This window comes from Rummeliibacillus sp. GQ308 (genome assembly GCF_059759115.1).
This window is the reverse complement of record NZ_JCAXDQ010000005.1, coordinates 57,672-171,217: the sequence shown is the minus strand read 5'-3', so window position 1 is coordinate 171,217 and position 113,546 is coordinate 57,672. Positions and strand designations below refer to the sequence as shown.

Below are 113,546 nucleotides of genomic sequence, written 5' to 3'. Positions count from 1 at the left end.
AGCAAAAGATATACCATCTTTGCTAGACTTTTTAGTCACAAAATCTGCAACCTTTTTCAATTCCTCATTGCCATTCTCCATTGCAATACCTAGTGCTACGGATTCCAACATATCAATATCATTCTCTCCGTCACCGAATGCAATGGCTTCTGACTTATCAAAACCAAAATAATTTAAAACTTTATTAATCGCTAATGATTTGGAAACGTCTTCCTGTAAAACATTCAATATAAAAGGATGCCATCTTTTAAATAGTAGATTTGGGAATTTTAATTTATAGCTTTTCATCATGTCATCGTCTGCGAAAATGCACATTAAGTACACTTCAAGATTATGTATATGTGGGTTTGAAGCAGGATAATCACTCAATGATAAAGTTTCCTTTAAGGCCTTTAATATGTTTTCATTCTTTACGCCATTCATACTGAAATCTTCTGTATAGAATGATAGGGCATGATTTTCAGCAGCGGCAAATTCAATAAAAGAGCGCAAAATGTCTTGATCCATAGGTACTTTATGAACAACATGTTCTTTATGTTTCACATATCCACCATTAGCAGTTATAAAGGTATCAATGCCTAATGCCCTTAACTCGTGACACATGGATAAGGGTCTACCTGTTGCAACGACAACCTTTAAATCCTTTCTTTTTAAAGCTAAGATGGCCTCTTTAGTGCTCTCTGAGATACTGCCGTCTCTATGGTCTGTCAAAGTTCCATCCACATCAAAAAATACAATCTTATAACCCATCGGAAGCCTCCTTTCGAAAGATAAAAGTCAGTATACTTAATTATATAAAAAAACTATATATTAACAAATCAAAAAATTGCGTCATCTTTTAATTATAAGTAATTAAATAGTAAGCTGAGTGTCACGTATTTTATACTCTTGCATATTTTAATAAATAAGCGTACGATTATATAAGGTAATGCTTATATATAAATGAGGTGAGGATGATGGATTTACAATTGATGGAGAAGCAGCTCAAAGCGGTGAGTGATTCTAATCGATTAAAGTTGTTAGCCAGTTTGAAGAATGGTGAGGTTTGTGTATGTGATTTGGTTGATATATTGCAAGTTTCACAACCAGCTGTAAGCCAGCAGCTACGTAAATTAAAAGAAGCTAATATTATTCTAGAAAGAAAAAAAGGGACATGGAAGCACTATAGATTAAATGATAGTCAAACGCCTTATATCCAAGCCATCATTGATGAATTAGCGCCTATCTCATTGAAAAATTGCCTTTGCTCGATTAACGAAGGGGAGGCATAAATGTGAGAAAGCCATTAACAAAACAATTATCATTTCTCGATCGTTATTTAACAGTATGGATTTTCGTAGCGATGGGTTTAGGGATTGTGCTGAGCATGATTGCTCCTTCGTTTAAGGATACATTAGATAAATTATCTGTCGGTACAACATCTATTCCGATTGCCTTAGGCCTTATAGTGATGCTGTATCCTCCACTGGCAAAAGTAAAATATGAGGAAATGTGGAGAGTATTTAAGGATTGGAAAGTATTAGTCCTGTCTTTGTTGCAAAATTGGCTTTTAGGTCCATTTTTAATGTTCTTCTTAGCAATCATATTTTTACATGATTATCCAGAGTATATGGCAGGACTGATTATGATTGGTATTGCACGTTGTATTGCTATGGTTATAGTATGGAACGATTTAGCGAGAGGGGATAGTGAATACGTAGCTGGTTTAGTAGCATTTAATTCCATATTCCAAATACTGTTCTACTCAACTTTTGCTTATTTCTTCTTAAATGTCATGCCTGGTTGGTTTGGTATGGAGAATTTATCGCTAACAATCTCCATGTGGGACATCACTAAAAGTGTCCTAACTTATCTAGGTATTCCATTTGCTGCAGGCATTTTAACGCGACTTATCGGTATTAGATTGAAGGGGAAAGAGTGGTACCAAGAGAAATTCATCCCTAAAATTTCACCTCTTACATTAATCGCTTTGTTGTTTACTATCGTCATGATGTTTTCATTAAAAGGGGACAAAATTGTTGCCTTACCACTTGATGTGTTACGTATTGCAGTACCATTATTGATTTACTTCTTAATTATGTTTGTAGTGTCATTCTTTGCTTCTAGGAAGGCTGGAGCAAGTTATCCAGTGACATCAGCTCTCTCCTTTACAGCTGCAAGCAACAACTTTGAGTTAGCTATTGCAGTGGCTGTCGCTGTATTTGGTATAAATAGTGGCGAAGCATTCGCCGCAGTTATTGGACCGTTAGTAGAAGTGCCTGTTCTTATAGCGTTAGTAGGTGTTTCGTTGAAGTGGAAAGACAGATATTTTAAATGCTGAAAAAGAGGATATAGAATGAAAAAATTGTACTTTTTATGCACGGGTAATTCTTGCCGTAGTCAAATAGCTGAAGGGTTTGGAAAAAAGTATTTGGATTCTGAATGGGAAGTACGTAGTGGCGGTATTGAAGCACATGGATTGAATCCCAAGGCTGTGAAAGTAATGAAAGAGGTAGGGATTGATATTTCTAATCAACAATCTGAAATGATTGATCGTGAATATCTAAATCAAGCCGATTTAGTTGTGACTTTGTGCGGAGATGCTGAAATTAGATGTCCTCTGACTCCCTCTCAAGTGAAACGTGAACATTGGGGGTTCAATGATCCAGCCAAAGCAACTGGTTCAGATGATGAGGTATGGCAAGTATTCCAAACAGTTCGCGATGCTATTGGTCAACGCATTAGAGAATTTGCTCAAACAAATGCCTAGAGATTCTAGGCATTATTTTCAATTTATATATAAGGGTTTACTTATATAAAATAGACTTGTATGTCAAGTTGTGACTGTTAGGAGATTAGAATGGTAGTTAATCATGCAAGTACATTATCAGTAGAGTACTTTATTCAATACCTAGAATTAGTGATGAAGTCGAGACAAATTCCTTTAAAAGAAGCGGAACAATATATGCGTGATCAATTTTTTAAGGGTAACCCACATTCGTATGGGGAAAGTACGGCTTCGCATTTTATACAAGCAATACAACACATAGAAAAGAAGGAGAATGAAAATGAAAGAAATTAAACTATTTACGACAAATACATCATCATGCTGTGGTGCAGAAACAATAAAAGAAACTTCTTGCTGCTCAGAAATACCAAGCCAACTGTCGTATAATCTTGACTTACCAGTAGCTATTATTGGGGCAGGTCCAGTGGGTCTTGCTGCAGCTGCAAATTTAGCAATGAATAAAGTGCCTTTTATTGTTTTAGAGTCAGGCCAAGGTGTAGCTCATAATATTCGCAAGTGGCAACATGTTCATTTGTTTAGTCCATGGCAATACAATATTGATAAGATTGCACGCAAATTGCTAGAAGAAACGGACTGGGAATCACCTCAAGATGATATTTTACCAACTGGTAGAGAACTAATAGAACAGTATTTGGAACCATTAAGTGAATTGCCTGTGATAAAAGAATCGATTTATTATAATTCAAAGGTTGTTTCTATTTCTCGGAAGGAAAATGACAAAATGAAAACGAAAAATCGTGAAAAACAACCCTTTGAAATTTATGTTGATAATCATCAAGAACTGAAAATTGTAGAAGCGCGTGCCATTATTGATGCAACCGGGACATGGGGTAATCCAAATCCAGTTACTTCTAATGGCGTTTGGCTTTCTTCTGAAAGGGCTTGTCAGGATTATATTGAATACGGCATTCCCGATATTGTGCAGAATACAACCCGCTATGCAAATAAAACGATTGCAGTAATTGGTGGCGGGCATTCCGCCATAAATACATTGCTTGAATTAGCAGATCTTCAAATAAAATATCCACAAACAAAACTAATTTGGATATTACGCAAAAAGCATATCTCGGATGCGTTCGGTGGAGAAGAAAAAGATGCATTAGAGGCAAGAGGGGCTTTAGGTACGAAAATTCATTCCTTAGTTGATGCAGAAAAAGTGGAAGTGTATACACCGTTCTATACAATGCAAGTTAAGTCAATAAACGAACAATTGGAGCTTATAGGTCGCTACAATGGTGAAGTGGTATCTATTAAGGAAATTGATGAGTTAATTGTTAATACAGGCAACCGCCCAGATTTTTCAATTGAGCAAGAGCTTCGATTATCTATTGACCCGGCAACAGAAAGTGTGAAAGCACTCGCACCGTTAATCGATCCAAATCTTCATAGCTGTGGGACAGTCCGTCCTCATGGGGAAGAAATTCTTCGTCAACCAGAACATGGACTATATATTGTTGGCATGAAAAGCTATGGTCGTGCTCCCACATTCTTAATGGCGACTGGTTATGAACAAGTTCGTTCTATTACTGCCTATCTCGCAGGGGATATAGAAGCCTCCAAACGAGTGGAGCTTGATTTGCCTGAAACTGGGGTTTGTAGTACAAATTTAAATAATGCCGATTCTTCTTGTTGTTAATAAAGGAAACAGGATATATATGAAAAGAGACCATTATAGTAGATGGTTTCTTTTCTTAATCATATAACAAGTATCACAGGGGGTATCTTTTGGATGGCGAATAATTTTGAAGTTAGAAAAATGTTAGATACAGATTGGTCTAGAGTTAAGGAAATTTATTTAGAAGGTATTGCAACAGGACATGCTACATTTCAAACTGAAGCACCGTCTTTTGAAGAATGGACTGCATCACATGATTCCACATGTAAAATGGTTGCTGTAAAAGACGGAATAATAGTTGGTTGGATAGCAATAAGCCCTGTCTCTAGTCGGAGTGTATATAAAGGAGTAGGCGAAATTAGTATATACATAACAACACAAGTAAAAAACAAAGGGATTGGTACAGTATTATTTTCAAAACTAATAGAGGAAAGTGAAAAACAAGGATATTGGACATTGCAATCTTCTATTTTCAAAGAAAATAAGGCAAGTTTAAATTTGCACAAGAAGCTAGGTTTTCGTGAGATTGGATACAGGGAAAAGATAGCACAGCATCACGGTGTTTGGAGAGATGTTATATTATTAGAGCGCAGAAGCAAAAATATAGTTTAATTGAATATATTATTATTTACATAAAGAAAAAGAAAGAACTGAAGTAGAGCGTATCAGTTCTTTCTTTTTTAATGGATATTTAGACTGCTTTATGGTGCAGTTACCATCCAGGTAACCCCGTATTTATCTACAAGGTCTCCATAGTATTCGCCCCAAACTTGTTTTTCAAATGGATGCTTAAATTCGCCGCCTTCGCCAAGCTTTGCATATACCTCTTTAGCTTCATCCTCACTATCATATGTTAATGCAAGACTGATGCTGGTATTAAGAGGTGCCTGTTCTAAAGTATCGGACATCATAAGCGTATTGCCTCCAGCCACCTTCACAGCTAGATGCATCACCTTATCCTTTATTGCTTCTGGGGTTCCTGGGGTTTCGCCATATGTTTTAAGTGTAATGATTTCCCCACCTAGGGCCTCTACATAAAAGTTCGCTTGTCCTTTAGCATCTGTAGACATTAGGTAAGGGTTTAATTGTACTCCCATTTTCAACAACCTCTCCAATATAAATTTTGTGTGAAGGATAAAGATTCTTTTAATCTATATACGCCCATTTTGCTTTAATATCCTTCTAAGATGTTTAAAATTTTTTAATTATAACATGGGGAACTGTTTTCAAAAATAAAGCGTCCAGGTTTGTAATACTTTTACAAAAGAGTAACGGATATACGGTATTATAGGTATGTATCATAATTATTTTTGAATTTACGTACTATAACATAGTGGGAAATAAAGAGAAATTGGTGAAAGATCGAAAGGGGGTCAGCAATATGAAAAGGTCTATTAAGAAGTCGGAATATCAATGGTTGAAGCGGGAATTGGACTTTTTTGAGAAAGAAGGATCCATTCAGGCTGCACAAAAAGAAGAACTTTTGGAGCACTACGAGGTAACGGGTGGTGTAAATTTTATCCGTATACTTCTTACGGTGGGTGCATTTTTGATTGGGATTGGGATGTTAAGCTTTATAGCAAGTAATTGGATGTATATGAGTAAAACAGTAAAGTTTCTGCTCATAATTATTTCAGTGATAGGAGTCAATGGTATCGGCCTTAAAGTAGAAAACCATAATCCAAAATTGGCCAGAACATTGTTTTATATAGGCTTTTTGTTTTATGGTGCGGGTATCTTCCTGACAGGGCAAATGTTTAACTTAGGAGGTTCTTTCCGAAATGCATTTTTGGTATGGGCTTTAGGAGGCCTACCTATTGCATATGTCTTGAAAGATAAGTTGCTACTCATATTCATAACAGCTTTGCTATTTATCTATCAAATGAGTTACATGTTCGATGGAGAGACTTCGCTTCCATATATTATGCTGATCGTCCTGCCAATTATGTATCTTATCAGTAAGCATATCCACTATTCAGTTCCATATGTGTTCTGTATGAATATATTAACGGTTCAATTTGCTGTTTTACTAGCTTTTACTTTTATAGATTATGATAGTCCAATAGCCGTTCTTTCTATTTTATTTATATTTTTAATTGGTATAGTTATGCTATTTATTCCTGTGAAGGAAAAGCTGAAGGCTATATTTGAAATACAAGGTCACTTCATTCACGGTGTCAGTGGGATTATCCTAACATTTGGCTACTTCTGGAGAAATTCATTGTTTGGAGAATCATTTTATATTGTGTTTAGTTTGGCGTATTTAGTACTAGTGCTCTTCTTTATTAAGAGAGGTAGCCTGCTGAATATTATGATTCTGTGCGCACTAATTCTACGTTTTTATATAGATATTTCTTATGACTTCTTACCAAAATCATTGGTATTTGTTATAGGAGGAGCTATATTCATCGGCTTCGGTATTTATATAGATAAGCAAAGAAAGAAAGGGGGAAAGTCATTTGCTGAAGAATAACTGGAAGAAGTTGATTGCCTTTTCACTACCTATTCTTATATTGATAGGAATGTCTATTCCCCCATTTCTAACGATAACTACAGGAAACACGATAAAGCTAGAAACAAGACCTGTGGATCCCACTGATTTGTTCAGAGGGGATTATGTTAGATTAAACTACAAAGCAGAAGAGGTAAATATTTCGATATTAGACAAGGAATTAAAAGATTATTTTAAAGTGAATAACTCTTCTTTTTATGATAAGCCAGTAGTTGTCTATTCAGTCTTAGAGAAAAATGAAAATGGTATGGATATTGTGAAGAAGGTAGTAAAGGATCAACCTGAAGAAGGTATTTATTTAAAAGGGGAAATCAATTATTTTCCTTTGAACTCAAGCAATGAACCTGATAATCAAATTGTAGAAATTAATTATCAATTAGATAAATTCTTTGTCCCCGAAAATACAGGGAAGGACTTAGAAAATGCCATTAATCGGCCGGTAAATAAGAACACTTCTGCCATAGCAACTATTAAAGTACGAAAAGGGCATGCGATTTTAGACAAAGTGGAAATTCAATCGACGAAATAGATTAATTTAAAACGCAGGTCCTCTCAGTGAGGGGCCTGCGTGTTTTTAGGTTTCACTAGACTGATGATCAGAAAAATGAGCATTTCTAAACTGCCGGGGAGTTAAGCTCGTGTATTTTTTAAAGGTTTTTATAAAATAACTTTGATCATGGAAGTTTAGCCAGGTACCAATATCTGAAATAGAGTAATTTGTTAAAAGTAATAGTTTCTTTGCTTCTTCAACGCGTTGTCGTTGCATGTATTCACTTATTGGTATTCCAACTTCTTTTTTGAATAGTGATGATAAGTAATTTGGACTTAAATGACATACTTCTGCAAGCTGATCGAGAGTGATTTCCTCGTAAAGATGATCATAAATATAGTGATGACAAGTAGTTATTGTAGGAGAATATTTTTCAGTTTTTATTTGGTTCACCCGATTGGTAAAATCCTTTATAGCTTCTTCCGTTAATTTTAAAATGGTTTTTAAGGTTCCTAATTCCTCAATACGTTGGATATAGAAATCACTTAAAGTGAAGGCAGTTTCATCGTTTAATCCCCCTTCGATAGCCGCTCTACAAACAAGAGCTATTCCCGTTATCATTAAGTTTTTTTCACTTCTAAGGCGATTTCGTTTCGATAATAATCCTAATTCTGCCTCACCGATAATAGAGTAATCAAAAATATCCTGTAATTTATCAATTCGTCCGTTTTTGACATAATCAAGCAATATTTGCTCATAGGAAAGATTGGAATGAAAGATGAAATTTCTCCTTCCTTTTGACAGTTCAAGTTCTGGATTTTCAGTTTCAATGATATCTAAGGCTAATGCCTTATTATTTTGAATTACCATCGATTGATCTAGCTTTTTTTGGTACACCAAATAATAAACCAAGAGACTAATCGTTAGAAAGTGCTCACTGTCGATAATGGGAATGGATTGATAATATTCAATGAGTTTTCTTTTATGAAGCTTTCCTTTAAAAGAATCAAAAATTTTACTCACATCCTCATCCGTTACTTCGGATACAAGGGTCGGACCTAAAATAATGGTGCCCCAAAATGAATTTTTATTCTTCAGGTTAATAAAGAAAAAATTCAATTTAGAATTTGAAAAAAAGATAGGAAAGTCATGTGGGCTTTCTTCATAAGTGTAGACGCTGATTTGCTTTTTGATTTGATTATAATATGGGTTATCTCTTAGGTTTCTCCCTGAAAATTCATGTTCTATTTCACCAAACTGATTGAGGTAAAAAACAGGTATATCATGAACTTTATAAATCATCTCACATATATAATGTAAATCCTGTATAGCTATTTCCATATAGAATATACTCCCTTAAAATTTTTTATGGAGCGTAGATAAGAACTATTAATCGTAAGATAATACAATATTAATTTATAAACAAGTAATAAAATCATGGATGTAAGCTAATAAAAGGGAGGAAATGAACATGGAATTAGCAGGTAAAGTAGCTGTCATAACTGGAGCAGGAAGCGGAATTGGGAGAGCAAGCAGTCTAAAACTAGCAGGTAACGGTGCAACGGTGGTGTTGGTCGACTTTAATCAAGCAACAGGGGAAGAAACATTAAATCTTGTAAAAGAACAAGGCGGAGAAGGTATCTTCGTAAAGGCTGATGTTTCAAAAACTGAAGATGTACAAAATTACGTAAAAAGTGCAATCGACACATACGGACGCATCGATATATTTTTCAATAATGCAGGTGTTATTCAACGATTCGCACCTTTTACTGCAGTAGAAGAATCTGAATTCGATCGTATTATGTCTATCAATGTAAAAGGTGTCTTCCTTGGAATGAAATATGTGTTGAAAGTGATGGAAGAGCAAGGAAGTGGTTCTGTCATTAATACAGCTTCTACTGCAGGAGTACGTCCTGAACATAGTGTAGCTGTATATTCTGCAAGTAAACATGCGGTTATAGGTTTAACAAAAGGTGCAGCACTTGAATATGCGAAAAAAGGAATTCGCATCAATGCACTTTGTCCAGGCGGGGTCAAAACAACCTTAACAACTAATGTTGAAGCTCAATTTGCAGAAGGTGGCTATGTTCCTGAAGAGGTTTCCAACATGAGAATGGGACGTTATGCTGACCCAGCAGAGCTTGCTGAAATGGTTGCTTACTTAGCTTCAGATAAAGCAAGCTATATGACAGGTTCAGTTGTTCTTGTCGATGGCGGTTTAACTTTATAATATAAGAGTTTATTTAATCCGTTTGCTTAACATTAGCAAACGGATTTTTTACTACAGTCAGATCGCAAAATCTGCCTGTTTAATACGCACTTATTTAAACTAATTTAAAGAATGTTGCTTTTCTTTTGTTGACAATATACCACGAGGGGTATATTATTGCTTTATGAACAAGAGAACAAAGAGATGAGGAGGGGGTATGAATGAATTCCTATGACGATAAAGTCAAAAATCGAATGAAACGAATCGAGGGCCAACTCAGGGGAATATTAAAAATGATGGACGAAGGTAAAGACTGTAAGGCTGTCGTCACTCAATTATCAGCTGTGCGATCTGGTGTTGACCGTACAATAGGAGTTATTGTGAGCCAAAACTTACAAGAATGCCTCTTGGAAGCAGCAAGTCAAGATGCTGCCAATGATTCGGTGCAGGAAGCAGTGGATTTGTTAGTTAAAAGTCGTTAAAATACGATTTTTATTTTTAATCAAATTATACCCTACATGGTATGTGAGGTGAGTTTCTATGAGCATGTGGATTATTATTGCTATTGTGATTCTGTTTTTCCTTTGGCGGTTAAGACCTGTTAAAGGAATTAAAACAATAACTACAGTTACATTAAACAGGATAATAGATGATAAAGATAAAGTATTTGTGGATGTAAGAACACCTGGTGAATATAAAACTCGGCATATTCGTCAGTTTAAAAATATTCCATTAGGATCGGACTTTTCGAAACTTCCGAAAGACAAAGAGATTGTTGTGATTTGTCAAAGCGGAATGCGTAGCGCTCAAGCCTGCAAACAATTAAAAAAACTAGGCTATGAAAACATTACAAATGTTCGTGGGGGCATGAGTGCTTGGAGAGGTTAATAAGTATTGTAGGAGGGTAAACATTGAAAGAAATTACTGCAAAAGAAGTTCAACAACGTATAGAAAATGGTGAAAAGTTAAACCTAATTGATGTTCGTGAGGTAGATGAAGTACAAGCTGGCCATATTCCTGATATCATGCATATTCCACTAGGTTTGCTCGAATTTCGTATGCATGAGTTAGATAAAGCAAAACCCTATATTATGGTTTGTCGTTCTGGTGGACGTAGCGGCCAAGCAACACAATATTTACAAGGCTATGGGTTTGATGTAACAAATATGGCTGGTGGTATGCTTTCCTGGGAAGGTAATGTTGAGTAAATTTTTAATTTAAAATATACCCCACGCGGTAATAGGAGGTTTGTAAAATGCAAATAAAAGCAGATCAACAGCTAGATTGTAAGGGACTTGCTTGTCCTATGCCAATTGTCAAAACAAAAAAGGCAATGAATGAAGTAGAGGATGGTCAAATTTTAGAAGTTCAGGCTACAGACAAAGGTTCTATTGCAGATTTAAAAGCATGGAGTGAAAGTGTTGGCCATCAGTATCTTGGGACAATACAAGAAGATGGAGTGTTACTACATTACATCCGTAAAAGTTCTCATGACACTGGAGAAGAAAAGACATTTGAAAAAACCATTACGAATGATGAAGTAATTGATCGTGTTAGTAAAGGCGGCATAATTTTGGATGTGCGCGAAGAAGCAGAATATGCATTTGGCCACATTGAAGGTTCTAAATCTATACCGATGGGAGAATTAGAAAACCGTTTAGATGAACTAAATAAAGATCAAGAGATTTATGTCATTTGTCGTACAGGTACACGCAGTGATTTAGCAGCACGTAAACTCTCTGACAAAGGTTTTACAAAAGTCTATAATGTCCTACCTGGAATGGCTTCTTGGCAAGGGAAAATATCCCGCATTAACGGGTAGTAAGAGCCCCACCTTAATAGCGGTGGAGCAGTATCAAATAATATATTATTGGAGGAATTTTATTATGTCTAACAAAGTAGCAATTATCGCAAGTAATGGTGGTTTATTTGACGCTTATAAGGTATTTAATATCGCAACTGCAGCAGCAGCAACAGAAAAAGAGGTAGCTATCTTCTTCACATTTGAAGGCCTAAACTTAATTCATAAACAAGCAATGCAACAATTGCCAATGCCAGAAGGACGCGAACACTTTGCAGAAGGATTTAAAAAGGCAAATGTACCAAGCATCCCAGAACTTGTAGAAATGGCGCAGGAGTTGGGCGTGAAGTTTATCGGTTGCCAAATGACGATGGATGTAATGGGATTAACAAAAGAAGACTTCATTGATGGTATTGAAGTAGGTGGAGCTGTTACGTTCCTTGAATTCGCGAAAGATGCATCACCAACTTTAACATTCTAGTAGAATAGAAATAAATATGAGAAAACGAGTGGAAGGGTCATCCCTTCCACTATAAAAAATAAAAATAAATACCTATGGGGGTAGTGTGATATGACAATTAATAAAATGACAGCAGCACAGGTTGCTCATAAGGTAATTGAAAAACAGCCGTTATTTATTTTAGATGTGCGTAACACAGATGCTTATGAAGATTGGAAAATTGAGGGCCAAAACTTTGAGTATTTAAATATTCCTTATTTCGAATTACTAGATGGAGTAGATGAAATCCTGCCAAAACTACCATCAAATCAGGATGTATTAGTGGTCTGTGCAAAAGAAGGTTCTTCGAAAATGATCGCTGAAATGCTTTCAGATGCCGGAAGAGATGTATTCTATCTTGAAGGTGGCATGAAGTCTTGGAGTTCTTATCTTGAACCTATTAAAGTGGGGGATTTAACTGGTGGCGGAGAACTTTATCAATTTGTCCGTCTAGGAAAAGGCTGTCTTTCGTACATGGTTATTTCTGAAGGAGAAGCAGCTGTAATAGATGCAGTTCGTTTCACAGACATATTTACAAACTTTGCAAAAGAAAAAAATGCTGAGATTAAATATGTTTTTGATACACATCTACACGCTGACCATATTTCAGGAGGACGGCACATTGCAGAGGCAACTGGTGCAACATACTACTTACCGCCAAAAGATGCAGATGAAGTAGTATTTGAATACATGCCTCTAGAGGACGATGTGACAGTAAAAGTTGGTGCCTCTCAAATTGAAGTGGGTGCTCTTTACTCACCTGGCCATACAATAGGATCTACATCTTTCATCGTTGATAGCAAGTATTTATTAACAGGCGATATTTTGTTTATTGATTCTATCGGACGTCCTGACTTAGCGGGCCTTGCAGAGGATTGGGTAGGTGATTTACGTGAGACTTTATATCATCGTTACCGCGAGTTGGCAGAGGATCTAATTGTTTTACCAGCACACTTTATGATCATCCAAGAATTAAATGAAGACGGCACTGTAGCAAAACGTCTAGGTGATTTGTTTGCACAAAACCATGGTCTAAATATTGAAAGTGAAGAAGAGTTCCGTCATACAGTTACGGATAATTTACCGCCACAACCAAATGCATATCAGCAAATTCGTCAAGTAAATATGGGAAAAGTCACTCCTGATCAAGATGAACAAATAGAAATGGAGATTGGCCCAAATCGCTGTGCCGTACGTTAGGAAAATCTGAAAGGTAAAAAGCAGAGGAGGAGTAGAGATAACTCCTTCTGCCAACAAATTTTATTAGTTAAAGGAGATTAATGAAATGGAAATAAACAAAGTTTTAGATGCAAAAGGATTAGCATGTCCAATGCCGATTGTACGAACTAAAAAAGCAATGGATACACTAGAATCAGGGCAAATCTTAGAAGTGCAAGTAACTGATAAAGGGGCATTAGCTGACTTAACAGCTTGGACAGCTGCAGCAGGCCATACACTTTTAGATCATAAAGAAGAAGCAGATGTATTAACGTTCTATATTAAAAAATCTTAATGATAAAAGTGAGTTGTGGTACGACTCACTTTTCTTTTTAACCGGAAGGCTTGCACACTTCAGGTTTAGTTGTTAGAAAGAAGGAAATAATATGGATATAAATTATATGCTACTTCTTTTTGCTATCGGTTTTATCGGTTCATTTCTTTCGGGCATGCTTGGAATAGGCGGTGCTATTGTTAAATATCCGATGCTCCTGATGATTCCGCCTCTATTTAGCTTTCAGGCTTTAACGGCCCACGAAGTCTCTGGGATTAGCGCACTAGATGTATTAGTTGTATCGATCGCAGGTGTTATAGGATTTCGTAAAGGGGGCTATTTAAATAAATCGTTAATTACCGTGATGGGGTTATCAGTTCTAGTAGGAACATTTATCGGCAGCTTTGGTTCGCAGAGTTTAACTGAGGAACAAGTTAACATTGTATATGGTATTTTAGCACTGTTAGCAGCTATTATGATGATCATTCCAAAAAAGGCGAAAGATGATCTTTCCTTAGCTGAAGTGACGTTCAATAAACCGCTAGCAGCTGCCTTAGCGTTCATTGTCGGAATTGGCTCTGGCATTGTAGGTGCAGGTGGAGGCTTCCTACTAATACCTATTATGTTGTTGATACTTCGCATTCCGACACGAATGACCATTGCATCCAGCTTAGCCATTACATTTATCTCGTCTATTGCGGGATCAATCGGTAAAATCTCAACTGGGCAAATTGAATACAAAACAGCGATGATTGTAATTATTGCGGGTTTGATTGCAGCTCCTATAGGCGCAAAAATAAGCAAAAAAATAAACACAAAAGTCTTGCAAGGAATCTTAGCCGTTTTAATATTGGGAACAGCCATAAAAATTTGGGTAGATATCTTATAAAAAAATTGGAGGCTTGATCGTATGGATTTTCACTATACAGTGCTAACAACTAAAACAATAGATGAAGCAATTGAATCTATTGAAAAAAACCTAAAAGAAAATAAATTCGGGGTACTTTGGCAACTGAACTTAACGGAAACTTTACAGAAAAAAGGTGTCAACAGTTATCAAAAACCTTACAGAATACTTGAGGTTTGCAATCCAGTAGAAGCGGCCCGTGTACTAGCGCATAATCCATTAGTCGGTTACTTTTTACCATGTAAAATTGCGGTGTATGAAGAAGAAGGGCAAACAAAAATAGGTTTGCCTAAGCCTACAGCAATGATTGGTTTATTAAACGATGACGAGCTAGTTGGCATTGCGAAAGAAATTGAAGAAATCCTTATTGATGTCTTAGAGAAAAGTAAATAGCAGTAACGGAAAAATAAAGGGTTATCTTGCCAAAACATTGAATGGCGGATAACCCTTTTAATAGTTTGAACAGAAAAGAATATAATACATAAAACATACATTTAAAGCTATATTGAAATTTCCAGTCCAAAATATTCCTTAAAACCTATTTTCCCTTTGTCTGTAATTATAATTTCACGCGAATTCGCTCTAGCCTCTATCCATCCCAGTTCTATATACCTTACAAATAATCCATTTCCTAAAGCACCTCCCAAATGATGAGTGCGTTCACTCCAGTCGAGGCATGCATGAGAAAAGGAACGCCGTTTTTTAGATAAACCCACTATATCTACTCCTAGGCTATTAAAAAACTCTTCTCCTTTTACTGTTACAATAAACTGTTTATTACTTTTTTCTATGTATCCATTATCTAGCATTATAGTTGTTAATTTAACACTTATGCGTCCTGCTAAATGGTCGTAACAGGTTCTTGCATTTTCTAATCTTTTTAATTGGCTTGATTGTTTTAAAGAACGAACCTCGGGTGGGGAGGATATAGACATAAATACCTCAAGAGTATTAGCTACCTCTTCATTGGCTAATCGAAAGTAACGGAAACGCCCATGCTTTTCACAAATTACAAGACTATTTTCTTCTAATTTTGAAAGGTGAAAGCTGGCTGTCTGAGGTTTGATTGAGGCCATGTAAGCTAGCTCGCTTGCTGTATGAAATTTTCCATCCATTAAAGCCGCCAGTATAGTTGCCCGCGATTTCTCTGTAAGTAAAGCAGTTAGGGCCGTGATATTAGGATGTATACTCAAATTGATCACCTCTGCATTCCATATTTCGATGAACATCGTATTATCTAACTTTTATAATAATACTAAGGAACCTGATCTACAAGGAAGGTAGGGGTTTTTTTATTCACAATGAAATTGAATTGGAGGTTCAGTATTAATGAAAAAATATAGCTTTTTTACATTAATCATCTTGACTACTATCTTAATGGGTTCTTCTTTTGCCGTAGGGAAAATCGGATTGAGCTACTCATCTCCCTTGTTATTGGCTGGACTACGTTTCTTTCTAGCAGGATGTATTATGAGTGTTATTGTATTGGTACAAAAAAGGCCACATCCTATTGCGATAAAGGATTGGGGAAGAGTGATAATTATTGGTTCTCTACAAACCGCCGGAGTAATGGGATGCATATTTATAAGCTTAAGAACTATATCTGCCAGTGAGTCGTCTATTTTAACTTTTATGAATCCTCTTCTAGTTATTATTTTCGGGACTATTTTTATGGGCAACCGTTACAAATGGTATCAATGGAGTGGAGTCATTCTAGGGTTTTTAGGAGTTGGAATTACCTTAGGAGGCATTAATGATTTTAGGATTGGGTTAGTCTTTGGAGCATTCGCCGCTATATTTTGGGCTCTTTCTACATTATTAGTTAGTAGATGGGGTGCTGATTTTAATACTTGGGTACTTTCCGCCTATCAAATGTTATTCGGCGGAGGCATTCTTATAATTTTAAGTTTACTACTTGAAGATCCATTCTTTCATATTAATAAATATTCATTATTTATTCTCTTATGGTTAAGCATAATGTCTTCAATTGTTCAATTTGCAGTGTGGTACTTCCTTTTACAAAAGGGTGACCCAGGCAAAACGAGTTCATATCTATTTTTAGCCCCTTTTTTTGGTGTTCTAACTGGGAACGTTTTGCTAAACGAACATATTTCCTATTCGCTTATAGCGGGAGGCACTTTCATTTTAATAGGCATTTATCTTGTAAACAATAATTTCAAGAAGAAAACAACATTTGATACTAGTTATCCAAAGATAGATTGAGAATCTAACAAGAGTAAATTAAGGAGCGATAAAAGGTGGGAGATAAAACCTGAAAAAATTATTTTAATGAAATTATCAAGTATTATTGTTGTATAAATAATTACTTGTCTATTTAGGTTATATCTTATATCAAAAGGGTTATCTCGCCAAATCAATGAATGGCAGATAACCCTTTTTTATTGATAGATAATCCAATATTAATCTTCAAGGAACTCAGCTTCCGGTTTAATCCAAGCTTGGGACCAATTTTCGATTTCTTTTAAAATAGATTCCATAGATTGCCCTTTTTCTGTTAGTGAGTATTCGATGATAACGGGAGTTTCTGGAATAACTTCGCGCTTGATAATATCTTGTGACTCTAAATCCTTCAATCGATCTGATAATACCTTTCCGCTTATGCCAATCGAAGTTTGAATTTCATTGAATCGTTGGGGACCCATCAGTAATTGATAAATAATTAACGCGGTCCACCTCTGGCTTAACAATGAAATAGCTTTTTCAAATTTAGGGCAAATTGTAGGTAGTTTCATTTTTTCAGTGCACCTCTCTTATAGTTGATTTTACCACAAAATGAAATTCAGTTATAATATTAAACTTAATAACTTGACAAAACTTAATAATATAAATAAACTTACTTACATAAAGTAACTTACTTAATAAAAATCAATTGTGCTTAATATAAGGAGGACTACAATAATGATATTTCATACTAAGCCCACTACATTTGTGGGGCATGTCAAAATAAAAGTACAAAACTTGAATCGTTCTTTACAGTTTTATAAGGGTATACTTGGTTTTGATATTTTAGAGCAAACTGCTTCTGCAGCAAAACTAACTACAGATGGAAAAACCAGCTTTCTATCGCTTGAACAACCTGAAAACGTAATTCCTAAACAAGAAAGAACAACCGGCTTATATCATTTTGCCATCTTATTGCCGGAACAGAAGGACTTGGCTAATATTGTTGTTCATTTAGTGCAAAACGGTATTCGTTTTGGTTCTTCAGATCATCTCGTTAGCGAAGCACTTTACTTGAATGACCCAGATGGAAACCAGATTGAAATCTATCGCGACCGAGTTCCCTCTGAATGGAAATGGAACGACAATGAAGTAGACATGGCGGTTGATCCGTTAGACTTCGACACTTTGTTAAAGCATGCCACTCCGGATCAGCCTTGGGATCGTATGCCGAAAGCTAGTGTAATGGGGCACGTTCATTTACATGTGTCAGAGCTTATCAAAACGGAAGAGTTTTATGTGAAAGGCTTGGGAATGGAAGTCGTGAATCGTTTTGGAGATCAGGCATTGTTCCTTTCTTACGGAAAATACCATCATCATCTAGGTGTCAACACATGGAATGGTGTAGGAATTCCAGCACCATCCGAGAACAGCGTTGGTCTTGAATCATTTACGCTTCTATTCGATAATGATGAGGTACGTAAACAAGCAGTAATGAATTTGGAGAAGATTGGTGCAAAGATTCTTGAAGAAGAAAACCAGTATGTGACTGTTGATCCTTCTGGCAATCGTATTGTATTAGCAGTATAAAAGTAAATTTCAACTAGATTATGGAAAAGCCCTTTATGAATGGTTATAGCCTCGGCTATCCGTTATAAAGGGCTTTTTTGGGTATCTTATAAGAAGGTGAGACCACATTTTAAAGGGAAATAAAAAAACATCTTTAATTCGAGATATTTTTCTTGTAATTTCTTCACTTGAGGTGTAAAGTGATAGTAACAAAAGGAAGTGAGTCGTATTGAAGAAGAATACTTTAGGTTCATTAATCTGGCTTCGCATTGCTCGTTTCACGCATCAAAGCAATTTATTATCAAATGACTTTTTAAAACAATTTGATATTACGGTTGCGCAGTTTGATGTATTAAATCAGGTTTCGATTTATCAACCTATCACACAAAGTCAGCTCGCCGAAAAAGCAACCTTGTCAGAGGGCGGTATTTCACGTATGCTCACACGGCTAGAAAAAGAGGGATATATCCAACGAAAGCAAGACTGGAAAACAAAATGGATTGTCCTTACTCCACAAGGGGAGCGCAAAATAGAGGAAGTTTTTGATCATCAGCTTGCTTTTCAAACGGCTATTCTTGATGAGTGTTTGACAGAGGAAGAACAGAAAACACTATATATGTTGATGAATAAGCTACAAAAACATACTGAAAACAAATTAGAGAATTAGATGCGCATGAATCTGCGCTATCATTTTTGATTATCACTTAACGTGTAAAGTAAAAGGGGGATTTATTTATGTATAAAATAGCAGGTCACCACCATATTTCAATGATTACCAAAAGTGCAAACAAGAATAATCATTTTTATCGGCATGTTCTTGGGTTGCGCCGTGTAAAGCTAACGGTGAATCAAGATGATGCATCAATGTATCACCTGTTTTTCGGGGATAAAACAGGTAGCCCAGGCACTGAATTATCATTCTTTGAAATTCCACCCGCAGGAAAAACGCATCGCGGTACAAATGCCATCACAAGAATTGGATTGCTGGTTCCATCAGAAGACAGCCTGCATTACTGGCAATCACGCTTAGATGAAAATGGCGTGGCTCATAGTGGGGTGGTCACTTATGCTGGCCGTCCTGCCTTGAAATTTGAAGATCCGGAAGGCCTTCGCTTAGTGTTGCTTGCTGCAAACGGTGAAAAAGTAGCGCACTGGGAAACATGGTTGAAATCTGAGGTGCCAGCTGAACATCAAATACAAGGGATGGGTCCTGTAGAAATTACAGTGAGAAGACTCGAAAAGCTAGCAAATACTCTTACGGATCTTTTTGGTTATACTACAGTACATTATTCAGAGGATGAAGCGATATTTCAATCCATCAAGGGAGAGCCTTTTGGTGAAATAATCGTGAAGTACCTAGATGGTCCTACTGAAAGACCGGGACGTGGCAGTATACATCATTTAGCCATCCGAGCAAAAGATGAAGAAGAGCTTGCTTTTTGGGAGGAGAAAGTACGGGCACGCGGCTTCCACACCTCTGGCATCATTGACCGCTTTTACTTTAAAAGCTTGTACTTCAGAGAATCAAATGGAATTTTATTTGAAATAGCAACAGATGGACCAGGCTTTGCAATAGATGGAGATGTGGAACACTTAGGCGAAAAACTTGATTTGCCACCGTTTTTAGAGGAACGCAGAGCAGAGATTGAAGCACATTTATCTCCGATTGAAGAAAATGAATAGAAGAACGTATAGATGCAATATATAAATTAAAACTATATTCTAGGAGGAATACAAAATGAACCATCTTAAAGGAATACACCATGTAACAGCGATTACGAGCAGTGCAGAAAAGAATTATGAATTTTTCACTTATGTATTAGGTATGCGATTAGTGAAAAAAACAGTCAATCAAGATGATATCCAAACATATCATTTATTCTTTGCCGATGATAAAGGTAGTGCGGGAACAGACATGACTTTCTTTGACTTCCCTGGTATTCCGAAGGGTATTCATGGAACAAACGAGATATCAAAAACATCTTTCCGTGTGCCAAGTGATGCAGCATTAGCCTATTGGGAAAAACGCTTTGATCGATTAGAAGTTAAGCATACTGGTATCGTAAAACAATTTGGTAAGAGTACGCTCTCTTTTGTTGATTTTGACGATCAACAATATCAATTGATTTCAGATGAAATCAATACAGGAGTGGAATCAGGCACACCTTGGCAAAAAGGACCTATCCCGCTTGAGTATGCGATTACTGGCTTAGGACCTGTCTTTGTTCGTATTGCAAACTTCGATTACTTTAAAGAAATGATGGAGAAAGTTCTCTTATTTAAAGAGATTGCGAAAGAAGGGTCATTCCACTTATTTGAAGTAGGTGAAGGGGGCAATGGTGCATCTGTTGTTGTTGAGCACAATTCTATTTTGCCAGATGCCCGACAAGGATTCGGGACAGTACACCATGCGGCTTTCCGAGTAGAAGATCGAGCTGTACTAGATGAATGGACAAAACGAATGGATAGCTTTGGCTTCCATACTTCTGGTTATGTGAATCGTCACTTCTTTGAATCACTTTACGCAAGAGTGGCACCGCAAATTCTATTCGAGTTTGCCACAGATGGTCCAGGATTCATGGGTGATGAACCATACGAAACACTCGGAGAAAAACTATCATTGCCACCATTTTTAGAGCCTAAACGTGAAAAAATAGAAAAACTGGTTCGCCCAATTGATACAGTAAGAAGCACCAAAGAATTCATCAAAGAATAAACATACTTCAAACCGAATGAGAACATTATTATTATAAAAATAAATGCCCTTTACAAATGGATGCGGTTAGATCGTTTTCCATTGTGTAGAGGGCTATTTTTTATGCATGCTGCTCAGATTTATTAGATTACTTGTTGTTTCTGACTAGCCTTCCTTTTAGTATAAAGGGAAGCTCTCATTAAAAGTTTAATTATAAGGTATCCAGCAATACCTCCAATTGTATTTAAAATAATATCATCAATATCAAACTGGCCAAGTTGCAGGAAGAATTGTAATAGCTCAATGATACATGTAAGCAGAAGACTGACGATGAAAACTTTGGATAAGGAATTATATTTGTTGAACAAGATAGGCAAAAAGAAGCCTAAGGGAATAAAAATTAAAATGTTTCCTAATGTATTGTGAATAATGATATCTACATTAAATCTATTTGTGCCTGTTATATATTCATAGACATTATGAAATGGAATGATATTAGAGTTCAGTTTCCATACTTTAAGATCAAAGAAACTATGTGTGTTTTCAGGATACCAAAAGTATGTATTAAAATATTTATAATTGAAGATTCGATCTAGCATCCGCATCAATAATAAGTTCCAAAGTAAGACAAATGAGTACAAACCAAATAGAATCCATTTGCTGATTTTAATTAATCGGTAGTAAGGGAACAAAGAATGCTGTAGCCCCTCTTGAATATGGTTCCCATCTCCAAAACTATATAGCGCTTTTTGTATTGCTACATCCTCAGAATAACCCTCTTCTAAATATTCCGTTTTTAATAAAGTCAGATGATCTTTGATTTCTTCCTTGATGTCATTTTTTTCTTCTTTGCTGCACTTTAGTCCGCTGACAATTTGGTTGATATAATTGTCGAATCTTTTATCCATGTCATTCCCTCCGCACATACATTTATCAAATTGTTTACTTTTTCCCATTCCTGTAATTTCCGTTTTACAACTTTTGAGCCGTCATCAGTGATGCGATAATATTTTCTTCTGGCGCTAGACTCAGATAGAACCCAGTATGATTCAATCCATTCCTTTTTCTCTAATCTTTTGAGAGCAGGGTATAACGTTCCTTCGCTCATGCTGTAAAGTTCATTGCTGTTTTCCTTTAAAGTTTTTACTATTTCATAGCCATACATATCTTTGGTATGTATAAGTGAGAGGAGTAGTATATCAATACTACCTTTCATTATTTCTTTATCCATTTGCTCACCTTCCAATTATTCTTAAAAGCATCGTAACATTACTTACATCGTAATACAAGGTATTTAAAAGAAAATATTGGTAGGAATGGGATTGAATCAATGGATGAAATAATTGGGATATCATTTCTGATATAAATAACTGCAGATTGGATGCTAAGCAACGATAGTACATCACTTAACTTTAAACTTCCTAGGTGGAGTTATATCCTTTACTCAACCAAACCTCATTAGAGATTAGATTCCAGCAACTAAGAATCATTGCGAGACCCAAATTCCCAAAGAACGGTAAATAGTTTTAACAATTAAAGGATTAAGGTATAGAACTAGAGAATGATTAGTTAACGTACGGAAACGAAAATATAAGGGGTCACTATGATGATTAAATTTGAAAATGTATCAAAGAGATACCAAGATGGAACCATTGCAGTCGATTCATTGAACTTGGAGATAAAGAAGGGAGAATTCTTTGTTCTTATTGGGCCTAGTGGTTGTGGCAAGACAACAACCCTAAAAATGATTAATCGATTGATTCCGCTGTCCGATGGAACCATATTTTTTGATGAACAGAAAATTAGTGAGTATGACATCCACGAATTAAGGTGGAATATTGGCTACGTACTTCAGCAAATCGCACTGTTTCCACATATGACAATCGAAGAAAATATTACTGTTGTCCCTGAAATGAAAAAATGGTCAAAAGAAAAGATGAAAGAACGAGCGTATGAACTGATGGACATGGTGGGGTTGGATCCTAAAATGTATGCAAATCGGAAACCTAAAGAATTATCGGGCGGTGAGCAGCAACGAGTCGGTGTGATACGAGCTTTGGCAGCTGATCCAGAAATAATCTTAATGGACGAACCTTTCAGCGCATTAGATCCGATCAGTCGCGAGAGGCTTCAAGATGATATGTTGGATTTAAAGAAGAACCTTAAAAAGACAACTGTTTTTGTCACCCATGATATGCAAGAGGCATTAAAACTGGCAGACAGAATTTGTATTATGGAAAAAGGGAAAATTGTTCAAATAGGAACACCTCGTGAACTTGTGTTGAATCCCGCCAATGATTTTGTAAAGAAATTCATCGGTGATCAAGCCCACAGTCCTTGGATGGCTGATGTTGATTTAGAGCGAATCATCCAACCACTTGGGCAGGGTGAAATTTTAGAAAATCTCGCTGTTATATCTGTATCTTCCTCTTTGAAACAAGTATTGGATAATCTGTCCCAACATGAACAACTCATTGTGGAAAGAGATGGAGAATGGATTGGCAGAATTAATCGAAAGTCCATTATCCAATTGTTATCTGAAGAATGGAATGAAGGGGGTCTGAGTAATGACTGAATTTTTGCATGTGTTTCAAGAAAGAAGAGGCGAGTTATTCGCTGCACTGCTAGAACACATTCAGATATCACTGATTGCCCTTATTCTTGCAGTCATCATTGCCATCCCTCTAGGTATTTATCTCACAAAACATCAAAGAATAGCAGAAGGAATAATTGGTATCACTTCTGTGATTCAGACGATACCTTCTCTAGCGTTATTGGGTATATTAATTCCATTATTCGGGATTGGGCGAATACCGGCCATTATTGCGTTAGTTGCCTATGCATTGCTTCCAATCGTACGAAATACGTTTACAGGAATAAATGAGGTGAATCCCGCATTAATAGAGGCGGCTAGAGCCATGGGAATGAACTTCAGAAAACGATTGCTGAAGGTCGAAATTCCGCTTGCGATGCCGGTCATTATGGCGGGTATCCGAACAGCCACAGTATTAATTATAGGAACGGCCACTCTTGCTGCATTGATTGGTGCAGGTGGGCTTGGTGACATTATTCTTCTGGGAATTGACCGAAACAATACGAATTTAATCCTTCTAGGTGCCATTCCTGCCGCTTTACTAGCGATTCTATTTGATTACCTGCTTAAAAAGCTTGAAAGCTTATCCTTCAAAAAGGCTTTCCTAGCCATTGGCTCTATCGGTGTTTTGGCGGTGGCTATTATATTGGCGCCTTTCATTGGACAGCAAGACCAGAAAATTGTAATTGCTGGGAAGCTTGGTTCAGAACCGGAGATCTTAATTAATATGTACAAGCTGTTAATAGAAAGTGAGACAGATTTAAAGGTGGAATTAAAGCCGGGACTGGGCAAAACTTCATTCGTATTTAATGCCCTCAAATCTGGCAGTGTGGATGTATATCCAGAGTTTACAGGTACAGCTATTTCTGAATTTCTAAAAGAAACCGCAAAGAGTACCGACCGGAAGGAAGTATACCAACAAGCCAAAACTGGATTATTGAACAAGTATGAAATGGTACTGCTGAAGCCCATGCAGTATAACAATACTTATGCACTGGCTGTGTCAAACCGTTTTGCAAATCAATATGGAGTCAAGTCCATTTCTGATTTAAAAGGAATACAAGATAAAGTTCACGCAGGATTCACACTGGAATTTTCCGATAGGGAAGATGGATATAAGGGAATTCAATCGTTGTATGGTATTCATTTTTCTTCCCTTGTGACAATGGAGCCGAAATTGCGCTATAACGCTGTCAAATCGGGTGAAATTAATTTAGTTGATGCTTATTCTACCGATAGTGAATTAAGACAATATAAACTAAAGGTACTGGAAGATGACCAACATTTATTCCCGCCTTATCAGGGAGCGCCTTTAATGAAAGAGGCAACTGCCAAAAAATATCCTGAAATGCTCAAGGCATTAAATAAATTGGCCGGAAAAATAACCGATGATGAAATGCGGACTATGAATTACGAAGTGAATGTAAAAGGGAAAAGTCCGACAGAAGTAGCGAAAGAATACTTGCAAAAGAATGCTCTGTTAAGTAACTCTAAATAAGTAAACAGCAGGAGAACTTTTGAATCTCCTGCTTATTGGTTTTAGGCTATTGCAGAACCTATGATAGGAGTTGAAATGAAAAGTAATGGCAGAATGGGATATATCAAGTATTCAAAGTTTTGATAAAGTAATCGAAAGAAAAATCCGTTATGATTCAACAATAGTGAATCATAATTGCCTCTTGCTGGAAGCGGATAGTCAATCTATAGTCCTTTTTCATAAAGTAGCTACCACCTTTACGATGGTAGCTGAACAAAATGAATTAATCATCCCTGAAGGCAGTTATACAGTAGCGTACTACTGGAGGGATCAGCCGTTTAATTTATATATTTGGAGAGATGAGAACGAAAACTATTTAGGCGCTTATTTTAATATCGTTAAAAATACAGGTTTCAAAGATAATGTCCTATTCTTTGAGGATTTGATTATTGATGTTGTCATTTTTCCGAATGGGGAGTACTTTATACTGGATGAAGATGAACTACCGCAACCATTAGCAATAATGGAAAACGGCTTTGTCTTACAATCATTAAATACACTAATTGAAAAGATTGATTCATTTCTTCCCCAGCTAATTCATAATGCTAACATGAATTTTCAACACAAAGAGATAATTCCCTTGGTTAAACAAAAAGATTCATAGGGAAAAATCGATGTGTAAGGAAAGAGAATGAATTGTGAAACGTTAAATTAAGAAAAGGTGTTGAATAAAAATGGGTATGGAAAAATACCGTATTGATGAAAGTAAGGGAATGGAGTTCGGGATATATACGTTGGGCGATCATTTAGCCAACCCACATACAGGTGAGCGCATTTCAGCCAAACAACGTGTTCAAGAAATCATTGAAGCAGCAAAGTTAGCGGAGCAAGCAGGAATTGATTTCTTTAGTGTAGGAGAAAGCCATCAAGAATATTTCGCTTCGCAAGCACATGCAGTGATACTATCAGCTATTGCACAAGCAACGGAAAAGATAAAAATCGGCAGCTCATCTACGATTATTTCTACTTCTGATCCTGTTCGTGTGTATGAGGATTTTGCCACGATTGATTTGATATCTGATGGACGTGCAGAGATTATTGCCGGCCGTGCTTCAAGGATTGGGCTCTTCGAATTGTTGGGCTATAATGTTCAGGATTACGTAGAACTCTTTGAGGAAAAGTTCGAATTGCTGCTTCAAATTAATGAAAATGAAGTGGTGAATTGGAGCGGAGACTTCAGAGCTCCTTTAAGCAATGCTGTCGTGCTACCACGCCCTAAAAATGGTTCTTTACCGATTTGGCGAGCTGTCGGCGGTACTCCAACTAGTGCGGTTAAGGCTGGTCTTCAAGGCGTACCAATGGCTTTAGCAACGCTCGGCGGTCCAGTTTCCCATTTTAAAATGTCTATCGAGGCGTATCGCCAGGGATTAATGCAAGCAGGGCACCAACCAGTTGATTTTCCAGTTGCAACGACAGGCTTTTTCTATGCGGCAGAGACGACTCAGCAAGCACTAGCAGAATATTATCCGCACATCAATGAAGGAATGAAACGAACAAATGGATCTGGTTTCTCACGTCAATTATTTGAACAAGGTGCAGAGCGTGATAGTGTAATGCTTGTCGGCAGCCCACAAGAAATCATTGAAAAGATGTTATATCAACATGAACAATTTAGCCACCAACGATATATGGGACAGTTAGAGTTCGGTGGAGTACCGTTTAATAAAATCATGAAAAATATTGAATTGATAGGTACTGAAATTCTTCCTGCTATTAAAAAATATACAGCTAAAAAATAGGGTGGGAGGGTATAATCCCCACTTGAATACACTCCAAATAAGCTGAATCTACACATAAAAGTAGATTCAGCTTATTTGTCATTACGGAAAGTAAGATTCCCATAATTTCGTTTTTTATTGCAAATGCAACAAAATTACGCTACATTTAATTTAACTTAATTTTTGTTGTATTTGCAACAATAAGAAGTATATGAGGTGTTTATAATGAAAGACATTCTTCGAGAAATTGGAATGATAGCCAGGGCTTTAGATTCGATTAGCAATATCGAGTTTAAAGAACATGATCTTACGAAGGGGCAATATTTGTACCTCGTCCGAATATGTGAAAATCCGGGCATCATTCTCGAAAAGTTAGCAGAAATGATAAAGGTAGATCGAACGACTGCATCCAGAGCTGTAAAGAAATTAGATATGAATGGCTTTATTGAGAAGAAGGGAGATCAGCATAATAAAAAAATCAAAAGACTTTACCCGACAGAGAAAGGGCAAAGTGTTTATCCATTTATCATTCGGGAAAACGATCATTCCAATAAAGTTGCGTTGGATGGCTTTTCTGAAGAGGAAGCAGAGCGTGCATTACAGCTTTTGCAAAAGGTAAGAATGAACATCGAGAAGAACTGGGATTATGTGAAGAAGGGAAATAAGCGTAATTATTAATACAAGGAGCGTATGGAAGATGAATCATAAAATAAGAGAGTGCAATCTTAGTGATCTTAAAACACTTCAAGAAATAAGCATAGAAACATTCTATGATACATTCAAGGACCAAAACTCACCTGAAAATATGGCAGCCTATTTAGAAAAAGCATTTAATCTAGAACAACTTAAAGAAGAATTAGCTACAGCAGGATCTCAATTCTATTTTATTTATTTGAATGATGAAATTGCAGGTTATTTAAAGATCAACATTCTGGATGCGCAATCTGAAAAAATGGGTGATGATTCACTCGAAATTGAACGGATTTATATTAGATCATCATTTCAAAAGCATGGTCTTGGCAAATCCTTATACCAAAAGGCCATTGCATGTGCGAATGAATGGGGCAAAAAGAAAATATGGCTTGGCGTATGGGAAAAGAATGAAAATGCTATCGCATTTTATAAAAAGATGGGTTTTGAACAATCAGGTTCCCACTCTTTCTATATGGGCGATGAAGAACAAATTGACTTGATCATGGTGAAAAGTTTAACCAATTCATTCGAAGGGTGAGCTGAATATGTATATCCCAAAGCATTATAAGGAAACGAATATGGAAGAAATAAAAGAATTTATTCAAGGGAATTCTTTTGGGACGGTCGTATCCACAGAACAAGGAAAACCCATTGCAACCCATTTGCCATTGGAGCTACATAAAAAGGGTAATCAATATTACATAACCGGGCATATGGCACATGGCAATCCTCAATGGAAAACGTTTGAGAATGAAGATGATTCAATACTTGTTATGTATCAAGGCCCAGATGCTTACATTTCTTCTTCTTGGTATAAGCATGAAAATGTTCCAACTTGGAATTATCAAGCGGTCCATGTTTATGGCTCTGCTAGCCTGATGACCCAACAAGAATTAGAAGAAGATCTTATTCTCTTATTACAAAAATACGAAAACCATCGCCAAAATCCTGTGTTATGGGAGAATCTTTCTCCTCAAGCGAAAAAGCAGATTAAAGGAATTGTTGGATTTAAAATTGAAGTAAAAGAAGTGCAAGCTGCTTATAAATTAAGCCAAAACCGCAATGAGGAAGATTATAATCGAATTGTTGAAAATCTACGGGATGAACAACAGGAAAACTCCATGCAAATGGCAGATTTGATGGAGAAGAGAAGAAAGTAGTAAGTGATTTTATGTCAGTTTAAATATCTTGCCAGTAGCCGTTGGCGGTTACTGGCAATTTTTTTATGTCGAAATTTCTACGGAAGTGTAATAAAGAAAAACGCAGATTTTTAAAAAATGCCCAAACAATTTCGTTGACATTAAATACTATAGGGGGGTATAGTATAGAAAAACAAGATATAAGGAAGTGGTTCTTTTGGATAAATTCTTGCACGATAAACCAAGCCATCCAAGATCAAAAGATGAGAAACAAGCGGTGATTAACCGATTAAAGAGAATTGAGGGACAGGTGCGAGGCATTCAGAAGATGGTAGAAGAGGACCGCTACTGTGTTGATATACTCGTACAGATTAGTGCCATCCAAGCGGCATTAAAAAATGTAGGTTTTACAGTAACCGAACGGCATATGAACCATTGTGTCACACATGCAATTGAGCAAGGTGAAGGTAAGGATATGATTACAGAGTTGATGAATGTATTAAAACAATTTTCTAAGTAAGGAGGATGTATGATGAGCGAAACAAACCATGCCACATTAGGCATAACAGGTATGACCTGTGCAGCATGTTCAAATAGAATTGAAAAAACATTGAATAAAATGGATGGTGTAGATGCTCAAGTAAATCTAACAACAGAAAAGGCATCTATTGATTTTGATCCTGACAAAACATCTCTAGATGATATCTCCAAAAAAATTGAGAACATCGGATATGGTGTTTTAACAGAGAAAGTGGACCTTGATGTATTTGGCATGACGTGTGCAGCATGCTCGAACCGTATAGAAAAGGTCTTGAATAAACAAGCAGGCGTGTCCAATGCTACTGTTAATTTAACGACAGAGAGCGCAATGATTGAATACAATCCAGGAATGGTTGATGTAGATTCTTTGATTGAAAAGATAAAAAATACTGGCTATGATGCAAAACCAAAAGCAGAAGCAGAGGAAAAGCAAACCCATAAGGAAAAAGAACTCCAAGGCAAGAAATTGAAATTAATTGTTTCAGCCATTCTTTCCGCTCCGCTTTTAGTTACGATGTTAGTTCATTTATTCCATATAAGCATCCCAAGTATATTTATGAATCCATGGTTTCAGTTTGCGCTAGCAACGCCAGTTCAATTCATAATCGGATGGCAATTCTATGTAGGAGCCTATAAAAACCTTCGCAATGGCGGAGCCAATATGGATGTACTCGTCGCTTTAGGAACAAGCGCAGCTTATTTCTATAGTTTGTATGAAGCAGTCAAAACTATTGGCCATTCAGCCTATATGCCGCATTTGTATTTTGAAACAAGCGCAGTTCTTATCACTTTAATTTTGTTTGGTAAATATTTAGAAGCAAAGGCTAAAACTCAAACTACTAACGCAATTTCAGAATTGCTCAATTTACAAGCAAAAGAGGCTCGCGTGGTCAAAGATGGAAAAGAAGTGATGATTCCAGTAGAGGAAGTAAAAGTGGGAGATCATCTAATTGTCAAACCAGGAGAAAAAATACCGGTAGACGGTATAGTCATGAAAGGTAAAACATCTGTTGATGAATCGATGCTAACAGGTGAATCTATCCCGATTGAAAAAGATCCGGGTGCCAAACTCATTGGTTCAACGATCAATAAAAACGGATCAATTGAAATGGAAGCAACCAAAGTAGGAAAAGATACAGCACTTGCATCCATCGTAAAAGTAGTCGAAGAAGCGCAAGGCTCGAAAGCGCCAATTCAACGTTTAGCGGATGTCATATCAGGCTACTTCGTACCCATTGTTATTGGGATTGCTGTGGTAACCTTTGCCATCTGGATTCTATTTGTAGAGCCTGGCCAATTTGAGCCTGCACTAGTCGCAGCGATTGCTGTACTAGTTATTGCCTGTCCATGTGCATTAGGGCTCGCAACACCAACTTCTATTATGGTAGGTACAGGAAGAGCTGCCGAAAGTGGAATTCTTTTTAAAGGTGGAGAGCATTTAGAAAGAACCCATCAATTACAAGCAATCGTCCTAGATAAAACAGGAACCATTACAAAAGGGAAACCTGAAGTAACTGATTTCTATGGTGACACAGAAGCATTGCAGCTGTTAGCAAGTGCAGAAAAGGGTTCAGAACACCCGCTTGCAGGTGCTATTGTAGCCTATGCGACAGAGAATGATATTGACTTCGTAGATGTAGAGTCATTTAACGCAATTCCTGGTCATGGGATCCAAGCAGAGATAGCTGGAAAACAAGTACTAGTCGGTAATCGAAAATTAATGATTGATCATCAAGTTGATATTGAAGGCAAGGATGAAAAATTAACCGAATTTGAAACTGAAGGCAAGACGGCGATGCTGTTGGCAATTGACGGTACGTATCGCGGTATTGTAGCAGTAGCGGATACAATTAAGGAAACAGCTCCACAAGCTATCAAAGAGTTAAAAGAACAAGGTCTGGAAGTAATTATGCTGACAGGCGATAATGAAAGAACAGCAGAGGCTATTGCGAAACAAGTAGGCATTGATCATGTCATCGCGCAAGTATTGCCTGAAGAAAAAGCAGATAAAGTAAAAGAAATCCAAGCACAGGGTAAAAAAGTAGCAATGGTTGGCGATGGTGTTAACGATGCCCCTGCCCTTGTGACAGCAGATATCGGGATTGCGATTGGCACAGGTACAGAAGTGGCTATTGAAGCAGCCGATGTGACTATCTTAGGCGGCGAGCTGCTGCTTATACCAAAGGCGATCAAAATCAGTCATGCAACCATTCGCAATATCCGCCAAAACCTATTTTGGGCATTCGGCTATAATACAGCTGGCATCCCTGTAGCAGCCATCGGTTTACTAGCTCCATGGATAGCAGGTGCTGCTATGGCATTAAGCTCAGTTAGTGTTGTGACAAACTCGCTTCGATTGAAACGGATAAAATTATAAGCGGTACACTTTGAAGGAGGTGAATACAGAATGGAAACGAAAACATTAGCCGTACAAGGTATGTCTTGCGGTCATTGCAAATCTTCAGTAGAAGGTGCTTTGAATCAATTGGATGGCGTATCATCAGCTGAAGTAAATTTAGAGGCTGGTAATGTAGCTGTTGCTTATGATGATTCAAAAGTAACGCTTGCTGCTATGAAAGAAGCGATTGAAGAACAAGGCTATGATGTGGAAGCATAATGCAAAAAGAAGAAGCTGATTTCCTATATGGAAACCAGCTTTTTTATTTTATGAAGAGGTGTTAACTACTAATAAAAAGTGGGAAAAGGCAATATCATACTAGTTCTATGGAAACAAACATAAGAAGACATAATACTCAGTGTGAGAAATTTGTATTAATTCATATGTCACCTTCCTTTTATTCCATTGAAATACAAAAAAATTAAAAATAGTAAATATGGTTGACTGCATTTTTTAGTGCTTCCTTTATACTAAATTGTAGGACGAAATATAAAAGAAGGAAGTGGAAGTGTTGAAAAAAATTCTTTCCCTTACAATGGGATTACTTTTGGTATTTATGCTAGGAGCATGTAACTCAAAGGCAGAACCAGTAAACAAACAAAATGGGTCTACTGCCAAAGCTGATTCAGGTTTGACATTAGAGCAAGTATTTAAAAAATCTACTGAAGCCTCTAAAAACTTAAAAAGTTACAGAACAAAAATGGAAGTTATACAAAATATCAATTCTGGTCAAAATAATGTAGAGACAGATACAGGTATCATCATGGATGTAGTTCAAAACCCTATGTCTTTCTATCAAAAGTTAATGATGAAGGCTCCAGAGTCTGACAAAATGATTCAAACAAAGAGCTATTTTACAAAGGACGGTATGTTTACGTATGATCCAAATTCAAAAAAATGGATGAAGTTCCCAGCGGAAATGGCGGATCAATTAGCGCAAGCTTCCAATCAACAAACAGATCCTATGGCAGAGATTAAGCAACTGAAGAAATTCGTCAAGGACTTTAAATTTAAACAAAATGATAAAAACTATATCCTATTATTAAATGCTTCAGGTGAAAAGTTCACTCATTTCATTCAAGAAAAGGTTCAAAAAACATTGCCAGCTGGAATGGCTAATTCTGCTGAATTGTTGAAAGATATGAAAATCAACAAAGTAGATTATGAGATTCATATCGATAAAAAGACATTTTATCCGACTATGTTAAATCTCAACATGGACATGTCATTAAATGCTCAAGGTCAACCAGTAAAGATAAAACAAGAGATCATGAGCAAGTATGAGAAATATAATCAAATTAAAGAAATAGTAGTGCCGGAAAAAGTAAAGAAAAAAGCAGTTGAAATTAATTCTTAATGAATTGAACTTCTATATAGTGATTAGACCAATTTTGCAGATTAGCAGCAGAATTATTGCGAGTGAAGATAATTTGGCAAGCATTTGTTTAGTAAATTGTTCTGCGGGGTAATAAATAAATGTAAATAAATTTAAATTATCTGCAGAAAGGATGTTTATGATGCTTTGGACGTTAATAGGACTTCTAGTTCTTTTCTGGGTACTAGGCCTTATATTCCATATTGGCGGAGGATTAATTCATATTCTTCTTGTCATTGCGCTGATTGTCTTTATTGTTCGCCTTTTCACTGGAACAGCACGAAGTTGAACGACGTAGCGTATAATAGAAAATAATAAAGAGTGCCTTAGAAGAGAATGCTTCTAAGGCACTCTTTTTTGAAGTGATTAAGATTAATAGCTTTCTTTTTTGTTTTACTAAGTTTATAATGATTTCGAATAAAAGAATATTCCTTCGGGGTCGGGTGAAATTCCCAATCGACGGTGATGAAGCAATTCTAAGCCCGTGAGCCTTTTTTAAAGGCAGGATTTTGGTGAGAATCCAAAGCCGACAGTATAGTCTGGATGGGAGAAGGATGTAGAGCAAGCTGAATGCCTTGTGAAGAAAAATATACTTCAATAGGTTTATTTAGTAATGACTTTTACATACGAATTCCAACACAACCCCGTAGAGAAATCTATGGGTTTTTCTTTTTTCTGAAACTCATACACAATTTTATATGGTTGTCCTTCGGGGTCGGGTGAAATTCCCAATCGACGGTGATGAAGCAATTCTAAGCCCGTGAGCCTTTTTTAAAGGCAGGATTTTGGTGAGAATCCAAAGCCGACAGTATAGTCTGGATGGGAGAAGGATGTAGAGCAAGCTGAATGCCTTATGAAGAAAAAAAGCACTTCAATAGGTTTATTTGGTGATGTCTTTGCAGCCAAATTCCACAATGTACCCCGTAGAGAAATCTATGGGTTTTTCTTTTTTCTAAAGCTCATACACAATTTTATATGGTTTGTCCTTCGGGGTCGGGTGAAATTCCCAATCGACGGTGATGAAGTAATTCTAAGCCCGTGAGCCTTTTTTAGGCAGGATTTGGTGAGAATCCAAAGCCGACAGTATAGTCTGGATGGGAGAAGGACGTATGGTGAGTGGTACCAGCCTTTGGAAGAAAAATACACCTTCCTAGGTTTATTTAGTGCACCCATTTTTACATACAATCTCCTAAACTCCTTAGTTGACAATAGCTAAGGGGTTTTCTATTTGTAATGAACTACAACAGATAGGGAGGAAAGAAATGACGGATGAATTTTATATGAGCCTTGCTTTAGATTTAGCAGGAACTACTAAGCAGCAAACGTCGCCAAATCCGGCAGTAGGAGCCGTTATTGTTTCAAATGGCGAAATAGTAGGCCTTGGCGCACATTTAAAGGCGGGGGGCCCGCATGCTGAAATTCATGCCCTACGAATGGCAGGATCACAAGCGAATGGAAGCACTGTTTATGTAACGCTGGAACCTTGCAGCCATTACGGAAAAACACCTCCTTGTGCTAACGCATTAATTGAAGCAGGTGTAAGTCGTGTAGTCATCGCTGCACAGGATCCCAATCCATTAGTTGCGGGCAAAGGATTGCAGCTTTTAAGAGATGCTGGGATTGAAGTAACAACAGATATTTTGCTAGAAAGAGCGCAGGCGTTAAATAAAGAATTCTTTGCTTATATTCAACAACGAAAACCGTTTGTTACTTTAAAACAGGCCATCACATTAGACGGTAAAATAGCAGCAAAAAGAGGAATCGGAGAGCAAATTACAAGTAAGGAATCACAGGCGGATGTTCATAAGGGGCGCGAAAATCATGATGCCATTTTAGTAGGAATCGGCACGGTATGTTCAGACAATCCACGCCTTACCAATCGACTTGGAAATACAAAGAAGCAACCGATTCGAATAATTTTAGACACGCATTTAAGGATTACGCCAGATAGATTGGTGATAATGGATAGTTCCGCGCCAACGTGGATTGTAACGGGTTCAAAAGCTTCAGCAGAAAAGATTGCACAGTTAAGCCAGATATTACATGTGGAGATTCTGCAGCTTTCAAAACCTTTAATTGACATAGAAGAATTATTACTAGAGCTGGGAAAACGCAAGATTATGAAGCTGTATGTAGAAGGCGGCCAAACGGTCAATGCAAGTTTTTTGAAATCCGGTTCAGTAAATCAATTAATCACATATATAGCGCCTAAAATTGTCGGTGGGACAAATGCTATTCCAATGTTTTCTGACTTAGGAGTGACACAGATGGAGGATGCTTTGGAACTCGAATTGCAAGAAATCCACAAAATCGGTGAAGATTTGAAAATAGTATCTGTATTGAAATGAGGTGGAATTCATTTTTACTGGAATAGTAGAAGATATAGGCAAGGTCAAAGCAATCAAACGTGGTGGCCAAAGTATGCAATTATCAATAGAATCTCGAAAGATAACAGATGACATTCATTTAGGTGACAGCATTGCCATTAATGGGGTTTGTTTAACGGTTACCTCTTTTTCGGAAAGTACCTTTACGGTTGATGTAATGCCAGAGACAGTGAAAGGGACGAGTATTCAATCATTGCAATTGGGTCATAGTATCAATTTAGAACGAGCAATGCCGGCAAATGGCCGTTTTGGCGGGCATTTTGTATCTGGACATGTGGATGGTACAGGTATTATTTTGCGCAAGCGCAAAGTGGAGAATGCGATATATATTGATATTGGTATTGCAGAGGAGCTCAGTAAATATTGTATTTTAAAAGGCTCGGTAGCTATTGATGGCATCAGCCTTACTATTTTCGATATTCAGCCACGCCAGCTCACAGTTTCAATCATTCCGCATACTTTAAGTGAGACAGTGTTAGGCATAAAAAAGGAACGGGATCTTGTCAATATTGAAAATGATTTGCTTGGCAAATACGTGATTCAGCATGCAGAGAGGCAACAAAAAGAAACGCCAATGACGATGGATTTTTTAATGCAAAATGGATTTTAAAAAGAGGCGGTGTTTAATATGTTTCATTCAATAGAAGAGGCAATACAAGATTTGAAAAAAGGAAAAATGATTATTGTAGTGGATGATGAAAATCGTGAAAACGAAGGAGATTTACTCGTCCTCGCGGAGTATGCAACACCAGAAAACATCAATTTCATGGCTACTTATGGTAGAGGATTAATTTGTACGCCAGTATCACAGGAGCTGGCGGAACACCTTGAACTTTATCCAATGGTTCACAACAATACAGACAATCACCAAACAGCCTTTACAGTGAGCATTGACTATAAGGATACAACCACAGGCATTAGTGCATTTGAACGTTCGGAAACCATTATGCAGCTATTAAACAAAGATGCAGGTGAGGCTGACTTTCGGCGACCGGGACATGTTTTTCCGCTCATTGCTAAAGAGAATGGCGTTCTCGAACGCCAAGGGCATACTGAAGCAGCAATTGATTTTGCTAGGATTTGCGGCAGTGAACCCGCAGCCGTTATCTGCGAAATTATGAGCGATAATGGTGAAATGTCTAGAGTACCGGAATTACTAGTGTTAGCTGAAAAATATGATTTAAAAATCGTTACCATTGCAGACCTCATTCGCTATCGTTATATCCATGAAAAACTAGCAAAACGCGAAGCATCTGTGAAAATGCCTACAACACTTGGTGAATTCCAAATGGTTGGCTATTCAAACAAAATAGATAGCAAAGAGCATATAGCTTTAGTAAAAGGGGAGTTGCGGGAGGAAGATGCTCCGTTAGTGCGTATTCACTCGGAATGCTTGACGGGAGACGTGTTTCATTCAAAACGGTGCGATTGCGGACCGCAATTGGAGAAGGCGATAGAAAAGATTGAAGCTGCTGGTACAGGTGTCATTCTTTACATGCATCAAGAAGGAAGAGGGATTGGACTGTTAAATAAACTAAAAGCCTATGAGCTTCAAGAACATGGCTTGGATACAGTGGAAGCAAATGAACAATTGGGCTTTCCAGCTGAAATGCGTGATTATGGACTTTGTGCCCAAATGCTCCGCGACTTGGGTGTAACTAGGGTTCGCTTAATGACGAACAACCCAGAGAAAGTAGAAGGGCTAAGGAAATATGGAATTGAGATTGTAGAACGAGTAGCGCTTGAAACTGAGGCTGTTGCTGAAAATCAATATTATTTACAAACGAAAAAAATAAAAATGAATCATATTCTTGCATAGGAGTGTTACAACACATGGGACAAGTATTAGAAGCACAATTAATAGGAACTGATTTAAAAATAGGGATTGTTGTAGGTAGATTTAATGAATTTATAAATGCCAAATTGCTAGGCGGAGCAATGGATGGTTTAAAACGCCATGGCGTATCTGAAGATGATATAGATGTAGCTTGGGTGCCGGGAGCATTCGAGGTACCATTTATTGCAAAGAAATTGGCGGATACGAAGAAATATGACGCCATCATTGGTCTAGGTACGGTGATTAGAGGCTCCACATCTCATTATGATTATGTTTGCAATGAAGCGGCTAAAGGAATTGCAAATGTTGGATTAACTACTGGAGTGCCGGTTATCTTTGGTATTGTTACAACGGAAAACATCGAACAAGCAATCGAACGTTCTGGAACTAAATCAGGAAATAAAGGATATGATGCAGCTGTTTCTGCGATTGAAATGGCTAATTTAAATAGTTTGATTGGAGAATAAGCAATTATAAATGGTATGAGGCTTAGCATTTTAGCTAAGCCTCTTATTTTATTGGAAAAAATCAGGATGTTTAATGTGAGGGAAGTACGGGAATAGAAACATGAAAATGAAAAAATATGATGATTAATTTTAAAAAGAAAAAACATGAAAACGCTATCATAGAAAGGGAGACTGTTATTTATGAAAATTACAATCGTTGGTTCTGGGCATGGAGGATCTGCTGCAGCAGCAGCGATGGCACAGGCAGGGCATGAGGTCAGCATGCTAAAACTAAGCAACCGACCAGATCAGCATTTTGAAAAGCTAAAAGAAACAAAAGAAATCAAGTTAGAAGGCATCGAAGGCAATGGTACATATCAGCTAGCAAATGTAACAAATAACCCTGCAGCGGCTATTCCTGAAGCGGATATCATTTTAATTTATTACGTTTCGAATTACCACGAGAATTTAGCTAAGGCGCTTGCCCCTTATCTCCAGGCTGAGCAAACGGTTTATATTTGCCCAGGGTATTTAGGTAGTTTACTCTTTAAGAGAGAAATGGAACGAATCGGACGAATTCAAGAGGCCCCATTATTTGTAGAAGGCGAAACACTTCCGTATAGCTGCCGTATTACATCCCCGGGTGCAGTCACTATTTATTCTAAGAACTATGGCCACCCAATAGCAGCATTGCCGGCGAACCGTATTGAAGAGGCATGCAGAATATTAGAACCAGTACTGGACAACCCTATACCACGCGACCATATAGTAGAAGTCGCTCTCCACAATCCGAATCTCATCATGCATACTGTAGGGATTGCAATGAATGCTGCATATATTGAAAATTCAAATGGAACTTTCTCTATGTATACAGAAGGTTTTACCCCATCTATTTGGAAAGTGGCTAATGAACTGGATTGCGAAAAAATGGCGGTCTTAAGAAAAATCGGTTCATCTCCTCTTTCTTATATCGATGAATTTAAAGTGCGGACTTTTACAGATCCAGAAAAATACTCTGAAAAAGAAGCGTTCGCAATCTACGCAGACAGCGTAAGCGATTTGCATACGGATAAAGTTGAAAATCGGTATATTACGGAGGATGTACCAATGGGTCTTGGCTTACTTTATTCGCTTGGTAGAGAGCTTGGTGTTCCGACACCTGTTGCAAATTCCATTATGACATTGTCTGGCATTATGACAGATTCTGATTACTATAAACAGGCCCGTACGGTAAAAAGTCTTGGCTTCAAAGATGCAAGCGAGCTAATGAACGAAGTGGGCAACAAAGAAGATAAAATCTTTTTACAAACAGCACGTCAAAAGTAAAATAAGTAAAACACGTGTATGGCTGGAGAAGTTGCAGCATACCGTGTTTTTTATTTGGTTTTAAAGGGAAGAAGTTGGAAGCACTACTTTATTTTTAGGATAAAGAGTTATTGTTGACATACTTTTTAGATGGTGTTATAAATGTATAGTCTTATTTCGTATGCGAAATATACGGAAGCGAATTAAATGTAAGCAAGGGGGAAGAAATGAAGAACGTCTTTAATAATGAGATTATCAATTCTTTCTATAGTATCTACATGCAGGAAAGAAAAATTTTACAAAGTGACGCAGAGAGAGTGGGTCTGACTGTTGTCCAGTTGAGAGCTCTTTATAAGATATCCGTTCGTCCGAATGTGCGATTGGCGGAACTTGCTGAGCGAATGAAATCGACGAACAGTACGATTAGTAGTGTGATTGATCGGTTAGTAGATAAGGAGCTTGTAGAACGGAAAACATCCGAGAACGACCGCCGGGCTATAACCATTTGCCTTACTATAAAGGGTGAGGAGAAATTGAGAGAATTTCAGGAGAGTAAATCGGAGACGGTTCAAAAGCTCCAAAGAATTAACGATTTGCCTGCGGAGGATATAAAACGTTTGTTAGAAATTCACCAAAAGATATTAAGTATTTTAAAGGATTAATGAAGGAGGAAGTTTTTTTATGAAGGCCAAACGCATGATTTTATTAAATGTGATTTTGCTTATAGTCTTAGTTGGAGGTGGGTTTGTAGGCTATTATTATTTCAATCAATCTATGAACTATATCTCTACAGATAATGCACAAATCGCAGGTCAACAAGTAAATATCGGAGCACCAGGCAATGGCAAATTGGTAAGATGGGATGGCAAGGTTGGAGATACATTTAGCAAAAACGATACAATCGGTACAGTTGATATGCAAGGTGCTGACGGGAAATCTGTTAACATGCCAATCAAAGCTCCACAAGATGGCACAGTCGTGCAAAGCAATGCTGTAGAAAATGCAATGGTTGCTGCTGGCACACCTCTTGCTATCAGCTATGATTTAGATCATTTATGGGTTACTGCAAACATTGAAGAAACAGATCTAGATAATATTAAAAAAGGTCAAGACGTAGACATTACAGTCGACGCATTCCCTAACACAACATTAAGCGGTAAAGTACAAAAAATTGGTTTAGCAACAGCCGGCACATTCTCATTGCTGCCTTCAAACAATTCATCAGGCAATTACACAAAAGAAACACAAGTAATTCCTGTGAAAATCTCAATCGATAGTTACGGAGTAAAATTAGTTCCTGGAATGAATGTAACCGTGCGAATTCATAAGTAGGTGATAGCATGTCAATTTATATCATTGGTTATATTCTCATATCCGTCATTCTGCTGATTGTTGTGAACTTTATGGTAAGAAGACAAAAGAATAGTAACACAAAAGATGAAAAAGTGACGCAAGGAACAATGGCTAACAAGAATCAAAAGATGGATTCTAAAAAGCCAGTAGAAGTAGAAGAGTTTAACAATGCTGCTCCTCAGCCAGTACAGGAGGAAGAGCATGCAGAAGAAATACAAGAACCTAAAAAAGAAGAGGCTACGGAGGAAGTGCCGCCTGTAAAAGAAGAGGCTAAAACTCCGCCTGCTAAAGTCATAGACAATAAGGGTAAATTACTCGTTACGATGATGATTGGTGCATTCGTTGCTATATTGAACCAAACATTATTAAATGTAGCCATCCCGCACATTATGAATGATTTAAGTGTATCTGCAAGTACTGTGCAATGGTTATCAACAGGCTACATGCTGACGAATGGGGTTTTCATTCCGATTACTGCGTTCCTTATCACAAGGCTGGGGACCAGAAAACTATTTATATCGGCCATTACGTCATTTACAATCGGCTCGATTATTTGCTCGCTTTCCACAACATTTTCACTATTAATGCTCGGAAGGGTTGTGCAAGCGGCGGGTGCCGGCGTTATCATGCCTTTGCTTATGACCGTATTCCTTACCATCTTCCCGCCTGAAAAACGCGGAGCGGCGATGGGACTATTCGGTGTTGCAATTTTATTCGCACCGGCAATTGGGCCAACATTATCCGGTTGGTTAATTGGCCATTATTCTTGGCGCGTACTATTTGATATCGTTATTCCAGTCGGTATAGTTGCAATTCTAATGGCACTTAAATGGATGGTTGATGTTGTAGAAATCACCAAACCAAAATTTGATACATTCGGTTTTATCTTTTCAACAATCGGTTTTGGCTTCCTGCTTTATGGCTTTAGTGAAGCAGGTAACAATGGCTGGGACAGTAAAGTTGTATTGATTTCATTAGCCATTGGTATCATCGGCTTAATTGCCTTTGCTTGGCGTGAATTAACAGTAGAACAGCCAATGCTGGATTTAAGAGTATTTAAATATGATATTTTCACGCTAACAACAATTATTAGTATGATTATAAATATGGCAATGTTCGCAGCCATGCTCTTGCTACCTATTTACTTGCAAAACATCCGCGGTTTCTCAGCGCTGGATTCTGGCTTGCTCATGCTGCCAGGCGCGATTGTCATGGCGATTATGCTACCAATCTCAGGGAAACTATTCGATAAAATGGGAGCAAGATGGTTGGCAGTCATTGGATTGGTTATAACAGTAGTCACTACTTATCAATTCTCTAAACTATCAATGACTACTTCCTATAGCTATATCATGCTACTTTATGTAATGCGTATGTTTGGTATGTCGTTCTTGTCCATGACCGTATCAACAGAAGGGATGAACCAGCTACCTCAACATTTGGTGGGTCACGGGACATCTGCTTCCAATACAGCTAGAACCGTTGCGGGAAGTATCGGTACCGCCTTTTTAGTCACAGTCATGACAACGAGAAGTAATTTCCATACAGCAAATTACGGAAATGTCATTTCAAGCGACAATCCATATTTAACAAATCAGTTGCACAGTTTAGGTAGTACATTCTCAGCGATGGCTGGACTTCCTGCACAAGGAGGCCAAGTGTTGGCGACTAGTTCAATTTACGGGCAAGCTGTCAAACACGCGACAGTCAGTGGAATCAACGATGCCTTTATTGTTGCGACAGGCATTGCGGCTGTGGCATTAGTTTTAGCTTTCTTTATTAAAAGAGCTAAACCAAATACAAAAGATTAATCTGTTTAATAGGCTGGATCCTTATTGGATTCAGCCTATTTTTTTGAGAAATTGAGTATAATAGAATGCGAAAAATGATTATGTACCAATGAGGATGAGAATTTATAAGTGAGTGGAAGAAAAGAGAGAAAGCATCGGAACAGAGTAAGGAATTGGAAGCTTGCTCTTTTTCTAGTGATAGAAGCAGGATGGATTATATTGTTTTAATGGTTTGATGCATGGCGGCAAAAGGGTTGGTTATATGTTGCTTCATATACAGCCTTATTTGCAGTAGGATGTTTTTATATAAATGAGAAGTTGAGCCCCTTAAAGGACGAACGAAAAGAAGAGAAATTCAGCAAAAAATATCCTTTTATTAAAGATCTAGGGGAAGAGCAGACTTTCACTATTTATATGAAAAATGGCAAAGTTATAGAGAATGCTAGTCTTATGGTCCACATAAGCATGGAAATCATCGTTGCGACAAATTTAACGTTTGATGAGCTTGAATCAGAGGTGCATACAATAAAGCTAAAACACATAGAGTCTGTCAGTTTCTAATATATAGCCTTTTAAAAAAGAACCCTAATCATCAATTAGGGTTCTTAAAGTTTTACCTTCACCTCTGTACCATCTTTTGCTTTCACATCTACTAGTTGAATACCCTTATAATTCTTCAGTTCTTTAAGGATTGGCTTCAATGTTTTTTTGTCGAGATGAGGAAAGGTGAAGTCTATTTCTTTTCGTTCAAAATGATTTTTTGTCCATTTATTTAGATTTTTATGGAAAAGATTAGATGAAACAACGGTAATAGCAATATTTAATAATACATAAGGAACTGGAATGATAAATCGGAAGCCTTTTGTTTTTATTTTTACGTATATCATAAGAAATCACTAATCAATGATGACCGAAACGGTATCACCGTTTGCTGATTTGATATCAACAATTTGGCCATCTAGTTCATTTTCGATTGCTTCAATAATCAGGTTTATGTCTATATCCTTCATGTATTTCTCTGATTGAGGAATACTTGCTGCGATGCTATATCCAGCCATCAATACAACTTTTACAAGCTTAATCGGCACATTGACTGTTACATTATCACTTTCAGTTGATACCACACGAACCTTTAACGTTTTATCTAAATAGGTTGTTGGTTTTTCAGTAAGCTGATTATTTGGTTCTTCTTTCTCTTTTAAGATGTGAATCAATTCGGCTCCTTTATCAGCATCAATCTTTCCTTCTTGAATCATCGTGATAACTCTAGCAATTTCTTCTTTCATGTGGAGCGCTCCTCTCTACTCTTTTAAAAGCTTAATGGCTTCTTCTGGTGTAATTTCACCGTTTTCTAACATGGTAACAACTTTCTTTTCGTCTACTTCATTTTTCTTCTTCTGTTCATATCCAAGGGATGAGATGATGTCTGATAGCTTGCCTCGAACTGTCGGATACGAAATGCCCAGTTCTTTTTCAACTTCTTTAATATTTCCTCGGCATGTCAAAAAAACTTCTACAAATTCTAGCTGCTCTTTAGACAACGATGCCAGCTTTGATAATTCAAACTCATTTTCAATCGTAGTTTGGCAGTGTGAGCAATGTAGCTTCGTGATTTTCATTGTATTATTGCAAACAGGGCAATTTGTGATTACTTTATAGGCCATAATAAAATTCCTTTCTTTGATTGATTTGATTATATAACAAGGATTAGAATTTTTAAAGTTATAATTTTAATTTTTATTAATAAAAATATAACTAATATTAATTTTAATATTAATAAAATTAATATGTGGTTTTATAATTTGTAATTGAACTTAAATGATGGAATTGGAGCCAAAAATGAAATAAAGCGAAAGCAGTTGCTTTCGCTTTTAGTATTTATTTTAGAAGACTTTTAGCTATTTTGCGATTTTCTCTATCTTTAGATTCTTTAGCCACTCGTTTGATGTGGGAAAGAATTGTTGGAGTATTCCAGTAATCTGTATCCCATTCACAAAAGGCGTTTAAAGCCAATGTATTCAAATCTTCTATTATTTAATTGCATACATTTTTCTATAAAAGAAAGACCTATTCCTTCATAATCACTTATATAAGAAATCGCTATATCAATGCATTCTTCTTGTTCAGGCGTCATGTGTTGTAAATCAATTGCTTCCTGAATAAATTGGATAAGCTTTTCTACTACCTGCCGATTATGAGATTGCATGATGTATATGTAGAGCGATATATCATAGTTCCCATGCATGATCTTCTCCAAAAAAATATGAGATAAATCAAATTGTATTGCCTGTGCAACGCGTATAGGAATATAAAGGTCAGGCTCTACATCTAAAGACTGTACTATAAGTGGTTTCCATTTAGAATTTTCAAGGATGGATTTAATCTCATTTTCAAGTGAAAGTTTTTCTGCCAGTGTTCCGTTATATTCCACGTAATCCCCCTCTACCTCACCCGTGATAAAGCATTGGATGACGGCAACGGGGTACAGTTTTTTAAGGGTAGTGGCATGTTTTTTTGCGTGCTGAATATAAGAATTTAGGACTTCTCTTGCATGTGGGTATTCGTCAATTGTATAGGATGGCCCTTCTTCTATAAGACCTTCTATTATTTGGCCTGCTCCGTTGTACAAGGATTCAGATATCGTAGGCTGTGCCAATGCCACGTCTAGCTCGCCTTTCATAGCGCAGTTATAGGCTAGATAGTGATTCATAATTGAATTTTCACAGCCATTTGTTAAAAGCCATGCTTTTATTTCGGCTGTTATAGGCTCCAAACGCTCTACGCAAGCGATTTTGCCCCAACCATTTACTTCTTTTGCTAGCAAATATAAATTTTTATGTGGATTCTTTGTACCCTGCAAAAAAGCATCTGCTACATATAATGTAAACTCTTCATGCAATCCTATTGTGTGTAAAAGTGTTAAATCCTCTTCACAATTTGAAAAACCAAGAATCATAATACCAAATTGCATGGCATACCGATGTGACGAGTGGTGAATAAACCAAAGTGCTTCATTGTGCAATACTTCTCGATCTATCCCTTCTTCTTGTTTTAACAACTCCCGAAAGATTCCAACATATTCAGCAAATTCCTTATCTCTTACTTTTTCATAAATAGCTCTGCGGGTTTTATGGTTAGGTATATTTAATTGTTTTAACAGTAATTTCAATAATGATTTTGCGTCAGAGGAAAAGCCGTATGTATCATCTATCAGCTGGTCGGCTGCGCCAGGAGCAAAACGAATATCATCGTCTTCTAGAAAATAATAAGATTCATCCGGCAATGTTTCATTCACAACTTTACCGTTTACTTTCACCTGATTAATGATAAAGGGGAGGATAGCTTGTCGATATTCTGATGGATTGAAGTCTAATACTTCTTTTTCTTTAAAAATAGTTGTGCCATCGACTTTTATAGTACAAACATAGGAAGTAAAGCCTCCTATGTCCGCGTCAATGATATAAGTTTCACCATCTATTTCAACTTTTTCTTTTAGTTTCTTGAATGTATAGAAGTGGGAAACAAAGCTTGGATATTGAACTTGTTTCACTAATGTTTGATCTACAAATAATTGTTTTGCATGAATATCCATAACGACTTTAATTATATGTCCCTTATAGTTTGTTTCCCATTCATAATGAATGTCCTCTTTAAATTCTTCTTTAAAATTCTGCCACTCTAAACGCATGAATCGCTTAAATTTTGACATGGGTCACCTCTTTAGCTCTCTTAATATACTGTCTATCATATAATAAAAGCTTATTGGTTTGTTAAATGCATTTACCAAAAAGGTAAAATTATGCTATATTGGTTGGATTCCTTATGACATAATGATGTATATAGGAAGTAGGGACATCATCCGAAAATGAGAAGCAGAAGGGGGAGAAAGTGTGGTTACAATTGATTATTCATCCATTGCTATTATACCTGTCATAACTCTACTTTTAGCATGGTGTATCTGTGGTTACCTATTCTACCGTAACTATAAAAAACATGGAGGCGGCATTAAAATTTGGAAGGCTGTACTCGTGTTATTCGTAGGTCTTTTTTCTTTTTCTATTAACTTGAACATCTGGAGCACAGCGCTAAAAATATCCATTTTACCTTTAGGGGTATGGATTTTATACTTTATATTAAAAGGCAGAAATCGATGGAAATCATATCGCTCTTTTGCTTGGCTGGGGTTTAGCTTCAATTTCATTTTTATAGTAGCTTCACTTGTAGCAATACCCTTTCAACAATGGATTTTTCCAGACAAAAAACCAGCAACATACCTAGCGAATTTAGAAAATGCAAAATTAATCACTATTCATCCTTCAGCAAAAAAGAAGATAGTGTTAGATAGAAAGAAGCTAGCAGGGAAATTCACACATATGAAACAGCGGGAAATCTATAGCGATAAGTGGTTTTCAAGCCTATATGAGATAAGTGCCTCAGAAGCTAACAAAAAAGAAGAACATTTTCCTTATCAGCTTGTAGGAGTAAAGCCGAAATGGGGAAGTGGACTTCCATCACCAACACTGTACATAGAAAAAGACGGAAAAGGCATTTTAATAACTACACCTCAGCAACAGCTTTATTACCGTTTAAATGATCCCGTGCTAAAGGAGGAGCAATAATATGAAGAAAAGAAAAGGAATGTTTGCTCTTTTAGTAGTGATTATTGGTATTATAGGTCTATTCTATTATTATTCTTATTCAAAACCAACTCCTTTTCCAACAGAGGAAGCGCTGAAAAAGGATATAAATGAGACCTTTCCAGGGGCTAGCGTAAAAACAATACAAGATATAATCCACGTTGATGAACGCCATAAAGTGGTTCCTTTTATTTCTTTGAATAAAGACTATGGACTTAGCTATTGGATTTGGAAGAAGAATAAATGGCGAGTCGCTGAAGTGGATAATCGAGAAGAACCGATGATATGGAAGATAGAAGATGGAAAACGTCCAAAGTATGTATATGTGTGGAATATTTTTCATAAAAACAAGGTGGATTCATTTACATTTTATCTACTGAGGCAACGGGATTATATCACCTACGATAGGCAAAGTCTTTATATTCCACCAGTTCAAATGACAGAGAAAGTGCTATTGAATCATAAGACATATGGGGTTTTTTCTATTCCAGAAGATTGGGCTACGATTAAAGATTATGCTAGACCTGTTCAAACGGATTGGCTCTTCTCAAATGAGGAGGAAGGAGATTCGTTTAATTTTGGATGGAGACCGAATGTCAAGCCTGGTGTAAAAGAGCCGATTGAATTTACTAATAATGGAGAAAGCTTTTCAAACGGGGATATCATTTTACGCTTTCCGGAACGTTTCGAAAAGGGAAGTCGGGATCTTTATGAATGAGTATCGATAATCTAGGAGGTGTTTTTATGAAAATGATAAAAAATTTAAACTCAAAAGATGAAATTATGGATGCCTTTCCGGTCATGAGCCAACTCAGAACACATTTAGATATAAACACATATGTAGAATTAGTGATGGAAGCGATGGAAAAGGAACAGTATAAGCTCTATGCACTCGTTGACTCTGATGAAATAGTTGCGGTGGTCGGATTCCAGCCAATGATTACACTTTATTATGGAAGATATATATGGGTATGTGATTTAGTGACAGATACATCTAAGCGCTCGTTCGGTTATGGAGAAGAGTTGCTTGAATTTGTAGAAGCATGGGCGAAAGAATATAAGTATGAGTGTGTGGCCTTATCTTCTGGATTGCAACGTACGAAGGCACACCGTTTTTATGAAGAAAAGATGGGGTACGACAAGGTAAGTTATGTGTTTAAGAAAGAATTCTAATATGTTGTAAAAAGCTATGCTTGTTTTATCCTTGAATGGCATCCAGTTGAATGGTACGATGAATATAACTTAAATATTTGCAGGGGGACACGAAAGTGTTGAGAAGGTTTAAGCCTGACCCTTAGAACCTGACAGTTAATACTGGCGTAGGGAGCAAAGTACATATGATCGTTTTGTACAGCAGCTCTCCGTTTATGGGAGAGTTTTTTTGTACCCAACCAAATATTTTAGTGCGGGGGGACACGAAAGTGTTGAGAAGGTTAAAACCTGACCCTTAGAACCTGACAGTTAATACTGACGTAGGGAGCAGATGAAGGTATGAAATCTCTATGTCTACTCATAGGGATTTTTTGCGTCTACGTCCACTTTAAAGGAGGACGAACAGTGAGATTTGATGAAGTTGTTAGAGAAGAAGCAGATGCATATTGGGATGATAGCATGGTACACCCATTCGTGAAAGGGTTAGTACATGGCACACTGCCAATGGAGAACTTTAAATTTTATATGATGCAGGATGCCATTTATTTAAAGCATTACTCAAAAATATTGGCAATAGCAGCATCCAAATCAGAGACGAACCAGGAAATGGCCTATTATCTTGAATCAGCTAGAAGTATAAATGAAGCAGAACTTGAGCTCCACCGGATTGTTTTCAAAGAACTTCATATTGGAGAACAAGAACAAGCGGAGCTTATTCCTGCGCCAGCCAACAATAATTATATTAACCATATGTATAACGCCGTTCTAAACGAAAGCCTGCCAGTTGCATTTGCCGCGTTGCTGCCATGTCCTTGGTTATACCAAAGTATTGGTGAAGCGTATAAAGATGAAAAACCGACACAGAAGTTATACAGAGATTGGATTGAATTGTATAGCGGTAAAGAGTTTAAAGATCAACTGGACATCCAAAAGCAGATGCTCAATAAGTATGCGAAAGAACACCCAGCTGACCATCAAAAGATGAAAGCATTTTTCCAAATGAGTGCCTATTACGAATGCAAGTTTTGGGATATGGCCTGGTCTTTAGAAAATTGGAAGGAGCTTTCACCTTATGAGCTTGCTTAAAATAAATCAGAAAAATCCTTTAATCCACTGTATAACAAATTATGTAGTAGCAAATTTTACAGCAAACGGACTGCTCGCGATTGGGGCATCGCCAGTTATGGCAGATGAAATCGCAGAGGTAGGAGATATGGTTTCTGTTGCAAGTGGTTTACTTGTTAATATTGGTACCATTAATGGCCGAACAAAAGAAGCAATGATTGTAGCTGGACGCAAAGCGAATGAAGTGGGAATTCCTGTCGTTCTAGATCCGGTAGGCGTAGGCGCCACTGCCTTTCGTCGCGAGACGGTGAAGAATCTATTGAGAGAAATTAAATTTGATCTTATTCGCTGCAATACTGGAGAACTTGCAGCAATCGCAGGTGTCAATTGGGACTCAAAGGGAGTAGACAGCGGCGTAGGAGAGATGGATACCGAGCAGACAGCAAAAGCTATAGCGAAACAGTACAACTGTTTTGTTATTGTCACCGGCGAGGTGGACATTGCAACAAACGGCGAAAGTATTGATTATATAGCAGGCGGTCATGAGCTCATGACGAAGATTACGGGTACGGGGTGTTTGCTTAGCGCTATTTGTACAGCAGCCTTAGCAGTAGAAAGAAATAACCTTTCTATCTTAACCGACGTTTTGAAAGACTATAAAAAGGTTGCCGAGATGGCATGCCAGAAGGAATGGTTAGGTGCTGTTCAACAAGAAGTACTTAATCAATTGCAACAGGTTTCAGGGGGGCGAGCATAATGAATATTGCCATGACTATTGCCGGTTCTGACAGCGGTGGAGGAGCAGGTATTCAAGCAGATCTAAAGACTTTCCAGGAGCTTGGCGTTTTTGGCACATCAGCTATTACGGCATTGACTGCACAAAATACGCTAGGTGTTGAAGGTATATACCCAGCCCAACCAGAATTTGTTCAGCAGCAAATCGAATTAGTGATGAGGGATATGCCGATAAAAGCGGTGAAAACGGGCATGTTGTTTTCTGCCGAGATTATTGAAGCTGTAGCACATAGTTTGCGAGATAAAGAGACACAATTGTTAGTAGACCCAGTGATGATTGCGAAAGGTGGAGCATCTTTGCTACAACATGAGGCAGTGACTGCGCTGAAAAAATTCCTATTGCCGCGTGCAACTATTCTTACGCCAAACATACCAGAAGCAGAGGTAATAAGCGGAATCGAAATAAAAAGACCAAAAGACTTAGAAAAGGCTGCAAACGCAATGCTTGCAATGGGTGTTTCATGCGTCATTATAAAAGGCGGTCATTTAGAAGGTAAGGATGCAGTAGATACTGTATTTTTTCAAGATGGTTCGTTCTTTTCAATGCAAACGAAGCGAATTTCCACTGTTCAAACACACGGTACAGGATGCACCTTCTCAGCAGCGTTAACCGCTTTTTTGGCACAGGGCTTCTCTTTAAAAAGTGCCATAATAGAAGCGAAAAAATTCGTCCATTTAGCTATTCAACATCCATTAAATATAGGGAATGGACATGGTCCTACAAACCATTTTGCGTATAAAAAATTAAGCGGCAACTGTGAGGTGACAATTAGTGAGGAAAGAGAATTTAGTAGTTTATCTGATTATGGGCACGCAAAACTGCATTGAACCACCCCTCCAAGTGCTCGAACAAGCATTACAGGCTGGTATCACAATGTTTCAGTTGCGTGAAAAGGGTAAAGGGGCATTAACTGGCAAAGATCTTGAAATGTTTGCGCGTGAGTGCCAGAGGCTCTGCAAGCAATATGAGGTCCCATTTATTGTCAATGATCATATCGAATTGGCTTTGAAGATAGAAGCGGATGGTGTGCATATCGGGCAAGAAGATATGGCGCTGGAAAAAATACGGCCGGAATTTAAGGGGAAGATGATTGGTGTATCAGTGCATACAAAAAAAGAATTGGTGCAGGCTGTGAATCAAGGTGCAGATTATGTCGGGATAGGCCCTATATATGAAACGAAGTCTAAACAAGATGCCAAGAAGCCAGCGGGTGTTACATTTTTACAGGAGGCACGAAGGCTATACCCAACTCTCCCTATTGTAGCTATTGGTGGAATTACGGTCGAGAACGCACAGCCGTTAAAAGAGAGCGGAGCAGATGGTGTGGCCGTCATTTCAGCGATCTGCCAAAGTGAAGATTGCAGACCAGTGATTGGATCCCTTCAATCTATTTTTAAAGCATAATAAAAGCTGCATGAAATGTCTTAGCGACAACTTCATGCAGCTTTTAGTTCATGTATTATTTTGTTTCCTCTTGATCAATCCAGCTATAGCTTAGTTCCTCTACTTTACCATGCTCATCTGTCTCGATTCGAACCGTTTTGTCTTCCAATTTGTTTTGAGATTTCGCTTCATCATCTAATTCAAAGTCATGCGTTTTCTGGAATGTTTTATTGCCATTTGGCGTTTGAAGAGTTAACTCTTTTGAATCGTTTTTAACGAGTTTGCCAATGATCTCTTTTTCATCCCCATCTCTATCATATACACCATCCTGATCTGCGAGCATTTTGTCTGTTGGCTTAACGCTTTCTGCAACGGCTTTATTTGTGGATACTTCCACAACCACTTGCTTGTCTTGCCAATCTCCTTTCATACCTTTTTTGTCGCTTTCAAATGATGAATTCTTTTGGATGGCTACTTGTTTTCCTTGAACCTCTAGCGTAATCTCATTATCATTTTCTTTCACATATTTTCCTACTAGATCAAAGTCACCTTCTGATGAATCATTTTTATCTGGATCCTTTGAAAGGTTTTTTAGAGTTTTTAATTCGGTATTTTCATTACTGCTTGTCCTTGTATTACTGCTCTCAGTTTGTTTAGGCTGAGAACCATCTTTTTGAGGGCTTGTGCTTTTGGTATCATTGCCGCACCCTGCTAAGATAACCCCTGCTGCCAGAAATAGTGATGCTTTTGGTAGATACTTTTTCATATTATTGTTCAATTGACTTCACTCCCTAAACAATAGTATTTCCTTTTTCTTTAAAAGTGAAACGTAAAAGTTAGATTTAACAACAGAAGCAGGAAATAGTATGTGGTAGATAGAAGTTAACTAGAAAGAGTTATATAGAAGGGAGTAGAAAAACATGAAGTTAGTAATTCGGAAAATGAGTTATCCAGATATCCAAGAGGTCCAAGAAATCGCGCAGACGAGTTGGCATGCAACATACGAGGGAATCATACCGCGTGATGTGCAGGATCGGTTTCTTGCACAAGCATATAATCCAGACATGTTAGAAAAAAGATATTCTGGATCTCCTTTTTATGTGGCTGAACAAGAGGGAGTAATCGTTGGTTTCGCCAATTACTCGAATATACAGACTGGCCAATGGGTTGAATTGGCTGCCATCTATCTTCATCCTGAATATCAGAAGCAGGGGATAGGGACTGCTCTTTTACAAAAAGGCATTGAAGATTTGAAGCCAGCGTATGTATGCATAAATGTAGAAAAAGATAATACAATCGGTATAAACTTTTATAAGGCAAAAGGGTTTAAAGTAGCAGAGGAATTTGAAGAAGATTTCGATGGGCATAGATTACAAACGGTGCGGATGAAGTTAGATGTTAAAGAGGGAGAAACGTATGAAAAATCATCAGTCCAACAAGCTCCATTTTCAAAGAATTGAAGAGAATGAGCGTGCTAAGTATGTATCTTATTTGAAGCTAGCCGATGAGGAAGCAATAGTGCGTACTTATTTAAATAAAGGTGTACTTTATGGAATATGCAGCAATGAGGAGACTATCGGTGTGGCGCTATTTATAGAAATAGACGAGCATACGATTGAATTGAAAAATTTAGCTTTAGAAAATGCTTGGAGAGGGAAAGGGTTAGGTAAAGAAATTATAGCTGAATGTACGTTCCTGTTCACACAAGCAGGTTTTAAAAAAATGATTGTGGGAACGGCTAATTCTAGTATTGATAACATTGCTTTTTACCAAAAATGTGGCTTTCGTTTATCTGGGGTGAAAAAAGGCTTTTTTGCTGCTTATCCTACCCCTATTTATGAAAACGGGATTAGAGCGCTGGACATGGTGATGTTTGAGAAAGAGCTATGATAAGAATTTGGAGGTTATAACTATATGAAAGTGGGTATAACGGGCGGTTCCGGATTTGTAGGGAAAAGGCTAGCAGAGCTACTACTGGAGAATGGCCATGAAGTTTATATCCTGACAAGAGGGCATTCAAAAAAAGAAAATGGAATAACCTATGTGAAATGGCTTGGTGAAGAAGATGCTCCTGAAAAGGAATTGGATTCAATCGATGCATGGGTTAACTTGGCAGGAAAATCGATTAATGATGGGCGTTGGTCAGAAACGCATAAAAAAGAAGTAGTAGATAGCCGTATGTTAGCCACGGAGGAATTGATGCGCATTATCAAAGCAGTCTCATATAAACCGACTGTACTTGTTAACGCGAGTGCGATTGGCATCTATCCAGCTTCTACGACAGCTAGTTATACCGAAACATCTACAGAAAAGGCAACAGATTTTCTAGGTGGAACAGTTCAAAAATGGGAAGGTATGGCGAATAGAGCAGAAGAGGCAGGAGTAAGGACAGTCCTAGCCAGATTTGGCGTGATTCTTGGGGATGAGGGCGCATTACCGCTTATGGCATTGCCTTATAAGTTATTTGTAGGCGGTACAGTAGGAAGCGGAAGACAATGGGTTTCCTGGGTTCATGTAGACGATGTTGCTCGTGCAATCTTATATGCAATTAACACCTCATCTTTAAAAGGGCCAATTAATGTCACAGCGCCTACCCCCCTTAGAATGAAAGATTTTGGTCGTGCAATTGGTGAAGTTTTAAGGCGGCCTCATTTTCTTTCTGTCCCAAGCTTTATGATGAAGCTATTGCTAGGCGAAAAAAGCACAATAGTACTCGAAGGCCAAAACGTGTTCCCTCAAGCGTTGTTAGATTCAGGGTTTAATTATAAATACCCAACAGCAGAAGAAGCGCTACAGGATATACTAGGTATATAATACTATCAAAATTATTTATCGGATGTATGTAATAGGTATTATATTATGGTATAATTTATTAAAAAATAAAATTAATAAGTACTACATTGATGCTAAAATAAAAGGTGATGACAGTATGCTAGATTTTATAAAAAAGAATAATGTAAAAATGAGCGGTGAAGGAGAACAAGCTATCATTTTTGCCGCGGGTTTTGGCTGTGACCAAACTATGTGGCGCTATGTTGCACCGCAATTTGAAAAAGAATATCGCGTCATTTTATTTGATTATGTAGGAGCGGGAAAATCTGATTACTCTGCATATCAATCTGAAAAATATAAAACCTTAGAAGGCTATGCGCAGGATGTAGTGGAAATGTGCAAGGAGCTAAGACTGAAGGAAGTCATTTATGTTGGGCATTCTGTCGGTGCTACGATAGGTATGCTTGCATCACTACAAGAACCGGCGCTTTTTAAGCAGCTAATCATGCTTGGACCATCTCCTTGCTATATAAATGATTTGCCTTCCTATAAAGGTGGATTCGAACGAGAGGATTTAGATGGGCTTTTCGAAATGATGGAGCTTAACTACATTGGCTGGGCTAACTATCTTTCTAAAGTGGTCATGAAAAATTTGGAAAGACCAGAGCTTGCTGCTGAATTGGAGGGAAGCTTTTGCTCCACAGATCCACTATGTGCAAAAGAGTTTGCAAGGGCTACTTTTTTATCTGATTATCGCCATGTGCTTCAACAAGTAACTGTTTCAACGTGTATTTTACAGTGTAAAGACGATTCAATAGCACCGAAAGAGGTAGGCATATATATGAATGAACATATAAAAGAAAGCGCTATCTTTTTTATGGAGGCAACTGGACATTGTCCACATGTAAGTCAGCCGGAAGAAACAACGCAGTTAATTTTCTCATGTCTAGCGAATATTTAAGAGGTAGATGATTAAGTATGAATGAACAATTAAATTATGCCCCCTGTAGTTATTTACTGCTTGCAGAAAATGGGCGAATTTTGGATGCTAATTTTATGCTACTTCAATTGCTTGAATTTGAAATGTCTGAACTCAAAGGAAAGTCCATTCAGTCCCTTTTGACGGTTCCAAGCCAAACGTTCTATCAATTATTCGTATTGCCAATTATTGAAATGGAAGAAAGCGTAGAAGAAGTGTACATATCTTTAATGTCAAAGACAGGCAAAGAAGTTCCTGTTATTATGAATGCAATAAAGCAGTTAAACGATGGGGAAATAACAATTTCGTGTGCCATGATAGCAATAAAGAAAAGGCGTGAATACGAAAAAGTGATATTAGCAGCTAAGAAGGAAGCTGAGGAAAGAAATATCGCTAAGAAAAAGGCAATCCAGGAATTAAACGGATTACGCAAAGAACTGGAGAATAAGCAACAGGAGTTAATCGGTATGAACACCATGCTTCAAGAGCTGGCGATGACAGACGAGCTTACAGGTTTGCATAACCGAAGGGGTTATTCAGAGAAGATGGTAGAATGTATCAGTCTATTTAATAAATCAGGCAACCCTTTTTCCCTATTAATTATCGATATTGATCATTTCAAGAAAGTGAATGACACATTTGGCCATCCGATAGGTGACCAAGTGTTAAAAACAATTTCCCAAATGATTCAAGAGAAGATAGGCGGCGAAGATATTGCGGCTAGAATTGGCGGAGAGGAATTTGCTGTAATTTTGGGAGAGGCCAATCAGAGAAAGGCTTTAGAGGTAGCAGAGGGTCTACGCGAATATGTAGCTGGTTCATTATGGACGATTCCTACCGTCACGATCAGTATAGGAGTAGCGACAGCGACAAGGGGCGTTACTGAGCAATCAATTCAAGCGCGTGCAGATGAAGCACTTTACACATCAAAAGAGAAAGGGCGCAATATGGTAACGCATGTAGCAGAGATTTATATGTAAAAAGTGAAAAGACGATTTTTTGTGAGCAGGGGGGCAAAAAAATCGTCTTTTTATATTAATAGGAATGGTAGCTGTCTTATTTTTTAAAAGAGAACATTTTAAATAGTTGTAATCTCTTTTTATCAATAATTTGTAATTCTTCTTTAATGATATGATGTTCATGTTTGGCTAACCATTGTTTTAATTCATGTTTATCCTTGCAGTTTGTTAGGTAAATTTGTCCTTCTGTACCAACAGCATTTACGGTATATCGGTTGTTTGTTTGTCTCATGTTAGCCACCTTTAAAGAGTAGTTATAAGGAACTTGTAAGTCGCTGCCTTTTTCTTCGTAAATCAATCTGTCATGTATAATATATGATATTTGAAGTTATTGTCAATACCCAAATGATTGATATAATCATATGCAGTTAAAGTAAAATTATTCGCATAATTCTAGTTAGCATGTGGTAATATATGAGATAAATTTAAAACAATCCGCGTTTAAAATAGGATGTCGGAAATTTCAAGAAAATAGGAGTAGCGATAGTGAAAATAAAGAGAAATATAAATCCATCTAAAACGTTGGTGCTCGGTTTTGCGATATTAATTTTGTTTGGCGCAACTCTTTTATCTCTGCCATCTGCAACGGAGAATGGTGAGGGATTGCCCTTTTTGAAAGCCTTATTTACAGCTACGTCCGCGACGTGTGTTACAGGCTTAGTCGTGGTAGACACTGGGAGTACATTTTCTCTTTTTGGCGAGTTAGTCATTCTTTCTTTGATCCAAATCGGCGGACTAGGATTCATGACCTTCGCATCTTTTATTTTTATGCTACTAGGAAAGAGAATTTCCTTAAAAGAAAGGCTGGTATTAAAAGAGGCTATTAATGTAAATGACTTTACAGGTATTGGGATTCTGGTGAGAAGGATATTGCTTTTTACAGGTGTAATTGAATTATCGGGCGCTCTTCTTTTAGCGATTCGTTTTTCGTACGATATGCCAATTGGAAAAGCTATTTATTACGGAATCTTCCATTCCATTTCAAATTTTAATAATGCTGGTTTTGATTTATTGGGAGGATTTCGTAGTTTGACATCTTATGTGGATGATCCCGTCATTGTTCTAACCATCTGTGCACTAATAACACTAGGAGGAATTGGCTTTATTGTAATGAATGATTTGTATGAGTATAGAAAAACAAGGAAACTATCCTTGCATACAAAGATTATGCTAATCACATCTATATCTCTTACGCTTTTCGGGACAATAGCTATATATTTGCTTGAACTTGGCAATACCAAAACATTTGGTCCACTTTCACCATTAGGTCAAGTATTGGGTGCGTTATTCCAATCTGTAACTTCTCGTACTGCAGGCGCCAATACATTGCCTATAGGAGATTTAACGCACGCAACGTTGTTAATTATGATGTTTCTTATGTTCATTGGAGGAGGATCAGGTTCGACTGCAGGCGGTATCAAAGTAACAACCTTTGTCGTCTTAGTTGCAACAGTTTGGAGCCAAATAAAAGGGCGAGAAGATATTGTGATTTTTAAGAAAAGACTGGTAAAGGAAATCGTATTTAAAGCATTCACAGTAGCAATGTGTGGTTTTGCTATAGTTGCTTTTGTCACCTTCATATTAAGCATTACAGATACAGGGCATTACTTTATTATGTATTTATTTGAAGCAACATCAGCTTTTGGAACGGTAGGTTTGACAATGGGTTTAACAACTGAACTTTCACCGATCGGCCAACTGCTCATTATACTCACGATGTTTGCAGGGAGACTAGGTCCACTTACAATTGGTATTGCCATTACACGGAGACGCCAAAAAGAAACGTTCCATCGACCAAAAGGTAATATTATGATCGGTTAATGAATAGGAGAGAAAATGATGGTAGTTAGACAATACGCAGTCATTGGATTAGGTAGATTTGGAACAAGTATCGCACGCAGGCTGCATGAGGCTGGCCAAGAGGTGTTAGGTATCGATATTAATGAAGAACGAGTCAATGATGCTGAACAATATGTAACAGAAGCTGTTATTGCAGATGCTACGGAGAAGAAATCGCTTGTTTCATTAGAAGTTGATACGTTTGATTGTGTCATTGTAGCAATTGGTGATGACTTACAAACAAATATATTAACAGCGATGCTTTTAAAAGAGTTGGGTGTTAAAAAGACGATTGCAAAAGCCCTTGGCCGACGTCATGGAATTCTTTTAGAAAAAGTAGGTGTTGATTGGGTTATTTATCCGGAACGAGATATGGGCGAGAGGGTAGCGAACCAACTGTTATCCCCTAACATGCTAAATTATATTGAGCTTTCTAAAAACTATAATATCGAAGAAATAGTCATACCTAAGCACATGGAAGGTAAGACATTAAGGGAACTTGATATCCGTGCAAAGTATAATTTAAGTGTTATCGCATTGTTGCGGGACGGAGAAATCATTGTTACACCACCTGTTGATCAACAATTCGAAAAAGAAGATCTTCTGGTAATGATTGGTCATAGAGACGATTTGGCGAAATTTTCGAGTTTATAGGTTGTGTGTTTGAATTTCCGAGAAAGTAGGTAAAGGTAGATAGAACTACTGGAAAGGATGATAAACATATGGCACAACAAATAACAATACAGCTGCAGGATGAAGAGATGACACAACTGGAAGCGAAGGCAAAAGAGCAAGGTTTGCCACTAGAAGAGTATGTACGTCGACTTGTTGAGAATAATCTATTAGAAGAAAAACAATCTAATCCATCTGTAAGCGGTACAAGTGATGGCGACCAAATCGAAATTGCTGCAAATGAAGCGGTTTCTTCTGAAGGCAAACGCCGACAAGCATTAAGCAATGAAAATGAAGTGAAGTTTAACGAATATTCTAGTACAGATGGAAGAACAAATCCGTAAAAAGAACTGCAGGCTATGGCTTGCGGTTTTTTATATAATGAAGGACATTCCTATGAAGACATGTTTAATAGAAAACGATAAGAAGGGGGGAAATCAGAAAGCAATATAATTACTAATTAAGCGATAAGTATATAAATATCTAAAAAATTTCAAAAAAAGAGTTTAATAATTTGGTCCGCGGGAATATAAATAATGAGCTTAACTAAGAAAGAATAAGTTCAAAAAAAAACATCAAAATACCAAACATACTAGGAGGAATTTAAAATGGCTAAAGACAATAAAGAACGTAAAGATGCAAAAATGACAGTGGAAGAAGCAGGACGCAAAGGCGGAGAAACAACAGCTGAAACACATGGCCGTGAATTCTACGAAGAAATTGGTAAAAAAGGTGGAGAAGCAACAGCAGAATCACATGGTCGTGAATTCTACGAAGAAATCGGTAAAAAGGGTGGAGAAGCAACAGCTGAAAACCATGACCGTGACTTCTATGAAGAAATCGGTAAAAAAGGCGGAGAAGCAACAGCTGAAAACCATGATCGTGATTTCTACGAAGAAATCGGTAAAAAAGGTGGAGAAGCTACTTCTAAAAACCATGACCGTGACTTCTATGAAGAAATTGGCCAAAAAGGCGGAGAAGCTCGCAGCAACCAACGCTCTGATAGCGATGACAACGACGGCAAAATGAGCCGCGAAGAAGCTGGCCGTAAGGGCGGAGAAGCTCGTGCTCGTAAAAACCGCAAAAAATAGACAGAGATTAATCAATAATTAATTAATCTCTATCATTACTAGGTGTATTTATTTTAGCACACAAAAGTGAAAATTACTAGGTAAGAGTGTTTGTGAGGATTTAATCCTCACAAACACTCTTTTTTTGTGTCAAAAATAGTATTTTTTAATATTTAGAATGATTTTTTTTATTGTGATGAATATTTTCCCTTGAATTTACATATTACTTCGTATATATTATATCAAGTTTGATTTTTATTGACGGGCTTGGCCCATTTCTTGCGAACGAACATTTTGAGGAGTTAATGCATTATGCAAGCACAGTACACATCACAACATTTTCAAGAACTTATTCAATCAATTATGGAAGTCGTTAATATAGGAAAAGAACTTAGAGAAGATCAATCAGGAATTAATATGAGCTATAATTTTATTGGAGATTATGTTAGTTTTGATCCATCTCGTTTGTTGAAGGCAAATGACGAACTAACACATAGAGTTTCAATTGAAGAATATGTAAAAGCCATTACGATTCATGAACTCGGCCATGCTATGGACAGGGATGCTTTGCTAGCATCGTTGACTAGAACTTTTGAGATTTTTGACTTAAAGGAAAGCCATACTTTTGATGAGTTTTATGCTGACCAAACATTAATGAGTGTGCTTATAGAAGAGCACGAAATGAATATAGTATTTGAAGAAACAGCATGGGAGAACGCAGAAAAGCTAAATCGTCTTTATCAACTTGTTGAGGAAGAAAGCTTTCATCTAATAAAAGAACATAGTTTATCTACTTATCGCAAATTATATCAGGAAGATTTGGAACACTTTCAAAAACTTCAAAGTGTGCCAAGTTTACAGCCTGCCTAATGAAAAAAAGCCCCCATATGGAGGCCTTTTTTAATGTAGAGAAAAAATTACCCTTTTTTAGGTTCCACATTCGTAAGAATAATTTTGCTCTTAGGAATGCTCGGAATGTCTGACATACTATAGCTTAAATCTTGTGGGGGCATTGTATATGTTAATTTGTTTACTAGATAATCAAGGCAGACCTTCAAAATCTCTACCGTTGCCCATTCACCAGCACAGCGATGCCCCATTACAAAATCACCGCCACCTTGTGGAATAAAAGAAAAAGGACTTTCCTTCCAATCTTTAAATCGTTCAGGTAAGAACTTATCAGGATTTTCCCACTCATCAGGATCATGGTTTGTTCCATATAAATCTAATAGGGTAAGTGTACCTTCTTCAAAGTCATACCCCTTCCACGTAAAGCTTTCTTTTGTTGTGGCTCCTGTGAACGGGAAGAAAGGATAAAAGCGTCTTACTTCTTGAATGAACATTTGCGCATACGCTGGATCACCTGTTTCAAGTTTTTTTCGGTCTTCTGGATAATTGTGCAGAGCTAGAGCTAAAAAGTTTACAAAAATAGAAACAGCTACAATTGGGCGCAAGATGTTTAATATTTCGACCGCAACCACATGCTTATCCAATAAGTGATTATCTAAATCACGATGTGTAGCAAAAATCGATAAAATAGAATCCGCTGAAACGGTCACCTTTTCTTCCCGAATAGCCTCTACTAACTCAATGAGTGATTTTTCAATTCTATTACGTGACATTCTGCCACCCCAATTACGAGGACCTACTACCGCTGGTGTCTCAAATAAAGATGTTAAATCTTTCGAAAGCTTTTGTATTTGGTCTTTTGATAGAGGTACACCTGCCCACTCACATGCAACTTTGGTCAGAAGTAATTGCATTTCTTCAAATAAAACGACCTGTTCTTGGCTTCGCCATTTGTCTACAGCCATAGCGAATTGCTGGCCGGTGATATCTGCAAGCTGTTGTAGCCGTTCCTTTGTCATAACGGACATAAACATTTTTTTTCGATGTGTATGTTCTTCACCATCAAGTCCTTGTACACCGCCTTTTCCAAATAGGGTTTGAATAACCCGTTCGGGTACGACGCCGTGACGAATAAATTTTTTATTATCGTAGAATAATTCTGCTGCTTCTTTGCCACTTAGACAAATTGCCTTTTTTCCAAGTACTCGCGTCTCAAAAACTTTGGAATTCAGCGTATTACGGCGATTTGCTAAAAATAAATAGCCTTCTTTTAATAAACTGAGAGTGTGATCAACGCCTTCTTCTTTGGGTAAAGTATTTTCATTTGGCATCTGTAAATTCATCCTCCTAAAACGCATGATTACTTAATATAAAGTGTTCCCTTTTTTACATAAAAAAAACTGCATTAAACTTATTTGAAGTTAATTTTCTATGTCTTTTTTATGAGGCATAAATTATCGCTATTTGTAAATAGTAATAATAAACGCTTTGGAGGTGATGATGTGACAAGGAATAAATTAATATGGATTGCTGTTTGTGTTCTAGTCATCTCCATTGGTTACGCTACCTTAAGCAAAGCGGAAAATAAGGGACGGCAATACTATGAGCAAACAGGACAAGTACTGTGGGATGTGAAAACAGATGAAAAAATGATTGCATTAACTTTTGATGATGGGCCAGATCCAACATACACGCCGGAGATTTTAGATGTGTTGTCAAAATATAATGCGAAGGCCACTTTTTTTGTGCTGGGCAAAAGCGCAGAAAAGCACCCAGATATTATTAAGCGTCAATACTCTGAAGGCCACGAATTAGCAAACCATACTTATTCACATCCGTATAAGGTCAATAGCAAGACATTAGTGGAAGAATTGAACCAAACGAATGAAATAATACACAATATCACCGGGTTTACACCAAGTCTTTTTCGACCGGTTGGCGGCAATTACAATGACCAAATGATACGGATAGCACAAAAAGAAGGCTATAAAGTCGTGATATGGTCATGGCATCTAGATACACAAGATTGGAAAAATCCTGGCGTTAACAAAATTACTAAAAAAGTATTAAATGGAGCGAGACCAGGCGATGTTGTACTATTCCATGATGGAGGCGGGAATCGGAAGCAAACTATTCAGTCTCTTGAGGTCATCTTAAATAAATTGCAGAAAAAAGGGTTCAAGTTTGTGACAATATCAGAATTAATGGGTAATATAAAGAAGGAAAATAATGAAAAGAGTTTAGAGGAGGAATTAAAGTGAAAGTCGTAGCAATTGTCGGAAGTATTCGAAAAGAGTCTTATAATTTAATGTTGGCACAATATATCGAGAAAAAATATTCTAACCAATTTGATTTAGAAATTTTACGTTTAAATGATATCCCAATGTACAATCAAGATACAGAAAATGAGCCACCACAATCGGTGATTGATTTTAAACAAAAAGTAAAAGAAGCAGATGCTGTTCTTTGGGTAACTCCTGAGTATAATGCTTCTATTCCAGGTGTACTTGGTAATGCGATTGACTGGTTATCTCGTGTTGACCAAGTAATGATTGGTAAACCATCTCTTATTATGGGTGCTTCTATGGGCAACTTGGGCACAGTTAAAGCGCAAGGACATCTCCGCGATATTTTATTTGCCCCAGGCTTAGGTTCTCCAGTTCTTCAACGAAATGAAGTATATGTGGGAGCAGCACACAATAAATTCGATAGCAATGGAAACTTAACTGATGAGAGTACAGTGAAGTTTTTAGATTCTGTTATCGAAAACTTCATCGAATGGATGAAATTATACGTATAACGTTTAAAACAGCATAAATTTGCCTTTATAGATTCTAAAAAAGATCCCTCGCCTATATATAGTAATAATGAATATATAGTAGGGGGATTTTTAATGCTTAGAAAATATTCAGCACATGTTATTCAATTGCTCTTGTCTGTTGGCTTTATGTATTTTGGCTATTTGAAGCTGACCGCACATTCCATGCATGTTTCAAACTTTACGGAAGTATTTGGCTACGGAAAAGTAATCATGTACGGCGTGGGTGCACTCGAAGCAACTTCAGGGGTAGGCCTATTGCTTGGCTTCTGGAAAAAAGGTTTTGTGCCAATTTCTAGCTGTATCTTGGCTGCATTGATGGCAGGTGCCGTTTCCACACATTTAATTGTTGGACAAGGCTTGGATGTCGCTATTAAACCATTCATCCTTTTCGTCTTATCTGCTGTCATTTTTTTAATAGCTACGAGGGAAATTCCGAAAGTATAGAGCTGTCCTATGACGGCTTTTTTTATTGGAAGCAGGAGACAAGGCTACGTTTAGATTTAACAAAAATGGGAAGTGATATAATGAGACAAAAAAGGAGAGATGCCAACATGAAATATTCTGCAAAAATTTTAAGCTGTTTTGTCGCTGTTGGCTTGCTGACGGCATGTTCAAGCAATACTGACAAGAGTGCAGATCACCGAAATAATGATGAAGATAATCAAAAAACAGGACAAGTAGAAAAAAGTGACAATGACAAAAAAACAAATGAAACAGGTAGCACAAACACATTAGGTGGCACAGAGCCTGAGGCGGATATGGAAAAGGCGAATAAGGTAGAAGGGCAAGGCAATAAATCGAGCGATGATTCTTCTTCAAGTACGTCTAAAACGGGAAATGAAGTAGACAAAACAAATAGTACAGTGGTTGAATCCATCCGGAAACAAATAAAAACAAACTTACCAGTGATGCTGCCAACTGATTTACCAGTAGAAGGCGGTAAATATTTGACTGCAAAAGTGCAATCAAATAACAATAATTACTCAGTTGTCTATTACCAAACGGACAAAGAAGTACCGATTAATGATGAATCTGTCAAAAAGTTAAGTAAAGACGATGTGATTGCGAAATTTACAGGACATCAATATGCGAGCACTGACGAGGCTTCCGACCAAATCGGTTTTGAAGAGTACAGTAAAGCCGGTGGGGAAAAAGTAGATCTAGGACATAACATTACAGGCTATCAAGATGCAGGTGCAGGTTCATTGTGGATTGGTTGGAATGAAGGTAGATGGTCACTTGCTGCTCGTACGACAACAGACAAGCCAAAAGATGGACTTGAACTTGCAAAGCAAGCAGTAAATTATTTAGAAGACAATACGTTGCCAGCACCTAAAGACCACGGTATGATTCACCTATCTGCCAAAAAGTCATCAGGTAACTTTGTAAAATGGCAAAATAATGGTGTCGTGTATTCATTAGAAAGAATAGAAGATTCAATGGATATGTTGAAAACCGCTACATCAGTGAAAAAAGACTAGAAATAAAGGGGAGGCTCATACAAATGAGTCTCTTTTTTTTCTTCAAAATAACCTATTTACTTTTAATAAAAATGGGAGTAATATTACGGCACGCTTCATAATTTGATTGTCAGGCTACGAGCTAAAGAGATGCTTTTATAGAGCGGCGAAACTCATTGTAAAGCTTTTTTAGCTTAGGTCGGCCATCTTAAAAAAAGAGAAACTGAGGCTTGCATGGCTGCATAATATCTACAAGGAATTTATGCTCCTGCAGGTTATTTCTGCCTGCTTATAAAACAACGTTATGAAGCGATACGCATCCAAAGTAGGTGTTTTTATTGAGAATTTCAGTAAAACGAATGTTAATTGGCAAACCACTAAAATCAACAGAGCTAGGTGAGCAAAAACTGAGTAAAACAAAGGCGCTCGCTATTTTGTCATCAGATGCGCTATCTTCTGTTGCTTATGGGCCTGAACAAATATTAATTGTTCTAATGGCATTGGGGGCAGCAGCGTTTTGGTACTCCATCCCAATTGCCGTGTTTGTCGTGGTTCTGTTAGTGGCGCTTATTTTATCATACAGGCAAGTCATTTTTGCCTATCCGCATGGTGGGGGGGCCTATATTGTTTCTAAGGAAAACCTAGGGATAACTGCGGGCCTTATATCTGGCGGTTCATTATTGGTCGATTATATTCTGACAGTAGCGGTAAGTGTATCTGCAGGAACAGATGCTATTACATCGGCATTTCCAAGCTTGCATGAATATAATATAGAAATCGCCATACTATTTCTTTTGTTTTTGACAATCATCAACCTGCGAGGAGTAACAGAATCTGCTTCAATCCTTGCATATCCTGTGTATCTCTTTGTTGCAGCCCTTATTATACTAATTGTCACAGGTATTTATAAAATCTTGACTGGGCAATTTTCGCCTAATCTCCATGCGGCAATTGGTACGCCAGTTGCGGGAGTCAGCTTATTTATACTGCTGAAGGCTTTTGCTTCAGGTAGTTCCGCTCTTACAGGAGTTGAAGCCATTTCAAACGCGATTCCTAATTTTAAAAAGCCTGCTCCTGTCAATGCAGCCAAAACTTTATTGGTTATGGGCGGATTGTTGGCTGTGCTGTTTGCCGGGATTGTTTTCTTGGCTTATTATCTAGGGATTGCGCCGGATCCAAAGGAAACTGTTGTATCCCAAATGACAAGAGACGTTTTTGGACGGTCATGGCTTTATTTCTTTATCCAAGGAATTACAGCGCTCATTTTAGTATTAGCGGCTAATACAGGCTTCTCAGCTTTTCCGCTATTAGCGGTCAATCTTTCGAAAGACAAATACATTCCAAGAATGTTTCAAGTAAGAGGTGACCGTTTAGGCTATTCAAACGGCATCATTATGCTGGGCGTATTTGCCATGTTACTTATTCTTGTTACACAAGGATCTACAGAAAAATTGATCCCTTTATATGCAGTCGGCGTGTTCATACCGTTCACATTGGCGCAAACAGGTATGATGGTGAAATGGTGGCGAGAAAGGCCTAAAGGATGGCAAGGGAAGTTTTTGATCAATACAGTCGGCGCCTTTATTTCATTTGTTGTTGCGGCGATTTTCTTCTTAACGAAGTTTGATCATGTGTGGCCAGTGCTCATCTTTTTGCCAACATTGATTTATATTTTCCATAGGATTAAAAATCATTATGATTTAGTTGGCGAACAATTACGCGTAAATAAATTAACAAATGAACTTCCACGTATTGATGGAAATGTTATTTTAGTGCCGGTTGGAGGCATTAGTAAGGTAGTAGAACATTCTATCAGCTACGCAAAGTCATTGTCTCCAGATCTGTTAATTGCTATTTATGTAGCATTTGATAAAGAAGAATTGCATGCGTTTGAGAAAAAATGGGAAAGTAGATTTCCGGATGTTAAGCTTTTAGCTCTTTATTCACCATATCGGAGCATCGTTTCCCCGTTAACGAAAGCCATTGATAAAATTGAACATAAGGCTAATTGTGAAAACCGACAAGTGTCGATTATTATTCCACAGTTCATACCGAAAAAAGGGTGGCAAAATATATTGCACAACCAGTCTAGCCTATTGATCCGAACATGGCTTTTGTATAAACGAAATGTAGTGATTATTTCAGTACCTTATCATCTGACTAAATAAGAAAGTTTCAAAATGATAATAATAGGGTATATATAAGCATCTGAAATTTTGGGCATATTAAGTGAAGAAAACGTATAAAGCGCAAGGATACACTTTTCGCCACAAGTAAGGAGGCTTTACCCAATGAGATATTTACTGTTTTATGCTGGCCTGCTCTTATTGATTATTGGGCTGGCACATCCGCTTGGTATTGTTGAAGCTAATCTATTTAAATATATGTTGTACACCGGCATTATAGCGTTCGGTATAGGTGTACTATTATTGCCAGGTGAAATGGAAAATAGAGAGTAGGACGATTGAGCGCCTTATTCTTCTGATAGGAAGAAGCTGCTGAGGAAGCAGCTTCTTTTTTTGCGTACGAACTATAAAATTAGTAGTATAGTTATTATAACATTCAGTTAATTGAGAGAGGAGAGATAAGTTGAATAAATCTGCTGCAGTAAAAATGGCCGTTTCTATGGCGATATTTGGATCTGTCGGTTTTTTTACAATCCATACTGGTATTCCAGCTGAGGAGCTAGTTTTTGTCCGGTGTATTTTTGCGACTCTTTTTTTAAGCGCAGTTTGGGCTTTGACAGGTGGTTACAAAAGCGAAACATGGAGCAAAAAAGAGATGCTTTACACAATTATATGCGGCGTATTTCTTGTATTGAATTGGGTCTTTTTATTTAAAGCCTTCCATGATATGGCCATTTCACTCGCCATCTCTATCTATAATGTAGCGCCCATTTTTTTACTTCTTTTAGGAAGTGTTTTTCTAAAGGAAAAAATGTCGATTGGTGCAGTATTAGCAGTAATCGTCTGCTTTTTAGGAAGCTTTTTGATTGTCGGCACAAAGCAGTTTTCTTCATTCAGTATGTTGATGGATTCGGGATTTGTCTGGGCCATTCTTTCAGCCATCTGTTATGCGATGACAATGTTTATTGGGAAGGGGATTAAAGAGCTTAGCACTTATGCTTTAACGTTTATTCAAACATCTGTTGGTATTGTGATGCTATTGCCGTTTATGGATTTTGGAGTCTTTAATGGTTTGAGCGGTTTAAATTGGTTTTATATTTTAGGGACTGGCATCATTCATACTGGCTTTGTATATTATCTCTTCTTTGATAGTTTACGTAGCCTTCCAGCCATCATTGTGTCTGCCTTAGTGTTTTTAGATCCGCTTGTAGCTATTTTGCTTGATATCACTATTTTGGATTTTAGTCCAACCATCTGGCAAACGCTTGGCATGATTCTTATATTTGGAGGCATTCTTTATACACTAAAACAGCCGGAAAAAAGTACAGATAAAAAAGAAGCTGTCCAGGAAGCTAGTTGACTTCCTGAACAGCTTTTGTTCACTATAATGGTTTAACCATGAGCACATGCTCTATACCTGCATCTAAAAAGACGTCTGATTTAACTTCGTAGCCAAGCTTTTCATAAAAACCCTGCGCTTGCACTTGTGCATCTAATTTCGCTTTTTTAGCGCCCAGTTCTTTCGCTTTGTCTTCACAAGCTTGGATGATTAAGCGCCCGATTCCATGTTCACGGTATTCTTTTGATACGGCAACACGTTGAATCTTTCCATAGTCTTCAAGTAAGCGAACACGTCCTGTACCTACAGCGATATTGTCATCAGTAGTGACAAGAAAATGTTTGCAGTTGCCGCCAAGATGATCTTGATCATCTAGTTCTTCCTCCGCTGGCACCTTTTGTTCGTCTACAAAAACCTTTAGACGGATATCAAATTCTCTTTGCAAATCTTCTTGTGTAGTAACTTCGAATACTTTCATCTCAAAACCCCATCTCCTCTTTTGCTCTATTATAGCTAAAAAAATTTTCAGAATATAGATTCTGCACAAAAAAGAATTAAGAAGCTAGTTTTAATCCGACAGCTGCAGTCAAAATCATGATGATGAAAAGAATACGACGCCAATTGGTCGACTCGCCAAAAAAGATCATGCCAACCAAGGCGCCACCAACTGTACCGATTCCAGTCCAGACGGCATAAGCAATCCCCATCGAAACAGTGTTCATGGCATATGACAATAATAAGAGGCTGACACCGAAGCTGATAATTAGGAGCAGAACCGTCGACAGTTTTCGATCTAATTGAAAACGGTTCATCATTGCAACTCCAAAAACTTCACAAAATCCAGCCAATATAATAGCAACCCAAGCCATTATGAATCACCCTCCGTCTCTGTTGACGCTGGCGTGACCAATTTTAGGCCTATTACTCCTGCCATTAAAAGAAGTAGCAATACAATTTTTATAGCATTAAGCGATTCACCAAATACAAAAGCACCTACGAGTACAGTGCCTGCTGTCCCTAAGCCTGCGAAAACAGTATAAACAGTCCCAACAGGCAAATATTTGCCTGCTACTAATAAAAGATAAAAAGTAAAACAAACAGCAATGACAGTCACAATCCATGCAAGTGGCGTGTGGGCATGTTTCAAGCCGACAACCCAACCTACTTCAAACAATACTGCGATTAAAACAATTAACCAATGTCTAAGCATAATATCTCCTTTCATGGAAAAAAGCCTGAAGAATACTGATGCGAACATCAGTAATCTCCCAGGCTTTTCTCCTTCCGTGGCATAGCAATTGCTATGTGATTTCTCTCGGACCAGACCAAATCACATTGCGGAACCCTAGAAATCAATCATTTATTTAATTAGCCTTATTCTAACAAATCATTTAGCCAAATTCAAACCACAATCCTTTTTGGCACAGTAGCGAAAAATCAGTTAAGATAGAGTAGTTATACAAAGTAGAAAGGAAGACTTACGATGAATCAAACTTCTTCACAGATTGAGGAAATTAGCACATTTAAGTTAATGTGGCAGCTGACTCGGCCCCATACATTAACAGCTACTTTTTCACCAGTCATATTAGGGACAGTACTTGCGCTGTTCGATATTAAAATAAATTGGCTTTTATTTATTGCGATGTTGGTGTGCTGTTTATGCCTCCAAATTGCTACAAACCTATTCAATGAATATTACGATTTCAAACGTGGTTTAGATACGGCTGAATCAATTGGGATTGGTGGTGCGCTTGTTCGTCATGGGACGAAGCCAAGTACTATATTGAATTTTGCCTTGATACTATATGCATTAGCTGTCGTTATAGGTGTATATATCTGTATGGAAAGCAGCTGGTGGCTAGTTGTTATTGGTCTTATAGGTATGGCAATCGGTTACTTTTATACAGGTGGGCCTTATCCGATTGCTTATACGCCATTTGGTGAATTATTTGCAGGGCTCAGCATGGGTTTTGCATTTGTATTGATATCTTACTATATTCAAACAGGGGATATTAGTTTAACAAGCGTTCTAGTTTCCGTCCCTCTTGGCATTTTAGTCGGTGGTATTAACATGGCAAACAATATTCGCGATATCAAAGAAGACACAAAAGGCGGACGAAAAACGTTAGCAATACTAGCAGGGCGTGAAAAAGCAATTAATATATTAGGCTGGTCATTTATCGTTTCATATCTTTGGATGATCGTACTCATCCTTTGTGGTATTGTCAGTCCTTGGTTGTTGGTTGTGTTGATTAGTGTACCAAAACCTATTAAGGCCATTAAAAGCTTTAAAGAAGCAGAATCTAATCCGCCAAAGTTGGGCCTAGCGATGAAGTCCACAGCTTTGACGAATACGCTTTACGGACTACTTTCTTCTGTAGGCTTATTACTTAGCTATATCACGGGATATTAAAATTTGCCGGGAGGTGTTTTGATGGGAATGACGAAGAAAGAAGCGAGCGCCAATTATATGCGGAAACACCAAGATATATTGTCTTGCCCTCTTTGTCAAAAAGAGATGAAGGTCACAGAGGAGTCCACCGTGATCTGCGAAAATCGCCATACATTTGATCTGGCAAAGCAAGGCTACGTTAATTTTATGACTCATCCTGCTCCATCTATGTACGGCAGTGAACTTTTCAATGCAAGAAAAAAGGTTATTGATAGAAATCTCTATCACTTGATGTATGAAACAATCGTTGAGCAGTTGAATCTTTATGAAAAAGATTTGACTGTATTAGATACAGGCTGCGGTGAAGGCTCCCATCTGGTAAAAATAAAAGAAGCTTATGAGCAGTCTGGGACATACAAAATGCACGCTGCTGGAATTGATATTGCTAAAGAAGGTATAGTGGCTGCTGCCAAAAATTACGGTGGAATGATGTGGTATGTGGGTGATTTAGCTAAAAGCCCATTTAAAGACCAAAGTTTCGATTGTATCTTAAATATCCTTTCGCCTGCTAATTATAGTGAGTTCCAAAGGCTTCTAAAACCCGATGGAGTCGTGGTCAAAGTCGTGCCACAAAGCGGTTATTTGAAAGAATTAAGAGATCAATTCTTTGTAGATGAAGATAAAAAGACATATTCTAATGCCAAAACGGTTGAACGATTTAAAGAACAGTTCAAAGAAGTAACGGTCGCTCGCATCACAGCAACCTTGCCGCTTGAAAAAGAACTCGTACCAGATTTAGTCCATATGACACCGCTTGGCTGGCATCAAAAGGAAGATATAAACGAGAAATCATTAAGTAAGGTAACTATTGATTTGGACGTATGTATCGGCAAGTTTTAATGAAATGCTGGTATAAGCTGAATTAGAAGCTAAGAAGAACAAACTTAAAGATAGAAATAGAAGGCGTCGATTTCTGTAGGAATAGCTTGAGCTGAAATTCCCACAGGTACGTAGTGACGAGAAGACTGTCACCGAATACAAAATAATAAAAAGATAAACCGAACAAATGTGAAATTATCACATATAGTTCGGTTTTTTCATTACCTTATTTTTTTGTCATAGTCACTTTTAATGTGCTTTCTTTTTCGCACGTCGTTTCACAAGGATTGAGATGCCATTCCAGATGAGCAATAAGACAATGGCTCCACTAGTGTCTAAGAGTACATCTTGATAGGAAGCGGTACGTCCTGATGTAAAATACTGATGAAATTCATCTATCACCGCTAAAAGGCATGCTGCCAAGACAGCTAAGACAAAACGATACTTTCTTCTTGGTAAAGCAATATATACAGCAATCCCAATGGCACCAAATGTAAAGAAATGGGCAGCTTTTCGACATAGGAATTCAAGGAAATAATAGTAGCCTCTTGTATCTACAGAGATATCCATCCCATAGTAATAGAAGTGAAGTTTTGATAGTAAACCTCTGAATGGTTCATTTGGAAAATATGCTTGCAAGGTAGGGACAATAGTTTGCTGCTCATAGGATTGGCTTGAAGAAATAAAGATAGCCAAAATTAGAATAAGGAGCGGGATATATTTTTTCATATAAAAACAGTAACACACTTATAGTAAAAATTCATAGATTTTATGTAAACTTTCACTAGCTATCAAAAAATGATATGCTAAAAAAGCTCTTTATTTTTAATAAAGGCTTCGGTCAGTAAACCAGCTATAATTAGCGAAGGCTTGCTGCCGTAAGAGCAGGATAAAGGAAGTGTTAAGAATGCCAGGACGTAATGATCCATGCCCATGCGGGAGCGGAAAGAAATACAAAAAGTGCTGTGCGCAAAAAGCGGCTATAACAGTAGAAGATGTTTATATAGAGGAATTAGATCGTGTATTGCAAACTTTTTACGATGTGTATCCGTTAAGGAAAGACTATCAATCTTATATACAAATGGCGGATGAATGGAAAAAAAGCCTCTCCCCTTACTTAATTGAGGAGATGACAGAGGCCATTGTAATGGATTATTTCTTTTTCCATGAACGTACTGATATATGGACAAGTTATTTAGAGAAAACTAAAAAAGAAATGGTTCGACCTAAAACAATTGAAGTTCTAGAGACATGGAATCATCCGTATATGATTCTAGCTAGAGTTGTTGGAGTAGAGGACCACTATATTGTTGTTGAAGACATACTGACTAGAAAGCAAGTAAAAGTAAGAAGAGAAGGCGAAAAACCAGTTCCGCTGGATGTCCATGTTTTCTGCTTTATCTTGCCAGATGGTTCTGGAATGGAAGAGAGCTATTTAGCCATTTCAAGCATGATCTTCTTCCCGAAAGACCAACAACAGGTATTTGATACGTGGATCACGAGTTTTAAAGAACAAGAGCAAAGTGCAGAAGAGTTCTACAAGGCACATTCAATTGAATTGTGGGAGAGCTTAGGGGAAAATGGCTTTGACGGTTTAGAGTTTACTGATTTCGAAGCAGATGTCTTCTTAAAAATAGAAGCATTCTTGGAAGAACGAAATCGTCCATGGGAAGAACTTGTAGATATAGTAGAAGACTATGTAGTTGAAATTCAGCCAAAAGCCCGAAAAGCCGTCGCCATCGCCGCAGGTGCCATCCGTTTTGGTAGCGAGGTAGGGCTATTCGAGCCTGTTGGAATGACAATCAAGGAAATAGCGGAGGAGTTTGGAGTTTCTGCTTCTTCTCTAAACAAATATTATAACGAAATAAAATCTTACTCAGAAACACGCGCGGCACAATAAAGAAAACTTTCATAAAGAATGTAAAAAAGCCTATTGGAAATATAGGCTTTTTGCATATTATTTTATATACAGAACGGTAGAAGATTCCTATTGCTAATGATAAGATGAAAAAAATAAATAACAGGAAGTGAGAGCCATGTTAAAAGGACTGCCATTTTATGTAGTATTAATAGCTATCGGTTCATTAAGCATTACGTTCGCTGTCACAAGAGATATCCCTATGAAAATGCAATGGGTATTGCTTATAGGCGGAACGTTAATCAATATTATCAGCCTGATTGCACTTATGATTTTTTTGGCAAAAAGTGACCGCCAGCCCAAATAAGAATAAACCATTTAGAATATTATCCTAAAAATATGATAAAAGTTATTACACTTTTAGAAAATTTAGATTACAATAGAATGAATGGCAAATAAATAGAGTCAAAACCCACCATTGTTAGTTTATGCAATGGAGCAACTTAAATTATAAGAATATTAACTATATTTCAATTTTCTGTAAATTTAATGTTGTATAGTCAATATTCTTGTTTAATCATTCCATTAGTTACTTACAATAATTTTAAGAGGGAATTTTTCATCTATGTTTATGCAACAATTAGCGGAAGTAACTACTGGCAAGGAAACAGAAAGCCTAATAATTCTTTAAAGGAGTGGTCTAGTGGTTACTTCAAATGTATATGACCCACAAGATGAAAATGTAGTACAACAAGAAAATTCACCAGATGCAATGATGGCAGTAAAGCGTAGTGAATTAATCTTTAAATATCGGATGGCTGTCGGTCTTACGCAATCAGAGCTAGCACAGCAAGCAAATGTAACGCAAAAGACAATTAGTCGGATTGAGCGTGGAGATCGCAATGTAAGACAAACAACATTGAAAAAAGTGTATCAAGTATTAGGTATACCGGATGAGGAGCTAGAGGCACTAAAAGCACAGCTCAATACATAAGGAAACAATGACCATATTTTAGGTAACATGTACACCGATGTAGCTAAAAGGATTTATTTGGAGAATAATTTGTTTTTTAAATGACAGTTCCTTCTTGCTAGTGGCATAATATGATAGAGTTATTAAAGAAGGCCGCACATATAGAAGGTGATAAAAATGGAAAAAAGAAATATAGGCAAGGAATTGCTGTCATGGGTTTGGCCAATATTGCTTGCAGTCATTATTGCTGTAGTATGCAGACAGTTTTTGTTTTCTCCTGTAACGGTCAAAGGTGAGTCAATGGAGCCTACTTACCATAACAATAATAAAATTATTATTAGTAAGGTCAGTCATATCGACCGTTTTGATATTATTGTTTTTGATTCACCCGTTGAAGATGACCATTACATTAAGCGAGTTATCGGTTTGCCCGGCGATACAATAAAAGTAAAAGATGATCAATTGTATATCAATGGGAAGAAGTACAAAGAGCCATACCTCAAACAAGGCATTAAGGAATATGAAAGTCTAGGCGACAACTTTACGGAAGACTTTACATTAAAAGAAGTGTCAGGTGTAAAGAAAGTACCGAAGAATTCCTATTTCGTACTGGGTGACAACCGCCAAAACAGTAGCGATAGCCGCGACTATGGCTTTATCAAAAAGTCAGCTGTTACGGGAGAAGTGAAATTCCAATTCTATCCGCTGAAGTTCTAGGAGGTAAATGATGAAAACTAGCGTACTTTTTGTGTGTCTGGGGAACATCTGCCGCTCGCCAATGGCCGAAGCAATCTTTCGCCACCTCGTGGAAGAAAAAGGGTTAACAGACGCATTTGACATTGATTCTGCTGGCACAGGTGATTGGCATATAGGTGAAGCGCCACATGCTGGAACAGCACAAATTCTTGCTCAGTATCAAATACCTGCTAAAGGCATATTTAGCCGCCAATTAAAGCAAGAAGATTATAGTCGCTTTGATTATATTGTTTGTATGGATGACAGCAATATTCAAAATGCCCTGCCGATGCTAGGTGTAAAAGAAAGTCCTAAGGTATTTCGTCTGCTTGATTTGGTCGAAGAGAAAAAAGATGTGCCAGATCCTTATTTTACGGGCGACTTTGAGGAAACCTATCAACTTTGCTTGGCAGGCTGTAAGGCATTGCTTGAGAAAATTGATGCTGACAAAAACAAATGACAAAATGAGATTCTTATTAAAACTGAACGCAAAAATGCAGAGTCAATTGCATTTTTGCGTTTTTTCTATTTTCGCTAAGTGTCTATAGGGGAATAAAACGGGGTATAAATAGATGGACTTCAATAAGGGCGGGTGATTTTTCTAATGGATTGGAAAGGAAGAAGAGAAAGTAAAAATGTAGAAGACCGTCGGGGGATGAGTGGACCTGCAGTTGTAGGTGGAGGCCTTGGCGGCATTGGTATTATCATCGTGATTATTTATACATTACTTGGAGGCAATCCTCAAGATATATTAAATACTGATACGCAAGCTCCGCAAAGCCAGAGTACCGGATATAAATCCACTGCAGAAGAGGATGAATTAGCGGACTTTGTTAAAGTCGTTCTCGCTGATACTGAAGATGTTTGGACAGATGTATTTGCAAAAGAAGGAAAAACCTATAAGGATCCAACGCTTGTGCTCTTCACAAACAGTGTCCAAACAAAATGCGGTAATATGAGCACAGCTGTCGGGCCATTCTACTGTCCAGGCGACCAAAAGCTATATATAGATCTATCGTTTTATCAGGAATTGAAAAACCAATTTAAAGCACCAGGAGATTTTGCTATGGCCTATGTTGTGGCGCATGAGGTAGGCCACCATGTGCAGTATCTGCTTGGCACCTCCTCCAAGGTTAGTGCACTTGAACAGAGAGCATCAAAGGCAGAGGCGAATCGGCTATCCGTCAAGCTAGAGCTTCAAGCAGATTATTATGCTGGGGTATGGGCGCACTATGTACAGGGTGAAGGATATCTAGATAAAGGCGACTTTAAAGAAGCTCTTACAGCTGCCAACGCAATTGGCGATGATACACTTGAGAAGAAAGCGCAGGGCTATGCAGTGCCAGAAACCTTCACGCATGGTACATCAGCTCAACGAATGAAATGGCTAGAACGAGGTTATAAATACGGCACCATTGAAGATGGCGACACTTTCAATGCGAAAGATCTGTAGCAGCTGTAGATAGATAGGCTAGCTTTTTCATTTTTCAATTATAGTGTATAATACAACAGTAATTTAATGGCTTATTGAATATGAAAAAGCAATTAGCATATCTATCGATTAAAAGAAAGAGAGTGAATCCGATGGGACGTAAATGGAATAACATTAAAGAGAAAAAAGCAGCAAAAGACCAAAGCACATCTCGCATCTATGCAAAATTTGGACGTGAGATCTATGTTGCTGCAAAACAAGGCGAACCAGATCCAGAATCAAACGGCGCTCTAAAAGTTGTGTTAGAAAGAGCGAAAACATACAGCGTACCAAAACATATCATTGACCGTGCAATTGAAAAAGCAAAAGGCGGCGGTGAAGAAAACTATGATGAGTTACGCTATGAGGGATTTGGACCAAGCGGTTCCATGATCATCGTAGATGCACTTACAAATAACGTAAACCGTACAGCGGCAGAAGTGCGCGCTACTTTCGGGAAAAACGGCGGAAATATGGGTGTCAGCGGTTCTGTAGCTTATATGTTCGACACAACAGCCGTATTTGCCCTAGAAAACAAATCAGCTGATGATGTACTCGAGCTATTAATTGAGTCAGACGTTGACGCACGTGATGTATTCGAAGAAGGGGATACAACTATTATTTATGCAGAGCCTGATCAATTCAATGCAGTCCAAGAAGCATTAAAAGCACAAGGGATTTCTGAATTCAATGTAGCGGAGTTAACAATGCTTCCACAAACAGAGGTTGAGCTACAAGGCGAAGATTTACAAAAATTTGAACGCCTGATTGAACTATTGGAAGACCTAGAAGACGTACAGCAAGTGTATCATAACGTAGACTTGTAAAATAAATGGTAGAAGGCCTGGTATAATTAATTGCCAGGCCTTTGCTATAGGGTGCTAGATTAAAAGAGATTTATAGATTCTATTAAAATACATAACAACATATAAAGTATAAAGGAATGGTATGAGGTGAAAAGGAAGAAGATGTGGATTACAGTAGTCATAGTTTTAGTAATCGCTGGCTTTTGGGTATTGACGTCAAAGTGGCTAGCTGAAGGGGAAAAGCCAAGAGCAACAGGTGCTAACAAATATCTAGTGGTCCTGGGGGCAAAGGTGAAAAAGGGAGCGGTTCCATCTAAGTCATTGGCATATCGTTTAGATGCAGCACTCGAATACGCTAAAAAGTATCCTGAAGTTCTGATCATTGTAACGGGTGGACAGGGTCCTGACGAGGATGCGACAGAAGCTTCTGTGATGAAAAACTATTTAGTAGACAGAGGGATAGATGAAAAAAGAATTAAGCTGGAAGACAAATCTACTACGACATATGAAAACCTCGTAAATGCTAAAAAAATAATTGGGAATGAGAGTAAGAAAATCACAATCGTTTCGAATGACTACCATCTGGCACGTGCGAAAATGCTGGCAGAGAATGTGGGATTAGAATGTGATGTTATTCCTGCAAAAACACCGAAAAGTGTGGAAGCAAAATCAAGATTAAGGGAACGTTTGGCTCTTTTAAAAACAGTTGTCTTAGGGAAATAAAAAATAGCCACCTCGCAGGTGATATGCGGGTGGCTATTTTTATTAGTGCCTGTTCTTTCTGAAAGAAAGAACAGAAAGGATGGAAAGCCATGTTGGCTGTTCTATCTATTTGTTAATATATTCACTAATTTGGTCGCGGTATTTGGAAATAGAAGAAGCGGACACAGTGAAGTAGCCTGCTACATCTTTCACTTTAACCAAACCGCCTTCTGGAATTTCACCATTTGCTTGTCCAGCTAAGACAGCGCCTGCAGCAACTGTTTCAGCTTTTTTCGCTTTGATTGCTGTCTCTTCAAGGAAGCTTGTTAGCAATTCAATAAATGCAGGTGCCACTAGTTTATGTTCTGTTAAATAGCGGTCTGTTAATGTTAGTACCTCAGTTGTAAAAGGTGATAAACTCACAGTGCTATCAACTGTGGAAGCTACTTCGTCATCTGCGCTTTTTATTTCCTGAGCTGCTTCCTCTACAGGTAGATTTGCCTCTTCTACAAATGATTGATAAAGATCAAGTGAATCTTTATAGCCATTTTGAAGTTTTGAGCATAGAATCTCTGTGACATTTTCTTTATCTTCTGGAATAAATACAACACTGCTCGTAGCAGTAAGGCCATTTTCGCCTTGGCGTGCATCAGGCATAAATATACCGAATAACCAATTGCCGGAGAATGTTTTCGATGGAGTGCCGCTCATTACGTAACTTTTGTTTGTCACCATATCTGTAATAGAGATAGTTTCTGGTGTTTGGGCATCCACTTTTGCCAGCATATAAATAGGTTTTAGCCATGAAGTCAAAATATCGCTCACTTGCTTGCGAGTTTGCAATGTTAGCTGTTGATTGATATAGCTTTGCCAAAGTTCAAGATGGTCGATGTAAATGTAAGTTTCCATCGCAATTTTATCTATTAATTTAATTGAAAAAGTTTGTTGTAAAGAATCTCGCCAAACTTGATTTCTTTTTTCTAATTGACGGTAATCTGCAGGATGGAAAGATTCCTTCACAAAGCCCTCCACAATACGATCAATCTCTTCGCTTACAAGTGTAGTAATATCGCCTTGAGCGTTTTTACCATGACACTTTTTGTATTTCTTTCCGCTGCCGCATGGGCAAGGATCATTACGACCTATCAATGTATTGCACCTCACTTTAAAAATTGCACATAGAAATAGGTTAGCACAATTTGAAGAAAAAAATAAGTATTATAATTTTTCCAGCGTCAAAAACTAAACAAACTATCAAAAAAGAATGATTTTCATAAGAATAGTTGAAATTTTTCTGAATATAATAAATAATGTAATCAATACTTCGCTTTACGAAGAGTACAAGTACATAATAGAAATGGGGAATAGTAGATGCTTACATTTAATGAATATCAATATACACGCCCAGACTTGGAAGACATGAAGAAACAATTTAATAGTCTTCTACAAGAATTCAATGAGTCAAAAACGGTAGAAGTGCAAAGTGATGTGATTGAACAAATCAATCGTTTGCGTAATGATTTCTCAACGAAATATAACTTGGTTTATATTCGTGCTTCTATCGACACAAACGATGAATTCTATCAAAAAGAGCGAGACTATTTAGATGAAATTACACCCGAAGTGGAAGAATTAACAACGAATTACTATAAAGCCCTTATTGCTTCCCCTTTCCGCAAAGATCTAGAAGAAAAGTGGGGCTCTCAATTATTTTCGCTAGCAGATAACCAAATCAAGGGATTCTCACCGGAAATTATGGATCTTATGCAAAAAGAGAACAAGCTAACATCTGAGTACTCCAAATTGGTGGCGTCTGCACAAATTTCTTATGATGGCAAAGAATTGACGCTTGCCCAACTTGGTCCTTATACAGAGTCTACAGACCGTGCGACACGGAAAGAGGCGAATGAAGCTCGCTTTGGATTCTTCCAATCGCATGAAGAAGATTTCGATCGTATTTATGATGAATTAGTTAAAGTGCGCCATGAAATGGCAGTCAAACTTGGCTATAAAAACTATGTAGAGCTTGGCTATGTCCTGATGAACCGTATTGATTACAACGCAGACATGGTTAAGAAGTACAGAGATCAAATTCGCGATGTAGTGGTTCCTTATGCAACAGAGCTTAGAAAACGCCAAGCAAAACGAATTGGTCTAGAAGATTTAAAGTTCCATGATGAGGGGCTGAATTTCTTAAGTGGCAATGCAACGCCAAAAGGAACGCCAGAGTGGATTGTAGACAACGGCAAAAAGATGTATGACGAGCTTTCTCATGAAACATCTGAGTTCTTCCACTACATGGTTGACCATGAGTTGATGGATTTAGTAGCGAAAAAGGGGAAAGAAAGCGGTGGTTACTGCACATTCATCGAAGACTATGACTCGCCGTTTATTTTTTCAAACTTCAACGGCACATCTGGGGATATCGATGTATTGACGCATGAAGCGGGTCACGCTTTCCAAGTATACTCAAGCCGTAAGATTGGAATACCAGAATACCTTTGGCCGACATTTGAATCAGCCGAGATTCATTCTATGAGTATGGAATTTTTCACATGGCCATGGATGGAATTGTTCTTTAAAGAAGACACAGAGAAGTATAAATTTGCGCATTTAAGCGAGTCACTTCTATTCTTGCCTTACGGTGTAGCCGTCGATGAATTCCAGCATGTCGTGTATGAAAATCCGGAAATGACACCGGAGGAACGAAAAGCTGCGTGGAAGAAAATCGAAGGTATCTATTTGCCACATCGTGATTATGATGGCATCGACTATTTAGAAAAGGGTGGCTTCTGGCAACGCCAAGCACATATTTATAACAGCCCGTTCTATTATATCGATTACACACTTGCTCAAGTGTGTGCATTCCAATTCTGGAAGAGATCTCGTGAAAATCATGAGGAAGCATGGAAGGATTATATCCACCTTTGCAAGCTAGGCGGAAAAATGTCCTTTACAAAATTGGTGGAAGAAGCAAATCTTGTTTCTCCATTCGAAGATGGCTGTGTAGATTCTGTTATGGTTGCGATTCGCGACTATCTTGATAGTGTAGTAGATGACCAATTATAGAATTATATAAACTGAAAATCCCGTTGCTCTCTAAGAGTACGGGATTTTTTTATTGAGCGTAAGGTGGCTATTTTCAGTTTATAGTTGAATAGCGTATACTGATATAAGAATATATAGTGAAACGTCAATTATTGTAGTTTTTACAGACTGTTATTAATGCCGAAGAGGAAGTGAACCATTTGACAAAGAAACTATGGTTTCAAGCGGGTGTCGGGATTCTATTAGCTCTATTGATTATTAAATATTTTCTAGAGATTAAATCCCTTTTCTATCCGATTGCAGTCATACTAAGTGCTATTTTTATTCCGTTGCTAGCTGGGGGCGTTCTATACTATGTCACAGAACCTATTCAGCGCTTTTTAGAAAAAAGAAAGTTTCCAAGATGGGCAAGCATCTTATCTATACTGGTCATTATAGGGGCTCTTATTTATGCGTTTATCGCCGTTGTTGTGCCGCCAATCAATAACCAAATTAATTATTTAATTAAAGCAGCACCAAATCTTGCGAATGAGCTTTCGGATATGATTGATTCTATCTTAAAGAATCGCGAAAAATTCCCCGACCAGTTGAATGATGCGATTGAACGAATCACCAATTCGATTCAACAATACGCTGTTTTTACAAGTAAGTTTTTGGTACAACTCATTTCAAGCATCGTATCAGGTGCCTTCATTTTAATCCTGGTACCATTTTTCTTCATCTACATGTTGAAGGACCATGAGAAGTTTGCGCCTGCCATCTACAATTTATTCTCAGGCTCACGTCGCCAATGGGTGAAAAAAACGTTAACAGATATTGATGATGTATTACGTAATTATATCCAAGGTCAAATATTGATCAGTTTTATACTAGCGACCCTTATTTTTATCGGCTATAAAATTATAGGTCTTGAATACGCGCTTCTGCTTGCCATGTTTGCGTTTTTCATGAATATGGTGCCATTTATCGGTCCGTGGGTTGCACTTGTGCCAGCCATCATTGTAGGCTTCTTAGACGATCCTATGAAAGCTGTATGGGTTTGTGTGGTAACACTTGTCGCTCAGCAAATTGACAGCAACTTTATCACGCCAAACATTATGGGTAAGACGCTTGATATTCACCCGCTTACCGTGATTACGATTATCTTAGCTGCAGGCAATATCGCTGGGTTTATCGGAATTTTACTCGGAGTGCCTCTCTATGCAGTCGGTAAAGTCATCGTCAAAAATATCTATGAACATCGGAAAGATATTAAATCTGCGGCTACTAAAAATATATAGAACGATTTTGAAAAGGAGATCATATGCTAACATTTGAAGAAAAACAACATATCATTGAGAGTTTTAAAGAATTAACCCGTAAAGAGATATCGATGGGTCGTTTAAATTACCACTTTGAGGAGAGCCAATTTGAGAAGAAGATTGTAGTAGAGAAGCTTCACCCAAACGGTAATGGCTTTGTTTATGTTGGCGACTTGCTGCGTTATCCAACAGCCCAAAAAGGTCTTGTGAATATTAGAGATTTCACAGAGCAAGAACTGCGAGAAGTGGTCGAGGATTCAATCATGTATCTTTCAGAGGTTGACGAACCTGTAGAGGAAGAAAAATTTGAACAAACCTGGCTTAATCGAGACAAAGCAGAGCTTTTGCTTGTAAATGATGATCCTTATTGGAATATTTATCATGGAGAAAATTTAGAGGAAAGCTTTGGTACACGCGATGATGCTGAAGACTATTTATATGCAGAAGGATTTAAGCCGTCTGCCCAATAATAATGAATAGAAAAGGAGAAGACTATGTCTGGTAAAAAGATGACATTCCTAATCATTGGAATTGTTCTTGTATGCTTAATCTTAATCTACCTGTCTATTGCGACCTTCTTTAAAAATAATCCTCACCAACCTAATCAGACTGGCCATGCAACAGAGCTACATGTGGATAATAGTATTAGAGGATAAATAAGAAAAGCCGCTCCTAGGAGCGGCTTTTTGTATAGCAAAATACTATTACATAAATAAGTTAAAAATATAAAAAATCAAAGCGCCAAGCAATCCGGAGATTGGGAGTGTAATAATCCATGTCATGACTATTTTACGTGCCACGCCCCATTTAACGCCTTTTACATTTTGTGCAGAACCTACACCCATGATAGAAGAAGAAATAACATGTGTTGTAGAGACAGGCAAATGGAAATGGGTAGCTCCAAAAATAATGATTGCTGAAGATAAATCAGCAGCCACCCCATTTACAGGGCGAATTTTCATGATTTTGCCACCGACTGTTTTGATAATTTTGTATCCACCGATAGATGTACCCAAGCCCATAGCGGTTGCAGCGCTAATTCTTACCCACATCGGCACATCTCCGCCTTGGTTCACGAAACCGCCGGCAATTAAAGCCATAGTAATGATACCCATCGATTTTTGGGCATCATTCGTTCCGTGTGAAAAAGATTGTAGAGCAGCTGTGAAAATTTGCACTTTTCGGAACGAATTGTTCATACGGCTTAAGTTGCGATCCTTAAATACGAATTTAAACAGCGACATCATAAGGAAACCACCAATGATCGCGATAAAAGGAGAGAAGATTAGCGCCTTAAAAATTTTCCCAAATCCTTCATAGTTGATCACGCCGAATCCAGAAGATGCAATCGCTGCACCTGCAAGCGAACCAATTAAGGCATGCGAGGAGCTAGACGGGATACCGAAGTACCAAGTCAGTAAGTTCCAAATGATTGCAGATAGCAATGCAGCTAAGATAATAACAACACCATGTTTTAAGGCGAATGGATCTACAATGTCTTTTGCGATTGCTTGGGCTACCCCTGTAAAGGTTACCGCGCCGATAAAGTTTGCTGTAGCTGCCATAATAACGGCTGTACGAGGTGTTAACGCACGTGTAGAAACGGCAGTGGCAATCGCATTGGCTGTATCATGGAAACCATTAATAAAGTCGAATAATAGAGCAAAGATTACGACCAGTACAGTTAAAATCAGTATTGTATTCATGTATTACTACATCTCCTATGCGTTGCGCATGATAATCGTATCCATTGCATTGGCTACGTTTTGGCAATAGTCAGCCACTTCTTCAAGCTGTTCGTAGATATCTTTAAATTGAATAATGCGGATAGGATCTTTTTCATGTAGGAATAGTTGCTTAATGGAAGTACGCAATACTTCATCGCACTTACGCTCATAATCTTTAATTAAAATGGCATGATCGCGCATATTAATTAGTTTTTTATTTGCTAAATGCTGCATAGCAGCAGCAATTTCGTCGGTGCTTAACACAATGTATTTCAAGAAATCTCTCATATAATCATCGACTTCTGTAAGTGAAAACATTTCAAAGTGGGCAATGCAGCCTTCCACTCCATCTAGAATGTCATCCATCCGTACAGCTAATTCCAAAATATCTTCACGCTCGATTGGGGTCATGAAAGACTTGTTCAACATTTGAATAAGGTCATGGATCAGCGAATCGCCATCTGTTTCATATTTCTTCAGCGTAACGCTGAGTTCTTTTAAACCCGCAATGCTTGTAATTTTAAAGTCATCTGCATAATGAGATGCTTCTTTTAAATTCTCAGCAATTTTCAATAATGTTGCAAAGAAGGGATCTTCTTTTTTTGTGCTAAACATACAAAGCCTCCTAATTATAAAAACCGGTAGATGTTTTAAATAAAAACACAACTATAATAATAACAAATTGCGATATAAATCCCTACAAATTTCGTCATGGTCCGATTAAAATTTACATTCCCGTAATATTTAGATTGCACACATTTAAAATTAAATAATCAGAAAAAATGAAACTTTTGACCTCCTGAACCGTAGATATAGATAGTAACGAAGAAAGCGAGCGAAGAAGGGGGTGAATTCAATGGATTTTCACACTTGGTCGATTGAACAGTGGTATTTAAGCTTATTGATTATTTTAGCGATTTGTATGGTCTTTTATTTGTTTTTTGGCGATATGGTTGAGGGCGTAGGAGAAGGTATTCCTTTTTTTAATCCGGCAGTCATACTTGCATTTTTAACCTTTTATACTGCAACGGGGTGGGTCCTTGAAACTTTCACTGCACTAAATAGTATAAGCATTGCCATCATTTCAGTAATTGCCGCTATTATTTTAGATATTCTTTTATATTATTTTGTGCTTATTCCTTTAAAATCAGCCGAAGTTTCCATGGCCTATACAGAAGAGTCTCTTGGAGGGCAAGTAGGAAAAGTTATCGTACCGGTGCCGGTTGATGGATATGGGGAAGTTGTGATCGAGACGGTGAATGGCATTATATCAAAAAGAGCGGCAAGCTATGATCTTGTGGAAATACCCTATGACGCAAAAGTATTAGTTATAGAAGTAAAAGAAAGTACTGTATTTGTAAGGGAGTATAGCCCGATTTTCTAAAGCTGCTTTTCAAGTGAAAAAGTAATATTTTTTGATAACTACTTGGATCAACATGTAAAAATAGGAGGAAAAAATTATGCCTTTAGCATTGATAGTTGGCGGAATTATAGTTGTTTTAGTATTGGCTATTATTGGCGTCTATGTAAAGAAATATCGTACGGCAGGACCAGATGAAGCATTGATTGTGACAGGGAGCTATCTTGGCTCTAAAAATGTCCATAAGGATGAAGCAGGCAACCGCATTAAGATTATTCGCGGTGGCGGTACATTTGTATTACCTGTATTCCAACAAGCAGAACCGCTTAGCTTATTATCAAGCAAACTGGAAGTTACTACGCCAGAAGTCTACACAGAGCAAGGTGTGCCTGTCATGGCCGATGGTATTGCTATCATCAAAATTGGTGGCTCTATTACGGAAATTGCCACAGCTGCCGAACAATTTTTAGGGAAGCCAAAAGAAGAACGCGAAATGGAAGCAAGAGAAGTATTGGAAGGTCATCTACGTTCCATCTTAGGCTCTATGACAGTGGAAGAAATTTATAAAAACCGCGACAAATTCTCGCAAGAAGTACAGCGTGTTGCTTCACAAGATTTAGCTAAAATGGGCCTAACGATTGTATCCTTCACTATAAAAGATGTACGTGACAAAAATGGCTATTTGGAATCACTTGGTAAACCACGTATCGCCCAAGTTAGACGCGATGCGGATATCGCGACAGCGGATGCTGAAAAAGAAACTCGCATCAAACGAGCGGAATCAGATAAAGAAGCACAAAAGGCAGAGCTAGAGCGTGCAACTGAAATCGCGGAAGCAGAGAAAGAGAACCAATTGAAAGTGGCTGAATATCGTCGTGAGCAAGATATCGCAAAAGCGCGCGCCGACCAAGCCTACGAACTTGAAACAGCAAGAGCGAAGCAAGAAGTAACGGAACAAGAAATGCAAATCAAGATTATCGAGCGTCAAAAGCAAATCGAGCTAGAAGAAAAAGAAATTCTTCGACGTGAAAAACAATACGATTCAGAAGTCAAGAAAAAAGCTGATGCAGATCGCTATGCTGTTGAACAAAATGCAGCGGCTGACAAAATGAAACAATTAGCCCAAGCTGATGCAGAACAATATCGTATTGAAGCTAAAGCGAAAGCAGAAGCTGAAAAAATTCGTTTAGACGGTTTGGCTAAAGCTGATTCTGAAAAAGCCCAAGGGGAAACAGAAGCAGAAATTATCCGCTTGAAAGGTCTTGCGGAAGCAGAAGCTAAACGTAAAATCGCAGAAGCCTTTGAGCAATACGGCCAAGCTGCAGTATTAGATATGATGATTAGCATGCTGCCTGAATATGCAAAACAAGTGGCGGGCCCACTATCTAATATCGATTCAATTACGGTTGTGGACACTGGCGGCGGAGCTGGTGGCGGTGCAAATAAGGTGACAGGCTATGCAACAGATTTGATGGCTTCATTACAAGAATCCTTGAAAGCCTCTTCGGGTATAGATTTGAAAGAGATGCTTGAAAACTACTCAGGCAAATATAATATTAGACCAAGCATTGAGCGCTTAGCAGAAAGCAAAAATGACGCTCATACAGCAGCAACTGTAGAGAAATAACACAGATAACCTCATCGGAATTTTTTCCGATAGAGGTTATTTTTTTGAAAGCATCTTGACGTCAATTTGTCATACGACTGTTATACCCTGATAAGGTATAATGAAAGAAAAGCGTTTGAAGGAGTAGACCAATTTGAAGAAAAAGTGGTTATCATGTTTATTGGCGGGCACGATGCTTTTAGCTGCTTGTGGCAACAGTGCAGATAAAACAGCGAAAGAAAACCAAGATAGCGAGAAAGCAACTCAGCCAGAAAAGACAGAACACACGGCACACCAAGGGGGCCAGCATGAGTTGCCTAATGGTGATTTACAAGAGGAAACAGCATCAAGTGATATTTTGCCGAGTTTCTTGGACAAACAATCAGAGGATTTAAAATTGGTCTATCAGGCAGCAGGCAAAGCGACAGAAGTACTTAAATGGATGCCATGCTATTGTGGCTGCGCAGAAAGCGCAAATCATGAAAGCAATCTAAACTGCTTTATTAAAGAAGTTAAAAAAGACGGCTCGATCGTCTGGGATGATCATGGTACACGCTGCATTGTTTGTGTAGAAATTGCAATTAAATCCATTAAACAAGCACAGGAAGGCGTTCCTTTAAAAGATATCCGTAAAAAGATCGACGAAGACTATAAAGAAGGTTATTCGAAACCAACAAAAACACCAATGCCACCAGCTTAAAGATTAGATAGGTTCTTTCTAGCTTTCTCAGCAATTTGCTCATTCTAAACAGATTAGCAGACAAATAATGGGGAAAACGCTATCATATGAAGTGAGTATTCAACAATCTTAAGAAATGGAGTTGGAGAATTTGGACTATCGTATTGAACATGATTCCATGGGAGAAATTAAAGTACCTGCAGCACATAAATGGGGAGCCCAAACACAGCGAAGCAAGCAAAACTTTAGAATTGGTTCTGAACATATGCCAATCGAATTTATCCATGGCTATGCATTACTTAAGAAATCAGTAGCGAAAGTTTGCGTTGATCTAGGAACCTTGTCACAAACAAAAGCGGATGCCATTGCACATGCGGCAGATGAAATCATTGCAGGCAAATGGGATCAAGAGTTTCCTTTAGTCATCTGGCAAACCGGAAGCGGCACACAAACAAATATGAATGTCAATGAAGTCATCGCACACCTTGGCAATGAGTATCTAGAAGCACAAGGCAGTGATGAGCGTTTGCACCCAAATGATGATGTCAATAAATCACAAAGCTCCAATGACTCATTCCCAACTGCTATGCACATTGCTTCAGCGATTGCGGTAGAGAAGAACTTACTTCCTGCGTTGGAACAAATAAAAGCAACATTGAAAACAAAATCTGAAGAATTCATGCAGTTAATCAAAATTGGTCGTACACACTTGCAAGATGCAACGCCTCTTACATTAGGCCAAGAAATCAGCGGTTGGCTTTACATGATTGAAAAATCAGAGGAAATGATTAAAGAAAGCGCTAAGCACATGCTAGAGCTAGCAATTGGTGGCACTGCTGTCGGAACAGGTTTAAATGCACCAGAAGGCTTCGATGAAAAAGTAGTAGCTGTTCTTGCGAAAGAGACAGGTTTGCAATTTGTACCATCGCCAAACAAATTCCATGCACTGACTTCTCATGACCAAATGGCTACAACGCATGGTGCAATGAAAGCTTTAGCTGCAGATTTGATGAAGATTGCCAATGATGTTCGCTGGTTAGCTTCTGGCCCTCGTTCAGGTTTTGGAGAAATTTCAATTCCAGAAAACGAGCCAGGTTCATCTATTATGCCAGGTAAAGTTAACCCTACACAATGTGAAGCAGTGACAATGGTGGCTGTCCAAGTGATGGGTAATGACGTTACATTAGGCATGGCAGCTTCTCAAGGTAACTTTGAATTGAATGTATTTAAACCAGTCATTCTGTATAACTTCATGCAATCAGTTGAATTGTTATCTGATGTCATCAGAAGCTTTGATGAACACTGCCTGCAAGGCATTACAGCAAATGAAGATAAATTAGAACACTTCTTAAACAATTCTTTAATGTTGGTGACAGCATTAAATCCACACATCGGCTACGAAAATGCAGCGAAAATTGCAAAACATGCCCATAAAAATGGATTAACGCTGAAAGAAGCCGCATTAGATACAGGACTTGTGACAGAAGAACAATTTAATGAATGGGTTGTACCAAGCAAAATGATTAAGTTTTAAAAAGTAAAGGCTGTGGATAAGCTTGCAAAGATGCAAGTTTTCCACAGCTTTATTTATTTCTCTTCAAATAGTCTAAAAATGTATCCGTTGTTTTGGTTAAAAAGGGAGTATTCAGATGGATTGCATGAAAGTCTCGCTGATAATGAAAGTCTTCTCGGCGGATGATTTGCAATTTATTTAGGTGAATTTCATCTTGAATGGTCCATTCAGAAAGCAATGCAAGTCCGAGACCATTCGCAACCGCTTCTTTAATCAGCTGAGTACTGCCAAATACCATCGTATGTGTTGGATTCAATCTATGCTCTTTTTTAAAATTGTCAAAAGCCTCTCGGGTACCCGATCCCTCTTCTCTTATAATCCATGTATGTGCGTCTAAGTTATGCACAGGTTGTCCAGACTTTGCTACTACAACTAAATGATCTGTAGCAATTTTGTGCGATTCTATCCACTTATTGTTGACAGTGCCTTCAATTATCCCCAAATCCAATGTTTGATCCACAATCTTTTCTGCAATCTCTGCTGTATTGGCAATACAAATGCTCGGGACAACTTGTGGATAAACATCAAGAAAGGCTGCTAGTCTTTTTGGAAGCAAATATTCCCCATAAGAGTAGCTCGCACCTAGCAATAAATCACCGCCCACATGGCTTGTTAAATCATCTAATTTTCGCTTCATGCTTTGGGACAGTGTATCTATTTCTTTTCCGTAATAGGCTACGATTTCTCCGGCCTTCGTTAATTGAATTTGCTTATGGGAGCGATCAAATAACTGGACTCCAAGCTCTTCTTCTAAATTCTTTACATACTGGCTGACAGCAGGCTGCGTCATGAATAATTCCTCCGCCGTACGGGAAAAATTCATATTCTTCACAACGAGGAGGAAAATGCTTAACTTATCATTCATATAACCATCCTTCTATAAGTAATCACTTATGATAAAGATTAAAATGATTAATTATCTTTTTAGGTGAGTACATCTTATCATATAAATAGAAATTATGAACTGGAGATGAGCGTATGAAACACAATAGTGGATTCTATAAAGGAATCTTAATGGTACTCATCATTGCAATAGCATCCTACTTCCTAAGCAAGGTTCCGATGCTCAATTATCTGGGACCTTTAGCTATAGCCATCCTGATAGCAGTGATTATACGTAATACACTACCTTATCCACAAAAGTGGAAAACTGGCATCGATTTTGCCGCGAAGAAGATTTTGCGGTTTGCTATCATTATGTATGGAATCCGCCTCAATATCGCTGTCGTTGCCCATGAAGGGCTGCCGTTAATTGCTCGTGCGGCCGGCGTTATTGTAGGAGCCATTTTGCTAACCATCATTATAGGAAAGCTTTTAAAGGTAGAAGATAATTTAATGATGTTACTGGCATTTGGTACAGGAATTTGTGGTGCCGCAGCCATTGCAGCCGTTTCACCAATCCTAAAGGCTAAAGAAGAGGATACAGCAATGGCTGTAGGTATGATTGCATTGATGGGCACCATTTTCTCGTTACTATATCCGGCAGTAGGGTCACTTTTACACTTAGCACCAGCCGTATATGGCTATTGGTCCGGCTTCAGCTTGCATGAAATCGCACATGCTGCACTAGCAGGCGCAGCCTATGGCGACGAATCCCTGACACCTGCATTGCTTTCAAAATTGAGCCGAGTTCTCTTATTGTTCCCTGTAACACTTGTGCTTGTAGGTTTCTTGAAGTTTAAAAAAGGGGGAACAGGGCAGAAAGCTTCCTTCCCTTATTTCTTACTAGGATTTTTAGCGGTCTCTGCGCTTGGCACCTGGGGAACACAGCAAGGATTCCTGAGTGCATCTGTAGAAGATGCCATCGCACAAACAGGCACATTTTTCTTAGCGGTTGCTATGGCTGCCCTTGGCATGTCTGTTGACTTAAAGGAATTGAAATCAAGAGCATTGAAGCCACTGTTAATGATGACGATTGTTTCCATTATTCTTAGCGGAGCTGTCTTGTTTATTGTTTAAGCTGCGAGAGAGAATAGAATGAAATAAAAAGACTGTAGATTAGCTTTTTCAAGCTGTCTACAGTCTTTTTGCTAAGCAGTTGTTGCATTGCGTTTTTTAAATAGAATCGTAAAGATAATCAGCGCAAGAAGAATGGCCTGGCCGCTAATGGTTTCAATTGTTGGGTAAAAGCCAATCGTAGCCCATACTGGCATATGGCTCATAACATTCGAAGGTACAACATCAGTCAATTGCAACGTATGAATACTTACACCGATTATTTTAAATGCCAGCAAATAGATGAATATAGTCGCTACGGCAAAGAATTTATGAACAGGAATTTTATTTGTCGCACGCAATAAGATGAATGCTACAACAGCTAAAATGACGGCTGCAATCCCGATACCTAGTGAAAATTGGGAAGTAGACATTTTTGGTGCTATTCCCGCATAAAAAATCAGTGTTTCGGCCCCTTCGCGGAAGACGGCAAGGAAACTAATGAATGCCATTGCCCACACACTTTGTTTGGACATTGCATGGTTCATCTGTTTAGCAATATACGCATTCCAAGCTTTGACGTTCGATTTGCTATGCATCCAAACACCAACACCAATCATCATGGCTGCAGCAATTAAACCTACATATCCTTCAATCATTTCGCGGCTAGTATTGATTGTAGAGGAGTTGAACAGCGTTGACATTAAAATAGCTGCCACTGCACTACATGCAATCCCGAGTCCTGCTCCAATATAAATCCATTTTTCCATATGACGTTGGTCTGATTTCTTAAGAAATGCAATTAATGCGATCATAATTAAAAGTGCTTCTAAACCTTCACGCAGTAAAATAAGTGCAGAATCCCAGAGTGTATAATTTTGGTCGCCCTGAATTAATTGGATCTGTTGTTTAAGGTCTCCGAGCTTTGTTTGAATTCCTTTTGCATCCACCTGATCTTTCATCAAATCACCAGCAATAATGGGCATTTCGCTTTCGATTTTTGTATAAAGGCCAGCATTTTTAGTGCGTATATCGCCTTCTACATTTGGCCAAGTGACGATGAACTGTTTGATAGTGGCGGAAGCCTTTGAATAATCATTGGCAACGATTTGCCCGTTGGCTTTATCAATTAAATCAATGAGCGATTGCAGTGAATATGTGTCTCCTTTAGTAGAAGAAGCCACTTTTTTCCCTAGTCCAAAGTCATTCACTGTTTGTTTTAATACGTTAAACTGGTCTTGCATGGTATCAAAGTTGGGATGTTCGTCAGCTAGCGCAATGCGGATGAACGACATTTGTGTTTCAATCTTGCCGTAAGCAGCAATGTCTTGCTCTCTAACAGGTGTTTCTTTCTTCTTCCAATAAGCGTTGAATGTAGTATATGCTGCTGTCATCTTGGGTACATCGCCTTCTTTAATAGCAGCTTGAAGCTGGTCTAGCGCAGGATTCATCGCTGTCAGGAAGGCCTGTCTTTCCGCTTTCTCATCGACAGGGTTTTCTGCTTTTTCTAAAGCTGTTAGAGCCTTAGAAAGAGTAGATAGGGCATCAAGACGTTGGTCAGTTGAAGAAGCTGCTTGGGCTTCTTTCAATGCTTGGTCAACTGCTTTCGTTTCCTTGGAATCTTGTGAACGTACTTTCTTCCAATCTTGTGCAAAAGCAGAGAGGGCCTTTTCAGCCTTTTTATCATCGCCTTGTTTGCTGTCCATAATCGCATCGCTGATTGAAATATACAGGTTGCTATAGGATGCGGCTGCTGATACGGGTTTTATGGCAATAAAAGCAGCTAAAGTACATAGTATAAGAATTTGACTACAGCGTATTAAATAATGCTTCACCTATATAACTTCCTTTTTTTATACCTGGGAAGCATGCAAATAATGCGCTCCCACGATGGGTAATGTATTCATTCATTTTGTCTAAGCGGCCTAAACTGTTCTGTATCTTGATAAATTGTTTAGGATTTTTTTGAAACGAGATAAAAAGCAATCCGGCATCAAACGTGCCCGTAGCATCCATCACGCCAGATGAATAGGAAAATGATCTGCGTAATAAACGCGCATTTGACTTCTTCGCCAGGAACGTATGTGAAGTTTCAGGTACGATCGGATTGCCGTTTGCATCTTTACGGTCGATATCCATCGCTTCAAATTCGCCCTTCTTGCCAAGAGGTGCACCACTGTCGCGATGCCGCCCAAATGTTGCTTCTTGCTCTCTTAAAGCTGTACGGTCCCAAGTTTCTAAATGCATTTGTATACGGCGTGCTACTAAATAAGTGCCACCTGCCATCCATGGCTTCGAATCACCGGGCTGTACCCATACGACTTCGTTCATATCTTTTTCATTATCAGTTATAGGATTTTCTGTGCCATCTTTAAAAGCAAATAAGTTGCGTGGTGTTTCTTTTTTTCCACTTTTCATGGGGATAGAATTAAATCCGGCTTGTGACCATTTCAATGATACTTTACCGGAGGCCGCACGAATTAAATTACGGACCGCATGAAAAGCTACTTGCGGGTCATCAGCACAAGCTTGAATACAAATATCTCCACCCGTAAATGTTTCCTCTAACTGGTCCTTTGGAAAGTGGGGCAGGTCTTGTAATTCTTTAGGCTTCAGCTGTGCCAGCCCTAACTCTTTTTTCTCAAATAGAGAGGGTCCCACTCCAAATGTGATAGTAAGGTTATTGGCATCTAGCCCCTTTGCTTCACCTGTATCCTTAGGTGGGATAAGCGCATTTTCTGAAGCTGTGCCAATTAAATCGCCATTCATCATTTGGACTGCGAGGGGTGTCCACATTTGGAACAGCTCTTGCAGTTGGGATTTAGAGGTTACTAAAACATTTAATGATGCGAAATAGATACTTGTCTGTACAGCAGTCGAGATGCCTGACTGATGTTTTCCGTAAAAATCAACTTTATTGGCTACAGTAGATTGATCCTCTAAGATATCTTTTCCAAAGGCTTTAAGAACACCGCCCATACCTGAAGCACCGATTGCTAATCCTACTGCACCTGCGCCAGTCATTTTCATCATTTGTCTGCGTGTGATTTTTTTATCTAGTAAACGTTCATCATTTGTTTTAGTCATTGCTTAATCACTCCATAATAATGCCCATTTGGCTTAATGGTTCACCTAAGTGGTTCACTGCTTCAGATAAAGCCTTGGTATCTTCTTTTGTAAGTTTGGTATAAGAGATATAGCCGCCATCTTTTGTTTGATATTTAGCTAATAGATCATTGACTGCTTCGAATTTTTCAGTTAAATCTTTGACTAATTTAGGGTCTTTATTTTCAATTTGGTCTTTCAAGATAGTGAAGATTTTTTCAGCACCTTCGACGTTTGCTTTGAAGTCATATAAATCTGTGTGAGAATAGATTTCTTCTTCGCCGGTAATCTTCGATGTAGATACTTCATTTAGCAAGTCCACTGCACCAGTTAGCATTGTATCAGGGGTTACTTCAACTGTTTCCACACGTGCGCGCAATTCCTTAGAGTCTGCTAGCAGCTGATCAGCTGTTTTTTCATAGCCTTTTGTTTTATTTTCTTTCCATAAGCCATATTCAATCTTGTGGTAACCAGTCCAGTCTTCTACTCCTTGTCCTTCCTCTTTTAAATCTGCCAAACGTGCGTCAATCCGAGGATCAAGGTCACCGAAGCTTTCTGCAATTGGTTCAGAGCGTTCAAAATACATACGAGCCACAGGGTAAATTTCCTTCGCTTTTTTTATGTCGCCTGCTTTTACGGCTTTCACAAACTTATCTGTTTCAACGATGAAATGGTCCATTTGGCCAAGCGCAAACTTTTTATATGCATCCACTTCCTTTTGTAAATTTGTAGAAGAAGTAGTTGTTTCCTCTTTTTTTGCGGCAGAGCTAGTCTTCGTATCATCTGAATTATTGCACCCTGTCATTAAAATGCTTCCTGCAAGCAGGACTGCTGCGAATGGAGTTGCTTTCATTAAAATAATCCTTCTTTCTCATATGGAATAATAGCTAAAAAATCCCTGCCCAATTTGGAGCGGCTATATAAGGGGAGGGGAATAAAAATTAAGCACGAATCTGTTTTCTGTTAGTAATGATAATCATTATCAAAAGAAAAAGCAATAGTTGTTTTTCTGAACTTTTAATAAAAATTAATAGGGGCAAAAATATTTAGAAAGATAATTAGAATTCATTAGATAAAATAACATTATTTTGGTTTTTTTATAAATATTAAAACAGTGTTTCTTCTTATATAATAGCAGTTCATATATTTCTCTTTTAAAGAAACAATATATAAGGATGAATTAAAAAGTTATTAAAACTTTCTACTACATGTGCGACGTCTTTTTAATGTATACACGTGATGATCTAAAGGAGCTCCTAAAATGAAAAGAAAAAAGCAATTGTTCTATGACGATGATCTAGTAGAGTGGATCAGGCAAAATAAAAAACAATTATACTGGCTTGCATACAGTTATGTTAAAAACGAGCAAGATGCGTTGGATATTGTTCAAGACAGTATTCAAAAAGCAATGCAAAACTATCAGCAACTGCTGAACAAGGAAAAATTGAAAAGTTGGTTTTATCGAATTGTTATAAATACATCGCTCGATTTCCTAAAAAAATTTCGCAGAGTTCAAGTGACAGATGACGAGACATTGCTCTATCTCTCATCGTCTAGTGAAGACCAGTATGAAAATCTAGATTTAGCTGGCGCATTAGAACGACTTCCGACAAAGTATCGGGAAATTGTGATCCTTCGCTATTTTGAAGATCTCAAGATTGAGGAAGTTGCCTATATCTTAAATGAAAATTCAAATACCATTAAAACTCGTTTATATAAAGCTTTAAAAATTTTGCGTATCGATATGGAACAGGAAGAAGGATGAGATGATGGACAAAAAGCTAAATGAATTGAAAAAACAATATCAGAATGCCCGCGTTCCAGATGAACTGGATGATATTGTCGAGGCAGCAATAATGAAAGGGAAGAAAGAAAAGATGAAGAATCATAAAAAAATGCCAACGGTCGTAACGAAATGGGTGGGAAGTGTTGCAGCAGCAGCAGCCATCTTTACAGTTGGATTAAATACAAGTCCTGCTTTAGCACAAACGGTTAACGATATACCGGTGATTGGCAAGGTTACGCAGGTTCTAACCTTCCGTGAATATAAGGAAAATGACAAGAACTATGGAGCAGATATTAAAGTTGCCAACGTAAAAGGCTTAGATAATAAAAAATTAGAACAAACACTAAACGAGCGTTACATTGCAGATGGACAAAAGCTTTATAGCCATTATGAGAAAACAGTAAAAGATTTAGAGAAAAAAGGCGGGGGGCATTATAGCGTAGACAGCGGCTATAAAGTACTCTTGAACGATCAACAACTACTAACGATTGAACGCTATGAGGAACAAACTGCAGCTTCTTCTTCGACTACAATAAAATACGATACGATTGATAAAGAAAACAAGATTGTATTATCATTACCAATGTTATTTAAAGACAAAGCTTATGTTGATCACATTTCAAGTTATATAAAAGATGAAATGATTAAAGAAATCAAAGAATCCAACCAAGAAAAAGTATATTGGGTACGCGGTGCAGGTGTGCCAGTTGATGATTTGGCAGAGGATGAACTATTCGAAAGCATTAAAACGAATCAAAACTTCTATATCAATAAAAAACATCAATTGGTGATTGCCTTCGATGAATATGAAGTAGCTCCTGGATATATGGGTGTTGTGAAATTTACTATCCCAACGCATGTGATTGAAAAAGATTTAGTGAGCAATAAATATATTAAGTGATGCAAAAAACCGTAGCATAACCAGGATCACCTGTTAAGCTACGGTTTTTATTATTTAAGGTATTCTTTCAATTCTTTTTCCAAGAACGGTTCGGCAGATAAAAACGCTGTAAAGTCTTCATAACGTTTCCGCTGTTCTTGCTTTGGCTTTGCACCAGTATAGTACGCACGAATCAAAATGTTTTTAGGCGTATGTTCCATATCGATGAATTCGAGCAGTTGCGCATCATAGCCAACAAGCTTTAGAATTTCGGCACGAATTGAGTCTGTGGCAAGGGAAGCGAATCGTTCTTTGATCAAGCCATGCTGCAGCATGATGTCCAACTGAGGTGATTGGAGTTGGCGATTTAATTCATGCTGGCAACAAGGGACGCTTAAGATAACGCTTGCTCCCCATTTTACAGCGCGTGCTAATGCCATATCTGTTGCTACATCGCATGCATGCAGTGTGACGACCATATCAACTGTATTTTCATCGTTATAATCATTGATATCCCCAACTAAAAATTCTAGCCCATCATATTGAAGGTCCTTCGCAATTTGGCTGCATTCTTCAATTACATCTTTTTTCAGATCTAAGCCCGTGACACGAATATCTAAGCCCTGTTCAATCTTTAAATAATGGTATAAAGCGAATGTTAAATAAGATTTGCCGGAACCGAAGTCTAAAATTCGAATGGTGCGATCCTTTGGCAAGTAATCCAGAGAATCATGAATAAATTCAATGAAGCGATTTATTTGTTTGAACTTATCGTATTTTTGGTTTTTTACTTTTCCTTCAGGCGATTGAACACCTAGCCGAAGCAGGAAAGGGTAGGGAGTATCAGGGTTTAACAAATAATTTTTCTTTCTGTTATGTTGTAAATCAACTGATTTGGCTTCTGTTTTTTCTGCTTTCCATAACACTTTGTTTTTCTTCGAAAGCTGTACATGTATTTTTTCAGTCGTCATTTCGCCTTGGAATTGGCGGAATTGATCAAATAAGCTGTCTAGGTATGAAGCGATTTGATCCTTCGTTATATTTTCATGCTTAATGGTCTGTGCCGTCTGGTATTCAAGTTGGATATGGTAAATCCCTTTGAGCATTAAAGGCTTTAGCTTCACGCGCTTTAGTTCATTTGATTTTGCGCGTGGCTGGCTGATCGTTGCAGTCACTAGCAATTCATCCGTTAATTGCTCGAGGAGCTGTTGTTTCATTTCATTAAAGTCCAATAATATCGCCTTCTTTATGATTTAATTGCTCCATTTTATTGTACCATAAATTTAATTTTTCACCTGCTCCTTTGGCAGATAACTGAGTGTCTTGCCAGTCCAGCCAAATACGATGGTAAGAATAGGTGACAGCAAACAGAACAATGCGAATGGCAAGTAATCAATTGTAGGTACACCCAATACCTTTGTAATAAAGATACCGCACACGCTCCAAGGAATCAGTGGGTTCACGACAGTGCCGGCATCCTCTGCTACACGTGCTAAGTTCTTATTTTGTAAGCCAACTTTTTGAAATTGCGACTGGAATGCTTCACTCGTAAGCAGGATGGACAGATATTGTTCCCCAATTAGCGTATTGATTGATACAGCAGTAAGGGCAGCCCCAGTAATGACGGAACCGACACTCCTGAAAATGGTTTCTACCTTCAGAAGGATTGTTTGGACAATGCCTAATGTAAATAACAAGCCGCCCATGCTGAGAGCCAATATAACAAGCCCTATCGTAAACATCATGCTGTTAATGCCACCACGTGTTAATAATGAGTCAATATCTTGAATACCTGTTTCAGAAGTATAACCATTGAATAGAATATTCATTACATCTCCCGCTCCGTAAGTATGATGGAAGTATGTGATGACAATGGCAACTGCAGAACTGGCTGCTAAGGTCATAATGGCCGGTGCCTTTTTTAATGTTAATAGAATAAGGATAACCAGTGGTATGAATGTGTACCAATGGATCATTCCTGTATCCAATAAGCCTTGCTGGAAGGATGCGATTTTGGATTTATTTTGCAGCGTTGCCGTCGGTGACATTATTGCATACAGTATGAATGATAGGATAAATGCGGGAACTGTTGTCCAGCACATATTCTTTATATGAACAAACAAGTCAACGCCCAATATTGCCGAAGACAAATTGGTAGTATCAGATAGGGGAGACATCTTATCCCCGAAAAACGCGCCGGAAACAATAGCGCCAGCAGTGACAGCAAGTGAAATATCCATTGCGCTTGCCATGCCAATAAACGCTACACCAACTGTTGCTGTTGTCGTAAGTGAGCTGCCGATAGCAACGCCAACCATACAGGTCACAAGGAAAACAATGGCATAAAAGAAGTGGGGCGTGATTAATTCAAAGCCCAGGTAGATAAAAGTAGGAATTGTGCCACTCATCAACCAGCTGCTAATTAGCACTCCAATAAAGAAAAATATAAAGATAGCGCCAAGTCCTGCGGAAGCGCCCTCAATCAGCCCTTTTTCTAATTCTTTATAAGCTACTTTTTTAAACAGCCCATACACCATTAATAACATAATTGATATGAGAATCGGCATATGCGGGGGGGCATCCAATTTTGCGATACATAGAGCCATAATGGCAATAATAACAACAATTAAACTAACTGCCTCTAGAAAACGCGGCATCATTTTTGCTTCTATACGAAACATCTCATCGTTCCTCCTAATCTCTTAATAAAAAATTTTAGTAAGGGACGAAGGGAAACTCCGCGGTACCACCCTTATTGCCAAAGCTTTCTTGGCCACTCTCGGAAATACAAGCATCCATGGTGTAATTCACGATTGGTAAAACCTTGGCTTACATCACCCGCCAAGTTTCTTTTTGCTGTACTTACCAATGCTACTTTAATTCCATCACTTGCATTTATTCACTTTTGCGATTCAACGCGTTGAAGTTATAAAGTATTTTACCACTTTATTTGCTTACGTCAATATGATTTAAAGAAAAAGAATAAGATGGAAAAATTCGAGCTCAGAAAGGAGTTAAAATAATAAAAGTAAAGTACAGGTAAACCTAGTGGGGATGCGTGCTTTCGTATTTTTATTGGATAAAGTAATATGTTAAGATAAATGAAATTGAATCAATTTTTAGTAGATTCAATGAATTCTTTTTTACATATTCCATAGAGCAAGATGTAAATGGAAGAAAGAATGAATATAGTAGAGAAAAAGGAGGAATTTCTATGTCGGATCATATGTATCAATTGCTGGCAATATTGATTTATATGATTGCCATGCTGGTGATTGGCTGGTATGCGTTTCGTAAAACGTCCAGTTTAACAGACTATATGTTAGGAGGGCGCTCACTAGGTCCGGCAGTTACCGCCTTAAGTGCAGGTGCTGCGGATATGTCGGGATGGCTTTTAATGGGATTGCCGGGCGCCATCTACGTAGGCGGTTTGATGGAAGCTTGGATGGCAATAGGGCTGACAGTAGGTGCTTATCTAAACTGGCTATTTGTTGCTCCTAGACTTAGGATGTATACGCAAGTAGCGAATAATTCTATTACGATACCGAGTTATTTAGATAACCGTTTGAAAGATAAAACAAAGTTGCTTCGTATTGCTTCTGGATTAATTATCTTAGTCTTTTTTACTTTCTACGTTTCTTCTGGAATGGTAACGGGAGGAGTCTTCTTTGAAAGCTCATTCGGCTTTAATTACCATACAGGGTTATTGGTAACTTCAGGAGTTGTGATAGCCTATACATTGTTTGGCGGTTTCTTAGCTGTGAGTTATACAGATTTTATTCAAGGGCTTGTCATGTTCTTAGCACTTATTATAGTCCCAATTTTCGGATTGTTCCTCACGGGTGGGTTTTCAGACACTGCTCAATCGATACGTGAAGTAGATCCAAATCGATTAAGCTTTCTAACGGGAGCGACCGTAACAGGGGTCATCTCAGCAGTAGCATGGGGGTTAGGCTATTTTGGTCAGCCACATATTATCGTACGTTTTATGGCGATTAGTAGTGTGAAAGAAACAAAACAAGCGAGACGAATCGGCATTGGATGGATGTTCTTAAGTTTGTTTGGAGCTATCGCCACTGCTTTAATCGGGATTGCTTATTATCAACAAAATGGTTTAGAACTGAAAAATCCTGAAACCGTATTTATTGCTTTAGGCCAAATACTGTTCCATCCATTTATCGCAGGAATTATGTTAGCAGCGATACTGGCTGCGATTATGAGTACGATTTCTTCTCAATTGATTGTAACGTCTTCTGCTTTAGTAGAAGATATCTATAAAGCTGTGTTTAAAACCAATGCAACTGATAAGCATTATGTATTTTTAGGCAGAATGGCTGTATTGATTGTATCCCTTCTAGCGATTGCTCTTGCTTGGAATCAAGATAATAAAATATTAGACTTGGTATCATTTGCCTGGGCGGGCTTTGGGTCAGCGTTTGGTCCAGTAATATTGCTTACATTGTATTGGAAGAAGATTACGAACTGGGGAGCACTTGCGGGTATGGTCACTGGTGCCATCACCGCTTATGTCTGGGGATCTATTAAAACCTTGCACAATAGTCTGTATGAAATTGTTCCAGGATTCCTTGTCTGTCTGATCGTTGCAGTTATTGTCAGTTTATTGACATATAGACCAAATCAAGAGATTGAAGAGGAATTTGACAGTACAGTTGATCTATTAGCGGAAGAAAAAAGAAAATAAACTAAAAAATTGCCTGTAGTATCTGAAAAGCTGCAGGCTTTTTTCTAAGGGGTGTCTAAATATGTTTGAACTCGATCATGTGGTTTATTTTACGAAAAAAACGCCAGAAGAAATTACAAAAGAAGTGTCGATTGAAAGTCTCCATCCTGTTATTGGTGGACAACACCTTCAGTGGGGAACTCATAATGCATTATTATACACAAGAGATAGTTATATCGAGTATTTAGCAGTTGAAGATGAATCAGTGGCTCGAAAATCTTCCCAGCCGTTAGTGCAACAACTGCTCTATGATTTGCCTGGCGGTGAAGGTTTTTATACGTTATGTCTAAGAACAGATAGTATAGAAGAGAAAAATATTTATTTCCGGAAGCTTGGGTACCGGACAACGGGTGTCATTCCGGCAGAAAGAAAAACACAAGATGGTGAGCTATTAAGATGGAAAATGCTGTTTATTGAGCAGAGGATTGGGGATGATCTGCCATACCCATTTTTCATCCAATGGGAGCAGCCTTTAGCCGTAAGATATCAAAATCTAAAAGCAACTGGGATGGTACAAGAGGCAAATGAGAAACTGTTTATTGAACGCTGTCTGTTCAATGTAAGAAACACCGATCAAAAAATTACTCAATGGTCGAGACTTCTATCTTTGCCGGTAAACGGCAACACACTAAAACTTCCTAACACAACATTTGTATTCCAAGCTTTTAATGAACAGAAGGAACGTTTGCACAATATTGAATTAGGGAAAATTTGAATCGTAAACATTTCTTGTGATAGGATGGACATAATATATAGAAGAAAAGGAAAAGGAGAGTGGTTTATCTGCTCTCCTTTCTTTTAGCATCCAGTCGCATGAGGGAGGAACATACATGGAAGAATTGCAAGAAAAGGCGGTATTAGTTGGAGTCAATCTACATAATGATTTGCACTTTGACTACTCAATTGAAGAGCTTGGAAATTTAGCTGAGGCATTGAATGTAGAAGTAGTGGGTGTAGTTACGCAAAATTTAGAACGAGTCAATCCTTCACACTATGTAGGGACTGGTAAAATAGAAGAAATCAAAAGATATTATGAAGCAGTTGATGCAAACTTAGTCATCTTTGATGATGAATTATCTCCATCACAAATACGAAATCTTGAAAGAGACCTGGAATGTAAGGTAATTGACCGGACGATGCTCATCCTGGATATTTTTGCGAGGCGCGCCAAGTCGAAGGAAGCGCAAATGCAAGTGGAACTCGCACAATTGCAATATATGCTGCCAAGATTAGTTGGTCTTCGCGATTCATTAAGTAGGCAGGGCGGCGGTACAGGCGGTGGTTTCAAAAACAGAGGTGCCGGCGAAACAAAGCTGGAGCTGGATCGACGTAAAATTGAAGATCAAATTGCTAAGCTTCATAAAGAGCTGGAGAGCGTAAAAGAACAGCGAGAAACGCAAAGGAAGCAACGACGGAAAAGCGAAATTCCTATTGTTTCCATTGTCGGCTACACAAATGCTGGTAAATCGACTATCATGAATCAGCTGCTTCAAAATACAAGCCAGGAAGAGCACAAGCAAGTATTTGAAAAAAATATGCTCTTTGCAACATTGGAGACTTCTGTAAGACAGATTTCATTGCCTGATAACAAGAGCTTTTTACTGACGGATACAGTTGGCTTTGTCAGCAAATTACCTCACCATTTAGTAAAAGCTTTTCGTTCAACATTGGAAGAAGCTAGAGATGCGGATTTGTTGCTTCATGTGGTAGATGCCTCTAATCCGGAAAATCAATATATGATGGAAGTCACCAATGATACGCTTGAAGCAGTTGGTGTAGTAGATGTTCCAACAATCAATGTCTTCAATAAAGCAGATCTTGCAAACTTGGCCTACCCATACACCAATCACAATCAGATATGGATGTCAGCTAAGGAAAGAAAAGGCATAGATGAATTGCTACAGCTCATTCGCAGCCATATTTTTAAAGATTATGTTACCTGCACACTCTGCATCCCGTATGAAAGGGGAGAGATCGTTTCTTACTTAAATGAGCATGCCCATATACTGGAGACATCCTATGAGGAGTCAGGAACAGTCGTCAAAGCAGAAGTGAAGGAAGCTATTATGCAAAAGTACAAGCAATACTTAATTTAGTCCTCATGCTTAGCAAATTCACAAGGGACCTAGAAATATAATGAGACTGTAAACGTGCAGGTATTATAAAGCATGATTACAGTCTTTCCTTTGGAATAGGGATTATGCTACTAAGTCGGACAAGGTTATTTGTATTTATAGAGCATACACATTAAACCCTATTGTTTTTTTAATATTTTATTTTTAAATATACATATTTATTTAATAATTAATAATACTATTGAATAATAGGGAAAAACGTGCGTTTACCCCATGTGAAATCAGAAAATATAAAATTTTCCACCATGAAAAATTTTTTTGACATAACACAAGTGTGCATGTATAATGGACAACATACTTCACTAAACTTTAAAGTTATGAAAAGAGATATAGTTTATAGTTAGAATTGTTGGACTATTTTTTATATTGAAAGAAGGAGAGTTTCTTATGGCAACAAGAGAGGAAATCGTTAAATCAGTCCCTCAAAAGGGATTCTTTGGTCATCCAAAAGGCCTGTTTAGTTTATTCTTTACTGAATTCTGGGAGCGTTTCTCATATTACGGAATGAAAGCAATTCTGATTTATTTCATGTACGATACCGTGAAAAACGGCGGTTTAGGCCTTAGTGAAACTACTGCCTCTTCCATTATGGCAATCTACGGCTCATTAGTTTATATGTCAGGTATTATTGGCGGATGGGTTGCTGACCGCTTATTAGGAACAAGAAGAACTTCATTCTGGGGTGGTATATTAATTATTGTTGGACATATATGTCTGGCGATTCCTGGAGGTTTGCCATTCTTATTCACTTCAATGGTATTTATTATTCTAGGTACAGGTTTATTGAAACCAAACGTATCTTCAATTGTTGGTGAAATTTATGCCGAAGGTGACAATCGTCGCGATGCAGGCTTTAATATTTTCTACATGGGAATTAATGCAGGGGCATTTATCGCTCCATTAGTTGTAGGTGCTGTAAAAGAGGAATACAACTATCACGTTGGTTTTAGTGTTGCTGCTATTGGTATGGCACTTGGATTATTCTTCTATACACATAATCAAAAGCAAAAATTAGGACTAGCAGGTATGGAACCTAAAAATCCACTGACTGATGTTGAACGTGGGAAAATCATTAAGAATTTCATAATTTCCCTAGTAATTATAGCAATTTTAGTTGTTATTGCGGCAATGGTTGGCCTCATTACAATTAACAATGTAGTTAACTTCTTTACAGTCATTGGTTTATTAGCACCAATTTGTGTTTTCATTTGGATGTTTACTAGTAAGAAAACAGAAGCGAAAGAAAAGTCTCACCTTCTTGCATACATCCCTTTGTTTATTACTGGTACAATGTTCTGGGTTATTCAAGAGCAAGGTTCTACTATACTTGCTACTTATATTAAGCAGCGTACAGACTTATCAATTGGCTCCTATAATATCCCAGCACCATGGTTCCAATCATTGAACCCATTATTCATTATTACAATGGCACCAATCTTTGCGGCTATTTGGATGAAACTGGGCAATCGTCAACCATCTACGCCAATTAAATTCTCATTCTCCTTGTTGTTTGCAGGGGCATCATTCTTGATTATGATTATTCCAGCAATCTCTTCAGGCGGTACAGAGTTAATTAGCCCATGGTGGATCGTTATTTCATTCTTCTTAGTAGTAGTAGGTGAATTATTAATGTCACCGGTTGGTTTATCGGCAACAACAAAATTAGCTCCGGCTGCATTTGCGGCGCAAACAATGTCACTATGGTTCTTGACTAGTACTGCAGCACAAGCATTGAATGCTCAATTAGCTAAGTTGTTTGATAAAATTTCTGAGGTACAATACTTCGGATTCCTTGGCGGTGCTTCCGTTGCATTATTTATCATCATGTTAATACTAAGTCCATGGATCTCTAAAAAAATGGGCGATATTAAATAAAATCGAAATTCGCTTTATAGCGATTTTAAAATAAGCTTGCTTGTAAATCAGTTTATATGGTTTGCAGGCAAGCTTTTTATTTTATTTCCATTAAGATAATATTAAAGCCTAATTTCCTTATTTAGAAATTAGGCTTTAATGATGGAGCGTTTATTCGTCTTTTGAATTCTTACTTTCTTTCTCCATTTTCGCTTCAAACTTTTGCAGTTGGCGACTAGCAAATTCTCGACCGCCAAGCCCAAATGATAGGGCAAATGCCACTGAAAGGCCAGCTATGACGAACAAGAAGGCTAGATTAACAATGCTTGTACCGAAGTGCAATTGTGAAAGGGCCATAAAGATTGCCATGATAAGAATGGCATACTTAACGATGCCGCCAAATAAACGATTGCCTGTAGCTTGGCGAATATAGTTACCAAGAAGGGTAGAGCCGATAAAGCCAAGCAAAATAATAACGAGTGCACTTAATAGAAGTGGCAGGTAGCTAATAACAGCCATACCGATATCTTGTAGAACTTCTAGATGCAAAACATTGAGTCCTTCAACTGTAAAGAATATAATAATAAGTACTTGCACAACTTTACCAATAATTGTGGCAATATCAAATGATGGCATAGATGATTGTTGTTTTTGATTTAAATATTTTGATACATCGTCGATGCCTGTGCCTTTTAAGAGATTGCTAAGCAATTCTCCAATAAAACGTGCTAGAACGATACCAATAAGGATTAATATAACCGCTACAAAAATATTTGGAATCATATTGAGCACTTCATTTAACATAGCAGTAACTGGACGTGTAATGGAGTCGATTCCAAGTGTTTCAAGTGCAACAGTGACAATCGGAATCAGGATTAAAATGAAAACAACGTTAGACAGTACATTGGTAAGCGTAGTTTTACTATCAGGAGACATTACTTCTCCGTTTCCACGTTTGGTCAATTTATTGAACCATTTATCAATGTTGATTGTTCCTAAGATCATAGAAACGATGTTGCGGACAAATTTGGCTACAAAGTAACCAATCACTAAAATAATAGCAGCCATGAATAAGTTAGGTAGGAAATCGAGTGTTTTATCCATCATATTAGAAATAGGATTCGCTACTGAATTCATTCTCAACTGATCTAATACGCTCGGCAAGAACAATATGAACACAAGATAGTAAAGTATTTTACCAATAGAATTGAGCTTATTGTGGGCGTCCCTATCATCAGTTGCCATATGAGCTCTCGTCATTGCTCGTGTTGCGCCGATTTTTTTGAGGCCTTTTGTAAAAATAGCTTGGATAAGAGTTGCAACAAGCCAAGCTACGACCAGTAGCAGAATAGCTCCTAATATATTGGGAATAAAGTTTGCTACTCTGTACCACATGTCATGAAATTCACCTGTAAATCGATTGACCATCTTTTTACCTCCAAATATAAAATATTCCTGTTGATATCGACTTTATTACCCTTGTCTACTAGGAATAAACATATTGTCGAATAAAGAGATTTTTCACTTCGTAGGGGTTTAGGCATTACTTTACGTACTATGATAACGAAAGAAATACTAATCTATAATATATAAATCCTTTTGATAATCATTTTCAATTAACGGTTGAAATATAATATTCAGATGCTATAATTAAGTAGGAGCAAGTGATAATGATTTTCATTTGCAGATGTATCACCTAATAAAGGAAGAGGAAGTAGACGGGATTGCCATGAAAAAACGATATTTATTGATAGCACTTGTTGTGTTGTCTCTTATCTCTCTCTTTGTGGGGGTAAGTGATATCACACCAAAGGACTTATTAAACTTACATTCAGAAAAGACACAAATTTTCCTCATCAGTCGCGTACCAAGATTGGTTGCGATTATTTTGGCGGGCTTTGGGATGAGTATTGCAGGCTTAATTATGCAAAGTTTGAGCCGCAATAAATTCGTATCGCCTACAACGGCTGGTACATTAGATGCTACTCGTTTAGGGATTCTTGTATCGATGCTGTTATTTGCAAACGCTTCGATGCTTGAAAAAATGGCGGTATCCTTCGTATTTGCGCTTGCCGGCACATTATTATTTATGCAAATATTGGACCGTATAAAATTTAAAGATGCGATTTTCATACCGCTTGTCGGATTGATGTTTGGGAATATATTGTCTTCTATCACGACGTTCTTTGCTTATAAGTCCAATGTGATCCAAAATATCTCAACATGGCTACAAGGTGACTTCTCGATGATCATGAAAGGTCGCTACGAACTGCTTTATATTAGTGTGCCTGTATTGATTATCGCCTACTTCTATGCCAACCGTTTTACAGTGGCTGGAATGGGTGAAGATTTTGCAAAAAACCTAGGGCTTGCTTATAAACGTATCGTTAATTTCGGCTTAATCCTTGTTGCTTTAGTTACTACTACTGTTGTTTTAACAGTTGGTATGATTCCATTTTTAGGATTGATCATTCCCAATATTGTCTCCATTTTTAAAGGAGACCACTTGCAAAAAACACTGCCACATACTGCGCTTTTAGGGGCTATATTCCTCTTAATCTGCGATATATTAGGCCGTGTCCTTATCTATCCATATGAGATTTCTATCAGCTTAATGGTAGGCGTCATAGGCAGTGCAGTCTTCCTATTCTTGTTGTTTAGGGGGAAGGCGTATGCGTAATAGTATTAAATTAGCAATATTGCTAGGCGTTGCGCTTATATTTAGCGCACTGTATATTTTCCAAGGCTTGAACGGCAATTATGATTACATATTGCCTCGGAGAGTAATTAAGATTTTGGCAATGGCTTTGACAGGTGTTTCTATCGCTTATTCAACGGTCATTTTCCAAACGATTACGCATAACCGTATTTTGACTCCAAGTATTATGGGGTTAGATTCTCTATATTTGCTTTTGCAAACGTTTATTATTTTCTTTTTTGGATCTGGCCATATTATCATTATGAACGCGCAAGTGAACTTCTTTGTGTCAGTTGTCGTTATGATAGGCTTTGCGCTAATCCTATACCAATTTTTATTTCGCGCTGGCGGGAAACCGATTTACTTTTTGCTGTTAGTGGGCATAATTGTGGGGACGTTCTTAGGAAGTATCACGACTTTTATGGAAGTTTTGATTGATCCAAATGAATTTACCCGCGTACAAGACAAAATGTTTGCTAGTTTCAATAATGTCAACGGTGATCTCGTATGGCTGGCATTAGTGGTAGTTGTGATTGTCATGATCTATGGTGTTAGAATGATTAATCAACTAGACGTTCTATCACTCGGCCGAGATACAGCGATTAATTTAGGTGTGCCTTATGATAAAGTGGTCAAGCGCATGCTGATCATCTCAGCGATACTTATTTCAGTATCAACGGCACTTGTTGGGCCTATTACATTCTTCGGTTTGATAGTAGCCAATTTATCTTATCAATTTTTCAAAACGTATAAGCATTCCATTTTGATTACGGGTGCGTCATTTATGAGTTTAGTTGCATTAATCGGAGGCCAATGGATAGTTGAGCGAGTATTTACATTCTCAACAACATTAAGTGTTATCGTCAATTTCATCGGTGGTATCTACTTTATTTACTTATTATTGAAGGAGAGTCGATCTGCATGATCCAAGTAAAAGAGATTTCCAAGTATTTTGGAAAGAAAATGGTCGTTGATAAGGTAAGTGTTGATATACAAAGAGGTAAAATCACTTCCTTTATTGGCCCAAATGGCGCCGGAAAATCGACGCTATTGTCGATGGTGAGCCGTTTACTTGATGCGGATACCGGTGAAGTATTGTTAGACAGCACTGATGTAAAGAGAGTGAAGTCCAATGATTTCGCAAAACGCGTATCTATTCTAAAACAATCCAATTTTATGAATGTTAGGTTAAGCATTCGTGAACTCGTTTCTTTTGGACGCTTCCCATATTCGCAAGGCCATCTTACTGAAGAGGACCAAAAAAAAGTTGATGAAGCCATTCATTATATGAACTTAGAGGATATCCAACATGATTATTTAGATGAATTGTCTGGTGGGCAACGACAACGCGCATTTATCGCGATGGTTATTGCTCAAGATACCGAATATGTTTTGCTAGACGAACCATTAAATAATCTGGACATGAAACATTCTGTTCAAATCATGAAGATTTTGCGTAAACTTGTTGATGAATTGGGCAAGACTGTAGTGATTGTACTTCATGATATCAACTTTGCATCCGTTTATTCAGATTTTATTGTGGCGCTCAAAGATGGGAAAGTCGTAAAAGAAGGGCCAACCAGTGAAATCATTAATTCCGCGTCACTCAAAGAAATATACGATATGGATATACCTATTCAAGAGATGAATAGCTGTCGAATCTGTGTGTATTTTAATTCATGATAAAGGGGAAAAACAAATGAAAAAGTGGTCATTACTAACATTAGTATTTGCAGTTCTATTTGTGCTAGGCGCATGTAATTCAAAAGATTCTAGCAAAGATAAAGGGAATTCTAATAGCGGTTCTAAAGAAACAATTGCCGTAACAAACGATTTCGGAGTACAAAATGAAGATGGTTCATCTGATTCTGTAAAAGATAAAGTTGATGTTCCGAAAAACCCGAAAAAAGTAGTTGTATTTGATATGGGCTTCTTAGATACACTTGATACACTTGGTGTAAAAGTTGCAGGTATTCCACAAGATTCAATTCCTGGTTACTTGAAAAAATATGAAGGTAGCGATTACGAAAACGTTGGTTCATTAAAAGAGCCAGATTTTGAAAAATTGGCTTCATTGAATCCTGATGTTATCTTTATTTCTGGACGCCAAGCTAGCCTTTATAAAGAATTCAGCAAAATTGCGCCAACTGTTTATGTTGGTTTAGATACATCTCGCTATATGGAATCATTTAAAGAAAACACAGAATTAGCAGGCAAAATTTTCGGCAAAGAAGATCAAGTGAAAACAGAACTTGCTAGTGTAGATGAAACTATCGCAAAAGTTCAAGGCGAAACAAAAGGTTTAGATAAAAAATCACTAATTATCCTAGGTTCTGAAGGTAAAATCAGCGCTTACGGTCCTGCTTCACGCTTCGGTTTGATTCACGATGTATTTGGTTTTAAACCAGTAGATAAAGGCATTGAAGTATCAACTCATGGACAAAACGTTTCTTATGAATATGTATTAGAGAAAAATCCAGATATCATCTTCGTAGTAGACCGCGATGCTGTTGTAACAGAAGGCGCTTCAGCGAAAAAAGATATCGAAAACGATATTGTAAAGAAAACAACTGCTTATAAAGATGGAAAAATGATCTACTTAAACCCAGAAGTATGGTACTTATCTGGTGGAGGTATCCAATCTGTAAAAGAAATGGTTAAAGAAGTAGAAAAGGCTTTATAATCATTGTTAACACCTAGCCCAAGATGGCTAGGTGTTTTTTTGTGTGTATGATAAAGTGAAACTACTCTGGAGTAGCTTGCGTTAGATGAAGTAGGTTTGTGTATAAAAGGGTATGCTAATAAACAAGGGGGGATTGGGCATGTCAAAAATCATGTATTCCTTAGGCATTCTTGCTTTTGCTATTTTTATTTTTTTATGGATAAGCTTAAAGAATGAATGGGTAACGACAATCGATTTAGTAGCAGCTCATTTACTTAAGGGCAATGGATTTATTATTGCTTTCCATTATATTGGCGAACAAACATTTATCTTAACGATCGCTGTTTTGCTGCTAGTTTGGTTATGGATACGCGATCGCAATTATCGTGGCATGATGTTTACACTGTTGACGATCGGCGGAGGAAATATGATTAATCAATTTATTAAAGAATGGGTGCATCGTGCTAGACCAGACATTCCTAATCAATTGGCATCCTTTAGTTTTCCATCTAATCATGCGATGATGAGTGTCCTCTTTTTATTCACCATCGCTTATTTTATGACTGAGGATAAACGGAAGAGCACTTTTTCAATAATTGTACGGCTAGTAGCAATACTATTGGCTATATTAATCGGCTTGTCACGTATCGCGGAAGGCAGGCACTTCGCTTCAGATGTAGCGGCAGGGTGGGCATTGGGGTTTGCTTGGTTTGTTATAGTTTGGGCATGGTATGTACGTCGCAAAAAATGGCAAAACACGTAGTCCATAACAATCCCCTAACAGAAAAGCTCAAAGGGGATTGTTTATTTATAGAGGTTTCAATAATTCAAATGAAGTCTAATTCTCCATTTTTATCTAGTAAATAACAAAATTTTATGTATTACAGATCAAATGAATAGCAAACTTCTTTACTTTTTATCGAAAAGAGACTATTATAAAGAACATAAAACCAAGTATTCTAATAGGATAAGAGGGGAAAAGTATGACTCAAAAAACTGTCTCAAATTGGGACCACAAATCAACAACAGTGGTTGCCAAGCTGAACCCTATGCAAAAACCGCTAGCTTCAGCAGGGATTCTTATAGCAATTATTCTTTTGATTTCGATTGTTTACGTGGCAAATTGGACCCAAGGTGTACTATTTATTATCGGCATTGCCCTTGGCATGACGTTATTGCATGCACGCTTTGGTTTTACCTCTGCCTTCCGTCGTCTGGCATCAGTCGGTAATGTGCAAGGGTTGCAAGCGCATATGCTCATGCTTGCAATTGCATCTATTTTGTTCGCGATTATACTCGGAACGGGCTTTAGTTTTACTGGAGTCGCTCCTGAGGGCAATGTTTCACCTGTAGGCACAAGCTTGCTTGTCGGTGCATTTCTTTTCGGGATTGGTATGCAACTTGGAAATGGATGTGCATCAGGAACACTTTACCAAGTGGGTGGAGGAACATCTTCCATGCTTTTAACGCTCATTGCATTCATTGCGGGATCTGTTCTAGGTGCATATAATTTCACATTTTGGATGGAGGACACACCTTCATTGCCAGCCATTTCGTTAGCTGAATCAACAGGTCTCGGTTATGTGGGCGCATTAATCGTCCAACTCATCGCATTTGCTGTCATCTACTGGATTACTGTTCAGATTGCGAAAAAGAAACGCCCACCGATGATGAAGCCTCTACCAACAACTAAAGGCTTTAAAAAAATGATTCGCGGTTCTTGGCCATTATTCGCTGCTGCTATTATTCTTGCATTGTTAAATGCATTGACTTTAGCGGTAAAAGGCAGCCCTTGGGGTATTACTTCTGCTTTTGCGCTATGGGGCGGCAAAGCATTAATGGCAATGGGTGTAGACGTGTCAAGCTGGGGCTTTTTCGCAGGTGCTAAAGGCAATGCCTTAAGCCAATCAGTGTTCCTTGATGCAACGAGTGTCATGAATTTCGGTATTATCCTTGGCGCATTTATATCAGCTGCATTCCAAGGTACATTTAAACCGAAGAAACTTCAACCGAAAGTAGCAGCAGCTGCTGTAGTAGGCGGTCTTATGATGGGTTATGGTGCCCGTCTTGCATTCGGCTGTAACATTGGTGCATATTTCAGCGGTATAGCTTCCTTCAGCCTTCATGGTTGGGTGTGGGCAGTAATGGCCTTTTTCGGCACATATGTAGCACTCTTTATACGTCCGCTCTTTGGGTTGAAAAATCCAAAATCTACGGATACGTTTTGTTAAATACACTAGAATAACACCAAAAAGGCTTCTGTCATCCTAAACGATGACAGAAGCCTTTTTATTGTGTCTTAATCCTTATTGATTAGCATTGAGCGATTGGCGCACTGTAATCTTATGGATTGCAAAAGCAAGGATGCTCGCTGCGATTAAAAAGACTAAAACAATGCCTACGACACCGCTCCAGCCGAACTTAGACCAAAAGAGTCCGCCGGTTGTTCCGCCGACACTGGATCCTACGTAGTAGAAAAAGAGGTAAAGCGAAGAAGCTTGTGCTTTTTCATGTGTTGCTCTTTTTCCAACCCATCCACTTGCAATGGAATGAGCTCCAAAAAAACCGAAAGTAAGAATCGCTATTCCTGCAATCTTGATAAATAGGTTATCCGTTAATGATAAGAGAGCACCGGCAAGCATAAGCCCTATGCCGCTCAAAAGAATTTTGTAACGCCCGTGATGGTCCGCTAAACTACCCATCCATGCCGAACTGAATGTCCCTACAAGATAAATTAAAAAAATCCAGCCAACAATTGTTTGGCTAAGAGAATAAGGCGGTTCTATCAATTG

At 37.9% G+C, this 113,546-nt stretch carries 127 protein-coding genes and 6 riboswitches (2 of these 133 cut by a window edge); of the genes, 98 read left to right on the top strand and 29 right to left on the bottom strand.

The window, feature by feature from the left end; translation table 11 throughout:
• Nucleotides 1–750, bottom strand: partial view of a Cof-type HAD-IIB family hydrolase gene (locus AC6CHJ_RS15420; protein WP_498289214.1) — the 5' portion only. Its footprint begins 24 nt before the window's first position; only the first 750 of its 774 coding nucleotides appear in the window; its start codon is at nt 748–750; its stop codon lies beyond the left edge, outside the window.
• A 206-nt stretch (nt 751–956) separates the two neighbouring features.
• Here AC6CHJ_RS15420 and AC6CHJ_RS15415 point away from each other — a divergent pair, with 206 nt between their 5' ends.
• The 6 genes from AC6CHJ_RS15415 (at nt 957) to AC6CHJ_RS15390 (ending at nt 5,015) form a co-directional block, all read left to right on the top strand.
• Nucleotides 957–1,271 (top strand): ArsR/SmtB family transcription factor, encoded by a 315-nt coding sequence (locus tag AC6CHJ_RS15415; protein WP_498289212.1) that lies wholly within the window; start codon nt 957–959, stop codon nt 1,269–1,271.
• 2 nt (nt 1,272–1,273) lie between these two features.
• Nucleotides 1,274–2,320 (top strand): ACR3 family arsenite efflux transporter, encoded by a 1,047-nt coding sequence (gene arsB, locus AC6CHJ_RS15410; protein WP_392996617.1) that lies wholly within the window; start codon nt 1,274–1,276, stop codon nt 2,318–2,320.
• Between the two features lie 15 nt (nt 2,321–2,335).
• Nucleotides 2,336–2,749: an arsenate reductase (thioredoxin) gene (arsC, locus tag AC6CHJ_RS15405; protein ID WP_392996619.1), complete on the top strand. Its 414-nt coding sequence runs from the start codon at nt 2,336–2,338 to the stop codon at nt 2,747–2,749.
• Between the two features lie 90 nt (nt 2,750–2,839).
• The gene (locus AC6CHJ_RS15400) at nt 2,840–3,061 is read left to right on the top strand and encodes a hypothetical protein (RefSeq protein ID WP_498289210.1); all 222 of its coding nucleotides are present in this window, start codon (nt 2,840–2,842) and stop codon (nt 3,059–3,061) included.
• Nucleotides 3,048–4,424 (top strand): NAD(P)-binding domain-containing protein, encoded by a 1,377-nt coding sequence (locus AC6CHJ_RS15395; RefSeq protein WP_446739465.1) that lies wholly within the window; start codon nt 3,048–3,050, stop codon nt 4,422–4,424. Before AC6CHJ_RS15400 ends, AC6CHJ_RS15395 begins: the two co-directional genes overlap by 14 nt.
• A gap of 93 nt (nt 4,425–4,517) precedes the next feature.
• Nucleotides 4,518–5,015, top strand: coding sequence for a GNAT family N-acetyltransferase (locus tag AC6CHJ_RS15390; protein ID WP_392996625.1), 498 nt, complete (start codon nt 4,518–4,520; stop codon nt 5,013–5,015).
• Nucleotides 5,016–5,104: 89 nt separating this feature from the next.
• Here the strand turns inward: AC6CHJ_RS15390 and AC6CHJ_RS15385 are convergent, their stop codons facing one another.
• Complete coding sequence (locus AC6CHJ_RS15385; protein ID WP_498289208.1) at nt 5,105–5,500, bottom strand: VOC family protein; 396 nt, start codon at nt 5,498–5,500, stop codon at nt 5,105–5,107.
• Between the two features lie 284 nt (nt 5,501–5,784).
• Here AC6CHJ_RS15385 and AC6CHJ_RS15380 point away from each other — a divergent pair, with 284 nt between their 5' ends.
• Entirely contained in the window at nt 5,785–6,876 is a 1,092-nt protein-coding gene (locus tag AC6CHJ_RS15380) for a DUF2157 domain-containing protein (protein WP_498289206.1), read from the top strand.
• Nucleotides 6,863–7,444 (top strand): GDYXXLXY domain-containing protein, encoded by a 582-nt coding sequence (locus AC6CHJ_RS15375; RefSeq protein ID WP_498289204.1) that lies wholly within the window; start codon nt 6,863–6,865, stop codon nt 7,442–7,444. Before AC6CHJ_RS15380 ends, AC6CHJ_RS15375 begins: the two co-directional genes overlap by 14 nt.
• 45 nt (nt 7,445–7,489) lie before the next feature.
• Here the strand turns inward: AC6CHJ_RS15375 and AC6CHJ_RS15370 are convergent, their stop codons facing one another.
• Nucleotides 7,490–8,746 carry a helix-turn-helix domain-containing protein gene (locus AC6CHJ_RS15370; RefSeq protein ID WP_498289202.1) on the bottom strand — a complete coding sequence of 419 codons (1,257 nt, stop codon included), beginning with the start codon at nt 8,744–8,746 and terminating at the stop codon, nt 7,490–7,492.
• A gap of 130 nt (nt 8,747–8,876) precedes the next feature.
• Here AC6CHJ_RS15370 and AC6CHJ_RS15365 point away from each other — a divergent pair, with 130 nt between their 5' ends.
• From AC6CHJ_RS15365 to AC6CHJ_RS15320, 10 genes are all read left to right on the top strand, one after another.
• On the top strand, nt 8,877–9,635 hold the full coding sequence (locus tag AC6CHJ_RS15365; protein ID WP_498289200.1) for an SDR family NAD(P)-dependent oxidoreductase: 759 nt from the start codon (nt 8,877–8,879) through the stop codon (nt 9,633–9,635).
• A gap of 200 nt (nt 9,636–9,835) precedes the next feature.
• Nucleotides 9,836–10,096, top strand: a complete 261-nt coding sequence (locus AC6CHJ_RS15360) for a metal-sensitive transcriptional regulator (protein ID WP_066790563.1) — start codon at nt 9,836–9,838, stop codon at nt 10,094–10,096.
• A 58-nt stretch (nt 10,097–10,154) separates the two neighbouring features.
• Entirely contained in the window at nt 10,155–10,502 is a 348-nt protein-coding gene (locus AC6CHJ_RS15355) for a rhodanese-like domain-containing protein (protein WP_498289198.1), read from the top strand.
• A gap of 23 nt (nt 10,503–10,525) precedes the next feature.
• Nucleotides 10,526–10,822: a rhodanese-like domain-containing protein gene (locus AC6CHJ_RS15350; RefSeq protein ID WP_249775007.1), complete on the top strand. Its 297-nt coding sequence runs from the start codon at nt 10,526–10,528 to the stop codon at nt 10,820–10,822.
• Nucleotides 10,823–10,869: 47 nt separating this feature from the next.
• Nucleotides 10,870–11,436, top strand: coding sequence for a sulfurtransferase TusA family protein (locus tag AC6CHJ_RS15345; RefSeq protein WP_147197993.1), 567 nt, complete (start codon nt 10,870–10,872; stop codon nt 11,434–11,436).
• 64 nt (nt 11,437–11,500) lie between these two features.
• Nucleotides 11,501–11,896 (top strand): DsrE/DsrF/DrsH-like family protein, encoded by a 396-nt coding sequence (locus AC6CHJ_RS15340; protein ID WP_498289196.1) that lies wholly within the window; start codon nt 11,501–11,503, stop codon nt 11,894–11,896.
• 90 nt (nt 11,897–11,986) lie between these two features.
• The gene (locus AC6CHJ_RS15335) at nt 11,987–13,114 is read left to right on the top strand and encodes an MBL fold metallo-hydrolase (RefSeq protein WP_498289195.1); all 1,128 of its coding nucleotides are present in this window, start codon (nt 11,987–11,989) and stop codon (nt 13,112–13,114) included.
• 85 nt (nt 13,115–13,199) lie between these two features.
• Complete coding sequence (locus tag AC6CHJ_RS15330; protein WP_249775003.1) at nt 13,200–13,427, top strand: sulfurtransferase TusA family protein; 228 nt, start codon at nt 13,200–13,202, stop codon at nt 13,425–13,427.
• 91 nt (nt 13,428–13,518) lie between these two features.
• Nucleotides 13,519–14,295: a sulfite exporter TauE/SafE family protein gene (locus AC6CHJ_RS15325; protein WP_498289194.1), complete on the top strand. Its 777-nt coding sequence runs from the start codon at nt 13,519–13,521 to the stop codon at nt 14,293–14,295.
• Nucleotides 14,296–14,316: 21 nt separating this feature from the next.
• Nucleotides 14,317–14,706, top strand: a complete 390-nt coding sequence (locus AC6CHJ_RS15320; protein ID WP_249775002.1) for a DUF302 domain-containing protein — start codon at nt 14,317–14,319, stop codon at nt 14,704–14,706.
• Nucleotides 14,707–14,813: 107 nt separating this feature from the next.
• On the opposite strand, the gene AC6CHJ_RS15315 is transcribed toward AC6CHJ_RS15320, so the two are convergent.
• Entirely contained in the window at nt 14,814–15,506 is a 693-nt protein-coding gene (locus AC6CHJ_RS15315) for an ArsR/SmtB family transcription factor (protein ID WP_498289193.1), read from the bottom strand.
• Between the two features lie 136 nt (nt 15,507–15,642).
• On the opposite strand from AC6CHJ_RS15315, the gene AC6CHJ_RS15310 reads away from it, so the two are divergent.
• Nucleotides 15,643–16,536: a DMT family transporter gene (locus AC6CHJ_RS15310; protein ID WP_498289191.1), complete on the top strand. Its 894-nt coding sequence runs from the start codon at nt 15,643–15,645 to the stop codon at nt 16,534–16,536.
• Nucleotides 16,537–16,733: 197 nt separating this feature from the next.
• Here AC6CHJ_RS15310 and AC6CHJ_RS15305 read toward each other — a convergent pair whose 3' ends face one another.
• Complete coding sequence (locus AC6CHJ_RS15305) at nt 16,734–17,066, bottom strand: winged helix-turn-helix transcriptional regulator (protein ID WP_498289189.1); 333 nt, start codon at nt 17,064–17,066, stop codon at nt 16,734–16,736.
• A gap of 166 nt (nt 17,067–17,232) precedes the next feature.
• Here AC6CHJ_RS15305 and AC6CHJ_RS15300 point away from each other — a divergent pair, with 166 nt between their 5' ends.
• From AC6CHJ_RS15300 to AC6CHJ_RS15285, 4 genes are all read left to right on the top strand, one after another.
• A complete protein-coding gene (locus AC6CHJ_RS15300; RefSeq protein WP_498289188.1) occupies nt 17,233–18,084 on the top strand; it encodes a VOC family protein in 852 nt (283 codons plus the stop codon).
• A 208-nt stretch (nt 18,085–18,292) separates the two neighbouring features.
• Nucleotides 18,293–18,730, top strand: coding sequence for a MarR family winged helix-turn-helix transcriptional regulator (locus AC6CHJ_RS15295; protein WP_147198018.1), 438 nt, complete (start codon nt 18,293–18,295; stop codon nt 18,728–18,730).
• Nucleotides 18,731–18,798: 68 nt separating this feature from the next.
• A complete protein-coding gene (locus AC6CHJ_RS15290) occupies nt 18,799–19,746 on the top strand; it encodes a ring-cleaving dioxygenase (protein WP_392996649.1) in 948 nt (315 codons plus the stop codon).
• Between the two features lie 55 nt (nt 19,747–19,801).
• Entirely contained in the window at nt 19,802–20,779 is a 978-nt protein-coding gene (locus tag AC6CHJ_RS15285; protein WP_498289187.1) for a ring-cleaving dioxygenase, read from the top strand.
• A 122-nt stretch (nt 20,780–20,901) separates the two neighbouring features.
• Here the strand turns inward: AC6CHJ_RS15285 and AC6CHJ_RS15280 are convergent, their stop codons facing one another.
• Both AC6CHJ_RS15280 and AC6CHJ_RS15275 read right to left on the bottom strand, forming a co-directional pair.
• A complete protein-coding gene (locus AC6CHJ_RS15280; RefSeq protein WP_147198025.1) occupies nt 20,902–21,666 on the bottom strand; it encodes a VanZ family protein in 765 nt (254 codons plus the stop codon).
• On the bottom strand, nt 21,618–21,989 hold the full coding sequence (locus AC6CHJ_RS15275; protein ID WP_147198026.1) for a PadR family transcriptional regulator: 372 nt from the start codon (nt 21,987–21,989) through the stop codon (nt 21,618–21,620). The genes AC6CHJ_RS15280 and AC6CHJ_RS15275 overlap by 49 nt, the downstream gene beginning before the upstream one ends.
• 375 nt (nt 21,990–22,364) lie before the next feature.
• On the opposite strand from AC6CHJ_RS15275, the gene AC6CHJ_RS15270 reads away from it, so the two are divergent.
• The 20 genes from AC6CHJ_RS15270 (at nt 22,365) to AC6CHJ_RS15175 (ending at nt 41,890) form a co-directional block, all read left to right on the top strand.
• Nucleotides 22,365–23,333, top strand: a complete 969-nt coding sequence (locus AC6CHJ_RS15270; RefSeq protein WP_498289186.1) for an ABC transporter ATP-binding protein — start codon at nt 22,365–22,367, stop codon at nt 23,331–23,333.
• Nucleotides 23,326–24,849, top strand: a complete 1,524-nt coding sequence (locus AC6CHJ_RS15265) for an ABC transporter permease/substrate-binding protein (RefSeq protein ID WP_249774994.1) — start codon at nt 23,326–23,328, stop codon at nt 24,847–24,849. Before AC6CHJ_RS15270 ends, AC6CHJ_RS15265 begins: the two co-directional genes overlap by 8 nt.
• A gap of 85 nt (nt 24,850–24,934) precedes the next feature.
• Entirely contained in the window at nt 24,935–25,492 is a 558-nt protein-coding gene (locus AC6CHJ_RS15260) for a ribonuclease FAU-1 family protein (protein ID WP_147198032.1), read from the top strand.
• A gap of 76 nt (nt 25,493–25,568) precedes the next feature.
• Nucleotides 25,569–26,627, top strand: a complete 1,059-nt coding sequence (locus AC6CHJ_RS15255) for an LLM class flavin-dependent oxidoreductase (protein WP_147198052.1) — start codon at nt 25,569–25,571, stop codon at nt 26,625–26,627.
• 204 nt (nt 26,628–26,831) lie between these two features.
• On the top strand, nt 26,832–27,284 hold the full coding sequence (locus tag AC6CHJ_RS15250) for a MarR family winged helix-turn-helix transcriptional regulator (protein ID WP_147198034.1): 453 nt from the start codon (nt 26,832–26,834) through the stop codon (nt 27,282–27,284).
• A 19-nt stretch (nt 27,285–27,303) separates the two neighbouring features.
• The gene (gene paiA / locus AC6CHJ_RS15245; RefSeq protein WP_147198036.1) at nt 27,304–27,837 is read left to right on the top strand and encodes a spermidine/spermine N(1)-acetyltransferase; all 534 of its coding nucleotides are present in this window, start codon (nt 27,304–27,306) and stop codon (nt 27,835–27,837) included.
• Nucleotides 27,838–27,844: 7 nt separating this feature from the next.
• A complete protein-coding gene (locus AC6CHJ_RS15240; RefSeq protein ID WP_147198038.1) occupies nt 27,845–28,459 on the top strand; it encodes an FMN-binding negative transcriptional regulator in 615 nt (204 codons plus the stop codon).
• A gap of 196 nt (nt 28,460–28,655) precedes the next feature.
• Nucleotides 28,656–28,958: a metal-sensing transcriptional repressor gene (locus AC6CHJ_RS15235; protein WP_066790524.1), complete on the top strand. Its 303-nt coding sequence runs from the start codon at nt 28,656–28,658 to the stop codon at nt 28,956–28,958.
• Between the two features lie 12 nt (nt 28,959–28,970).
• The gene (locus AC6CHJ_RS15230; protein ID WP_249774990.1) at nt 28,971–31,355 is read left to right on the top strand and encodes a heavy metal translocating P-type ATPase; all 2,385 of its coding nucleotides are present in this window, start codon (nt 28,971–28,973) and stop codon (nt 31,353–31,355) included.
• A gap of 30 nt (nt 31,356–31,385) precedes the next feature.
• Nucleotides 31,386–31,595 carry a copper chaperone CopZ gene (gene copZ, locus AC6CHJ_RS15225; RefSeq protein WP_147198042.1) on the top strand — a complete coding sequence of 70 codons (210 nt, stop codon included), beginning with the start codon at nt 31,386–31,388 and terminating at the stop codon, nt 31,593–31,595.
• Nucleotides 31,596–31,884: 289 nt separating this feature from the next.
• A complete protein-coding gene (locus AC6CHJ_RS15220; protein ID WP_147198044.1) occupies nt 31,885–32,733 on the top strand; it encodes a DUF6612 family protein in 849 nt (282 codons plus the stop codon).
• A gap of 160 nt (nt 32,734–32,893) precedes the next feature.
• Entirely contained in the window at nt 32,894–33,040 is a 147-nt protein-coding gene (locus AC6CHJ_RS15215) for a lmo0937 family membrane protein (RefSeq protein ID WP_147198046.1), read from the top strand.
• A 136-nt stretch (nt 33,041–33,176) separates the two neighbouring features.
• Nucleotides 33,177–33,310, top strand: a riboswitch (FMN riboswitch).
• 142 nt (nt 33,311–33,452) lie between these two features.
• A riboswitch (FMN riboswitch) is annotated at nt 33,453–33,586 on the top strand.
• A gap of 144 nt (nt 33,587–33,730) precedes the next feature.
• Nucleotides 33,731–33,861: riboswitch (FMN riboswitch) on the top strand.
• Between the two features lie 152 nt (nt 33,862–34,013).
• Complete coding sequence (gene ribD, locus AC6CHJ_RS15210; protein WP_392996662.1) at nt 34,014–35,099, top strand: bifunctional diaminohydroxyphosphoribosylaminopyrimidine deaminase/5-amino-6-(5-phosphoribosylamino)uracil reductase RibD; 1,086 nt, start codon at nt 34,014–34,016, stop codon at nt 35,097–35,099.
• A gap of 10 nt (nt 35,100–35,109) precedes the next feature.
• Nucleotides 35,110–35,748 (top strand): riboflavin synthase, encoded by a 639-nt coding sequence (gene ribE, locus AC6CHJ_RS15205; RefSeq protein ID WP_498289225.1) that lies wholly within the window; start codon nt 35,110–35,112, stop codon nt 35,746–35,748.
• 18 nt (nt 35,749–35,766) lie between these two features.
• Entirely contained in the window at nt 35,767–36,957 is a 1,191-nt protein-coding gene (locus AC6CHJ_RS15200; RefSeq protein WP_392996664.1) for a bifunctional 3,4-dihydroxy-2-butanone-4-phosphate synthase/GTP cyclohydrolase II, read from the top strand.
• A 14-nt stretch (nt 36,958–36,971) separates the two neighbouring features.
• Complete coding sequence (ribH, locus tag AC6CHJ_RS15195) at nt 36,972–37,442, top strand: 6,7-dimethyl-8-ribityllumazine synthase (protein WP_147196940.1); 471 nt, start codon at nt 36,972–36,974, stop codon at nt 37,440–37,442.
• Between the two features lie 180 nt (nt 37,443–37,622).
• Nucleotides 37,623–38,747, top strand: a complete 1,125-nt coding sequence (locus tag AC6CHJ_RS15190; RefSeq protein WP_392996666.1) for an NAD/NADP octopine/nopaline dehydrogenase family protein — start codon at nt 37,623–37,625, stop codon at nt 38,745–38,747.
• Nucleotides 38,748–38,953: 206 nt separating this feature from the next.
• Nucleotides 38,954–39,388 (top strand): MarR family winged helix-turn-helix transcriptional regulator, encoded by a 435-nt coding sequence (locus AC6CHJ_RS15185; RefSeq protein ID WP_147196944.1) that lies wholly within the window; start codon nt 38,954–38,956, stop codon nt 39,386–39,388.
• A 19-nt stretch (nt 39,389–39,407) separates the two neighbouring features.
• Complete coding sequence (locus tag AC6CHJ_RS15180; protein WP_249774986.1) at nt 39,408–40,058, top strand: beta-barrel domain-containing protein; 651 nt, start codon at nt 39,408–39,410, stop codon at nt 40,056–40,058.
• Between the two features lie 8 nt (nt 40,059–40,066).
• Nucleotides 40,067–41,890 (top strand): DHA2 family efflux MFS transporter permease subunit, encoded by a 1,824-nt coding sequence (locus AC6CHJ_RS15175; RefSeq protein ID WP_498289183.1) that lies wholly within the window; start codon nt 40,067–40,069, stop codon nt 41,888–41,890.
• Between the two features lie 584 nt (nt 41,891–42,474).
• Here AC6CHJ_RS15175 and AC6CHJ_RS15170 read toward each other — a convergent pair.
• The 4 genes from AC6CHJ_RS15170 to AC6CHJ_RS15155 form a co-directional block, all read right to left on the bottom strand.
• A complete protein-coding gene (locus AC6CHJ_RS15170) occupies nt 42,475–42,756 on the bottom strand; it encodes a hypothetical protein (protein ID WP_066790495.1) in 282 nt (93 codons plus the stop codon).
• Nucleotides 42,757–42,765: 9 nt separating this feature from the next.
• Entirely contained in the window at nt 42,766–43,155 is a 390-nt protein-coding gene (locus tag AC6CHJ_RS15165) for an SHOCT-like domain-containing protein (protein WP_066790493.1), read from the bottom strand.
• A gap of 15 nt (nt 43,156–43,170) precedes the next feature.
• Complete coding sequence (locus AC6CHJ_RS15160; RefSeq protein WP_066790488.1) at nt 43,171–43,533, bottom strand: DUF2089 domain-containing protein; 363 nt, start codon at nt 43,531–43,533, stop codon at nt 43,171–43,173.
• 326 nt (nt 43,534–43,859) lie between these two features.
• Nucleotides 43,860–45,578, bottom strand: a complete 1,719-nt coding sequence (locus AC6CHJ_RS15155) for a hypothetical protein (protein WP_498289182.1) — start codon at nt 45,576–45,578, stop codon at nt 43,860–43,862.
• A 181-nt stretch (nt 45,579–45,759) separates the two neighbouring features.
• Here AC6CHJ_RS15155 and AC6CHJ_RS15150 point away from each other — a divergent pair, with 181 nt between their 5' ends.
• The 7 genes from AC6CHJ_RS15150 (at nt 45,760) to thiE (ending at nt 50,923) form a co-directional block, all read left to right on the top strand.
• Nucleotides 45,760–46,488 (top strand): hypothetical protein, encoded by a 729-nt coding sequence (locus AC6CHJ_RS15150; protein ID WP_498289181.1) that lies wholly within the window; start codon nt 45,760–45,762, stop codon nt 46,486–46,488.
• Nucleotide 46,489: 1 nt separating this feature from the next.
• Nucleotides 46,490–47,224 (top strand): hypothetical protein, encoded by a 735-nt coding sequence (locus AC6CHJ_RS15145; protein ID WP_498289179.1) that lies wholly within the window; start codon nt 46,490–46,492, stop codon nt 47,222–47,224.
• A 26-nt stretch (nt 47,225–47,250) separates the two neighbouring features.
• Nucleotides 47,251–47,679: a GNAT family N-acetyltransferase gene (locus tag AC6CHJ_RS15140; RefSeq protein ID WP_392996677.1), complete on the top strand. Its 429-nt coding sequence runs from the start codon at nt 47,251–47,253 to the stop codon at nt 47,677–47,679.
• Between the two features lie 71 nt (nt 47,680–47,750).
• Nucleotides 47,751–47,849, top strand: a riboswitch (TPP riboswitch).
• Nucleotides 47,850–47,903: 54 nt separating this feature from the next.
• A riboswitch (TPP riboswitch) is annotated at nt 47,904–48,002 on the top strand.
• Nucleotides 48,003–48,063: 61 nt separating this feature from the next.
• A complete protein-coding gene (gene tenA / locus AC6CHJ_RS15135; protein WP_392996679.1) occupies nt 48,064–48,744 on the top strand; it encodes a thiaminase II in 681 nt (226 codons plus the stop codon).
• Nucleotides 48,731–49,480, top strand: a complete 750-nt coding sequence (gene thiM, locus AC6CHJ_RS15130) for a hydroxyethylthiazole kinase (protein ID WP_147196961.1) — start codon at nt 48,731–48,733, stop codon at nt 49,478–49,480. Before tenA ends, thiM begins: the two co-directional genes overlap by 14 nt.
• Nucleotides 49,480–50,346: a bifunctional hydroxymethylpyrimidine kinase/phosphomethylpyrimidine kinase gene (gene thiD / locus AC6CHJ_RS15125; protein WP_498289178.1), complete on the top strand. Its 867-nt coding sequence runs from the start codon at nt 49,480–49,482 to the stop codon at nt 50,344–50,346. The genes thiM and thiD overlap by 1 nt, the downstream gene beginning before the upstream one ends.
• A complete protein-coding gene (thiE, locus tag AC6CHJ_RS15120) occupies nt 50,291–50,923 on the top strand; it encodes a thiamine phosphate synthase (protein WP_498289177.1) in 633 nt (210 codons plus the stop codon). The genes thiD and thiE overlap by 56 nt, the downstream gene beginning before the upstream one ends.
• A gap of 55 nt (nt 50,924–50,978) precedes the next feature.
• On the opposite strand, the gene AC6CHJ_RS15115 is transcribed toward thiE, so the two are convergent.
• A complete protein-coding gene (locus tag AC6CHJ_RS15115; RefSeq protein ID WP_498289176.1) occupies nt 50,979–51,680 on the bottom strand; it encodes a hypothetical protein in 702 nt (233 codons plus the stop codon).
• A gap of 142 nt (nt 51,681–51,822) precedes the next feature.
• On the opposite strand from AC6CHJ_RS15115, the gene AC6CHJ_RS15110 reads away from it, so the two are divergent.
• From AC6CHJ_RS15110 to AC6CHJ_RS15090, 5 genes are all read left to right on the top strand, one after another.
• On the top strand, nt 51,823–52,362 hold the full coding sequence (locus AC6CHJ_RS15110; protein WP_498289174.1) for a GNAT family N-acetyltransferase: 540 nt from the start codon (nt 51,823–51,825) through the stop codon (nt 52,360–52,362).
• Nucleotides 52,319–52,792: a GNAT family N-acetyltransferase gene (locus AC6CHJ_RS15105; protein WP_147196970.1), complete on the top strand. Its 474-nt coding sequence runs from the start codon at nt 52,319–52,321 to the stop codon at nt 52,790–52,792. The genes AC6CHJ_RS15110 and AC6CHJ_RS15105 overlap by 44 nt, the downstream gene beginning before the upstream one ends.
• 24 nt (nt 52,793–52,816) lie before the next feature.
• The gene (locus AC6CHJ_RS15100) at nt 52,817–53,716 is read left to right on the top strand and encodes a TIGR01777 family oxidoreductase (RefSeq protein WP_498289173.1); all 900 of its coding nucleotides are present in this window, start codon (nt 52,817–52,819) and stop codon (nt 53,714–53,716) included.
• Between the two features lie 115 nt (nt 53,717–53,831).
• Entirely contained in the window at nt 53,832–54,635 is an 804-nt protein-coding gene (locus AC6CHJ_RS15095; RefSeq protein ID WP_147196974.1) for an alpha/beta fold hydrolase, read from the top strand.
• Between the two features lie 17 nt (nt 54,636–54,652).
• Nucleotides 54,653–55,633 carry a sensor domain-containing diguanylate cyclase gene (locus tag AC6CHJ_RS15090; RefSeq protein ID WP_147196976.1) on the top strand — a complete coding sequence of 327 codons (981 nt, stop codon included), beginning with the start codon at nt 54,653–54,655 and terminating at the stop codon, nt 55,631–55,633.
• Between the two features lie 76 nt (nt 55,634–55,709).
• On the opposite strand, the gene AC6CHJ_RS15085 is transcribed toward AC6CHJ_RS15090, so the two are convergent.
• Entirely contained in the window at nt 55,710–55,904 is a 195-nt protein-coding gene (locus AC6CHJ_RS15085) for a hypothetical protein (protein ID WP_066790465.1), read from the bottom strand.
• A 251-nt stretch (nt 55,905–56,155) separates the two neighbouring features.
• Here AC6CHJ_RS15085 and AC6CHJ_RS15080 point away from each other — a divergent pair, with 251 nt between their 5' ends.
• The 5 genes from AC6CHJ_RS15080 (at nt 56,156) to AC6CHJ_RS15060 (ending at nt 60,123) form a co-directional block, all read left to right on the top strand.
• Nucleotides 56,156–57,493 carry a TrkH family potassium uptake protein gene (locus tag AC6CHJ_RS15080; protein WP_498289223.1) on the top strand — a complete coding sequence of 446 codons (1,338 nt, stop codon included), beginning with the start codon at nt 56,156–56,158 and terminating at the stop codon, nt 57,491–57,493.
• An 18-nt stretch (nt 57,494–57,511) separates the two neighbouring features.
• A complete protein-coding gene (locus AC6CHJ_RS15075; protein ID WP_147196980.1) occupies nt 57,512–58,165 on the top strand; it encodes a potassium channel family protein in 654 nt (217 codons plus the stop codon).
• Between the two features lie 68 nt (nt 58,166–58,233).
• Nucleotides 58,234–58,527 (top strand): plasmid mobilization protein, encoded by a 294-nt coding sequence (locus AC6CHJ_RS15070; protein WP_498289172.1) that lies wholly within the window; start codon nt 58,234–58,236, stop codon nt 58,525–58,527.
• A 264-nt stretch (nt 58,528–58,791) separates the two neighbouring features.
• The gene (locus AC6CHJ_RS15065) at nt 58,792–59,274 is read left to right on the top strand and encodes a KGG domain-containing protein (protein WP_498289171.1); all 483 of its coding nucleotides are present in this window, start codon (nt 58,792–58,794) and stop codon (nt 59,272–59,274) included.
• A 291-nt stretch (nt 59,275–59,565) separates the two neighbouring features.
• On the top strand, nt 59,566–60,123 hold the full coding sequence (locus tag AC6CHJ_RS15060) for an integrase (protein WP_498289170.1): 558 nt from the start codon (nt 59,566–59,568) through the stop codon (nt 60,121–60,123).
• A gap of 47 nt (nt 60,124–60,170) precedes the next feature.
• Here AC6CHJ_RS15060 and cypC read toward each other — a convergent pair whose 3' ends face one another.
• The gene (cypC, locus tag AC6CHJ_RS15055; RefSeq protein ID WP_498289169.1) at nt 60,171–61,433 is read right to left on the bottom strand and encodes a CYP152 family fatty-acid peroxygenase CypC; all 1,263 of its coding nucleotides are present in this window, start codon (nt 61,431–61,433) and stop codon (nt 60,171–60,173) included.
• 171 nt (nt 61,434–61,604) lie between these two features.
• Here cypC and AC6CHJ_RS15050 point away from each other — a divergent pair, with 171 nt between their 5' ends.
• The 7 genes from AC6CHJ_RS15050 to AC6CHJ_RS15020 all read left to right on the top strand — a co-directional run bounded on the left by AC6CHJ_RS15050 (nt 61,605) and on the right by AC6CHJ_RS15020 (nt 67,869).
• Complete coding sequence (locus AC6CHJ_RS15050) at nt 61,605–62,363, top strand: polysaccharide deacetylase family protein (RefSeq protein WP_249774971.1); 759 nt, start codon at nt 61,605–61,607, stop codon at nt 62,361–62,363.
• On the top strand, nt 62,360–62,902 hold the full coding sequence (locus tag AC6CHJ_RS15045; RefSeq protein WP_147196992.1) for an NADPH-dependent FMN reductase: 543 nt from the start codon (nt 62,360–62,362) through the stop codon (nt 62,900–62,902). Before AC6CHJ_RS15050 ends, AC6CHJ_RS15045 begins: the two co-directional genes overlap by 4 nt.
• 93 nt (nt 62,903–62,995) lie before the next feature.
• Entirely contained in the window at nt 62,996–63,367 is a 372-nt protein-coding gene (locus tag AC6CHJ_RS15040) for a DoxX family protein (protein ID WP_147196994.1), read from the top strand.
• Between the two features lie 107 nt (nt 63,368–63,474).
• The gene (locus AC6CHJ_RS15035) at nt 63,475–64,404 is read left to right on the top strand and encodes a hypothetical protein (RefSeq protein WP_498289167.1); all 930 of its coding nucleotides are present in this window, start codon (nt 63,475–63,477) and stop codon (nt 64,402–64,404) included.
• A 338-nt stretch (nt 64,405–64,742) separates the two neighbouring features.
• Nucleotides 64,743–66,551, top strand: a complete 1,809-nt coding sequence (gene kimA, locus AC6CHJ_RS15030) for a potassium transporter KimA (RefSeq protein WP_371859448.1) — start codon at nt 64,743–64,745, stop codon at nt 66,549–66,551.
• A gap of 123 nt (nt 66,552–66,674) precedes the next feature.
• Nucleotides 66,675–66,842, top strand: a complete 168-nt coding sequence (locus AC6CHJ_RS15025) for a hypothetical protein (RefSeq protein ID WP_158512605.1) — start codon at nt 66,675–66,677, stop codon at nt 66,840–66,842.
• Nucleotides 66,843–66,972: 130 nt separating this feature from the next.
• Nucleotides 66,973–67,869 carry a DMT family transporter gene (locus AC6CHJ_RS15020; protein ID WP_392996703.1) on the top strand — a complete coding sequence of 299 codons (897 nt, stop codon included), beginning with the start codon at nt 66,973–66,975 and terminating at the stop codon, nt 67,867–67,869.
• 22 nt (nt 67,870–67,891) lie between these two features.
• Here AC6CHJ_RS15020 and AC6CHJ_RS15015 read toward each other — a convergent pair whose 3' ends face one another.
• From AC6CHJ_RS15015 to AC6CHJ_RS15005, 3 genes are all read right to left on the bottom strand, one after another.
• Nucleotides 67,892–68,326 carry a GNAT family N-acetyltransferase gene (locus AC6CHJ_RS15015; RefSeq protein ID WP_147197002.1) on the bottom strand — a complete coding sequence of 145 codons (435 nt, stop codon included), beginning with the start codon at nt 68,324–68,326 and terminating at the stop codon, nt 67,892–67,894.
• A 76-nt stretch (nt 68,327–68,402) separates the two neighbouring features.
• The gene (locus AC6CHJ_RS15010; protein ID WP_147197004.1) at nt 68,403–68,717 is read right to left on the bottom strand and encodes a DMT family transporter; all 315 of its coding nucleotides are present in this window, start codon (nt 68,715–68,717) and stop codon (nt 68,403–68,405) included.
• Entirely contained in the window at nt 68,717–69,058 is a 342-nt protein-coding gene (locus tag AC6CHJ_RS15005) for a DMT family transporter (RefSeq protein ID WP_147197006.1), read from the bottom strand. Before AC6CHJ_RS15005 ends, AC6CHJ_RS15010 begins: the two co-directional genes overlap by 1 nt.
• A gap of 53 nt (nt 69,059–69,111) precedes the next feature.
• Nucleotides 69,112–69,208, bottom strand: a riboswitch (guanidine-I (ykkC/yxkD leader).
• A 123-nt stretch (nt 69,209–69,331) separates the two neighbouring features.
• Here AC6CHJ_RS15005 and AC6CHJ_RS15000 point away from each other — a divergent pair.
• Nucleotides 69,332–70,261 (top strand): 1,4-dihydroxy-2-naphthoate polyprenyltransferase, encoded by a 930-nt coding sequence (locus tag AC6CHJ_RS15000; protein ID WP_147197008.1) that lies wholly within the window; start codon nt 69,332–69,334, stop codon nt 70,259–70,261.
• Nucleotides 70,262–70,282: 21 nt separating this feature from the next.
• The gene (locus tag AC6CHJ_RS14995) at nt 70,283–71,140 is read left to right on the top strand and encodes a putative RNA methyltransferase (RefSeq protein ID WP_147197010.1); all 858 of its coding nucleotides are present in this window, start codon (nt 70,283–70,285) and stop codon (nt 71,138–71,140) included.
• A gap of 228 nt (nt 71,141–71,368) precedes the next feature.
• On the opposite strand, the gene AC6CHJ_RS14990 is transcribed toward AC6CHJ_RS14995, so the two are convergent.
• Complete coding sequence (locus AC6CHJ_RS14990; RefSeq protein ID WP_147197012.1) at nt 71,369–71,848, bottom strand: VanZ family protein; 480 nt, start codon at nt 71,846–71,848, stop codon at nt 71,369–71,371.
• Nucleotides 71,849–72,026: 178 nt separating this feature from the next.
• Here AC6CHJ_RS14990 and AC6CHJ_RS14985 point away from each other — a divergent pair, with 178 nt between their 5' ends.
• From AC6CHJ_RS14985 to AC6CHJ_RS14950, 8 genes are all read left to right on the top strand, one after another.
• Entirely contained in the window at nt 72,027–73,019 is a 993-nt protein-coding gene (locus AC6CHJ_RS14985; RefSeq protein ID WP_498289166.1) for a YecA family protein, read from the top strand.
• A gap of 136 nt (nt 73,020–73,155) precedes the next feature.
• Complete coding sequence (locus tag AC6CHJ_RS14980; protein WP_066790425.1) at nt 73,156–73,344, top strand: hypothetical protein; 189 nt, start codon at nt 73,156–73,158, stop codon at nt 73,342–73,344.
• Between the two features lie 336 nt (nt 73,345–73,680).
• On the top strand, nt 73,681–73,971 hold the full coding sequence (locus AC6CHJ_RS14975; protein WP_066790422.1) for a helix-turn-helix transcriptional regulator: 291 nt from the start codon (nt 73,681–73,683) through the stop codon (nt 73,969–73,971).
• Between the two features lie 156 nt (nt 73,972–74,127).
• Nucleotides 74,128–74,667 carry a signal peptidase I gene (lepB, locus tag AC6CHJ_RS14970; protein WP_066790420.1) on the top strand — a complete coding sequence of 180 codons (540 nt, stop codon included), beginning with the start codon at nt 74,128–74,130 and terminating at the stop codon, nt 74,665–74,667.
• A 10-nt stretch (nt 74,668–74,677) separates the two neighbouring features.
• A complete protein-coding gene (locus AC6CHJ_RS14965) occupies nt 74,678–75,145 on the top strand; it encodes a low molecular weight protein-tyrosine-phosphatase (RefSeq protein WP_498289165.1) in 468 nt (155 codons plus the stop codon).
• Between the two features lie 144 nt (nt 75,146–75,289).
• Complete coding sequence (gene ypfJ / locus AC6CHJ_RS14960) at nt 75,290–76,138, top strand: KPN_02809 family neutral zinc metallopeptidase (RefSeq protein ID WP_066790415.1); 849 nt, start codon at nt 75,290–75,292, stop codon at nt 76,136–76,138.
• A 131-nt stretch (nt 76,139–76,269) separates the two neighbouring features.
• Entirely contained in the window at nt 76,270–76,983 is a 714-nt protein-coding gene (locus AC6CHJ_RS14955; protein WP_066790412.1) for a YebC/PmpR family DNA-binding transcriptional regulator, read from the top strand.
• Between the two features lie 126 nt (nt 76,984–77,109).
• Nucleotides 77,110–77,685, top strand: coding sequence for a YdcF family protein (locus AC6CHJ_RS14950; protein WP_498289163.1), 576 nt, complete (start codon nt 77,110–77,112; stop codon nt 77,683–77,685).
• A 105-nt stretch (nt 77,686–77,790) separates the two neighbouring features.
• Here AC6CHJ_RS14950 and AC6CHJ_RS14945 read toward each other — a convergent pair whose 3' ends face one another.
• Nucleotides 77,791–78,813, bottom strand: a complete 1,023-nt coding sequence (locus AC6CHJ_RS14945; RefSeq protein ID WP_498289162.1) for a YecA family protein — start codon at nt 78,811–78,813, stop codon at nt 77,791–77,793.
• Between the two features lie 222 nt (nt 78,814–79,035).
• Between AC6CHJ_RS14945 and AC6CHJ_RS14940 the strand changes: the two genes are divergently transcribed.
• The 4 genes from AC6CHJ_RS14940 (at nt 79,036) to AC6CHJ_RS14925 (ending at nt 82,669) form a co-directional block, all read left to right on the top strand.
• Entirely contained in the window at nt 79,036–80,733 is a 1,698-nt protein-coding gene (locus AC6CHJ_RS14940; protein ID WP_498289160.1) for a M3 family oligoendopeptidase, read from the top strand.
• A gap of 179 nt (nt 80,734–80,912) precedes the next feature.
• Nucleotides 80,913–81,992 (top strand): AI-2E family transporter, encoded by a 1,080-nt coding sequence (locus AC6CHJ_RS14935; protein WP_498289158.1) that lies wholly within the window; start codon nt 80,913–80,915, stop codon nt 81,990–81,992.
• 23 nt (nt 81,993–82,015) lie between these two features.
• Nucleotides 82,016–82,483, top strand: a complete 468-nt coding sequence (locus AC6CHJ_RS14930; RefSeq protein WP_392996721.1) for a hypothetical protein — start codon at nt 82,016–82,018, stop codon at nt 82,481–82,483.
• Between the two features lie 24 nt (nt 82,484–82,507).
• A complete protein-coding gene (locus AC6CHJ_RS14925) occupies nt 82,508–82,669 on the top strand; it encodes a hypothetical protein (RefSeq protein ID WP_190323509.1) in 162 nt (53 codons plus the stop codon).
• A 48-nt stretch (nt 82,670–82,717) separates the two neighbouring features.
• On the opposite strand, the gene AC6CHJ_RS14920 is transcribed toward AC6CHJ_RS14925, so the two are convergent.
• Together AC6CHJ_RS14920 and AC6CHJ_RS14915 are read right to left on the bottom strand one after the other, a co-directional pair.
• Nucleotides 82,718–83,719 carry an inorganic phosphate transporter gene (locus tag AC6CHJ_RS14920; RefSeq protein ID WP_147197028.1) on the bottom strand — a complete coding sequence of 334 codons (1,002 nt, stop codon included), beginning with the start codon at nt 83,717–83,719 and terminating at the stop codon, nt 82,718–82,720.
• A 15-nt stretch (nt 83,720–83,734) separates the two neighbouring features.
• Nucleotides 83,735–84,355: a DUF47 domain-containing protein gene (locus AC6CHJ_RS14915; protein WP_066790398.1), complete on the bottom strand. Its 621-nt coding sequence runs from the start codon at nt 84,353–84,355 to the stop codon at nt 83,735–83,737.
• Between the two features lie 241 nt (nt 84,356–84,596).
• On the opposite strand from AC6CHJ_RS14915, the gene AC6CHJ_RS14910 reads away from it, so the two are divergent.
• The 4 genes from AC6CHJ_RS14910 (at nt 84,597) to fumC (ending at nt 88,919) form a co-directional block, all read left to right on the top strand.
• The gene (locus tag AC6CHJ_RS14910; protein WP_392996723.1) at nt 84,597–85,124 is read left to right on the top strand and encodes an NfeD family membrane protein; all 528 of its coding nucleotides are present in this window, start codon (nt 84,597–84,599) and stop codon (nt 85,122–85,124) included.
• Between the two features lie 76 nt (nt 85,125–85,200).
• Nucleotides 85,201–86,727 carry a flotillin lipid rafts scaffold protein FloT gene (gene floT, locus AC6CHJ_RS14905; protein ID WP_150285448.1) on the top strand — a complete coding sequence of 509 codons (1,527 nt, stop codon included), beginning with the start codon at nt 85,201–85,203 and terminating at the stop codon, nt 86,725–86,727.
• Nucleotides 86,728–86,860: 133 nt separating this feature from the next.
• Entirely contained in the window at nt 86,861–87,406 is a 546-nt protein-coding gene (locus AC6CHJ_RS14900; protein WP_498289155.1) for a PCYCGC motif-containing (lipo)protein, read from the top strand.
• 130 nt (nt 87,407–87,536) lie between these two features.
• Complete coding sequence (gene fumC / locus AC6CHJ_RS14895) at nt 87,537–88,919, top strand: class II fumarate hydratase (RefSeq protein WP_251648355.1); 1,383 nt, start codon at nt 87,537–87,539, stop codon at nt 88,917–88,919.
• 49 nt (nt 88,920–88,968) lie between these two features.
• Here the strand turns inward: fumC and AC6CHJ_RS14890 are convergent, their stop codons facing one another.
• Nucleotides 88,969–89,823: a LysR family transcriptional regulator gene (locus tag AC6CHJ_RS14890; protein ID WP_392996726.1), complete on the bottom strand. Its 855-nt coding sequence runs from the start codon at nt 89,821–89,823 to the stop codon at nt 88,969–88,971.
• A gap of 113 nt (nt 89,824–89,936) precedes the next feature.
• On the opposite strand from AC6CHJ_RS14890, the gene AC6CHJ_RS14885 reads away from it, so the two are divergent.
• Nucleotides 89,937–90,917: a YeiH family protein gene (locus AC6CHJ_RS14885; RefSeq protein WP_446739256.1), complete on the top strand. Its 981-nt coding sequence runs from the start codon at nt 89,937–89,939 to the stop codon at nt 90,915–90,917.
• A 71-nt stretch (nt 90,918–90,988) separates the two neighbouring features.
• On the opposite strand, the gene AC6CHJ_RS14880 is transcribed toward AC6CHJ_RS14885, so the two are convergent.
• Genes AC6CHJ_RS14880 through efeO form a run of 3 tightly spaced genes read right to left on the bottom strand, consistent with a single transcriptional unit; the run spans nt 90,989 to nt 94,851 of the window.
• Entirely contained in the window at nt 90,989–92,728 is a 1,740-nt protein-coding gene (locus AC6CHJ_RS14880; protein ID WP_498289153.1) for an FTR1 family iron permease, read from the bottom strand.
• Nucleotides 92,703–93,980 carry an iron uptake transporter deferrochelatase/peroxidase subunit gene (efeB, locus tag AC6CHJ_RS14875; protein ID WP_498289151.1) on the bottom strand — a complete coding sequence of 426 codons (1,278 nt, stop codon included), beginning with the start codon at nt 93,978–93,980 and terminating at the stop codon, nt 92,703–92,705. The genes AC6CHJ_RS14880 and efeB overlap by 26 nt, the downstream gene beginning before the upstream one ends.
• A gap of 7 nt (nt 93,981–93,987) precedes the next feature.
• Entirely contained in the window at nt 93,988–94,851 is an 864-nt protein-coding gene (gene efeO, locus AC6CHJ_RS14870; RefSeq protein WP_147197045.1) for an iron uptake system protein EfeO, read from the bottom strand.
• Between the two features lie 408 nt (nt 94,852–95,259).
• Here efeO and sigV point away from each other — a divergent pair, with 408 nt between their 5' ends.
• Together sigV and rsiV are read left to right on the top strand one after the other, a co-directional pair.
• A complete protein-coding gene (gene sigV, locus AC6CHJ_RS14865; RefSeq protein WP_147197047.1) occupies nt 95,260–95,763 on the top strand; it encodes an RNA polymerase sigma factor SigV in 504 nt (167 codons plus the stop codon).
• A gap of 4 nt (nt 95,764–95,767) precedes the next feature.
• The gene (gene rsiV / locus AC6CHJ_RS14860; RefSeq protein WP_498289149.1) at nt 95,768–96,685 is read left to right on the top strand and encodes an anti-sigma-V factor RsiV; all 918 of its coding nucleotides are present in this window, start codon (nt 95,768–95,770) and stop codon (nt 96,683–96,685) included.
• A 50-nt stretch (nt 96,686–96,735) separates the two neighbouring features.
• Here the strand turns inward: rsiV and AC6CHJ_RS14855 are convergent, their stop codons facing one another.
• The gene (locus AC6CHJ_RS14855) at nt 96,736–97,896 is read right to left on the bottom strand and encodes a class I SAM-dependent methyltransferase (RefSeq protein WP_249774962.1); all 1,161 of its coding nucleotides are present in this window, start codon (nt 97,894–97,896) and stop codon (nt 96,736–96,738) included.
• Between the two features lie 51 nt (nt 97,897–97,947).
• Nucleotides 97,948–99,345 carry a Na+/H+ antiporter NhaC gene (nhaC, locus tag AC6CHJ_RS14850; protein WP_498289147.1) on the bottom strand — a complete coding sequence of 466 codons (1,398 nt, stop codon included), beginning with the start codon at nt 99,343–99,345 and terminating at the stop codon, nt 97,948–97,950.
• Nucleotides 99,346–99,878: 533 nt separating this feature from the next.
• Between nhaC and putP the strand changes: the two genes are divergently transcribed.
• From putP to AC6CHJ_RS14830, 4 genes are all read left to right on the top strand, one after another.
• Entirely contained in the window at nt 99,879–101,366 is a 1,488-nt protein-coding gene (gene putP / locus AC6CHJ_RS14845; protein ID WP_147197055.1) for a sodium/proline symporter PutP, read from the top strand.
• A gap of 61 nt (nt 101,367–101,427) precedes the next feature.
• Entirely contained in the window at nt 101,428–102,120 is a 693-nt protein-coding gene (locus AC6CHJ_RS14840; protein ID WP_498289145.1) for a VOC family protein, read from the top strand.
• A 115-nt stretch (nt 102,121–102,235) separates the two neighbouring features.
• Nucleotides 102,236–103,501 carry a GTPase HflX gene (hflX, locus tag AC6CHJ_RS14835; protein ID WP_147197059.1) on the top strand — a complete coding sequence of 422 codons (1,266 nt, stop codon included), beginning with the start codon at nt 102,236–102,238 and terminating at the stop codon, nt 103,499–103,501.
• Between the two features lie 426 nt (nt 103,502–103,927).
• Nucleotides 103,928–105,415 (top strand): peptide MFS transporter, encoded by a 1,488-nt coding sequence (locus tag AC6CHJ_RS14830; RefSeq protein ID WP_498289143.1) that lies wholly within the window; start codon nt 103,928–103,930, stop codon nt 105,413–105,415.
• 150 nt (nt 105,416–105,565) lie between these two features.
• On the opposite strand, the gene AC6CHJ_RS14825 is transcribed toward AC6CHJ_RS14830, so the two are convergent.
• Nucleotides 105,566–106,822 (bottom strand): mechanosensitive ion channel, encoded by a 1,257-nt coding sequence (locus AC6CHJ_RS14825; protein ID WP_392996741.1) that lies wholly within the window; start codon nt 106,820–106,822, stop codon nt 105,566–105,568.
• Nucleotides 106,823–107,123: 301 nt separating this feature from the next.
• Here AC6CHJ_RS14825 and AC6CHJ_RS14820 point away from each other — a divergent pair, with 301 nt between their 5' ends.
• The 6 genes from AC6CHJ_RS14820 (at nt 107,124) to AC6CHJ_RS14795 (ending at nt 112,985) form a co-directional block, all read left to right on the top strand.
• Nucleotides 107,124–108,074 carry an ABC transporter permease gene (locus AC6CHJ_RS14820; RefSeq protein ID WP_066791983.1) on the top strand — a complete coding sequence of 317 codons (951 nt, stop codon included), beginning with the start codon at nt 107,124–107,126 and terminating at the stop codon, nt 108,072–108,074.
• Nucleotides 108,067–109,017, top strand: a complete 951-nt coding sequence (locus AC6CHJ_RS14815; protein ID WP_392996743.1) for an iron chelate uptake ABC transporter family permease subunit — start codon at nt 108,067–108,069, stop codon at nt 109,015–109,017. Before AC6CHJ_RS14820 ends, AC6CHJ_RS14815 begins: the two co-directional genes overlap by 8 nt.
• Complete coding sequence (locus AC6CHJ_RS14810; protein ID WP_147197065.1) at nt 109,014–109,775, top strand: iron ABC transporter ATP-binding protein; 762 nt, start codon at nt 109,014–109,016, stop codon at nt 109,773–109,775. Before AC6CHJ_RS14815 ends, AC6CHJ_RS14810 begins: the two co-directional genes overlap by 4 nt.
• A 16-nt stretch (nt 109,776–109,791) precedes the next feature.
• On the top strand, nt 109,792–110,775 hold the full coding sequence (locus tag AC6CHJ_RS14805) for a siderophore ABC transporter substrate-binding protein (RefSeq protein WP_147197067.1): 984 nt from the start codon (nt 109,792–109,794) through the stop codon (nt 110,773–110,775).
• Nucleotides 110,776–110,914: 139 nt separating this feature from the next.
• Nucleotides 110,915–111,517, top strand: coding sequence for a phosphatase PAP2 family protein (locus tag AC6CHJ_RS14800; protein ID WP_498289141.1), 603 nt, complete (start codon nt 110,915–110,917; stop codon nt 111,515–111,517).
• Between the two features lie 220 nt (nt 111,518–111,737).
• Nucleotides 111,738–112,985 (top strand): YeeE/YedE family protein, encoded by a 1,248-nt coding sequence (locus AC6CHJ_RS14795; RefSeq protein ID WP_498289139.1) that lies wholly within the window; start codon nt 111,738–111,740, stop codon nt 112,983–112,985.
• Between the two features lie 75 nt (nt 112,986–113,060).
• Here AC6CHJ_RS14795 and AC6CHJ_RS14790 read toward each other — a convergent pair whose 3' ends face one another.
• Nucleotides 113,061–113,546, bottom strand: partial view of an MFS transporter gene (locus tag AC6CHJ_RS14790; protein WP_147197072.1) — the 3' portion only. The gene runs 723 nt beyond the window's last position; the window shows 486 of its 1,209 coding nt (coding positions 724–1,209); its start codon lies off the right edge, out of view; its stop codon occupies nt 113,061–113,063.

Excerpts from the sequence above, each read along its gene's own strand:
- AC6CHJ_RS15415 (WP_498289212.1), top strand. The coding sequence starts at position 957 with ATGGATTTACAATTGATGGAGAAGCAGCTCAAAGCGGTGAGTGATTCT.
- arsC (WP_392996619.1), top strand. The coding sequence starts at position 2,336 with ATGAAAAAATTGTACTTTTTATGCACGGGTAATTCTTGCCGTAGTCAA.
- AC6CHJ_RS15400 (WP_498289210.1), top strand. The coding sequence starts at position 2,840 with ATGGTAGTTAATCATGCAAGTACATTATCAGTAGAGTACTTTATTCAA.
- AC6CHJ_RS15395 (WP_446739465.1), top strand. The coding sequence starts at position 3,048 with ATGAAAGAAATTAAACTATTTACGACAAATACATCATCATGCTGTGGT.
- AC6CHJ_RS15390 (WP_392996625.1), top strand. The coding sequence starts at position 4,518 with ATGGCGAATAATTTTGAAGTTAGAAAAATGTTAGATACAGATTGGTCT.
- AC6CHJ_RS15385 (WP_498289208.1), bottom strand. The coding sequence starts at position 5,500 with ATGGGAGTACAATTAAACCCTTACCTAATGTCTACAGATGCTAAAGGA.
- AC6CHJ_RS15380 (WP_498289206.1), top strand. The coding sequence starts at position 5,785 with ATGAAAAGGTCTATTAAGAAGTCGGAATATCAATGGTTGAAGCGGGAA.
- AC6CHJ_RS15370 (WP_498289202.1), bottom strand. The coding sequence starts at position 8,746 with ATGGAAATAGCTATACAGGATTTACATTATATATGTGAGATGATTTAT.
- AC6CHJ_RS15365 (WP_498289200.1), top strand. The coding sequence starts at position 8,877 with ATGGAATTAGCAGGTAAAGTAGCTGTCATAACTGGAGCAGGAAGCGGA.
- AC6CHJ_RS15360 (WP_066790563.1), top strand. The coding sequence starts at position 9,836 with ATGAATTCCTATGACGATAAAGTCAAAAATCGAATGAAACGAATCGAG.
- AC6CHJ_RS15355 (WP_498289198.1), top strand. The coding sequence starts at position 10,155 with ATGAGCATGTGGATTATTATTGCTATTGTGATTCTGTTTTTCCTTTGG.
- AC6CHJ_RS15345 (WP_147197993.1), top strand. The coding sequence starts at position 10,870 with ATGCAAATAAAAGCAGATCAACAGCTAGATTGTAAGGGACTTGCTTGT.
- AC6CHJ_RS15340 (WP_498289196.1), top strand. The coding sequence starts at position 11,501 with ATGTCTAACAAAGTAGCAATTATCGCAAGTAATGGTGGTTTATTTGAC.
- AC6CHJ_RS15335 (WP_498289195.1), top strand. The coding sequence starts at position 11,987 with ATGACAATTAATAAAATGACAGCAGCACAGGTTGCTCATAAGGTAATT.
- AC6CHJ_RS15330 (WP_249775003.1), top strand. The coding sequence starts at position 13,200 with ATGGAAATAAACAAAGTTTTAGATGCAAAAGGATTAGCATGTCCAATG.
- AC6CHJ_RS15325 (WP_498289194.1), top strand. The coding sequence starts at position 13,519 with ATGGATATAAATTATATGCTACTTCTTTTTGCTATCGGTTTTATCGGT.
- AC6CHJ_RS15320 (WP_249775002.1), top strand. The coding sequence starts at position 14,317 with ATGGATTTTCACTATACAGTGCTAACAACTAAAACAATAGATGAAGCA.
- AC6CHJ_RS15310 (WP_498289191.1), top strand. The coding sequence starts at position 15,643 with ATGAAAAAATATAGCTTTTTTACATTAATCATCTTGACTACTATCTTA.
- AC6CHJ_RS15305 (WP_498289189.1), bottom strand. The coding sequence starts at position 17,066 with ATGAAACTACCTACAATTTGCCCTAAATTTGAAAAAGCTATTTCATTG.
- AC6CHJ_RS15300 (WP_498289188.1), top strand. The coding sequence starts at position 17,233 with ATGATATTTCATACTAAGCCCACTACATTTGTGGGGCATGTCAAAATA.
- AC6CHJ_RS15290 (WP_392996649.1), top strand. The coding sequence starts at position 18,799 with ATGTATAAAATAGCAGGTCACCACCATATTTCAATGATTACCAAAAGT.
- AC6CHJ_RS15285 (WP_498289187.1), top strand. The coding sequence starts at position 19,802 with ATGAACCATCTTAAAGGAATACACCATGTAACAGCGATTACGAGCAGT.
- AC6CHJ_RS15280 (WP_147198025.1), bottom strand. The coding sequence starts at position 21,666 with ATGGATAAAAGATTCGACAATTATATCAACCAAATTGTCAGCGGACTA.
- AC6CHJ_RS15275 (WP_147198026.1), bottom strand. The coding sequence starts at position 21,989 with ATGGATAAAGAAATAATGAAAGGTAGTATTGATATACTACTCCTCTCA.
- AC6CHJ_RS15270 (WP_498289186.1), top strand. The coding sequence starts at position 22,365 with ATGATTAAATTTGAAAATGTATCAAAGAGATACCAAGATGGAACCATT.
- AC6CHJ_RS15265 (WP_249774994.1), top strand. The coding sequence starts at position 23,326 with ATGACTGAATTTTTGCATGTGTTTCAAGAAAGAAGAGGCGAGTTATTC.
- AC6CHJ_RS15260 (WP_147198032.1), top strand. The coding sequence starts at position 24,935 with ATGGCAGAATGGGATATATCAAGTATTCAAAGTTTTGATAAAGTAATC.
- AC6CHJ_RS15255 (WP_147198052.1), top strand. The coding sequence starts at position 25,569 with ATGGAAAAATACCGTATTGATGAAAGTAAGGGAATGGAGTTCGGGATA.
- AC6CHJ_RS15250 (WP_147198034.1), top strand. The coding sequence starts at position 26,832 with ATGAAAGACATTCTTCGAGAAATTGGAATGATAGCCAGGGCTTTAGAT.
- paiA (WP_147198036.1), top strand. The coding sequence starts at position 27,304 with ATGAATCATAAAATAAGAGAGTGCAATCTTAGTGATCTTAAAACACTT.
- AC6CHJ_RS15240 (WP_147198038.1), top strand. The coding sequence starts at position 27,845 with ATGTATATCCCAAAGCATTATAAGGAAACGAATATGGAAGAAATAAAA.
- AC6CHJ_RS15230 (WP_249774990.1), top strand. The coding sequence starts at position 28,971 with ATGAGCGAAACAAACCATGCCACATTAGGCATAACAGGTATGACCTGT.
- copZ (WP_147198042.1), top strand. The coding sequence starts at position 31,386 with ATGGAAACGAAAACATTAGCCGTACAAGGTATGTCTTGCGGTCATTGC.
- AC6CHJ_RS15215 (WP_147198046.1), top strand. The coding sequence starts at position 32,894 with ATGCTTTGGACGTTAATAGGACTTCTAGTTCTTTTCTGGGTACTAGGC.
- ribD (WP_392996662.1), top strand. The coding sequence starts at position 34,014 with ATGACGGATGAATTTTATATGAGCCTTGCTTTAGATTTAGCAGGAACT.
- AC6CHJ_RS15200 (WP_392996664.1), top strand. The coding sequence starts at position 35,767 with ATGTTTCATTCAATAGAAGAGGCAATACAAGATTTGAAAAAAGGAAAA.
- ribH (WP_147196940.1), top strand. The coding sequence starts at position 36,972 with ATGGGACAAGTATTAGAAGCACAATTAATAGGAACTGATTTAAAAATA.
- AC6CHJ_RS15190 (WP_392996666.1), top strand. The coding sequence starts at position 37,623 with ATGAAAATTACAATCGTTGGTTCTGGGCATGGAGGATCTGCTGCAGCA.
- AC6CHJ_RS15185 (WP_147196944.1), top strand. The coding sequence starts at position 38,954 with ATGAAGAACGTCTTTAATAATGAGATTATCAATTCTTTCTATAGTATC.
- AC6CHJ_RS15180 (WP_249774986.1), top strand. The coding sequence starts at position 39,408 with ATGAAGGCCAAACGCATGATTTTATTAAATGTGATTTTGCTTATAGTC.
- AC6CHJ_RS15175 (WP_498289183.1), top strand. The coding sequence starts at position 40,067 with ATGTCAATTTATATCATTGGTTATATTCTCATATCCGTCATTCTGCTG.
- AC6CHJ_RS15170 (WP_066790495.1), bottom strand. The coding sequence starts at position 42,756 with ATGATATACGTAAAAATAAAAACAAAAGGCTTCCGATTTATCATTCCA.
- AC6CHJ_RS15165 (WP_066790493.1), bottom strand. The coding sequence starts at position 43,155 with ATGAAAGAAGAAATTGCTAGAGTTATCACGATGATTCAAGAAGGAAAG.
- AC6CHJ_RS15160 (WP_066790488.1), bottom strand. The coding sequence starts at position 43,533 with ATGGCCTATAAAGTAATCACAAATTGCCCTGTTTGCAATAATACAATG.
- AC6CHJ_RS15155 (WP_498289182.1), bottom strand. The coding sequence starts at position 45,578 with ATGTCAAAATTTAAGCGATTCATGCGTTTAGAGTGGCAGAATTTTAAA.
- AC6CHJ_RS15145 (WP_498289179.1), top strand. The coding sequence starts at position 46,490 with ATGAAGAAAAGAAAAGGAATGTTTGCTCTTTTAGTAGTGATTATTGGT.
- AC6CHJ_RS15140 (WP_392996677.1), top strand. The coding sequence starts at position 47,251 with ATGAAAATGATAAAAAATTTAAACTCAAAAGATGAAATTATGGATGCC.
- thiM (WP_147196961.1), top strand. The coding sequence starts at position 48,731 with ATGAGCTTGCTTAAAATAAATCAGAAAAATCCTTTAATCCACTGTATA.
- thiD (WP_498289178.1), top strand. The coding sequence starts at position 49,480 with ATGAATATTGCCATGACTATTGCCGGTTCTGACAGCGGTGGAGGAGCA.
- AC6CHJ_RS15110 (WP_498289174.1), top strand. The coding sequence starts at position 51,823 with ATGAAGTTAGTAATTCGGAAAATGAGTTATCCAGATATCCAAGAGGTC.
- AC6CHJ_RS15105 (WP_147196970.1), top strand. The coding sequence starts at position 52,319 with ATGAAAAATCATCAGTCCAACAAGCTCCATTTTCAAAGAATTGAAGAG.
- AC6CHJ_RS15100 (WP_498289173.1), top strand. The coding sequence starts at position 52,817 with ATGAAAGTGGGTATAACGGGCGGTTCCGGATTTGTAGGGAAAAGGCTA.
- AC6CHJ_RS15095 (WP_147196974.1), top strand. The coding sequence starts at position 53,832 with ATGCTAGATTTTATAAAAAAGAATAATGTAAAAATGAGCGGTGAAGGA.
- AC6CHJ_RS15090 (WP_147196976.1), top strand. The coding sequence starts at position 54,653 with ATGAATGAACAATTAAATTATGCCCCCTGTAGTTATTTACTGCTTGCA.
- AC6CHJ_RS15085 (WP_066790465.1), bottom strand. The coding sequence starts at position 55,904 with ATGAGACAAACAAACAACCGATATACCGTAAATGCTGTTGGTACAGAA.
- AC6CHJ_RS15075 (WP_147196980.1), top strand. The coding sequence starts at position 57,512 with ATGGTAGTTAGACAATACGCAGTCATTGGATTAGGTAGATTTGGAACA.
- AC6CHJ_RS15070 (WP_498289172.1), top strand. The coding sequence starts at position 58,234 with ATGGCACAACAAATAACAATACAGCTGCAGGATGAAGAGATGACACAA.
- AC6CHJ_RS15065 (WP_498289171.1), top strand. The coding sequence starts at position 58,792 with ATGGCTAAAGACAATAAAGAACGTAAAGATGCAAAAATGACAGTGGAA.
- AC6CHJ_RS15060 (WP_498289170.1), top strand. The coding sequence starts at position 59,566 with ATGCAAGCACAGTACACATCACAACATTTTCAAGAACTTATTCAATCA.
- cypC (WP_498289169.1), bottom strand. The coding sequence starts at position 61,433 with ATGCCAAATGAAAATACTTTACCCAAAGAAGAAGGCGTTGATCACACT.
- AC6CHJ_RS15040 (WP_147196994.1), top strand. The coding sequence starts at position 62,996 with ATGCTTAGAAAATATTCAGCACATGTTATTCAATTGCTCTTGTCTGTT.
- AC6CHJ_RS15035 (WP_498289167.1), top strand. The coding sequence starts at position 63,475 with ATGAAATATTCTGCAAAAATTTTAAGCTGTTTTGTCGCTGTTGGCTTG.
- kimA (WP_371859448.1), top strand. The coding sequence starts at position 64,743 with ATGTTAATTGGCAAACCACTAAAATCAACAGAGCTAGGTGAGCAAAAA.
- AC6CHJ_RS15025 (WP_158512605.1), top strand. The coding sequence starts at position 66,675 with ATGAGATATTTACTGTTTTATGCTGGCCTGCTCTTATTGATTATTGGG.
- AC6CHJ_RS15015 (WP_147197002.1), bottom strand. The coding sequence starts at position 68,326 with ATGAAAGTATTCGAAGTTACTACACAAGAAGATTTGCAAAGAGAATTT.
- AC6CHJ_RS15010 (WP_147197004.1), bottom strand. The coding sequence starts at position 68,717 with ATGGCTTGGGTTGCTATTATATTGGCTGGATTTTGTGAAGTTTTTGGA.
- AC6CHJ_RS15005 (WP_147197006.1), bottom strand. The coding sequence starts at position 69,058 with ATGCTTAGACATTGGTTAATTGTTTTAATCGCAGTATTGTTTGAAGTA.
- AC6CHJ_RS15000 (WP_147197008.1), top strand. The coding sequence starts at position 69,332 with ATGAATCAAACTTCTTCACAGATTGAGGAAATTAGCACATTTAAGTTA.
- AC6CHJ_RS14995 (WP_147197010.1), top strand. The coding sequence starts at position 70,283 with ATGGGAATGACGAAGAAAGAAGCGAGCGCCAATTATATGCGGAAACAC.
- AC6CHJ_RS14990 (WP_147197012.1), bottom strand. The coding sequence starts at position 71,848 with ATGAAAAAATATATCCCGCTCCTTATTCTAATTTTGGCTATCTTTATT.
- AC6CHJ_RS14985 (WP_498289166.1), top strand. The coding sequence starts at position 72,027 with ATGCCAGGACGTAATGATCCATGCCCATGCGGGAGCGGAAAGAAATAC.
- AC6CHJ_RS14980 (WP_066790425.1), top strand. The coding sequence starts at position 73,156 with ATGTTAAAAGGACTGCCATTTTATGTAGTATTAATAGCTATCGGTTCA.
- lepB (WP_066790420.1), top strand. The coding sequence starts at position 74,128 with ATGGAAAAAAGAAATATAGGCAAGGAATTGCTGTCATGGGTTTGGCCA.
- AC6CHJ_RS14965 (WP_498289165.1), top strand. The coding sequence starts at position 74,678 with ATGAAAACTAGCGTACTTTTTGTGTGTCTGGGGAACATCTGCCGCTCG.
- ypfJ (WP_066790415.1), top strand. The coding sequence starts at position 75,290 with ATGGATTGGAAAGGAAGAAGAGAAAGTAAAAATGTAGAAGACCGTCGG.
- AC6CHJ_RS14955 (WP_066790412.1), top strand. The coding sequence starts at position 76,270 with ATGGGACGTAAATGGAATAACATTAAAGAGAAAAAAGCAGCAAAAGAC.
- AC6CHJ_RS14940 (WP_498289160.1), top strand. The coding sequence starts at position 79,036 with ATGCTTACATTTAATGAATATCAATATACACGCCCAGACTTGGAAGAC.
- AC6CHJ_RS14930 (WP_392996721.1), top strand. The coding sequence starts at position 82,016 with ATGCTAACATTTGAAGAAAAACAACATATCATTGAGAGTTTTAAAGAA.
- AC6CHJ_RS14925 (WP_190323509.1), top strand. The coding sequence starts at position 82,508 with ATGTCTGGTAAAAAGATGACATTCCTAATCATTGGAATTGTTCTTGTA.
- AC6CHJ_RS14920 (WP_147197028.1), bottom strand. The coding sequence starts at position 83,719 with ATGAATACAATACTGATTTTAACTGTACTGGTCGTAATCTTTGCTCTA.
- AC6CHJ_RS14915 (WP_066790398.1), bottom strand. The coding sequence starts at position 84,355 with ATGTTTAGCACAAAAAAAGAAGATCCCTTCTTTGCAACATTATTGAAA.
- AC6CHJ_RS14910 (WP_392996723.1), top strand. The coding sequence starts at position 84,597 with ATGGATTTTCACACTTGGTCGATTGAACAGTGGTATTTAAGCTTATTG.
- floT (WP_150285448.1), top strand. The coding sequence starts at position 85,201 with ATGCCTTTAGCATTGATAGTTGGCGGAATTATAGTTGTTTTAGTATTG.
- AC6CHJ_RS14890 (WP_392996726.1), bottom strand. The coding sequence starts at position 89,823 with ATGAATGATAAGTTAAGCATTTTCCTCCTCGTTGTGAAGAATATGAAT.
- AC6CHJ_RS14885 (WP_446739256.1), top strand. The coding sequence starts at position 89,937 with ATGAAACACAATAGTGGATTCTATAAAGGAATCTTAATGGTACTCATC.
- efeB (WP_498289151.1), bottom strand. The coding sequence starts at position 93,980 with ATGACTAAAACAAATGATGAACGTTTACTAGATAAAAAAATCACACGC.
- efeO (WP_147197045.1), bottom strand. The coding sequence starts at position 94,851 with ATGAAAGCAACTCCATTCGCAGCAGTCCTGCTTGCAGGAAGCATTTTA.
- sigV (WP_147197047.1), top strand. The coding sequence starts at position 95,260 with ATGAAAAGAAAAAAGCAATTGTTCTATGACGATGATCTAGTAGAGTGG.
- rsiV (WP_498289149.1), top strand. The coding sequence starts at position 95,768 with ATGGACAAAAAGCTAAATGAATTGAAAAAACAATATCAGAATGCCCGC.
- nhaC (WP_498289147.1), bottom strand. The coding sequence starts at position 99,345 with ATGTTTCGTATAGAAGCAAAAATGATGCCGCGTTTTCTAGAGGCAGTT.
- putP (WP_147197055.1), top strand. The coding sequence starts at position 99,879 with ATGTCGGATCATATGTATCAATTGCTGGCAATATTGATTTATATGATT.
- AC6CHJ_RS14840 (WP_498289145.1), top strand. The coding sequence starts at position 101,428 with ATGTTTGAACTCGATCATGTGGTTTATTTTACGAAAAAAACGCCAGAA.
- hflX (WP_147197059.1), top strand. The coding sequence starts at position 102,236 with ATGGAAGAATTGCAAGAAAAGGCGGTATTAGTTGGAGTCAATCTACAT.
- AC6CHJ_RS14830 (WP_498289143.1), top strand. The coding sequence starts at position 103,928 with ATGGCAACAAGAGAGGAAATCGTTAAATCAGTCCCTCAAAAGGGATTC.
- AC6CHJ_RS14825 (WP_392996741.1), bottom strand. The coding sequence starts at position 106,822 with ATGGTCAATCGATTTACAGGTGAATTTCATGACATGTGGTACAGAGTA.
- AC6CHJ_RS14820 (WP_066791983.1), top strand. The coding sequence starts at position 107,124 with ATGAAAAAACGATATTTATTGATAGCACTTGTTGTGTTGTCTCTTATC.
- AC6CHJ_RS14815 (WP_392996743.1), top strand. The coding sequence starts at position 108,067 with ATGCGTAATAGTATTAAATTAGCAATATTGCTAGGCGTTGCGCTTATA.
- AC6CHJ_RS14810 (WP_147197065.1), top strand. The coding sequence starts at position 109,014 with ATGATCCAAGTAAAAGAGATTTCCAAGTATTTTGGAAAGAAAATGGTC.
- AC6CHJ_RS14805 (WP_147197067.1), top strand. The coding sequence starts at position 109,792 with ATGAAAAAGTGGTCATTACTAACATTAGTATTTGCAGTTCTATTTGTG.
- AC6CHJ_RS14800 (WP_498289141.1), top strand. The coding sequence starts at position 110,915 with ATGTCAAAAATCATGTATTCCTTAGGCATTCTTGCTTTTGCTATTTTT.
- AC6CHJ_RS14795 (WP_498289139.1), top strand. The coding sequence starts at position 111,738 with ATGACTCAAAAAACTGTCTCAAATTGGGACCACAAATCAACAACAGTG.